The sequence below is a fragment of the Streptomyces sp. NPDC046887 genome, from assembly GCF_040644755.1.
GTDB classification, from domain to species: domain Bacteria; phylum Actinomycetota; class Actinomycetes; order Streptomycetales; family Streptomycetaceae; genus Streptomyces; species Streptomyces lichenis.
This window is the reverse complement of sequence record NZ_JBEYXH010000019.1, coordinates 1-112,064: the sequence shown is the minus strand read 5'-3', so window position 1 is coordinate 112,064 and position 112,064 is coordinate 1. Positions and strand designations below refer to the sequence as shown.

The 112,064-nt window shown below is 73.7% G+C and carries 98 protein-coding genes, 2 pseudogenes and 1 CRISPR repeat array (1 of these 101 running past the window's edge); of the genes and pseudogenes, 45 read left to right on the top strand and 55 right to left on the bottom strand.

The features are described from left to right. Nucleotides 1-406, bottom strand: the 5' portion of a protein-coding gene (locus ABZ945_RS19225) for a helix-turn-helix domain-containing protein (RefSeq protein ID WP_361270705.1). The gene continues 125 nt to the left of window position 1, outside the view; the window shows 406 of its 531 coding nt (coding positions 1-406); the start codon lies at nt 404-406; its stop codon lies beyond the left edge, outside the window. 102 nt (nt 407-508) lie between these two features. Between ABZ945_RS19225 and ABZ945_RS19220 the strand changes: the two genes are divergently transcribed. Then, nucleotides 509-1,906, top strand: coding sequence for an MFS transporter (locus ABZ945_RS19220; RefSeq protein ID WP_361270702.1), 1,398 nt, complete (start codon nt 509-511; stop codon nt 1,904-1,906). Nucleotides 1,907-2,089: 183 nt separating this feature from the next. Continuing rightward, nucleotides 2,090-3,610 (top strand): monooxygenase, encoded by a 1,521-nt coding sequence (locus ABZ945_RS19215; RefSeq protein ID WP_361270699.1) that lies wholly within the window; start codon nt 2,090-2,092, stop codon nt 3,608-3,610. Nucleotides 3,611-3,670: 60 nt separating this feature from the next. Here the strand turns inward: ABZ945_RS19215 and ABZ945_RS19210 are convergent, their stop codons facing one another. Beyond that, complete coding sequence (locus ABZ945_RS19210; RefSeq protein WP_361270696.1) at nt 3,671-4,966, bottom strand: alpha/beta hydrolase; 1,296 nt, start codon at nt 4,964-4,966, stop codon at nt 3,671-3,673. Nucleotides 4,967-5,357: 391 nt separating this feature from the next. Between ABZ945_RS19210 and ABZ945_RS19205 the strand changes: the two genes are divergently transcribed. Together ABZ945_RS19205 and ABZ945_RS19200 are read left to right on the top strand one after the other, a co-directional pair. After that, nucleotides 5,358-7,139 (top strand): histidine kinase, encoded by a 1,782-nt coding sequence (locus ABZ945_RS19205; RefSeq protein ID WP_361270693.1) that lies wholly within the window; start codon nt 5,358-5,360, stop codon nt 7,137-7,139. Nucleotides 7,140-7,235: 96 nt separating this feature from the next. Beyond that, nucleotides 7,236-7,913: a response regulator transcription factor gene (locus ABZ945_RS19200; RefSeq protein ID WP_361270690.1), complete on the top strand. Its 678-nt coding sequence runs from the start codon at nt 7,236-7,238 to the stop codon at nt 7,911-7,913. Between the two features lie 178 nt (nt 7,914-8,091). After that, nucleotides 8,092-8,542: a CRISPR direct-repeat array (repeat unit 28 nt; unit sequence GTCGGCCCCGCATACGCGGGGGTGGTCC). A 117-nt stretch (nt 8,543-8,659) separates the two neighbouring features. Here ABZ945_RS19200 and cynS read toward each other — a convergent pair. Together cynS and ABZ945_RS19190 are read right to left on the bottom strand one after the other, a co-directional pair. After that, on the bottom strand, nt 8,660-9,130 hold the full coding sequence (cynS, locus tag ABZ945_RS19195) for a cyanase (protein WP_361270687.1): 471 nt from the start codon (nt 9,128-9,130) through the stop codon (nt 8,660-8,662). 98 nt (nt 9,131-9,228) lie between these two features. Further along, on the bottom strand, nt 9,229-9,819 hold the full coding sequence (locus tag ABZ945_RS19190; protein WP_361270684.1) for a carbonic anhydrase: 591 nt from the start codon (nt 9,817-9,819) through the stop codon (nt 9,229-9,231). A 126-nt stretch (nt 9,820-9,945) separates the two neighbouring features. Here ABZ945_RS19190 and cynR point away from each other — a divergent pair, with 126 nt between their 5' ends. The 3 genes from cynR to ABZ945_RS19175 all read left to right on the top strand — a co-directional run bounded on the left by cynR (nt 9,946) and on the right by ABZ945_RS19175 (nt 14,724). Beyond that, entirely contained in the window at nt 9,946-10,851 is a 906-nt protein-coding gene (gene cynR, locus ABZ945_RS19185; protein WP_361270681.1) for a transcriptional regulator CynR, read from the top strand. Between the two features lie 265 nt (nt 10,852-11,116). Next, nucleotides 11,117-12,820 carry an ABC transporter ATP-binding protein gene (locus ABZ945_RS19180; protein WP_361270678.1) on the top strand — a complete coding sequence of 568 codons (1,704 nt, stop codon included), beginning with the start codon at nt 11,117-11,119 and terminating at the stop codon, nt 12,818-12,820. Between the two features lie 56 nt (nt 12,821-12,876). Next, nucleotides 12,877-14,724: an ABC transporter ATP-binding protein gene (locus ABZ945_RS19175; RefSeq protein ID WP_361270675.1), complete on the top strand. Its 1,848-nt coding sequence runs from the start codon at nt 12,877-12,879 to the stop codon at nt 14,722-14,724. 400 nt (nt 14,725-15,124) lie between these two features. Here ABZ945_RS19175 and ABZ945_RS19170 read toward each other — a convergent pair whose 3' ends face one another. Further along, entirely contained in the window at nt 15,125-16,198 is a 1,074-nt protein-coding gene (locus tag ABZ945_RS19170) for a LacI family DNA-binding transcriptional regulator (RefSeq protein WP_361270673.1), read from the bottom strand. 228 nt (nt 16,199-16,426) lie between these two features. On the opposite strand from ABZ945_RS19170, the gene ABZ945_RS19165 reads away from it, so the two are divergent. Continuing rightward, entirely contained in the window at nt 16,427-18,160 is a 1,734-nt protein-coding gene (locus ABZ945_RS19165) for an amidase (protein ID WP_361270670.1), read from the top strand. Between the two features lie 286 nt (nt 18,161-18,446). Continuing rightward, the gene (locus ABZ945_RS19160) at nt 18,447-19,184 is read left to right on the top strand and encodes a hypothetical protein (protein WP_361270667.1); all 738 of its coding nucleotides are present in this window, start codon (nt 18,447-18,449) and stop codon (nt 19,182-19,184) included. A gap of 123 nt (nt 19,185-19,307) precedes the next feature. Here ABZ945_RS19160 and ABZ945_RS19155 read toward each other — a convergent pair whose 3' ends face one another. Together ABZ945_RS19155 and ABZ945_RS19150 are read right to left on the bottom strand one after the other, a co-directional pair. Further along, nucleotides 19,308-21,842, bottom strand: coding sequence for an FtsX-like permease family protein (locus ABZ945_RS19155; protein WP_361270665.1), 2,535 nt, complete (start codon nt 21,840-21,842; stop codon nt 19,308-19,310). 57 nt (nt 21,843-21,899) lie between these two features. Then, nucleotides 21,900-22,748: an ABC transporter ATP-binding protein gene (locus ABZ945_RS19150; RefSeq protein WP_361270662.1), complete on the bottom strand. Its 849-nt coding sequence runs from the start codon at nt 22,746-22,748 to the stop codon at nt 21,900-21,902. 195 nt (nt 22,749-22,943) lie between these two features. Here ABZ945_RS19150 and ABZ945_RS19145 point away from each other — a divergent pair, with 195 nt between their 5' ends. Together ABZ945_RS19145 and ABZ945_RS19140 are read left to right on the top strand one after the other, a co-directional pair. Then, nucleotides 22,944-24,278 (top strand): histidine kinase, encoded by a 1,335-nt coding sequence (locus ABZ945_RS19145; protein ID WP_361270659.1) that lies wholly within the window; start codon nt 22,944-22,946, stop codon nt 24,276-24,278. Next, a complete protein-coding gene (locus tag ABZ945_RS19140; RefSeq protein WP_361270656.1) occupies nt 24,275-24,970 on the top strand; it encodes a response regulator transcription factor in 696 nt (231 codons plus the stop codon). The genes ABZ945_RS19145 and ABZ945_RS19140 overlap by 4 nt, the downstream gene beginning before the upstream one ends. 25 nt (nt 24,971-24,995) lie before the next feature. Here the strand turns inward: ABZ945_RS19140 and ABZ945_RS19135 are convergent, their stop codons facing one another. After that, nucleotides 24,996-26,255, bottom strand: coding sequence for an alpha/beta fold hydrolase (locus ABZ945_RS19135; RefSeq protein WP_361270760.1), 1,260 nt, complete (start codon nt 26,253-26,255; stop codon nt 24,996-24,998). Between the two features lie 416 nt (nt 26,256-26,671). Between ABZ945_RS19135 and ABZ945_RS19130 the strand changes: the two genes are divergently transcribed. Then, a complete protein-coding gene (locus ABZ945_RS19130; RefSeq protein ID WP_361270653.1) occupies nt 26,672-27,499 on the top strand; it encodes a hypothetical protein in 828 nt (275 codons plus the stop codon). Between the two features lie 313 nt (nt 27,500-27,812). Further along, complete coding sequence (locus tag ABZ945_RS19125; protein ID WP_361270651.1) at nt 27,813-28,226, top strand: hypothetical protein; 414 nt, start codon at nt 27,813-27,815, stop codon at nt 28,224-28,226. 176 nt (nt 28,227-28,402) lie between these two features. Here ABZ945_RS19125 and ABZ945_RS19120 read toward each other — a convergent pair whose 3' ends face one another. The 10 genes from ABZ945_RS19120 to ABZ945_RS19075 all read right to left on the bottom strand — a co-directional run bounded on the left by ABZ945_RS19120 (nt 28,403) and on the right by ABZ945_RS19075 (nt 34,425). Next, the gene (locus ABZ945_RS19120; protein WP_361270648.1) at nt 28,403-28,744 is read right to left on the bottom strand and encodes a MazG-like family protein; all 342 of its coding nucleotides are present in this window, start codon (nt 28,742-28,744) and stop codon (nt 28,403-28,405) included. Nucleotides 28,745-28,771: 27 nt separating this feature from the next. Beyond that, entirely contained in the window at nt 28,772-29,584 is an 813-nt protein-coding gene (locus tag ABZ945_RS19115) for an endonuclease/exonuclease/phosphatase family protein (RefSeq protein WP_361270646.1), read from the bottom strand. Next, a complete protein-coding gene (gene tmk / locus ABZ945_RS19110; protein ID WP_361270644.1) occupies nt 29,581-30,198 on the bottom strand; it encodes a dTMP kinase in 618 nt (205 codons plus the stop codon). The genes ABZ945_RS19115 and tmk overlap by 4 nt, the downstream gene beginning before the upstream one ends. Next, nucleotides 30,195-30,647, bottom strand: a complete 453-nt coding sequence (locus ABZ945_RS19105; protein WP_361270642.1) for a hypothetical protein — start codon at nt 30,645-30,647, stop codon at nt 30,195-30,197. The genes tmk and ABZ945_RS19105 overlap by 4 nt, the downstream gene beginning before the upstream one ends. Then, nucleotides 30,626-31,309: a radical SAM protein gene (locus ABZ945_RS19100; RefSeq protein ID WP_361270639.1), complete on the bottom strand. Its 684-nt coding sequence runs from the start codon at nt 31,307-31,309 to the stop codon at nt 30,626-30,628. The genes ABZ945_RS19105 and ABZ945_RS19100 overlap by 22 nt, the downstream gene beginning before the upstream one ends. Nucleotides 31,310-31,444: 135 nt before the next feature. Further along, nucleotides 31,445-31,798 (bottom strand): hypothetical protein, encoded by a 354-nt coding sequence (locus ABZ945_RS19095; RefSeq protein ID WP_361270637.1) that lies wholly within the window; start codon nt 31,796-31,798, stop codon nt 31,445-31,447. Further along, entirely contained in the window at nt 31,798-32,184 is a 387-nt protein-coding gene (locus tag ABZ945_RS19090) for a hypothetical protein (protein ID WP_361270635.1), read from the bottom strand. Before ABZ945_RS19090 ends, ABZ945_RS19095 begins: the two co-directional genes overlap by 1 nt. Nucleotides 32,185-33,222: 1,038 nt before the next feature. After that, nucleotides 33,223-33,504: a hypothetical protein gene (locus ABZ945_RS19085; RefSeq protein ID WP_361270632.1), complete on the bottom strand. Its 282-nt coding sequence runs from the start codon at nt 33,502-33,504 to the stop codon at nt 33,223-33,225. A gap of 187 nt (nt 33,505-33,691) precedes the next feature. Beyond that, nucleotides 33,692-34,135, bottom strand: a complete 444-nt coding sequence (locus tag ABZ945_RS19080) for an ATP-binding protein (RefSeq protein WP_361270630.1) — start codon at nt 34,133-34,135, stop codon at nt 33,692-33,694. Next, on the bottom strand, nt 34,132-34,425 hold the full coding sequence (locus tag ABZ945_RS19075) for a hypothetical protein (protein ID WP_361270628.1): 294 nt from the start codon (nt 34,423-34,425) through the stop codon (nt 34,132-34,134). The genes ABZ945_RS19080 and ABZ945_RS19075 overlap by 4 nt, the downstream gene beginning before the upstream one ends. A gap of 46 nt (nt 34,426-34,471) precedes the next feature. Between ABZ945_RS19075 and ABZ945_RS19070 the strand changes: the two genes are divergently transcribed. The 4 genes and pseudogenes from ABZ945_RS19070 (at nt 34,472) to ABZ945_RS19055 (ending at nt 39,978) form a co-directional block, all read left to right on the top strand. After that, a complete protein-coding gene (locus ABZ945_RS19070) occupies nt 34,472-34,711 on the top strand; it encodes a hypothetical protein (RefSeq protein ID WP_361270627.1) in 240 nt (79 codons plus the stop codon). A 193-nt stretch (nt 34,712-34,904) separates the two neighbouring features. Next, the gene (locus tag ABZ945_RS19065; protein ID WP_361270625.1) at nt 34,905-36,326 is read left to right on the top strand and encodes a helix-turn-helix transcriptional regulator; all 1,422 of its coding nucleotides are present in this window, start codon (nt 34,905-34,907) and stop codon (nt 36,324-36,326) included. A 29-nt stretch (nt 36,327-36,355) separates the two neighbouring features. Continuing rightward, nucleotides 36,356-37,542, top strand: a pseudogene (locus ABZ945_RS19060) (dihydrofolate reductase family protein). A 420-nt stretch (nt 37,543-37,962) separates the two neighbouring features. Then, nucleotides 37,963-39,978: an ATP-binding protein gene (locus ABZ945_RS19055; protein ID WP_361270622.1), complete on the top strand. Its 2,016-nt coding sequence runs from the start codon at nt 37,963-37,965 to the stop codon at nt 39,976-39,978. Between the two features lie 359 nt (nt 39,979-40,337). Here ABZ945_RS19055 and ABZ945_RS19050 read toward each other — a convergent pair whose 3' ends face one another. Continuing rightward, nucleotides 40,338-41,303, bottom strand: coding sequence for a pirin family protein (locus ABZ945_RS19050; protein WP_361270619.1), 966 nt, complete (start codon nt 41,301-41,303; stop codon nt 40,338-40,340). A 132-nt stretch (nt 41,304-41,435) separates the two neighbouring features. Here ABZ945_RS19050 and ABZ945_RS19045 point away from each other — a divergent pair, with 132 nt between their 5' ends. The 3 genes from ABZ945_RS19045 (at nt 41,436) to ABZ945_RS19035 (ending at nt 44,213) form a co-directional block, all read left to right on the top strand. Further along, a complete protein-coding gene (locus ABZ945_RS19045; RefSeq protein WP_361270616.1) occupies nt 41,436-43,070 on the top strand; it encodes an alkaline phosphatase D family protein in 1,635 nt (544 codons plus the stop codon). A gap of 74 nt (nt 43,071-43,144) precedes the next feature. After that, a complete protein-coding gene (locus ABZ945_RS19040) occupies nt 43,145-43,651 on the top strand; it encodes a hypothetical protein (protein WP_361270614.1) in 507 nt (168 codons plus the stop codon). Between the two features lie 40 nt (nt 43,652-43,691). Then, nucleotides 43,692-44,213 (top strand): potassium channel family protein, encoded by a 522-nt coding sequence (locus ABZ945_RS19035; RefSeq protein WP_361270611.1) that lies wholly within the window; start codon nt 43,692-43,694, stop codon nt 44,211-44,213. 24 nt (nt 44,214-44,237) lie between these two features. Here the strand turns inward: ABZ945_RS19035 and ABZ945_RS19030 are convergent. The 4 genes and pseudogenes from ABZ945_RS19030 to ABZ945_RS19015 all read right to left on the bottom strand — a co-directional run. Further along, nucleotides 44,238-45,572 (bottom strand): annotated as a pseudogene (locus tag ABZ945_RS19030) (acyltransferase family protein); the annotation flags it as partial. Nucleotides 45,573-45,707: 135 nt separating this feature from the next. Beyond that, complete coding sequence (locus tag ABZ945_RS19025) at nt 45,708-46,490, bottom strand: DUF2785 domain-containing protein (RefSeq protein WP_361270609.1); 783 nt, start codon at nt 46,488-46,490, stop codon at nt 45,708-45,710. Further along, on the bottom strand, nt 46,487-47,038 hold the full coding sequence (locus ABZ945_RS19020) for a hypothetical protein (RefSeq protein ID WP_361270606.1): 552 nt from the start codon (nt 47,036-47,038) through the stop codon (nt 46,487-46,489). Before ABZ945_RS19020 ends, ABZ945_RS19025 begins: the two co-directional genes overlap by 4 nt. A 114-nt stretch (nt 47,039-47,152) precedes the next feature. Next, entirely contained in the window at nt 47,153-48,592 is a 1,440-nt protein-coding gene (locus ABZ945_RS19015) for an NAD(P)/FAD-dependent oxidoreductase (protein WP_361270605.1), read from the bottom strand. A gap of 221 nt (nt 48,593-48,813) precedes the next feature. Here ABZ945_RS19015 and trxA point away from each other — a divergent pair, with 221 nt between their 5' ends. Then, complete coding sequence (gene trxA, locus ABZ945_RS19010; RefSeq protein WP_361270602.1) at nt 48,814-49,206, top strand: thioredoxin; 393 nt, start codon at nt 48,814-48,816, stop codon at nt 49,204-49,206. A 77-nt stretch (nt 49,207-49,283) separates the two neighbouring features. On the opposite strand, the gene ABZ945_RS19005 is transcribed toward trxA, so the two are convergent. Both ABZ945_RS19005 and ABZ945_RS19000 read right to left on the bottom strand, forming a co-directional pair. Continuing rightward, nucleotides 49,284-50,471, bottom strand: coding sequence for a thiolase family protein (locus tag ABZ945_RS19005; RefSeq protein WP_361270599.1), 1,188 nt, complete (start codon nt 50,469-50,471; stop codon nt 49,284-49,286). Between the two features lie 214 nt (nt 50,472-50,685). Then, entirely contained in the window at nt 50,686-50,940 is a 255-nt protein-coding gene (locus ABZ945_RS19000; RefSeq protein ID WP_248637351.1) for a hypothetical protein, read from the bottom strand. 96 nt (nt 50,941-51,036) lie between these two features. On the opposite strand from ABZ945_RS19000, the gene ABZ945_RS18995 reads away from it, so the two are divergent. After that, the gene (locus ABZ945_RS18995; protein WP_361270597.1) at nt 51,037-51,519 is read left to right on the top strand and encodes a type II toxin-antitoxin system PemK/MazF family toxin; all 483 of its coding nucleotides are present in this window, start codon (nt 51,037-51,039) and stop codon (nt 51,517-51,519) included. Here ABZ945_RS18995 and ABZ945_RS18990 read toward each other — a convergent pair. Then, the gene (locus ABZ945_RS18990; RefSeq protein ID WP_361270594.1) at nt 51,492-52,430 is read right to left on the bottom strand and encodes a TIGR02452 family protein; all 939 of its coding nucleotides are present in this window, start codon (nt 52,428-52,430) and stop codon (nt 51,492-51,494) included. The two genes, ABZ945_RS18995 and ABZ945_RS18990, sit on opposite strands and share 28 nt — an antisense overlap. A gap of 176 nt (nt 52,431-52,606) precedes the next feature. Here ABZ945_RS18990 and egtA point away from each other — a divergent pair, with 176 nt between their 5' ends. Genes egtA through egtD form a run of 4 tightly spaced genes read left to right on the top strand, consistent with a single transcriptional unit; the run spans nt 52,607 to nt 57,088 of the window. Next, nucleotides 52,607-53,902 (top strand): ergothioneine biosynthesis glutamate--cysteine ligase EgtA, encoded by a 1,296-nt coding sequence (gene egtA / locus ABZ945_RS18985; RefSeq protein ID WP_361270592.1) that lies wholly within the window; start codon nt 52,607-52,609, stop codon nt 53,900-53,902. Then, the gene (egtB, locus tag ABZ945_RS18980) at nt 53,899-55,368 is read left to right on the top strand and encodes an ergothioneine biosynthesis protein EgtB (RefSeq protein WP_361270589.1); all 1,470 of its coding nucleotides are present in this window, start codon (nt 53,899-53,901) and stop codon (nt 55,366-55,368) included. The genes egtA and egtB overlap by 4 nt, the downstream gene beginning before the upstream one ends. Further along, nucleotides 55,368-56,126: an ergothioneine biosynthesis protein EgtC gene (egtC, locus tag ABZ945_RS18975; protein WP_361270586.1), complete on the top strand. Its 759-nt coding sequence runs from the start codon at nt 55,368-55,370 to the stop codon at nt 56,124-56,126. Before egtB ends, egtC begins: the two co-directional genes overlap by 1 nt. Further along, nucleotides 56,123-57,088, top strand: coding sequence for an L-histidine N(alpha)-methyltransferase (gene egtD, locus ABZ945_RS18970; protein WP_361270583.1), 966 nt, complete (start codon nt 56,123-56,125; stop codon nt 57,086-57,088). The genes egtC and egtD overlap by 4 nt, the downstream gene beginning before the upstream one ends. Before the next feature lie 168 nt (nt 57,089-57,256). Here egtD and ABZ945_RS18965 read toward each other — a convergent pair whose 3' ends face one another. Genes ABZ945_RS18965 through ABZ945_RS18955 form a run of 3 tightly spaced genes read right to left on the bottom strand, consistent with a single transcriptional unit; the run spans nt 57,257 to nt 59,814 of the window. Then, complete coding sequence (locus ABZ945_RS18965) at nt 57,257-58,174, bottom strand: hypothetical protein (RefSeq protein WP_361270580.1); 918 nt, start codon at nt 58,172-58,174, stop codon at nt 57,257-57,259. After that, nucleotides 58,113-59,027: a lysophospholipid acyltransferase family protein gene (locus ABZ945_RS18960; RefSeq protein ID WP_361270577.1), complete on the bottom strand. Its 915-nt coding sequence runs from the start codon at nt 59,025-59,027 to the stop codon at nt 58,113-58,115. The genes ABZ945_RS18965 and ABZ945_RS18960 overlap by 62 nt, the downstream gene beginning before the upstream one ends. A gap of 10 nt (nt 59,028-59,037) precedes the next feature. Then, nucleotides 59,038-59,814: a GNAT family N-acyltransferase gene (locus ABZ945_RS18955; protein ID WP_361270575.1), complete on the bottom strand. Its 777-nt coding sequence runs from the start codon at nt 59,812-59,814 to the stop codon at nt 59,038-59,040. 234 nt (nt 59,815-60,048) lie between these two features. Between ABZ945_RS18955 and ABZ945_RS18950 the strand changes: the two genes are divergently transcribed. Continuing rightward, a complete protein-coding gene (locus ABZ945_RS18950) occupies nt 60,049-60,522 on the top strand; it encodes a hypothetical protein (protein ID WP_361270572.1) in 474 nt (157 codons plus the stop codon). 45 nt (nt 60,523-60,567) lie between these two features. Here ABZ945_RS18950 and ABZ945_RS18945 read toward each other — a convergent pair whose 3' ends face one another. Then, the gene (locus ABZ945_RS18945; protein WP_361270570.1) at nt 60,568-61,941 is read right to left on the bottom strand and encodes an NAD-dependent succinate-semialdehyde dehydrogenase; all 1,374 of its coding nucleotides are present in this window, start codon (nt 61,939-61,941) and stop codon (nt 60,568-60,570) included. Between the two features lie 169 nt (nt 61,942-62,110). Further along, complete coding sequence (locus ABZ945_RS18940) at nt 62,111-63,370, bottom strand: extracellular solute-binding protein (RefSeq protein WP_361270567.1); 1,260 nt, start codon at nt 63,368-63,370, stop codon at nt 62,111-62,113. 218 nt (nt 63,371-63,588) lie between these two features. Between ABZ945_RS18940 and ABZ945_RS18935 the strand changes: the two genes are divergently transcribed. Together ABZ945_RS18935 and ABZ945_RS18930 are read left to right on the top strand one after the other, a co-directional pair. Further along, nucleotides 63,589-63,921 carry a deoxyxylulose-5-phosphate synthase gene (locus ABZ945_RS18935; RefSeq protein WP_361270564.1) on the top strand — a complete coding sequence of 111 codons (333 nt, stop codon included), beginning with the start codon at nt 63,589-63,591 and terminating at the stop codon, nt 63,919-63,921. A 96-nt stretch (nt 63,922-64,017) separates the two neighbouring features. Then, entirely contained in the window at nt 64,018-64,242 is a 225-nt protein-coding gene (locus ABZ945_RS18930; RefSeq protein WP_361270562.1) for a dodecin, read from the top strand. Between the two features lie 14 nt (nt 64,243-64,256). Here the strand turns inward: ABZ945_RS18930 and ABZ945_RS18925 are convergent, their stop codons facing one another. Further along, nucleotides 64,257-64,748 carry a hypothetical protein gene (locus tag ABZ945_RS18925; RefSeq protein WP_361270559.1) on the bottom strand — a complete coding sequence of 164 codons (492 nt, stop codon included), beginning with the start codon at nt 64,746-64,748 and terminating at the stop codon, nt 64,257-64,259. A 48-nt stretch (nt 64,749-64,796) separates the two neighbouring features. Here ABZ945_RS18925 and ABZ945_RS18920 point away from each other — a divergent pair, with 48 nt between their 5' ends. Both ABZ945_RS18920 and ABZ945_RS18915 read left to right on the top strand, forming a co-directional pair. Continuing rightward, entirely contained in the window at nt 64,797-65,816 is a 1,020-nt protein-coding gene (locus tag ABZ945_RS18920) for an MsnO8 family LLM class oxidoreductase (RefSeq protein ID WP_361270556.1), read from the top strand. A 279-nt stretch (nt 65,817-66,095) separates the two neighbouring features. Beyond that, nucleotides 66,096-68,525, top strand: a complete 2,430-nt coding sequence (locus tag ABZ945_RS18915; protein WP_361270554.1) for an excinuclease ABC subunit UvrA — start codon at nt 66,096-66,098, stop codon at nt 68,523-68,525. A 39-nt stretch (nt 68,526-68,564) separates the two neighbouring features. Here ABZ945_RS18915 and ABZ945_RS18910 read toward each other — a convergent pair whose 3' ends face one another. Next, nucleotides 68,565-69,392 (bottom strand): tyrosinase family protein, encoded by an 828-nt coding sequence (locus tag ABZ945_RS18910; RefSeq protein WP_361270551.1) that lies wholly within the window; start codon nt 69,390-69,392, stop codon nt 68,565-68,567. 39 nt (nt 69,393-69,431) lie between these two features. Then, entirely contained in the window at nt 69,432-69,839 is a 408-nt protein-coding gene (locus ABZ945_RS18905; protein WP_361270548.1) for a tyrosinase cofactor, read from the bottom strand. A 134-nt stretch (nt 69,840-69,973) separates the two neighbouring features. On the opposite strand from ABZ945_RS18905, the gene ABZ945_RS18900 reads away from it, so the two are divergent. Further along, nucleotides 69,974-70,153 (top strand): hypothetical protein, encoded by a 180-nt coding sequence (locus ABZ945_RS18900; protein WP_361270545.1) that lies wholly within the window; start codon nt 69,974-69,976, stop codon nt 70,151-70,153. 92 nt (nt 70,154-70,245) lie between these two features. Here the strand turns inward: ABZ945_RS18900 and ABZ945_RS18895 are convergent, their stop codons facing one another. From ABZ945_RS18895 to ABZ945_RS18885, 3 genes are read right to left on the bottom strand one after another with little or no spacing between them, the layout of a single operon-like run. Then, nucleotides 70,246-70,995 (bottom strand): succinate dehydrogenase/fumarate reductase iron-sulfur subunit, encoded by a 750-nt coding sequence (locus tag ABZ945_RS18895; protein WP_361270542.1) that lies wholly within the window; start codon nt 70,993-70,995, stop codon nt 70,246-70,248. Next, nucleotides 70,992-72,953: a fumarate reductase/succinate dehydrogenase flavoprotein subunit gene (locus tag ABZ945_RS18890; protein WP_361270757.1), complete on the bottom strand. Its 1,962-nt coding sequence runs from the start codon at nt 72,951-72,953 to the stop codon at nt 70,992-70,994. Before ABZ945_RS18890 ends, ABZ945_RS18895 begins: the two co-directional genes overlap by 4 nt. An 8-nt stretch (nt 72,954-72,961) precedes the next feature. Beyond that, a complete protein-coding gene (locus tag ABZ945_RS18885; protein ID WP_361270539.1) occupies nt 72,962-73,666 on the bottom strand; it encodes a succinate dehydrogenase cytochrome b subunit in 705 nt (234 codons plus the stop codon). Nucleotides 73,667-73,763: 97 nt separating this feature from the next. Between ABZ945_RS18885 and ABZ945_RS18880 the strand changes: the two genes are divergently transcribed. After that, nucleotides 73,764-74,738 (top strand): LysR substrate-binding domain-containing protein, encoded by a 975-nt coding sequence (locus ABZ945_RS18880; protein ID WP_361270537.1) that lies wholly within the window; start codon nt 73,764-73,766, stop codon nt 74,736-74,738. Between the two features lie 201 nt (nt 74,739-74,939). Here the strand turns inward: ABZ945_RS18880 and ABZ945_RS18875 are convergent, their stop codons facing one another. The 4 genes from ABZ945_RS18875 to ABZ945_RS18860 form a co-directional block, all read right to left on the bottom strand. Beyond that, entirely contained in the window at nt 74,940-76,037 is a 1,098-nt protein-coding gene (locus ABZ945_RS18875) for a MerR family transcriptional regulator (RefSeq protein WP_361270754.1), read from the bottom strand. Between the two features lie 348 nt (nt 76,038-76,385). Beyond that, nucleotides 76,386-78,578, bottom strand: coding sequence for an EAL domain-containing protein (locus ABZ945_RS18870; RefSeq protein ID WP_361270534.1), 2,193 nt, complete (start codon nt 78,576-78,578; stop codon nt 76,386-76,388). Next, on the bottom strand, nt 78,575-79,387 hold the full coding sequence (locus ABZ945_RS18865; protein ID WP_361270531.1) for an SAM-dependent methyltransferase: 813 nt from the start codon (nt 79,385-79,387) through the stop codon (nt 78,575-78,577). Before ABZ945_RS18865 ends, ABZ945_RS18870 begins: the two co-directional genes overlap by 4 nt. Before the next feature lie 716 nt (nt 79,388-80,103). Beyond that, nucleotides 80,104-81,114 (bottom strand): SCO0930 family lipoprotein, encoded by a 1,011-nt coding sequence (locus ABZ945_RS18860; RefSeq protein WP_361270528.1) that lies wholly within the window; start codon nt 81,112-81,114, stop codon nt 80,104-80,106. 310 nt (nt 81,115-81,424) lie between these two features. Between ABZ945_RS18860 and ABZ945_RS18855 the strand changes: the two genes are divergently transcribed. From ABZ945_RS18855 to ABZ945_RS18845, 3 genes are all read left to right on the top strand, one after another. Next, nucleotides 81,425-82,039, top strand: coding sequence for a hypothetical protein (locus ABZ945_RS18855; protein ID WP_361270525.1), 615 nt, complete (start codon nt 81,425-81,427; stop codon nt 82,037-82,039). A 65-nt stretch (nt 82,040-82,104) separates the two neighbouring features. Then, a complete protein-coding gene (locus ABZ945_RS18850; RefSeq protein ID WP_361270523.1) occupies nt 82,105-82,869 on the top strand; it encodes a DUF4239 domain-containing protein in 765 nt (254 codons plus the stop codon). Nucleotides 82,870-83,160: 291 nt separating this feature from the next. After that, nucleotides 83,161-83,718 (top strand): hypothetical protein, encoded by a 558-nt coding sequence (locus ABZ945_RS18845; protein ID WP_361270520.1) that lies wholly within the window; start codon nt 83,161-83,163, stop codon nt 83,716-83,718. 1,011 nt (nt 83,719-84,729) lie between these two features. Here the strand turns inward: ABZ945_RS18845 and ABZ945_RS18840 are convergent. Then, the gene (locus ABZ945_RS18840) at nt 84,730-85,350 is read right to left on the bottom strand and encodes a hypothetical protein (protein ID WP_361270517.1); all 621 of its coding nucleotides are present in this window, start codon (nt 85,348-85,350) and stop codon (nt 84,730-84,732) included. Nucleotides 85,351-85,823: 473 nt separating this feature from the next. On the opposite strand from ABZ945_RS18840, the gene ABZ945_RS18835 reads away from it, so the two are divergent. Then, the gene (locus ABZ945_RS18835; RefSeq protein WP_361270514.1) at nt 85,824-86,480 is read left to right on the top strand and encodes a class F sortase; all 657 of its coding nucleotides are present in this window, start codon (nt 85,824-85,826) and stop codon (nt 86,478-86,480) included. Between the two features lie 158 nt (nt 86,481-86,638). Here the strand turns inward: ABZ945_RS18835 and ABZ945_RS18830 are convergent, their stop codons facing one another. Together ABZ945_RS18830 and ABZ945_RS18825 are read right to left on the bottom strand one after the other, a co-directional pair. Further along, the gene (locus ABZ945_RS18830) at nt 86,639-87,601 is read right to left on the bottom strand and encodes a polysaccharide deacetylase family protein (protein WP_361270511.1); all 963 of its coding nucleotides are present in this window, start codon (nt 87,599-87,601) and stop codon (nt 86,639-86,641) included. A gap of 241 nt (nt 87,602-87,842) precedes the next feature. Beyond that, nucleotides 87,843-89,048, bottom strand: a complete 1,206-nt coding sequence (locus ABZ945_RS18825) for a CapA family protein (protein ID WP_361270509.1) — start codon at nt 89,046-89,048, stop codon at nt 87,843-87,845. Between the two features lie 329 nt (nt 89,049-89,377). On the opposite strand from ABZ945_RS18825, the gene ABZ945_RS18820 reads away from it, so the two are divergent. Together ABZ945_RS18820 and ABZ945_RS18815 are read left to right on the top strand one after the other, a co-directional pair. Beyond that, entirely contained in the window at nt 89,378-89,929 is a 552-nt protein-coding gene (locus tag ABZ945_RS18820) for a sigma-70 family RNA polymerase sigma factor (RefSeq protein ID WP_361270506.1), read from the top strand. Nucleotides 89,930-90,213: 284 nt separating this feature from the next. Beyond that, nucleotides 90,214-90,792 (top strand): hypothetical protein, encoded by a 579-nt coding sequence (locus ABZ945_RS18815; protein WP_361270503.1) that lies wholly within the window; start codon nt 90,214-90,216, stop codon nt 90,790-90,792. Between the two features lie 12 nt (nt 90,793-90,804). Here ABZ945_RS18815 and ABZ945_RS18810 read toward each other — a convergent pair whose 3' ends face one another. The 5 genes from ABZ945_RS18810 to ABZ945_RS18790 form a co-directional block, all read right to left on the bottom strand. After that, nucleotides 90,805-91,029, bottom strand: coding sequence for a DUF6296 family protein (locus tag ABZ945_RS18810; protein WP_361270501.1), 225 nt, complete (start codon nt 91,027-91,029; stop codon nt 90,805-90,807). A gap of 44 nt (nt 91,030-91,073) precedes the next feature. After that, the gene (locus ABZ945_RS18805; RefSeq protein ID WP_361270499.1) at nt 91,074-92,294 is read right to left on the bottom strand and encodes a histidine kinase; all 1,221 of its coding nucleotides are present in this window, start codon (nt 92,292-92,294) and stop codon (nt 91,074-91,076) included. Continuing rightward, the gene (locus tag ABZ945_RS18800) at nt 92,291-94,060 is read right to left on the bottom strand and encodes a cation acetate symporter (protein ID WP_361270497.1); all 1,770 of its coding nucleotides are present in this window, start codon (nt 94,058-94,060) and stop codon (nt 92,291-92,293) included. The genes ABZ945_RS18805 and ABZ945_RS18800 overlap by 4 nt, the downstream gene beginning before the upstream one ends. Continuing rightward, nucleotides 94,057-94,518, bottom strand: a complete 462-nt coding sequence (locus ABZ945_RS18795; protein WP_361270495.1) for a hypothetical protein — start codon at nt 94,516-94,518, stop codon at nt 94,057-94,059. The genes ABZ945_RS18800 and ABZ945_RS18795 overlap by 4 nt, the downstream gene beginning before the upstream one ends. Nucleotides 94,519-94,755: 237 nt before the next feature. Continuing rightward, a complete protein-coding gene (locus ABZ945_RS18790) occupies nt 94,756-95,517 on the bottom strand; it encodes a LytTR family DNA-binding domain-containing protein (RefSeq protein WP_361270492.1) in 762 nt (253 codons plus the stop codon). Between the two features lie 155 nt (nt 95,518-95,672). Here ABZ945_RS18790 and ABZ945_RS18785 point away from each other — a divergent pair, with 155 nt between their 5' ends. After that, complete coding sequence (locus ABZ945_RS18785) at nt 95,673-96,347, top strand: hypothetical protein (RefSeq protein WP_361270489.1); 675 nt, start codon at nt 95,673-95,675, stop codon at nt 96,345-96,347. A gap of 15 nt (nt 96,348-96,362) precedes the next feature. Here the strand turns inward: ABZ945_RS18785 and ABZ945_RS18780 are convergent, their stop codons facing one another. The 3 genes from ABZ945_RS18780 to ABZ945_RS18770 all read right to left on the bottom strand — a co-directional run bounded on the left by ABZ945_RS18780 (nt 96,363) and on the right by ABZ945_RS18770 (nt 100,962). Further along, on the bottom strand, nt 96,363-97,247 hold the full coding sequence (locus tag ABZ945_RS18780; RefSeq protein ID WP_361270486.1) for a DNA-formamidopyrimidine glycosylase family protein: 885 nt from the start codon (nt 97,245-97,247) through the stop codon (nt 96,363-96,365). Between the two features lie 47 nt (nt 97,248-97,294). Then, nucleotides 97,295-99,460 (bottom strand): SpoIIE family protein phosphatase, encoded by a 2,166-nt coding sequence (locus tag ABZ945_RS18775; RefSeq protein ID WP_361270483.1) that lies wholly within the window; start codon nt 99,458-99,460, stop codon nt 97,295-97,297. A 164-nt stretch (nt 99,461-99,624) separates the two neighbouring features. Next, entirely contained in the window at nt 99,625-100,962 is a 1,338-nt protein-coding gene (locus ABZ945_RS18770) for a DUF6777 domain-containing protein (protein WP_361270481.1), read from the bottom strand. 243 nt (nt 100,963-101,205) lie between these two features. On the opposite strand from ABZ945_RS18770, the gene ABZ945_RS18765 reads away from it, so the two are divergent. The 3 genes from ABZ945_RS18765 (at nt 101,206) to ABZ945_RS18755 (ending at nt 104,272) form a co-directional block, all read left to right on the top strand. Beyond that, complete coding sequence (locus ABZ945_RS18765; protein ID WP_361270751.1) at nt 101,206-102,078, top strand: YndJ family protein; 873 nt, start codon at nt 101,206-101,208, stop codon at nt 102,076-102,078. A 214-nt stretch (nt 102,079-102,292) separates the two neighbouring features. Further along, nucleotides 102,293-102,799: a DUF1990 domain-containing protein gene (locus tag ABZ945_RS18760; RefSeq protein ID WP_361270748.1), complete on the top strand. Its 507-nt coding sequence runs from the start codon at nt 102,293-102,295 to the stop codon at nt 102,797-102,799. Between the two features lie 60 nt (nt 102,800-102,859). Next, nucleotides 102,860-104,272, top strand: a complete 1,413-nt coding sequence (locus ABZ945_RS18755; RefSeq protein ID WP_361270479.1) for a lipase maturation factor family protein — start codon at nt 102,860-102,862, stop codon at nt 104,270-104,272. A gap of 124 nt (nt 104,273-104,396) precedes the next feature. Here the strand turns inward: ABZ945_RS18755 and ABZ945_RS18750 are convergent, their stop codons facing one another. Together ABZ945_RS18750 and ABZ945_RS18745 are read right to left on the bottom strand one after the other, a co-directional pair. Continuing rightward, nucleotides 104,397-104,561 (bottom strand): hypothetical protein, encoded by a 165-nt coding sequence (locus ABZ945_RS18750; protein WP_361270476.1) that lies wholly within the window; start codon nt 104,559-104,561, stop codon nt 104,397-104,399. Between the two features lie 369 nt (nt 104,562-104,930). Further along, complete coding sequence (locus ABZ945_RS18745) at nt 104,931-106,475, bottom strand: SDR family NAD(P)-dependent oxidoreductase (RefSeq protein ID WP_361270473.1); 1,545 nt, start codon at nt 106,473-106,475, stop codon at nt 104,931-104,933. 470 nt (nt 106,476-106,945) lie between these two features. Between ABZ945_RS18745 and ABZ945_RS18740 the strand changes: the two genes are divergently transcribed. Continuing rightward, the gene (locus ABZ945_RS18740) at nt 106,946-108,766 is read left to right on the top strand and encodes an amidohydrolase (RefSeq protein ID WP_361270470.1); all 1,821 of its coding nucleotides are present in this window, start codon (nt 106,946-106,948) and stop codon (nt 108,764-108,766) included. A 78-nt stretch (nt 108,767-108,844) separates the two neighbouring features. On the opposite strand, the gene ABZ945_RS18735 is transcribed toward ABZ945_RS18740, so the two are convergent. Continuing rightward, nucleotides 108,845-110,170, bottom strand: a complete 1,326-nt coding sequence (locus tag ABZ945_RS18735) for a transglycosylase family protein (RefSeq protein WP_361270467.1) — start codon at nt 110,168-110,170, stop codon at nt 108,845-108,847. 340 nt (nt 110,171-110,510) lie between these two features. Here ABZ945_RS18735 and gndA point away from each other — a divergent pair, with 340 nt between their 5' ends. After that, nucleotides 110,511-111,953, top strand: a complete 1,443-nt coding sequence (gndA, locus tag ABZ945_RS18730; RefSeq protein WP_361270465.1) for an NADP-dependent phosphogluconate dehydrogenase — start codon at nt 110,511-110,513, stop codon at nt 111,951-111,953. The last annotated feature ends 111 nt before the right edge of the window (nt 111,954-112,064 follow it).

Sequence of the window (112,064 nt, the reverse complement as noted above, 5' to 3'; positions counted from 1 at the left end):
CGTGGTGCGCGGAGCCGGGCCCGCCGCGGTGCCGGAAGGCGACCGGCGGAGCGTCCACCGCCCAGCGGTCGCCCCAGGTCAGCAGCGCACGCATCACCGGTGCGAGATCGCGGCCGGCCTCGGTGAGGTGGTACTCGAAGCGCGGGGGGCGCTCGCTGTACGCGCGGCGCTCCACCAGGCCCGCCTCCTCCATCGCGCGCAGTCTGGCGGCGAGGCGGTCGCGGGGCGCGCCGGTGTTGCGGACGATCCGGCCGAAGCGCCGGTTGCCGTAGAAGATCTCGCGGATCGCCAGCAGGGCCCAGCGCTCGCCGACCAGTTGCAGCGCGGCGGCCACGGAGCACGGCCGGCCGGGCACATCGGGGTGCGGAACCGCGTTCTCGCCCTGCTTCACGTTCGAGGTGGTCACGCCCTCATCCTCTCCCGAGTGCGTTGTGTTTTCAAACCTACATACCCTACTGTCCGCCTCATGACAGTTGGACTTTCAAACTCACCAAGGGCGTCCCGTGCCGTGTTCGCGACGGTCGCGGCCTCGGTCTTCATGGCGAACCTCGACCTCTTCATCGTCAATGTGGCCCTCCCGGAGATCGGCGACTCGTTCGGCGGCAGCGACCTCGGCTCCCTCTCCTGGGTCCTCAACGGCTACGCCATCGTCTTCGCGGCGCTCCTCGTGGTCGCCGGGCGCGTCGCCGACCGCTCCGGCCACAAGCCGGTCTTCCTGGCCGGACTGGCGGTGTTCACCCTCGCCTCGGTCGGCTGCGCGCTCGCTCCGAACGTCGGGACGCTGGTCGCGGCGCGGCTCGCGCAGGCCGTCGGCGCGGCGCTGGTGATGCCGACATCGCTCGCGCTGCTGCTCGCCACGACGGCGCCGGAGAGACGCGCCGGGGCGGTACGGGCCTGGGCGTCGATCGGCGGGATAGCCGCCGGACTCGGGCCGGTGGCCGGCGGGCTGCTGGTCGAGGTCGGCTGGCGCTGGGTGTTCCTGGTCAACGTGCCGGTGGGGATCGCGGCGTTCGCGCTCGGCCTCAAGGCGCTGCCGTCACCCGGACGCGCCGGGGCGCGCAAGAGCCCGCTGCCCGACCTGTTCGGTGCCGTCCTCCTCACCGGATCGATCGCCACGCTGGCGCTCGGCCTGGTGAAGGCTCCCGAGTGGGGGTGGACCAGCGCCGGCACCCTGGGCGGCCTGGCCGCCGCGGTACTGCTCGGCGCCTGGTTCGTGCTGCGCTCGGCCCGCCACCCCGTACCGATCGTGGAGCTGCCGCTGCTGCGCGTCCCCGCGTTCGCCTCCGCCGCGACCGCCCTGACGCTGTTCACCGTCGCCTTCGCCGGCATGCTGCTCGGCGCGGTGCTGTGGTGCCAGGGCGTGTGGGGCTACTCGGCTCTGCGCACCGGCCTCGCCATCGCACCGGGCCCCCTGCTGGTGCCGGCGGTCGCCTTGCTGATCGGACCCGTCGTCGCCCGATACGGTACGGGCCGCGTCGCACTGGCGGGCAGCGTGCTGTTCGCGGCCGGCATCCTGTGGTGGGCCGGGGCACTGGACACCGACTCCTCCTACGCGGCCTCACTCATGCCCGGCATGGTGCTGACCGGCCTCGGCGTCGGCCTGACGCTCCCGGTGCTGACCGGGGCGTCGGCGGCCGCCCTGCCACCGGCCCGCTTCGCCACCGGCTCGGCCATCACCTCGATGGGCCGCCAGATCGGCGCGGTCCTGGGCGTCGCGATCCTGGTCGGCATCCTCGGCACCCCGGCCCCCGGAGACGTGGTCACCGCCTTCCGGCACGGCTGGTACGCGGTCGCCGCGGCGTCCCTGCTCGCCGCGTGCGCGACGATCCCCCTCCTTCGCGCCCCGCGACCCGCCACCGCCCAGGCGGCCGACGACGCCGGCGCCGCGAAGGCCGGCGCCGCCTGAGAGCGGGCCCTGTCCGCGCCACACGGACAGGGCCCGAGGGTGAGCCCTGTCCGCGATCGGCCGGACAGGGCTCCCGTGCGCCTGAGCGGGCCCTGGACCCGGCGGGAATTGACGGGTCACTCCGGGCGGCCACTATAGTGAACAGCGTTCACGTGAACGCTGTTCACTAGGGTGGAGGAAGATGTGACCACGGATGTGATCGTCGTCGGAGCGGGTCCGACCGGGCTGATGCTCGCCTGCGAGCTGGCGCTGGCCGGTGTCCGGCCGCTGATCGTCGAGCGCCGCCCGGAACCGCAGCGCGACTCCCGGGCCCTGACGCTGCATCCGCGCAGCGTCGAGCTGATGGACCTGCGGGGGCTGGCCCCCCGCTTCCTCGCGGCCGGCACCACCATGCCGGGCTGGCACTTCGCGGGCCTGAGGACCCGGCTGGACTTCACCGCCCTCGACAGCCGGCACGCCTACACCCTGTTCATCGCCCAGGCCCGTACCGAGGCCCTGCTGGCCGAGCGGGCCGGGGAGCTCGGTGTCGAGATCCTGCGGGGGCACGAGACCGTCGGCGTGCGCCAGGACGCCGACGGGGTGGAGGTGGACATCCACGGCCCCGGCGGACGGCGGACCCTCCGGGCGGGGTACGCGGTGGGGTGCGACGGCGGGCGCAGCCTGGTGCGCACGGCCGCGGGGATCGACTTCCCGGGCACGGACGAGACGCTGACCGGTGTCCTCGGCGACTTCGAGTCCCTGGACCGGGCCGATCCCGGGCTCCAGCGCGCGCAGGCCCGCGGTGTGCTGGTCGCGCCGCTGGAGGACGGGGCCACCCGGCTCGTCTACCTCGACCCCGCGCGGATGCGCGTCCCCTCCCGGGAGCCGGTGACGCTGGAGGAGTTCCGGACCTCGCTGACGGACATCTGCGGCTCCGACTGCGGGGTCGGCCGACCGCGATGGCTCTCCCGCTTCGGCAACGCCAGCCGCGTCGCCGAGCGGTACCGCGCGGGCCGGATCCTGCTGGCGGGCGACGCCGCCCATATCCACTTCCCCGCGGGCGGGCAGGGCCTCAACACCGGGTTGCAGGACGCCGCCAACCTGGGCTGGCGGCTGGCGGCCGAGATCAACGGCTGGGCGCCGCCCGGGCTGCTCGACGGCTACGACGCCGAGCGCCGGCCGGTCGGCGCGGCGGTCGTGGAGAACACCGAGGTCCAGACCCTGCTGGCGGAACTGCTCCTCGTCCCGCAGTACGCGGGGCCCGCCGCCGCGCTGCGCCGGATGCTCGACGGGTTCCTGGGCGTCGCCCAGATCAACCGGAACCTGGCCGCCCAGGTGTCCGCCCTCGGCACCGCCTACCCCGCCCGCTACCCGGACGCCGACCCGCTGGAGGGGCGGCGGATGCCCGACGTCGGCCTCACCGCCGCGGGATCATCCGCCCGGCGGGTCTACGAACTGGCCGACCGCGGCCGCTTCCTGCTGCTGGACTTCGCCGGGGACGAGGCGCTGCCACCCGCCGTCCAGGCCGGGTGGAGCGGGCGCGTCGAGGCCGTGACGGTGACCGAGTGGGACCCCCACCGCGAACTGGCGGGCGCGGCCGAGATCCTGGTGCGCCCCGACGGCCATGTCGCCTGGGCGAGCCGGACCGGTGACACGGCCGTGCGGCGGGCCGAGCGCACCCGGGCCCTGACCGCGTGGGCGGGCGCCCCCGGCACGGGGAGCTGAATCCTCCAGGGTCGCCGCCCCGCCCGCCCTCGGCGGTGGGGCGGCGACCCGGGGTGACCGCTACCGGCCCGCGTCGTACTCGGTGGTGACGGTGGAGGCCGGCTCCCCGGGGAAGGGCCGCGCGCCGGTGAGCAGGGGGTGGCGGTCGGTGCGGTCCTGGAGGAAGCGTTCGAAGAAGGCGGTCACCCGGTTGACGGTGATCTGCCGCTGTGTGCGCTCGGCCAGCCGCGGCTGGTCCTGCTGGGGGTGGTCGGTGCCCGCGTACTGGGACTGGCAGGTGCCGGGCGCGGTTCCCGGCAGGGCGTCGTCGCGGGAGGCGACCTGACCGCTGCTGGGGGACCACTGGCGGTTGTAGAAGTTGTGATTGCCGCCGGTGAGGGTGTAGTTGAAGATGGGTGCCCGGTTGGCGGCGCGGTTGTGCTCGAAGTACCGACCGGTGTTGACCTGGTCGCAGGTGCCCCACATCACGGCGAACGGTGTCCGGGTGACCGGTTGCTCGTCCCAGGTGCCGGTGGGGGCGAGGGCGAAGGCGGCCTTGATGCCGACCCCGGCCGGCCAGTCGGCGCGCGAGGGGTCGGCGACCTCCTGCATGACGCCGCCGCCTCCCATGGAGTGGCCGAGGAGGCCGACCCGGCCCATGTCCACCGTGCCGCGGAAGCCGTCCGCGACCGGGGCTCCGGTGCGTGTGTCGGTGAGGGCGCCGCGCAGCGGGCCGGTGCCCGAGCGGGCGAGCGTCTGCCACATCCGCAGGTGCCGGTCGAGAAGGGCGGCGCGAGCCTGGTAGACGGTGTCGGCCTGTCCGGAGTCGGTAGCGTTGATGCCGTTGGCCCCCACCGAGACGACCACGAACCCCCGGCGGGCCAGTTCGCGCGCCAGATAGTCGTAACCGGCGCTGCTGGGGATCGGGGCGGTACCGGGCGCGCAGGGCCAGGCCCACAGCCGCGCCGCCGTCCGCTCGATGATCGCCTGCTGACGGGCGGCCTCGGCCTCGTCACCCTGTTCCAGGGCGCGGTCGCGGGCCGTGAGCGCGGCGGCGTTCTCGGCCGCGGCCTTGGCGTCGGCACAGGTCTCCCAGTGGCCGTGCTGCATGACGACCAGCGGGTGGCGGCCGGTGCCCAGACGGGCGGGGTAGTAGACGTCGGCCGCCAGTTCGGCGCGGCCCACGTAGCCGAGTGAGGCCGGGGGCTGGAACGCCTGGTCGCCGAGGTGGTAGCGGGCCGTCCGGACGGTGTCGGCGGCGGCCGGGGCGACGGGGCGGGATCCGGATGGGGCGAGGGGGGCGGCGTACGCCGGGACGGCGGGGACGCAGAGCCCGAGGGCGCAGACGAGGACGGTCAACCGGGCAGTGATCTTCATGGAGTGGGCCTGTCGTGTGGGAGTACGGGGAGCGTGCCCAAGGACCGCTGTGATGACGGGACATGACGTCCCCTTCACCTGGCCGCGGGGCCGCGGCCTCCGGGGAGGCGCTGTCACAGCGACAGACGTGCGGACGAGGCCGGGGTTGCGGGTCCAGCCGCTCCTCTCGCCCGGCCGCCCGGTGACATGGGTCACAACAGGCCCGGCGCCATGGCGCTTGTCCGCCAGGGACATCAGCTCGTCCTCCCCCCTCCCCGGGGTGACTTTCGTCGTCGCCGGTCGCGACGGACGGCCGATGTGGCGGGCGGCACGGGGCCTCTAGCGTGGCCGTGTGACTCGTACGCGCCGCGCACACCCCGTACCACCGACCGACCGGCCCCCGGTCCGGCGGATGCCTTCCGTACACCGGTGGCTGACCGCCCCGGGCCGGCACCTCGCCCGCCCCGGGATGTGGTCCGTGCGGCGGATGGCGGGGGAAGCGCTGCTGGCCGTGGGGCTGGGGCTGCCGGCGGCCGGGCTGGACCTCGGGGCGGACGGCGGCACCGCCCGGGCCGTCGCCGTGGGGCTGGCGGCGGGGACGCTGTCGGTGCTGCGCCGCTTCCTGCCCGCGACGGTGCTGCTCGCGGTCGTCACCGGAAGCCTGCTCCTGGACGGGCTCGCCGTACTGCTCCCCGTCGTCGCCTGGTCGGCCGGGCGGCGCGTCGAACGGGCGGGGCGGACCCTGGGCGTCTTCGCCGCGGCCTGCGTGGTCAGCGTCGCCGACGGCCTGCTGGAGCAGTTCCCGCGCCCTTCCGTCTCGTACGGCGTGTTCACCCTCCTCGTCACCCTGGCGGTGGTCGTGGTCCCCGGTCTGGCCGGACGCCACTGGTCGCAGCGCCGTGCGCTGACCGGCACCCTGCGGGAGTACCACGAGCAGCTCCTGCGCGAGAGCAGGATGCTGGCCGACCAGGCCCGGCTGCGGGAGCGGCAGCGCATCGCCCGGGACATGCACGACAGCCTGGGCCACCAATTGGTGCTGATCTCGGTGCAGGCCGGAGCGCTGGAGGTGGACCGCGAGGCGACCGAGCGCCAGCGCCGGACGGCGGGGGTGCTGCGGGAGGCCTCGGTGGCCGCCATGCGCGAACTGCGGGAGGTGGTGGGGCTGCTGCGGGAGGACGCCGAAGCGGCCGGGGGCGACGACTCCCCGCAGCCGTCCGCCGCACCGGAGGCCGCCGGTCACCCGGGGGCCGATACGTCCGCGCCCGGGGTGGCGGGGATCGAGCGGCTGGTGGAGGCGTCCCGGGACGCCGGTGCCACGGTGGTGCTGCGCCGGTACGGCGGTCCGCGCCCGCTCCCCCCGGCCGCCGGCCACGCGGCGTACCGCGTGGTCCAGGAGGGGCTGACCAACGCCCACAAGCACGCTCCCGGCGCCGCGATCACCGTGGAGCTGCGCCATGAACCGGACGCGCTGGTGGTGGCGGTCGTCAACGGTCCCGAGCCGCGGACGGCGGGCCCCGGCGGAGCCGTCCGGGCGGTGAGCGGCGGGCGGGGGCTGACCGGGCTGGTGGAGCGGGCCCGGCTCGCCGGCGGCATGGTGCGCGCCGAGCCCACCGCGGAGGGCGGCTTCCGGGTGGCGGGCGTCCTGCCCTACGCCCCGGCGCCCGAGCACGGCCCCACGGATCCGGCGGGGGCCGCCGCCACGACTTTCGTCCACGCGGCGGACGACCTTCGCGAGCAGCCCCGGACGGTCCCGCCCGGCGAGGCTGGGCCGGTCAGCGACTGGGACCAGATGTCGAGGGAAGTGACCCGGGTGATGCGCAGGAGCAGCCGTAGGAGTGGGGTGGCCATAGGCTGCGGTGTGGCCGTACTGGCCGTGCTGCTGGTGGGGTTCGCCGCGGTCGTGGGATTCGTCTACTTCAGCGGCGAGGCGGACAAGGCCATGATCGACAAGGAGAAGTACGACTCGGTGCGGGTCGGCGAGCCCGAGGACGAGGTGCGCGGCAAGCTGCCGGACGGGAAGTCGTTCCTGACCGTCGGCCTGGACGAGGGGGCGCCTCCCCAACCCGCCGGGTCGACGTGCCTCAGCCTGAACTCCACGGAGGAGGGGAGCAGCTGGAGCAAGTCCCCGGTCTTCCGGTTCTGCTTCAAGGACGGCCAGCTGATCGAGAAGAAGGCCTTCGAAGCTAAACTGTGAGTGCTTACGGGAGCCTGCCCGCCAGGTCGGGGGCGGGCTCCCGTACGGACGGCGCCGCCGTCCGTACCGAGCCGCACCGAACCACGCGGGAGAGCCGTGATCAGGGTCCTCGTCACCGACGACGAGCCGCTCATCCGAGCCGGAATCCGGATGATCCTCTCCTCCTGCGACGAGATCGACGTCGTCGCGGAGGCGGCGAACGGCCGCGAGGCGGTGGACCTGGCCCGCGAACTGCGGGTGGACGTCGCCCTGCTGGACATCCAGATGCCGGTCATGGACGGCCTGAGCGCCCTGGCCGAACTGCGCCGCACCGCCCCCGACGTACGGGTGCTCATCCTCACCACGTTCGGAGAGCAGCGGAACGTCCTGCGCGCGCTGAGCGAGGGCGGCGCGGGCTTCCTCCTCAAGGACTCCGCACCCCCGGACCTGATCCGCGCCGTGCAGGCCGCGGCGGCCGGCGAGGCGTACCTCTCCCCCGCCACCACCCGCCAGGTCGTGGACCTGCTGGCCTCCGGCGACACCGCGCGCCGCGCCGAACGGGCCCGCGCCCTGCTCGGGCGGCTGAGCGACCGCGAGCGGGAGGTGCTCGCCCTGCTCGGGGAGGGGCTGTCCAACGCGGACGTCGGCCGCCGGATCCATATGAGCGAGGGCACGGTCAAGTCCTACGTCAGCCGCATCCTGGCCAAGCTGGACTGCGAGAACCGCGTGCAGGCCGCGCTGCTGGCCCGGGACGCCGGCCTCCGAAGCGACTCCCCCGACCGCCCGGGTCCCTGAGACCGCCCGCCGGACCGGCGAGGGGGCTACAGCGCTCCCTTAGCTGAGGCGTGTGCTCCCACCCGAGCGCTGCGATACTGGCCGTTAGGCACACGCCGACTACCGGATCGACTCGGCGGACGCAATGCCAGTGACTGAAAACGAGCCCAGGCGTCAGTAACACTGCAGGTCAGTAAGCGTCGGCCCCGCATACGCGGGGGTGGTCCTGCTGTACTGGACCAGTCCGGAGCAGTCGAATCGTCGGCCCCGCATACGCGGGGGTGGTCCACCGAGTTGGTCATGCTGTGGACTCGGGGCCGGGTCGGCCCCGCATACGCGGGGGTGGTCCTGTTGACCGCGTCGCAAAGACGTTGCGCCGAGTGTCGGCCCCGCATACGCGGGGGTGGTCCCGGCTCCCCGTACGCGATGCTGACCGCGTCCAGGTCGGCCCCGCATACGCGGGGGTGGTCCGTGGGATGAGCGGGTGTCGGTGTTCGTGGATCTATCGGCCCCGCATACGCGGGGGTGTTCCGGTTCGGGCACTGGTGCGCAGGTACGTGCGATCGTCGGCCCCGCATCCGCGGGGGTGTTCCTCGCCGTTTCCGCTGCCGCCCCGCGCCCACGCCGTCGGCCCCGCATCCGCGGGGATGTTGCCCCTGCAGGTCGAGGCCCACACATGCGTCGCGGCATGAGCAGGGGCCACCCCCCTCCTCGATGTCAGGAGGGGAGCGGCTCCGCGAGGGTGGCGAACCGGCCGGCGCGGTGTGTCAGAAGGGCTTGGTGGGGAGGTACTTGCCGTCCAGGGTGATGATGGCGCGCTCGCCGCCCTCGGGGTCGGCGACCTTCCTCACGTCGAGCTTGAAGTTGATCGCGGAGATGATGCCGTCGCCCAGCTGCTCGTGCACCAGGGCCTTGAGCGTGGTGCCGTAGACCTGGAGCATCTCGTAGAAGCGGTAGATGGTCGGGTCGGTCGGGACGCGGTCGGGGATCGAGCCGCGGGTCGGGATGGTCCGCAGCGTCAGCGCGTCGTCGGCGTCCAGGCCGAGGAGTTCGGTGACGGCCTGGGCCGAGGCCTCGGGCAGCGGGTGCTGACCGAGTACGGCGGCGGTGACGTAGGCGACCGACAGGCCGGCGGCGTCGGCGATCTGCTGCCAGGTCAGGTCCTTGCGGATCTTGGCGTCGACGGCCTTGGTGGCCAGGGCCTGGCGAGCGGTGTTGTCGAACTGGGCGTGCACCATGAGACGGAGTCTTCCTTTCGGTGGGCCGCCCCCGGACGAGGCGGGGAGCGGTGGGTTTCCGGGATGGTCCCGGCCGCCGGATGGAGAGGGAGGGCAGGTCAGGCGATGTGACCGGCCGGCTGGGGGGTGGGGGTGAGTTCCTCCACGCGGCCGCTGCCGATGTCGTAGCACCAGCCGTGCAGCCCGACCGCGCCCTGCTCCAGGGCACGGGCGACCGACGGATGGGTGGCCAGGTTCGCCAGCTGGGCGCGGACGTTGCTCCGTACCAGGGCATCCACGCCGGGAGCGGTGGTACGGGCCCTGGCGGCGTCCGCGTGGCGCAGCCAGTCCGCGGTCGTCGGCATCGCGCCCAGGTCGTGGCCCTCGGCCAGGGCGGTCATCGCGCCGCAGGCGGAGTGCCCGCACACGACGATGTCCCGTACGCCCAGGGCGGCGACCGCGTACTCGATGCTGGCCGCGATGCCGTCCGGGCGGGGGGCGTAGGCGGGTACGAGGTTGCCGGCCGTGCGGATGACGAACAGCTCACCCGGATCGCTCTGGGTGATCAGTTCGGGCACCACACGGGCGTCGGAGCAGCCGATGAACAGCGTGTGCGGTGCGTGGTGGGTGGCCAGGTGGGCGAAGGCCCCGGCCCTGGCGGGGAAGACCTCTTGCTGGAAGCGGTCGATTCCCGGGGCGAGATGACGCATGGCCCTCACTCCCTTCGATCGGGCAGTCGGTGAATGGGCTGACGTCGTTCACTCTGCCTGAGCTGGAGCTATAGCGTCCAAGACGTACTGGCACGGATAGCCATTGACCTCATCTATAGTCGGGGCATGAAGCCGGAACTGCGTCATCTGCGCTATCTGCTCGCAGTCGCCGAGCACGCCAACTTCACCCGCGCCGCCGAGGAGCTGCGCGTCTCCCAGCCCACCCTCTCCCAGCAGATCAGGCAGCTGGAGAAGGCCCTCGGGGTCCAGCTCCTCGACCGCACGGCCCGCACCATCCGCCTCACCGACGCGGGGAGCGCCTACGTGCACTACGCCCGGAGCGCGCTACGGGACCTCGCGGCGGGCGAGCGGGCGGTGCTGGATGTGCGGGACCTCTCCCGCGGGCACCTCCGCCTCGCCGTCACCCCCACCTTCACCGCCTACCACACCGGCCCGCTCGTCGCCGACTTCCACGCCCAGCACCCCGGCATCACCCTGGACGTACGCGAGCTGACGCAGGACCGCATCGAGGCCGACCTCCTGGACGACCGGCTCGACCTCGGCATCGCCTTCGCCGGCGACCATCTCCCGGGCATCGAGGCCACCGCGCTGTTCACCGAGACCCTCGGCCTCGTCGTGGGCCCCCGCCACCCCGACGGCCACCGCCCCGGCCCGCTGCCCGTCGCCGAACTCGGCAGCCACCGTCTCGCGCTGCTGCGCGGCGACTTCGCCACCCGCCGGCACATCGACCGCTACTTCGCCGAGCACCACGTACAGCCGCGGATCGCGGTGGAGGCCGACTCCGTCAACGCCCTCACCCAGATCGTCACCCACGCCCCGCTCGCCACCGTCCTGCCCGACGCCGTCACCCACGACCACCCCCATCTGACCCCGATCCCCCTCGCCCCCGCACTCCCCTCCCGCACCGTCACCCTTCTCCGTCGCCAGAGCACCTACCAGAGCGCCGCCGCCCGCGCCTTCGGCCACCGAGCCGCCGACTGGACCCGCACGCACGACATCACCTCCGGCTGACCCGGGTCGCCGCAAGCCCCGTCAACCGTGTGGTGAGCATGGGCGCCGCTTCCGGATGGCCGGGGGGGATGGCTGGGGGGTGACCGGGGGGCAGCGGCTGTCGGCCGTGACGTCGTCAGCGGTCTCGACGGTGAGACGGCAGCGGTGTCGGCGGTGAGGCGGCAGCGGTGTCGGCGGTGAGGCGGCAACCCGGACGCCGGACGGGTGGAATGCGACCTTAGAGTAGCCTCACCTCACCCTTTCCGACCCCTTCGCGGAGGCACGCATGCTCGACGGCGGACCGACGGGGCGCCATGTCCTCCGCCAGGCGATCGGGGGCCAGCGGCGCCGTATCGCGGTGGCGTCGGTGCTGGGCATGGCGCACCAGGGGTGCGAGGCGCTGGTGCCCGTGGTGATCGGTGTCGTCATCGACCAGGCGGTGGCCACCGGATCCGCCGGGGCCCTGGTGCGCTGGCTGATCGTCCTGGCCGGTCTCTTCCTCGTTCTGTCGACCTGCTACCGGACTTCCGCCAGGATCACCGACGGCTCCGCGGAGCACGCCGCCCACCGCGTCCGCCTCGCCCTGGGCGCGAAGGTGCTCGACCCGCGCGGCGGTGCCGACACCGGCCGGCTGCCCGGGGCCCTGACCGCCGTCGCCACCGGTGACGCGAGCCGGGTGGGGGCGAGTGCGGCGGCGGTGGTGTACGCCGTCTCCGCACTCGCCGGACTCGCCGTCAGCGCGGTGGCACTGCTGCGCGTCTCGGTGCCGCTCGGACTGCTGGTGCTGCTCGGCGTACCGCCGCTGCTGTGGGTGGGACACCTGATCAGCCGGCCGCTGGAGCGGCGCAGCGAGGTCGAGCAGGACCGTGCCGCGCACGCCTCGGGTGTCGCCGCCGACCTGGTCGGGGGGCTGCGGGTGCTCAAGGGGATGGGCGCCGAGGCGGCCGCCGTCGCCCGCTACCGGCGCACCAGTCGGGAGTCGCTGGCGGCCGCGCTGCGCGCCGCACGCAGCCGGGCGGGGCACGACGGTGCGATCCTCGCGCTGACCGGGATCTTCATCGCGCTGATCGGCCTGGTCGGAGCCCATCTGGCGATGCGGGGCTCGATCAGTGTCGGCGAACTGGTGGCGGCCGTCGGCCTCGCCCAGTATCTGCTGGGACCCTTCCAGCTCCTCACCTATGTCAACGGCGAGTTCGCCCAGGGGCGCGCCTCGGCGGAACGGGTGGCCGAGGTGCTCGCGGCGCCGCCCGCCGTGGCGGCCGGAACGGCCCGGCTCCCCCACCCGGTGTCCGGGCGGGTCCGGCTGCGCGGGGTCGCCCGGGGTGCGCTGCGCGGGCTGGACCTGGACATCGCTCCCGGCGGCTTCGTGGGCGTCGTGGTGCGCGACCCGGCCGCCGCCGGTGAGCTGCTGCGCTGCCTGGGCCGGGAGTGCGACCCGGACGAAGGGGTGGTGGAGCTGGACGGCGTCCCGCTGGCCGACCTGGCCCCGCAGGACGCGCGCCGGGCGGTCCTGGTCGCCCACCATGACGCCGACCTGTTCGAGGGCAGCCTGCTGGACAACGTACGGGCCGGGAAGGCCGAGGGCGACGGGGACCGGGAGACCGGGCCGGCGCTGGCGGCGGCCGCGGCGGACGAGGTGGCCGAGGCGCTGCCCCGGGGCGTGGACACGGTGCTGACCGAACGGGGCCGCTCGCTCTCCGGCGGACAGCGCCAACGCGTCGCGCTGGCCCGGGCGCTGGCCGCCGATCCCCCGGTGCTGGTCGTGCACGACCCGACCACCGCGGTCGACACCGTCACCGAGTCGCGGATCGCGACCCGGCTGCGGCGGCTGCGCCAGGACCGCACCACCATCCTGGTGACCACCAGCCCCGCCCTGCTCGCCGAGACCGACCAGGTGCTGGTGGTCGAGGACGGCACGATCGGCGCGCGGGGCCGGCACCAGGACCTGATCGCCTCCGACGCGTCCTACCGCGCGGCGGTGCTGGCATGACGGATCGGCAGGACGGCGCCCCGCACCGGCCCGCCGCGGAAGACGAAGGACGGACCATGAGCGGATCGGGCGCCCCCACCCGCGCGCTGCTGCCCACGGCCACCGGCGCCCGGACCGTCGCCGCCCTCGGCGCCCTGCTGCGTGGCCACCGGCTGCGGGCGGTCGGCGCCCTGGCCGTGCTGGTCCTGGGCACGGGGATCGGGCTGCTGACCGCCCCTCTGCTGGGATGGATCGTGGACCTCGTCGTCGCCCGGCGCGGCTCGGACGCGCTCGTCGTCCCCATGGTGCTCCTGGTCGTGGTGGCCGCCGCGCGCGGGGCCGCCACGGCGATCGGCAACTCCCTGGTCGCCCGGCTCGGCGAGACGGTCCTGGCGGACCTGCGGGAACGGTTCATCGCACGGGCCCTGCGGCTGCCCCTGGAGCGCGTCGAACAGGCCGGCTCCGGAGACCTCACCTCGCGGGTGACCGGCGATGTGACGGTGATCGGCAAGGCGGTGCGGCAGGCGCTGCCCGAGTTCGCCGGGGCCCTGCTCACCATCGCGCTGACCCTGGTGGGGCTGGCCGTGCTGGACTGGCGCTTCCTGGCCGCCGTACTGCTCGCCGTACCGGTGCACATCCTGTCCGTACGCTGGTACATCCGGCGCGCGGCGTCGGTGTACGCCGCGCACCGGGTGGCCAACGGGGCCCTGCAGCACCAGCTGCTGGACAGCATCGGCGGCGTCCGCACGGTCCGCGCGTTCCGGCTGGCCGACCGGCACTCCGCGCTGCTGGAGCGGCGGTCCGAGGAGGCCGTCACGCTCGCGCTGCGCGGCATCCGGCTGGTGTCCGGCTTCTTCTCGCGGCTGAACCTCGCCGAGTTCATCGGCCTGGCGGCCGTCCTCACCACCGGCTTCCTGCTGGTCGACGGCGGGTCGGTGAGCATCGGCACGGCGACCGCGGCCGCGCTGTACTTCCACAGCCTCTTCAACCCCGTCAACGCCGCGCTGTTCCTCATCGACGAGGCGCAGTCCGCCGGCGCGAGCCTCGCCCGGCTGGTCGGGGTGGCGAACCTGCCCGCCGAACCGGAGCCCGAGCGGCGGCCGGTGCCGGTGGACGGCTCGGTCAAGGTGTACGGGCTGAGCCATGCCTATGTGCCCGGGCACCCGGTGCTGCGCGAGGTCGACCTGGAGGTGCGCGAGGGCGAGCGGGTGGCCCTGGTCGGCGCCAGCGGCGCGGGGAAGACCACCCTGGCGAAGCTGGTGGCCGGGGTGCACGCCCCGTCCGGGGGCTCGATCGTCCTCGGCGGGGTGGACAGCCGGGAACTGGGGCCGGACGGCGTCCGGCGCGCGGTGACCCTGATCAGCCAGGAGGTCCATGTCTTCGCCGGACCGCTCGGCGACGACCTGCGGCTGGCCCGGCCCGAGGCCACCGACGAGGAACTGCGCGCGGCACTGGACCTGGTGGGCGCCCTGGACTGGGCGCTGGCCCTGCCCGAGGGGCTCGCCACGGTGGTCGGTGAGGGCGGCCACCGGCTCACGGTGACCCAGGCCCAGCACCTGGCCCTGGCCCGTCTCGTCCTCGCCGACCCGCCGATAGCACTCCTGGACGAGGCCACCGCCGACGCCGGCAGCGCGGGCGCCCGCGTGCTGGAGACGGCCGCGCTGCGGGCCCTGGAAGGGCGTACGGGTCTGATGGTGGCCCACCGGCTGCCGCAGGCGGCCACCGCCGACCGGATCGTGGTCCTCGACCAGGGCCGGGTCGCCGAGACCGGCACCCATGACGAGCTGGTCGCGGCAGGCGGACGCTACGCCGCCCTGTGGGCCGCCTGGTCGGCCGGCCGCCCGGAGATCCCCGCGCAGGTCCCCGGGGACGCGTCCGCGACGACATCGCAGCGCCACGACCCCCGAGCCACCGAGGAAGGGTGACCACCCGCGGCCGTCCCGGATGAGCCTCCACCCGCACTCGTTCCAGCACGCGTCCGCGGGGCCGGGGGCCGGGACCAGGGGCCGGGGCCGGGGCGGCCGGCGGCAGCGGGGTGAGCCAGTCGTGCGGGCGGACCGGGAGCGGTCCGTGGCGGGCCCGGGTCGTCCGGTCGCGACACAGCCGGGTCGACGAGCAGCCGCCCCGGTGCTCATGGCAGCTCGCGGGGAGCGGCCCGGCCACGATGGACGGGGACGTCCGCGCCGGGCGGGGCACCTCCTCCGCCGACACGGCCGGGGCGCCGTCGTCGGCGCCGGTCACGGACGCGGTGCCGAGCTTCGTCCCTGTGCGGTCCTGGGTGCCGGGTACCCGGTGGTGTGCCGCCACGGTGCCCAGGGGCCGGTTTCAGCGGCTGCGAGCCGCTCCACCGGGCTCCGCCGACGGGGCCGGCGTACCGCGCCCCCTCCCCTGGACCGCCGCCGATCGGGCGGCGGTGGAGTCCCGGACGTTGAGCGCCCAGTCGTGCCGGCGTACGGCACCGGGCTCGACCGTCCCGGCCAGCAGGTCGCTCAACAGGGCGGCGCACGCCTGCCCGTACTCCGCGGCCCGCAGGTCGACCGCCGTCACCCGCGGGCTCGAACCGCGCGCCGCGGCACCGTCCACGCACGCGGCGACCAGTATGTCGGTGCCCGTGCGCAGGCCCGCGTGCGCCGCGGCCGCCAGCACCCCCGGTACCGCGCCGTCAGGGGCGCATACCACCGCGTCGAGGTGCGGGGTCCTGGCGATCAGGTCCGCGGTGGCGGCCTCGGCCTGGGCCGGTGTGGCCGCGAACGGAACCGTGCGCACGATCACCTCGATGCCCTCGCGCCGGCTCCAGGCGTCCGCGGCGGCGTGGAGTGCCGCGGCCCAGTCGGAGCCGGAGCCGGGAACGAGCAGGGCGGGGCGGCGGGCGCCGCGCTCGGCGAGGTGGTCCAGCAGAGCGGTCAGTGAGGCCGCGTTGTCGCAGACCACGGCGCCACTGGGCGCGGCGCCTCCGCCGAGGTAGCGCTCGCCGGTGACCACCGGCACGTCCGCGCTCAGCAGGTGGGGGACGGACGGGTCCTCGATGTCGGGGTCGATCACCAGCAGGCCGTCCACTCGGGAGGCCAGCCCTGGGCCGGACGCCGTGTGGGGGCCGAGCAGGACCAGGTCCAGTCCGTCCTCCCGGGCCCGCTCCACCGCGCCGAAGGCCAGGTTCATGTAGTAGTCCAGGCGCGTGCCGGTGCGCGGCAGGTACAGGCCGATCGCCCCGGTGCTGGAGCGGCGCAGGCTGCGGGCCGCGGTGTTGGGCCGGTAGCCGAGTTCCCGCGCCACGTCTCGGACGTGCCGGCGCGTGGCCTCGGACACCCGGCCGGAACCGCCGAGCGCGTTGGAGGCGGTGCTCTTGGACACCCCCGCCGCCCGGGCCACGTCGATGAGGGTCACGGAACGGCTGGTCACAGCCGCGAGTCTAGACCCCGCGCCACGCCGGCCTCCCACCCGTCACCCCCTTGCTGGAACGTTCCAGCACCAGTACGGTGGCCTCACTGCTGGAACGTTCCAGCATGGGGAGACCACCCTCCGGACGGCCGGTCCGGCCGAAGGTCGCCGCCCACTCGCACCACCCGCACCACCTGGGCATCCCCCCGCTCCCAGGTCCGATCCACCCCTTCAGGAGGCACCCGCACCATGTGCGCATTCGACGTCGTGGAGACCGGTATCGCAGACCTGCGCGCGGCGCTGGAGAAGGGTGAGACCACCGCGGTCGAGCTGCTGGCCGCCTACCTCGCGCGGATCGACGCCTACGACCGGCCCGGGACGGCGACCGCGCTCAACGCGATGGTCGTGCTCAACCCGGACGCCCACGCCGAGGCCGAGGCGTCCGACGCCCGCCGCGCGCGCGGCGCGACCCTCGGGCCGCTGGACGGCATCCCGTACACGGCGAAGGACAGCTACCTCGCCAAAGGACTGACGGCGGCGGCCGGCTCACCGGCGTTCGCGCACCTCATCGCTCAGCGCGACGCCTTCGCCATCGAACGGCTCCGCGCCGGCGGGGCCGTCCTCATCGGCCTCACCAACATGCCGCCGATGGCCAACGGCGGCATGCAGCGCGGCGTGTACGGGCGCGCGGAGAGCCCCTACAGCGCCGACTGGCTCACCAGCGCCTACGGCTCCGGCTCCTCCAACGGCTCCGGCACCGCGACGGCGGCCTCCTTCGGCGCCTTCGGGCTCGGTGAGGAGACCTGGTCCTCAGGCCGCGCCCCCGCCTCGAACAACGCGCTGTGCGCCTACACCCCCAGCCGCGGCGTCATCTCGGTCCGCGGCAACTGGCCGCTCGTGCCGACCATGGACGTCGTGGTCCCCCACACCCGCACCATGGCCGACCTCCTCGAACTGCTCGACGTCGTCGTCGCCGACGACCCCGACACACGGGGGGACCTCTGGCGCGCCCAGCCGTGGGTGGCCCTGCCGCCCGCCTCCCGGGTACGCCCGGCCTCCTATCCGGCACTCGCGCCCACCGACGCCTCGGCGGCGCGCACCGCACTGGCCGGCCAGCGGGTCGGCGTACCGAGGATGTACGTCAACGCCGATCCCGAAGCCGGAACCAACCCCCGGGGCGGCATCGGCGGCCCGACCGGGCAGCGGATCGACACCCGCTCCTCGGTGATCGCCCTGTGGGAGGCCGCCCGCCGCGACCTGGAGGCGGCCGGAGCCGAGGTGGTCGAGGTCGACTTCCCGGTCGTCACCAACTACGAGTCCGACCGCCCGGGCGCGCCCTCGCTGCACAGCCGCGGCCTGGTCGGCCGCGACTTCCTCCGGATCGAGATCGAGGACCTGTCCGCCTGGGCCTGGGACGACTTCCTGCGGGCCAACGGCGACCCGGACCTCGACACCCTGGCCGACGTCGACGCCGCCCGCATCTGGCCCAAGCAGGAGGGCGAACTGCCCGACCGCTACACCGGCTTCGACGACACCATCGCGGACTACCCGCGCATCGTGCGCGAGCGGCCCCATGCCGCCTTCACCGACCTGCCGCACCTCGAAGCCGGGCTGCGCGGGCTGGAGGAGACCCGCCGCGTCGACCTGGAGGTGTGGATGGACGAACTGCGCCTGGACGCGGTCGTGTTCCCCGCCATCGCCGACGTCGGGCGCGCGGACATGGACGTCGATGTGGCGTCCGCCGACCTCGGCTGGCGCAACGGCGTCTGGGTCGCCAACGGCAACCTGGTCCCCCGCCACCTCGGCATCCCGACGGTGACCGTGCCCATGGGCACCATGGCCGACACCGGCATGCCCGTCGGCCTGACCTTCGCGGGCCGCGCCTACGACGACAACGCCCTCCTCACGCTCGCAGCGGCCTTCGAGAAGACGGGCAGCCGGCGCACCGAGCCGCAGCGCACCCCCCGGCTCGCGGCCGAGTGAACCGACCACGGGCGCGGACACCTCGGCGCGAACCCCACGTCCCGCCCACCCGTCCCGCCGGGTCTCCCGAGCAGGCCCGGGTCCGACCGGTCGGAGCCCGGCACACGAGCCGCCGCCGGGTTCGGCAAGCGGCGGTGAACGGGGCGGAGCGGGCGAAGGCCGATTCCGCGCTGGTGGGGGACAGCGGCCGCGCCGGCCGCTAGCGTCATGGACCGGGGCCCGGGCGGGGCCGCGCCGCCCCGCCGTACCGGCGTACCGGCCTCGGGGGGGGGATCAGGGGGAGCGTATGGACGCGAGTGTCACCTCGGCGTTCATCGGGGCCGTCGCCGTGGGGGGTACGGCCCTGGGAACGGTGCTCGGCGGATGGGTCCAGGCACGGGGTGGACGCGCCCAGGCCCAGGCTGCCCAGCAGGCCGCTGAGATCGCCGCCCGGGCGGCGCACCAGCAGGCTCTCTACGAGCGGCGCTGGTCACTGCTGGCCGCGTTCCTGCGAGCCGCCAGTGAGTGTATGGAGGCCGCCGACCAGCTCTACACCACCGACTCCCTACCGGAGGCGCGGCGGCGCTGGCACGCCTGCACGCTCGCGCACGCGGAGGCCGAGCTGGGTGCGCCGGCCGCGCTCCTCGGGCCCGTCGACGAGCTCCGCGCGGCCGTGGGCCGCATGTACCGGACGGCCCAGCGGTCGGCCCCCGCCAGTCGCGCCCTGAAGGAAGTGCGCAGGCGGGCCAAGCAGGGCGAGGAGCGGGCGGTCCACGCGCTGGGGGCGATGGAGGCGCTGTGGGAGGCGGACCGAAGCCTCCCCCTGACGGGGCGGACCTCGGCCCCCGAGTACGCGAACGCGGAACAGGCGCTCAACGCTCTGCCGGGGTACGACGAGGAGCACGCGGCGCTCCTGATGGGCAGGACCAGCCGGCAGTGGCAGGCCGCCCGCGCCGACCGGGAGGCGCGCAAGGACGATCACCAGCAGGCCCGGCGGGAACTGGTGACGGCGGCGCGCGAGGTCTTCGGTACCGACCGCCTGTAGCCCCTACCCACCCCGGGTGGCGGGGCCCGGTTTCCGGGGGCGCCCCCGAACCTGGAGAGCGCGGAGGACCCCGGAGTACGGCATGAGCGGCCGCGCACCCGGACATTCCGTACGCGTCCGGGGCTACTCCGCCTTGATGGCGGCGAGCAGGTCCAGGTGGGCGGTGCGGCGGGCGGGCCAGAGGGCGGCGAGGATTCCGACCAGGCCGGCCAGCGCCAGGAAGAGGGCCAGTCGCCCCCAGGGCAGGACGAGGGCGAAACCGGGCATGTCGCGGGCGAGCAGCCGGCTACCGGCCCAGCCGAAGAAGACGCCGAGTCCGATACCGAGGAGACCGCCGAAGAGGGAGACGGCCGACGCCTCCAGGCGCACCGTGCGCTTGGCGTCGCGCCGGTCCAGTCCGACGGCGCGCAGCATGCCGATCTCCGGCGCGCGCTCGGTCACGGACAGGGCCAGGGTGTTGACGACGCCGAGCAGGGCGACGACCACGGCCATGGCGAGCAGCCCGTAGAGGAGGTTGAGCATCATGGTGGTGCCGCGGGCGATGGAGGCGGAGACGTCCTGTTTGCTCTGGACGAGGACGGCCGGGTTGTCGCCCAGCGCCCGGGCGATGCGGTGCCTGGCGGTGTCGCCAGGTCCGTCGTCGGTCTTCACCAGGATCTGCCGGGCCGTCGGGGCCGGCAGGTACGGATCGAGGGTGCGGGTGTCCATGACGATGCCGGCCAGCAGGTCGTCGGCCCGGAAGACGCCGGAGACGGTCAACCGGTCCCGCGCGCCGTCCGGGTAGGTGATCGGCACGGTGCTGCCGAGGCGCCAGCCGCGCTGCCGCGCGGTGTCCGTGGAGACGGCGACGCCGCGGCCGCGCAGGGCGGTGAGCGATCCCTCGGTGAATTCGGGGCGGAGCAGCCGGGACACGCTGGCGGCGTCCACGCCGGTGACGAAGGCGTCCTGGCCGGCGATCCGGACCGGGGCCTCACGCAGGGGGCTCACGGCGCCGACCCCCTCGACCCGTGCGAGGCGCTTCTCCACGGAGGCGGAGAGCGGGTCGTAGGTGGCCATGCGCACCACGTAGTCGGCCGAGAGGGTCGCCGTGGCCCGCCGCTCGATGCTCCGCTGGCCGCTGACCGCCCCCACGGTCAGCGCGGTGATGAGGGCCAGGCCGATGGTGAGGGCGGAAGCGGTGGCCGCGGTACGGCGCGGGTTGCGCAGGGCGTTCCCGCGGGCGAGCCTGCCGGGGACCCCGAAGGCGCGCAGCACGGGGGTGGCGGCGGCGATGAACGGGCGGCAGAGCAAGGGCGTGAGGACCAGGACTCCGGTCGTCAGGACCGCCCCGCCCAGCATCATGACCAGCTGGCCTTCGTCCCAGGTCATCCCCGTCGCGGCCAGGACCGTGACGGTGCCGATCGCGGTGATCACGGCGCCCAGGGTGTTGCGCACGGCCAGGGAGCGGGGGGTGGCCACCGCGTACACGCTGCCCATCGCGGCCACCGGCGGGATCTTCGCGGCCCGGCGGGCCGGCAGCCACGCGGCCAGCATGGTGACGCCGATGCCGAGGGTGAAGGAGGTGACGACCGTGGCCGGAGTGAGGGTCAGCGGGCCGTCGGGCAGCGCGTGTCCTCCCTTGCCGAGCGACGAGGCCAGTGGGCGCAGCGCGGCGGCGACGCCGAAGCCGCCGGCGAGCCCCGCCACCGAGGCCGTCAGCCCGACGAGGAAGGCCTCCGCGAGGACGGAGCGGGTCACCTGTCGGCGGGTGGCGCCCACCGCGCGCAGCAGGGCCAGCTCCCTGGTGCGCTGGGCGACGAGCATGGTGAAGGTGTTGCCGATGAGGAAGGTTCCGACGAACAGCGCGATCCCGGCGAAGACCAGCAGGGTGGCGCGCAGACTGGTCACGCCGCTCTCGACCCGCAGGGCCTGGGACGCGGCGAGTTCCGCTCCGGTGGTGGACCGCAGTCCTTCGGGCAGCACCTTGTCGACGGCCGCCGCGAGGGCGGTCTGTGAGACCCCGGGTGCGGCCGTGACGTCGATCTCGGTGAACTCCCCCGGTTTTGCGAGGAATCGCTGCGCGGTGGGGGTGTCGAACAGGGCGAGGGTGCCGCCCGCGGCGACCTCGCCGCTGTCCGTGGTGAAGATCCCGACGAGCCGCGGGGTACGGACCGGACCGTCGCTGGACAAGCGGACGGTGTCGCCCACGCGGTAGCCGGCCCGCTCCGCGGTCCGGGCGTCCAGAGCCACCTCGTCCGGGCCCTTCGGGGCGCGGCCGTCCCGGAACGGGTAGCGGGGGTCGCGGGCGCCGCCGTCCGCGGTGTGGTTGGTCCCCAGGGTGGACCATCCTTCTCCCATCAGGGCGCCGTTCTTCCCGGCGACGGCGGTGAAGCCGGTGACCACGCCGGTCACCGACCGCACCCCGGGCGCCTTCGCCACCCGGTCCACGAGTCGCTGATCGAGTGTGGGCGTATCCGCCCGGGCCGGCGCGCCGTCCGATCGGACGGCGACGTCCAGGTGACCGAAGCCCCTGGACGAGCTGTTCTGGTACGCGGTGGAGACGGAGGAGGTGAAGACCAGGGTTCCGGCGACGAAGGCCACGCCGAGCGTCACGGCGAGGACGGTCATCAGCAGCCTGGCCCGGTGCGCGAGCACGGTGCGCAGGGCGGTTCGCAACATGGGTGATCAGTCCTGGGAGGAGAGGCGGAGGTGACCGGGCACGAGAGCGTCGGCGGGTCAGCCGGATCGCCCGCCCGGGAGGGGCCCGGAGCGGGGGGAGGGGGCCGGCGGGAGACCCGGCATCAGATCGAGCACCCGCTCGGGCGTCGGCCGGTGGAGGGAGTCGACGACCCGGCCGTCGGCGAAGAAGACCACGCGGTCCGCGTAGGAGGCGGCGACGGGATCATGGGTGACCATGACCACGCTCTGGCCCCACTCCCGTACGGACGAGCGCAGGAAGCCCAGCACTTCGGCCCCGGAGTGCGAGTCGAGATTGCCGGTGGGTTCGTCCGCGAAGATGATCTCGGGGCGGGAGGCCAGTGCGCGGGCGACGGCGACCCGCTGCTGCTGGCCGCCGGAGAGCTGGGAGGGGCGGTGCGCGAGGCGGTCCGACAGGCCCACCGTGTCGACGACCCGGGCCATCCACTCCCGGTCCGGCTTCCGTCCCGCGATGTCCATCGGCAGCGTGATGTTCTCCCCGGCCGTGAGCGTCGGCACCAGGTTGAACGCCTGGAAGACGAAGCCGACCTTGTCCCGGCGCAGCCGGGTGAGCTGCCGGTCCCCCAGACCGGACAGCTCGACGCCGCCGATCCTGGCGGTGCCGGAGGAGACGGCGTCCAGACCCGCCATGCAGTGCATCAGGGTGGACTTCCCCGAGCCCGAGGGGCCCATGATCGCGGTGAAGCGGCCGCGGTCGAACTCCACGGACACGGAGTCCAGCGCGGTCACCCGGGTCTCGCCCTGGCCGTAGACCTTGGTCAGATCCGTGGCCGAGGCCGCCACGGCGTCGGCGGCCCGCTCGACCGCCCGCGCGATCAGGGGATGCGGCGTCGATCCGGGCCGCCGCGTTCCAGGATGCTGCGACATGGCGGAGGGCTCCATTCGGCCGGGGGAGGATGACGGAAGGCGGGGGCGGTGTGGTGGCCGGTCCCTCTCCCGTACACCGATCATCCGAGGAGAGGGGGCCGGTGCGGATCCACCGGAATGCCGAACGACTCCCGCCGGCCGCATCGGCTCTTCGGCCGATGCGGCATGCCGGACGCGGTCGTAACGTGAGGCGGCATGATCCACGCCTTCCGGGGACGCTCCCGCATCCATCAGACCCTGCTCGTGCTGGCGGGCATCCCCGTCCTCGCGCTGCTCGTCGCCGAAGGACTCAACACCGGCTTCGCCCCCACCGCGGCGGCCACCGCCGCCACCGGCGCCCTGTGCGTGGCGGCCCTGGTCGTACCGCCCGCACGCTTCCCCCTCGTCGCCGGCTGCGCCGTGGCCGCGTCACTGGCGCTGTCGCTGGCCACGCTGGGCCTGACCCAACGGCCCGAGAACACCCCGGGGACCACGGAACTGTGCGCACTGGTGCTGGTGGTCGCCCGCGCGGTGCGCCGGGAGCCGCTGCTGCGGATCATCGCCCTCGCGCTCCCGGCGAGCGCCGCCGCCGGACTGCTCCTCCTGCGGCTTCCGGAAGCCTCCTACGGCCAGGTGGCCGCCTACGGGGCGCCGGCCGTCCTCTTCGCCCTGGTGCTGATGGTGGTCCTGGGGCTGTATCTGCGGGTCGTCGACGCGCTGCGCGACCGCGAGCGGGCGGCCGTGGAGCAGGCCGCACGGCAGGACGAACGACTGGAGCACGCACGGGAGTTGCATGACTTCGTGGCACACCATGTGACCGCGATCGTCACCCAGGCCAAGGCGGCCCGCTATGTCACCTCGGCCGGCCGGACGCTGCCACCCGCCGAAGTGGACCGGATGTTCACCGCGATCGAGGACGCCGGCTCACAGGCGATGGAGTCGATGCGCGGCATGGTCTCCATGCTGCGCGCACCGGGGAACCCGGCCGCCACCCGCCCGGGAGGCGGTCTCACCCAGATCCGCGACCTGGTCGAGGGTTTCTCGACCGCGGGCCGGCCGGCGGCCCGGCTCACCATCAGCCCCCTGCTCGCGGAGCGTTCCCTGCCACCGGAGATCAGCACCACGGTGCACCGCCTGGTGCGGGAAGCGCTCACCAACATCCGCAAGCACGCCGGCACCGCCGGGCAGGTGAGCGTGGACATCCGGCTCCCCGACGACGGCTCCGACCTGCTGCATGTCTCGATCGCGGACGACGGCACGTCCGCGGGCGGCACGGCGCACCGCACATCGGCCGGCGCCCCCGGCCGCCCGCCGGCCACCAAGGCCGGCGCCGCCGGTCCGCCCTCGCCCGGCCGGTCGCGCGGCGGCTTCGGCCTCCTCGGTCTGGCCGAACGCGTCGAGGCGATCGGGGGCCACCTCACCGCGGGCCCCCGGCAGGGCCGTCCCGGCTGGGAGGTCGTCGCCGGCATCCCCCTCCCTCCGGCTTCCGGGCGCACCGCCCGCACCCGGCCGCCGGCGGCCCCGACCGACTCTGCCACCATGGCACCATGACGATCCGGGTCCTCATCGCCGACGACCAGGAGATGATCCGGTCGGCCTTCGGCATGATCCTCGGTGCCCAGCCGGACATGGAGGTCGTCGCCGAGGCGGCCGACGGCACCACCGCCGTGGAGGAGGCCCGCCGGCTCCGCCCCGACGTCTGCCTGCTGGACATCCGCATGCCCGGAACGGACGGTCTGACGGCGACCCGCCTGCTGGCCGGACCCGACGTTCCCGACCCGCTCAACGTCCTGATCGCCACCACCTTCGACCTCGACGAATACGTCTACCAGGCCCTGCGCAACGGCGCCTGCGGCTTCCTCCTCAAGGACGGCGCCCCGGCCCTCCTCGCCGAGGCCGTCCGCGCCGCGGCCGCCGGCAACTCCCTGATCTCGCCCGCCGTCACCGTCCGCCTCCTGCGGCACATGGCCCCGCCCCCACCGCACGCTCCCGGCTCCCGTACCGCCCCTTCCACCCCGCGCCCGGGCGGACGGCTCGACGCCCCCCTCACCCAGCGCGAGCTCGACGTCGTCCGCCTCATCGCCCGCGGCCGCACCAACGAGGAGGTGGCGGCGGAGCTCTACGTCACCCACTCCACCGTCAAGACCCACCTGGGCAACATCCAGCGCAAACTCGACGCCCGCAACCGCGTCGAGATCGCCGCCTGGGCCTGGGAGACCGGAGTCTGCACCAGCCGGGAATGAACCGGGCGGCCGGTGGTGCGTCCGGTCACGCGTCGGTGACACCTCCTCCGGTCTCGCGCACCAGGTCCAGCAGGCGGGTGAGGACCCTTTCGTCGCCGACGCCGTCGTGCTCGTACTCATTGGTGACCCACACGCGCGTGTTGCCGACCCTGGCGGCGGTGTCCAGTTGGAGACCCGCGTCCACGTACATGTCGTCGTGGTAGACGGCGGCGGCGACCGGGACGTCGTTGGCGGCCAGCCGGGCCGGTTCGTACAGCCGCGGCCAGCTGTCGCGTTCGGCGAGCAGTTCCACCGCCGGCCGGAAGGGACGGAGCGCGGCGATCTCCTCGAACATCCAGGGGTAGATCATCTCGCCGGTGAACAGCAGGGGCCGGGCGGTTTCGGCGAACTGCGGGTGCCGATGCCGTTCCGCCTCGGCGGCCCATCCGGTCGAGCCGCTCCCGTGGCCGTAGATGCTCTCCTGGAGCGCCGCGAACAGCGGATTGCCGCTGAAGGAGGTCCTGGCCAGCACCTGGTGCAGGAAGGTCGCCGACAGCTCCGTTCCGTCGAACGCCTCGTCCAGCAGCCAGTGCAGGCGTTCGTGCCCCGGCTTCATTCCGAGGTCGATGCCCAGCGACTGCAGGCGCCGGACGGTCAGCAGGTCACCGTCGGGAAGCCGCACCTCCCGTTCGGCGAGCCGGTCGGCGATCCGGCCGACGTGCTCCGCCTGGTGGGGGTAGCGCCGGTAGAACAGCGCGTTCTTCGCCGCGACCCGGGGGTAGGTGCGCCGGTAGACCTCGGCGGCCGAGGGTTCGAGGGCGGGCAGTCCGCCGGTGACATGGCAGGCGCTGAGTCCCTCGGGGGCCTGTGACAGATAGGTCAGGGTGATGAAGCCGCCGTAGGACTGGCCGAGGGTGGACCAGCGCCGACCGCCGTACAGGGTCCTGCGCAGGTACTCGTGGTCGGCCACGATGGCATCGGCTCGGAAGCACGCCAGGAAGTCCGCGCCCTGGCGGGCGGTGGCGAAGGCGTCCATCCGCCGACCGTCGATCCGGGTGCTGCGGCCGGTGCCGCGCTGGTCGACCAGGACCACCCGATGGGCTTTCAGCGCCACCCCGAGCCACCCGCTGAGATCGAGCGGCCGCGGCCCTTTGCCACCAGGGCCGCCCTGGAGGTAGACGAGGCAGGGCAAGTCCTCGCCGCAGCGCACGGGATCGGCGATGTCGCGGACGAACAGGTCGATGGTGCCGCGGTCGGGATCGGACCAGTCGAGCGGAACCTCGACGGTCTGCTCCCGCACCCGCATGCCGGGGATGGTGTAGGCGACGGTGCCGCTCACGCGCTCACTCTCCGCCCGTACGACCCCGTGCTATGTGGCATTGCACTGACTCTAGGGCCCCGGCTCGGCGAACGGCAAGAGGCACCCGAGGCCTTCCGGCCACACGGAAAGGTCTGCCACCACGCCCCCCACACACAGCCCGGCGCGGCACCCTGCCCCCTCAACCAGCCAGGAGACAAAGGCGTGTTGCCCTCCCCCCGGCAAGGGTCTACCTTCTTGCCGCAACACAGCCAACCGCCCTGGAACGGGCCCGTCCGTTTCCCTCCGAGAGGCCACCCACCATGATCGATTCCGATTCCGGCAAACCGCCACGGGGTCTTCCCAGCCCGCCGACGGCACCGTCCGACCCGTCGAAACGAGCCATCAGGCGCCGCTGGCAGGCCGTGGCGCTGAGCCTGACCCTGCTGGGCACCGCGGCAGGGATCAGCCACGCGAGCACCGGCCCCCAGAACCCACCCGCGAGGACGACCGCCCTCCACGCGACTGCCGCCGCCGTACAGAGCCCGGTACCGCAGGACGTGGTACGGCGGTACAACCTGGACACCCGCTGGTACACCAAGTACGTGGCCGGACCCACGGACCCGCAGACCGGGCTCCCGCTGCCGGTGCTCGGGTCGGCGAGGATCCAGGACGCCACCCTGCTCAAGGCGGCGCGCCAGCTGGACACCCTGACCCGCACCTACCCGTACCACCCGATAGGCGAGCTGAACCGACGCAAGGTCCGCGTCGTGCTCACCGCCCGGTCCGAGAAGATGAGCTCCATCCCCGAGGTCAGGGCGCGGTACGGCACGTCCCTGGACGAGCGGTACTGGGCCGGCATGGGCGCGACCGACAGCCTGCCCCTGTCGGTGGGCACCGAGGCCAACCTCGTGGACAACCAGGGCGGCGAGAACTGCTACGCCCACGAGTTCGGCCACTCGGTCGCCGACATGGCCCTCACCCACATCGACCCCGACTTCCAGCGGCAGCTCGACGCCGCTCTCGCCAACGCCCGCGCGAAGGGCCTGTGGCGCAACACCTACGCGCAGACCAACTACCACGAGTACTGGGCCGAAGGACTCCAAAGCTACTTCGACATCAACCGGGCCGGACCCGCCGGTGGGGACGGTGTCCACAACGACATCGACACCCGCTCCGAACTCCAGCGCTACGACGCGCAGTTGTTCACCCTGCTCGACCGCGTCTACCGGGGCGCCAAGCTCCCCTCCTGAACGGGACGCCGCACCCGGCCGGACGACGACCGGACAGCGCCGCCCAACTCCCCCGGCCCCTTCGCACATTCTCCGACCAGCGCCTTCTTCGCTCCCCTGTGACATTTCACATGTCATGTGTCTTCGAGCCGGAGACACGGGTCCGACGTCAGGGCGTCTACGGATGACCGAAGGGGCTCAACCGTCCGGCCCGGCGAAGTCGCCGGGCCGGACCCCATCCGGTGCCGGCCGGGGGCGAGTCGTTCGGGCCGCGGTGCCCGCGGGCCGGCCGCCCCCCGGCAGGCGATCTCCGCACCCATTGGGCCTCGGACCCATGGCGGTGCGCCGCCGCCGGCACGTCCGAGAGCACCACCCCAACGCCACGATGGCCGCCGACCCCAACCTCGCCGAGCTGCGTGCCGCCGGTCTGCGCCCCGGCGTCACCGACCCCGTATACGCGGCCGCGTTGGTCCACCCGCTCTTTCTGCACGGACTCCGTCAGACCGTGACAGGAATCGGCGCCGCGCTGCGGGGACCAGGCGCCTGGCACCGGGCCGCCGCGTTAGCCGTGGTCCTTGCCGCCGCCTATGGGGCGGGCGGCTGGGCGGCCGTCATCTGCGGCGCCCTCATCCCCCGACTGCTGCTGGGACGGAACACCGTCATCCGCCGCCACCGCGGCGCTCTCGACCGCGACGGACTCGTGGCTGCCGGCGAGCGCGACTCGGGGGCGAGCCAATCCGCGTGGTGACCCACCCTGCCTCTCAAGGCCACCTGCCCGCACCGTGCCTGGCGCGCGCAGGCCTCCGAGCCGACCCGGGTTGAGACAAGCCGGTTCGGAGTCTCAGTGACCTTGCTGTCGCCGGGCTCTGAGGGTGATGTGCCGCATCGGGCGACAGTGCCACGAGAGGGAGAAGGGCAGTGGTGCTACTCGTCCGTCGCCCTTTCCGGGGGCGTGACCCGGTCCACGAGGAACCGGAGCCGGGCGTCGAACTCCTTGCCCCCGCCCTCCGGATCGAGCGTGGTGAGCGCCACCAGGGTCGTCACCGCCACATCCACCAGTTCCTTCCGCACGTCCTTCCAGGAGTGAGACGCCCCCTTCCTCGGGTTCGCGCTGTACACCCCGTGCAAGGCCTCCGCCACCTCACCGAACTCCTCACCGATCTTGAGCACGCGCATCATCACGCGCTCCCGCTCGGTCAGCTCGCCGGCGTTCGCATCCAGCCACTCGCGGATACGGTTGACCTGGTCCCACTGCTCACTGCTCATCTGTCACTCCTGTTGGCCGTACGGGGATCAGAACAAGGCCGCCACGGGCTCCGCGGCCAGGATCGGGCTGGTCACCGTCAGGGGAACTGTCGCGGTCACGCCAAGCTCCACGGACAGGGCGGAGTGGTCGGTCAGCCGGTCCGCCATGGTGCGCGGCTCGTGCACATACCGGCAGCCCGTCACGCGGGCCGCCAGGGGCCCGGAGGCGAAGGCGTGGTCGTAGCGGTAGGCGTCGCCGGTCCGGCCAACCCAGGAGTACTCCAAGGCTTCCGGGGCCAGGAGGCGGAAGGCGTCCCGGTAGCCGGCCGCGCCGAGCCCGGTGTAGAACCCGTACTCCCAGGCCTGGAAGCTCCGGTAGCGGGGGACGTGGGTGGGCTCCAGGATGTTGAAGTCGCCGAGGACAAGGCGGTGCCCGGCCTCCCCGGTGGGCAGGGCGGCGGCCAGGTCCTCCAGGAACGTCCGCTTCCTGGCGAGCTTCGCCTCCGTGGCGTCCCGGGACGGCACGTATACCCCGACGATCTCCAGCGGCCCTGTGCTGGTCCGCACGGTCACGGCGGCCACTCGGTGCGGGAGGTAGTCCATCAGCAGCCGGAGCGGGCTCGTAGTGAGACGGGAGGCGATCATCACGCCCCGCTCCCGGGTTCCCTGCGGCGGCCGCGGAAAGGTCACCGAGTAGCCGGCCCGCTCCAAGGCCTCGGCCAGGAATTCGCACCCCGCGCTCCGTGCGGTCTCCGTCAGTACGAGAACCGGCTCCGGCCGCTGCGCAAGGTAGGCGAGCTGGCGCTCGGCGCGCTCCCGGCTGGGGTTGTTCAGGTTGAACGTGAGCACGTCCAGCGTCACGGCTGGTCCTTCCGGAGTCGGTTGATCGCGGCGACGATCGTGCGGGCGACGTCCTCGGCCGGCACGTGGGAGGCGTCCACCTCCAGGAGGCGATGGCCCTTGTTACGTAGAAACCTAGCGGCCTCCGCGAAGTACGCGCACTCCACGCGGGTGGAGTCCTCGACGCGTTCGTATCGGGAGTGCGTGCCCCGCGCGGTGAGCCGAGCCTCGATCACGTCCGGCCGGCCGCTCACCACCACGGTCAGATCCGGCTGAATCGCCTTCTCATTTAGGAGCCATACGAACTCGCGGTCCACTCCGTCCATGCACTGGAGTGCGAGGCTGCCGGCGATGTACCGGTCACAGACCACGGTCTCCCCGCGCTCCAGCGCCGGCCCGATCACCTCGCCGTGCTGGAAGCGGTCGGCTGCGATCAGGCACGCCATGGCCTCGCCTTGGTAGTCGTCCGTGCCATGCCGTGCCAGGGTGCCCAGGGCGGTGTCCGTGGGCTCCCGGGTCGCGAGCGCGGGGATGCCTTCCGCACTGAGGAATTGGGCGACGCGGGCCGTGACGGTGGACTTCCCGACCCCGCCCGGCCCTTCGATAGCGACCAGGAGGCCGCGACTCCGGGTCACGAAACACCGACCAGGAGAAGGGCGCGCGTCTGGGGTGGGACTACCGGACACTGTTCCGTGTCCACCGCCCCGATCCGCTTGCCTGCGGCCACCACAGCGGCCGGGCAGCCCTTCCCGCACGAGGGCGAGAGCGAACACGCGCCGCACGTCGGGTTCCCGCCGACGTCCCACCGGTCGGAGAACTTGCCGTAGGCGTCCAGGCGGATCGCGACGTCGTAGTGCTGCCAGACGTTGCCGACGAGGAAGTCCGTATCAGGGTGCTGGGACACCCGAGTTCGCGCGGCGAAGACGAGGTAGGGGCAGATCGCCATGTCCCCGTTGGTGAAGACATAGACGATGTTGCCGGCCTCGCAGCCCGCCAAGGGCTTGCCTTCCACGTTCGGGAACCGGATGTTCACCATTTCCAGCGGGCCGGCCGCCTCGGCCGTCATGGCGGCGATATCCCGCATCCGCTCGTCCGGCGTGCGGAGCTTGCCCTGCGCCTTCTTCGATGCCCCCGGCCCATCCTCCCCAACGGGTTCATCAGGACGTCCGTGGCGCCGTACTCCCGGGCGAACTCCACCAGCTCCCGGTACTCTCGGTCCTCCGCGAGGTTGTTCGGCGTGCATAACAGGCCCTGGAGGATTCCGACGCGGGCGAACCGCTTCATGGTATCCACCGTCTCGGCGAAGCACCCTTCGAGCATGCGGAACGTGTCGTGCGACTCCGGCGCGAAGCCGTCCAGCGACACGTTCATGTGCACGCCCCACTCCGCCAGGGCGGCGACCATCTCGTCGGAGCACATCGTGCCGTTGGTGCACACGCCCACCGACATGCCGGCGGCGCGGAACAGAGCGACGATCTCCAGGAGGTCCGGGTGCATCATCGGCTCCCCGCCGGTGATGGTCGCCTTCGTGACGCGGGCCGCCGCGAGCTGCGGGACCAGCTTGTCCCGGATGTCCTCCATCGCCATGTAGGTGCCACGCTCCGTGGCGACCACGAAGCAGTGAACGCACCTCGCGTTGCACGGCTCGCAGATCTGCACAAGGGCCTTGCGGGCGGGGTGGTCCACCGAGGTGCGGAAATAGCAGGACACGGCCTGCTCTCCCGTGATGATGGCGCGTCCGGACACAGGTGACCTCCGGGTCAGGTGGGTGTGGTGGCCCGGGCCCCGGCCGTGCGGTGGGTACGCGCGACCAGGGGCGGGCAGTGGAAGCCGGCAGCTTCTCGCGCTGCCGCCGGGTGGGCGGGGTCTCGCAGCCCGGGTCTATGGCTCGGGCGTCCGGTGCGGCCGTGCCCGGTCGGCTCGTTGATTGAGGTGGTCGTTCAGCAGGCCGACCGGATCACCGCTGATGGTGTCCAGGGCGATCAGCGCGGTAGTGATCGCCCCACACAGCCCCATGCGCACGTCCGACCACGACCGGGCGGCCCTGAGCGGCCGCGAGGACACGCCCACCATCTCGCGCACCGCCTCCGCCGCCCGACCGAACTCTTCGCCGACTGCGAGGACCCGCAGCAGCCGCCGCTCAAACTCCGTCAGGCCCCGGTCCTGCTCGTCCAGCCCCTCCCGGAGTCCGGTGACCCGCGCCGCGTACCGCTCCCAGGGGGATTCGTCGTCCATCACGCCTCTCCCGTGATTCGCGGCGATTTCCTGAGCGTCCTGATGGTGACGCCGGCACACCCGGCGGACCGGCCCCTGTCCCACGCTTCCAGCGGGTGCTCGGGCCAGCGGGAGATGGGGACCAGGCCGGGGTCGAGCAGCCCGACGATCTCCTCCCGCGTGCGCATCCGGTAGGTGACGCCCTCGGCCTCGCAGAGGCCGACCAGGTCGGAGGGCCGGCCCGGTGCCTTGTCGCAGGCGCGAGTCACAGACGGGGCGTTGTCCGGCGCCATCCAGGGGCGCAGGGTGGCCGGCATGTCGCCGAGCAGAGTGAGGCGCCCCTGCTCGACACCCAGAGAGCCGGTCAGCCCTTCCTCGTGCTTGGTGATCGTCGGGCGTTCGGTCATGTAGACCTCCAGGAGGCGGGTGTGTTGTGCTCGCCCGCGGCCGGGGCCGAGGGCGCCCGGGACGGCGGTGGAGGGCGGGTGCCGAGGGCGTGGGCGCGTATCAGCGCGGTGAACCGGCGGGCGCACTGCTCGCAGAAGTAGATCGGGGCATGGCCGAAATCCGCGTTCTGGGCGTCCCCGATCCACATCACCGGTGACTCGTAGTCATCGCACCGCCAGCAGCGGCCGTGCACCCACTCCTGGCCGTCCGGCCGAACCGCCCGGTCGCCGGCCGCGGACACCGCCACGGGACCGCTGGCGCCCCGGTCCGGTACGGCTGCGGAGAGGTACGGGGCCGATGGATCCGCGGTGCTGGGTGTCCAGGTGGGACTCATCGGAGTATCACGCCGTAGGTGAGGGCGCCGAAAGGCTCGGCCAAAGGCCAGGACGTACAGCAGTTGCTTAGTGCCGTCACTCATCGCGGTCCCCCTCGGACGAGGTGGAGGTGACGGCCAGGGCCGCCGCGGCACAGGTCGGCCCAGCAGGCCCGGCAGGTGTAGGTGGACATCCCGGGCCCGGACAGGCTCTCCCGCCACGTCCAGCGGGCCGGGTCCCGGGTCGTCGCCCGGCAGGACGAGCACACGACGAGGGGCCCGCGCGCGTGGAGTTCGGCCGGCGGCCCGGCGACAGCCTCGATCGCAGCCCGCAGCAGAACGGGGCTGGTGAACACCGGGCGACGACCGTCAGGGGGCCGGACCCACCGGGTGCCGGGGTGGTAGCCGCCGGGGCCCGGCACGAGGAAGCCGTCCCCGATGCCGTGGCACCGGACTCTGCCCCCGCTCGCATCCGGCCAATCCGCAGTGCCGCCGGGCGGCAGCGGCCAGATCAACCGTAAGCAGCTGGGGTCTTCGAGGACCGGGCCGGCAGCGTCGGCGAGAACGTCTACGACGAGCGCGCCCCACATGCCGGGAAGCGACACGGCGCTCCAGCCCTCATCGATCTCCACCCAAGCCACCTGGCCAGCGGGCGGCAGATACGGCGACGATGCGGCAGCCATGCTCATGTCGCCTTCACTTCCAGGTCGGACCCCCACTGATCCGACAGGGCCTCGACCAGCAGCAGACAGCGACCCCGATCGGCATCCGGGCCGGGCGTCCCCATCACCGGCTGCCGGGCCGAGACCGCCTTTACCACGCTGATGCGGATCGCAGCGACGCAGATCGTGCCGTCCTCGGCATGGCAGACGTCGTTCGCCACCAGGGTCGGGTCCCGGCACTCGATGTCCGCCGCCCGTAAGGCGTCACGTAGCTCTTCATTCGACGAGAACACCTCGCCGTACACAGGGGGGAACATGGGTAACTCCACGGTTCAGGGGGCATATCCAGAGATGAGCCGGATGGTGTGGCGGTAACCACCGCGTCGGACACGTTCCTTCAGCTGGCGTCAGTCCCCGCTGCGGAGAGGGTGACGGCAGCCGGTCGAGGGGAGCATCCACGGCGGTGACCTCCAGCGGCCTGACACCTGCAGGTCAGGGCTGCGATGCGTCCGTGATGACCAAGCACCAGACCTTCTTGCCGACGCCCCCCTCGTTCAAGCGGTACCCCCAGGAAGCCGCTACGGCATCGATCAGCGGGAGCCCGCGGCCGTCCAGAGCGTCGTCTGTCACCGGACGCGGCAGCGGTACGGCCGGGGAGGGGTCCTCGACGGTGATGAGCAGCCGGTTACCCATGCGGTGCACCACCAGCCGCACCTCTTCCCGCGCATGCCGACACCCGTGCCGAACCGCGTTGGCCACCAGCTCATGGGCCACGAGGACGACGAGGTCCGTGTTCTTCGGACAAGCCCAGATCAGCAGCTGCTGCTGCAACCGGCGCCTTACGTCTGCAACCGCCGGCAGTACAGAGGGAATCCGCGCGACGAAGGACTGATGGCGCGGCGCCCCGTACGTTCCCGTGTTCAGGACCGTGGTCAAGGTCGCACCTCCATGGGTGTCCCCTTCAGGAGGACCTCAAGCAGTCCGTCGAAAACGACCGCGAGCCGGCGCAGGTGTGACCAGCCGTCGGCATCGGGGACCGCGCTGCTGCCTGTGACGAGTGCGGCGGCGCGAGAGAGCAACTTGGCCACGTACCAGAGCAGTTCATGTCCGACACACTCCACGACCGCGGTCGCGAGCTTCCTGGCGGTGTCGCCCAGGCATACCGTCAACTCACCCTGTTCGTGATCGGAAGCAGCAGCGGCCCGGTCGAAGATCGTGTTGAGCATGTCGTGGAGGGGCTCAACAGGCCGCCCACCTCGGAGAAGATCTGACATGGGTGACAACTTCTGGGCGGAGCAGGGCTCCTGGTGTCCGGCAAGCAGCTGGGACGCCAGCGCGATGCTCGCAGCGCACTGGCGCGGCCTACCTGGCGCCGATGCTTCGGTGAAAGCGTCAGCGCCATCCTGTTCGTGTGAGGCGGTATCGGCCACCGTCGCGGTAGCGGACATCGAAGTCCTCCTCTCTGGAGCGTTCAAGGCGAAGCTGCGAGCTGCCCTGTCGGCGCTGACGTGATTCAGGGCCGGCATGGGGGTCGTTCGGATACCGTGGTCAGCTCGCACCAATGATGAGAACGCTCCACAACCCTGGTTGGGAGCCCTCAGGATGGGGCCCTGCAGGCTGGCCCCTTGGGGCTCCATGAGACCTGCCGACGCAATCGGAATCGGAATCGGTCTGAATGGAAAGCGGAAGTCACGGGAGGGGAAGTGTGGGACAGCAGCCGAACGAACTGACTCCACATGCCGGCCCGTGGCATCGCTGGGGCTACGAGCTACGCCAGTTCCGTCAGGCCCGTGGCCTGACGCAGCAGGTGCTCGCCCGCAGGGCATTGATCGACCGCTCCCATCTCGGGCGCTTCGAGCGCGCCGAGCGCCCCGTCCCGCGGCACGCGGCCATGGCTCTCGACAGGGCTCTTGACGCGGCCGGTGCATTGGTTCGCTGCTGGGATGAAGCGGAGCGGGAGGCTCCCCAGGGTGTCTCCGGGCCGGTGTCCAGAGCCGGGGCAGCGCCTCATGGGGCCAATGTGCGGGGCCATGGGGTCAACGACCTGGTGCCCCTGGCAGGGGACGCGTCCAGCCAGGCAGTCTCTCCGGGAGGCGACGTGGATACGGTCGTCGTTCCCGCCCGCATCCATGGAAGGATCTTCTTCGTGCCCGTGCCCCGCCGTGTCGTCCTCGCCTCCGGCCTCGCCGGCCTGGCCGCGACGGCCATCCCGGCCGGGGCGGCCGCCACGGAAATCGCCGACATGGATTCCCCCTTCGAGCACTTCACGCAGCTTCGCCGGGTGATGGTCCAGACCGACAACCTCATCGGCCCCCGGCACGTGCTCCCCGCGCTCCAGCAACACCTTGTCTCGCTCGCCACCAGACGCCGAGCCGCGCGCGGCACTGATGTCCTGAGGCTCCTCTCTCTGGAGACGCGATTCCAGGAGCTGGCCGGCTGGTTCGCCCAGGACATAGGAGACGAGCGCACCGCCCAAGGTCACACAGCGAGGGCACTCGACACCTCGCACATCACCGGCGACACCGACCTCACCGCATACGTCCTCGCCCGCAAGGCCCAGCTCGCGGTCGACACCGGGCACCCGGCCGATGCCCTCGGCCTCGCAGCCGCCGCTCGGCGAACCGCCCGTAGCGGGAGCCGAGTCGAAGTGATCGCCGTCTTGCACGGGGCCCACGCGCATGCCGTACTCGGTGAAGGAACCCAAGCCCACAGGGCGTACGACCTCGCCCTCACGCTGCTGGACCGCGCCGGTACCGACGGCGTCTGGGGGTCCTGGCTCGACGCAGCCTACGTCAGGACCGCCCGGGCTCGTTCCTTGGCCGCACTCGGCGACTACGAGCAGGCCGCGGCCGGTTTCGACACCGCCATCGCCGCACTTCCTCCCGTCTACCGCCGGGACCGCGGTGTCTACCTCGCCCGTGCTGCCCGCGCTCATGCGGGCACCGGCAACGCGACCCTGGCCGCCCGCATCGGTGTGCAGGCGGTGGGGATCGCCGCCGAGACCGGTTCCGCGCGGATCTTCGGTCAGCTCGACCGGCTCGACCAGGTGCTGGCGCCGGCAGCTGCAGAGGACGGCGTCGCCGAGTTCCGAGCCGCGCTCGACCGCATCGTCCTGCATCCCGCTTGACCCGCCGACGCACCCTTCCTGGAGATGACGTGTCCCGCCCATACGTGCTGCTGTCCGCTGCCGTCTCGATCGACGGCTACCTCGACACGCGACCCGGCGAGGACCGGCTCCTGCTCTCGAACAAGGAAGACTTCGACCGTGTCGACTCCGTTCGGGCCGGCGTCGACGCCATCCTGGTCGGCACCGGAACCCTTCGTGCCGACAACCCCCGTCTCCTGGTCAACTCGGCAGAACGCAGAGCGGCCCGAACGGCCGCCGGTCGGTCCGAGTACCCCCTGAAGGTCACCGTCACCGGAACGGGTGATCTCAACCCCGACTGGAAATTCTGGCACCACGGCGGTGACAAGCTCGTCCTGGCCGTGGGCGACGCTGCCAGGAGCAAGGCCCAGGCCAACCTCGGTGACCTGGCCATCGTCCAGCTCATCCCGGCCGAAGCCACATGGCCGACCGCGCTCGACATCCTCGGCGATGTCTACGGCGTGCAGCGCCTCATGGTCGAAGGCGGCGGCACCGTCCACACGCAGCTCCTCGAAGCGGGTCTCGCCGACGAACTCCAACTCGTCATCGCCCCACTCCTGGTCGGACAGCCGGACGCGGTGCGCATGCTCGGACCGGTCGGCTACCCCGGCGGCCCCACCGCCCGCCTCCGCCTGCTGGAGTCCCGCCGGATCGGCGACGTGGTACTCCTGAGGTACGCCCCCAAGGACACCTCGGCGGAGGCTCGATGAGCACCACTCCCGCAGCCGGCGCCCCCGGCACCGGCCGCACACCCAACGCCGCAGACCGCGACTGGCTCGCTCTTGCGTGTGAGCTGGCCGCCCTCTGCCCGCCCTCGACGACTGCCTTCAGCGTGGGGGCGGTCATCGTCGCAGCAGACGGAACCGAACTCGCCCGCGGCTACTCCCGCGAAAGCGACCCCCACGATCACGCCGAGGAGGCCGCTCTCGCCAAGCTCCCAGCCCAGGACACACGCTTGGCCACCTCCACGATCTACAGCTCCCTGGAGCCCTGCGCCAAGCGAGCCTCCCGTCCCCGACCCTGCGCCCGGCTGATCCGGGACAGCGGCCTCCGCCGTGTCGTCACCGCCTGGAGCGAACCCGACACCTTCGTCACAGACGCCGACGGCACCGGGTTCCTCGAAGCCTCCGGGGTGACGGTGGTGGCCCTGGATGAGTACGCAGACGCCGCGCAAGCCCCCAATCTGCACCTCATCTGAGATTGGGCCTCAAGGCCACTGGGCCAGGATGCCGGGGCACGGCGGTGCCGATGGTGCCACCGCGTCGGGGCGGGCCGGGCGCCACCGCCGGGTGGTGGGGCGGTGAAGTCGACCAAGCGCGCGGTGACGGCCGGGATGGATGCGAGGTAGTCCGCAGAGGCACAGGAGCTGCGCTCGTCGATTCGGACCTTGCTCTTGCCGTGCCGGACAAACGGCGGGCCACCCGGCGTCCACCGTGGCGATGAAGCTGTCCATCGGCATGTGGCCGGAAACTGTCGGTGACAGTTCTGACACCGGCTCTCGCCAGGCTGAGGAGGGAATCCCTGGCCCGCGGTGACGCACATCCGAGCCAGCGGAGGGCCTGACAAGGAGCTGAAAGGCCCTCTACCCAGAGTGATCAAGCCCTGCGAAACTGGCGCGATGAGACGTGTGCACCTGGAAGCGGCGGAGGACCATGTCGAGCGCCTCGCGAAGGAGCACGACCCGGTAGGGGCCGTGAAGGAACTTGTCTGGAACGCGCTGGACGCCGACGCCACCAGGGTCACGGTGACCGTCGAGCGGTCGACCACTGGTGCGGTGGACAAGATCAAGATCGCGGACGACGGGGAGGGCATCACCCCTGAGGGCTGCACGACCGCTTTCGAGAAGATCGGTGGTTCGTGGAAGAAGCACAGCCACACCACGGTCGGCGGCCGCGCCTTGCACGGCCGTGCGGGCCAAGGCCGTCTGCGCGCGTTCGCCCTCGGCGCCTTCATCAGGTGGACCACCGTCGCCAAGGGAATCAACGGCCTGCGGAAGACAACGGTGACAGCGCACAACGCGTCGCGCAACGACTTTCAGATCGGCGACTCCGCGCCCACGGAGGAACCGGCGGGAACGCTGGTCGAGGCATGGGGCCGGCAGTCTGGGGTTCTGGACCGTCTCACCGCCGATCGAGCCCGGAGTCAACTGACGACGGAGTTCGCTCCGTACCTGGCCAGGTATCCCCAGGTCGAGATCGTTTACGACGGGGAGAAGATCGACCCCACCGCGGTAATCCAGAAACAGTCCGAGGAGCGCATCGAATTTGAGCACGACGGTGCTGCGGAGACCGCCGTCGTCCGGATCATCGAATGGGACATGCGGGTGGAACGCGAACTCCACCTATGCGATGCCCTTGGCGTCCCCGTTGACATCACGGAGACGAGAATCCAGGCGCCCGGGTTCGACTTCACCACCTATGTTCTCTGGGATCGGATGACGGAACATCGGGGCGACTTTCTGCTAGGCGAAGCATCCGACGGTCCGGTGGCCTCTCTTCTGGCCGCCACCCGTCACCACCTGAGGTCGTACTTCCGGCAGCGGGCCGTGGAACGCCGTAAGGAGGTGGTCGACCAGTGGAAGGGCGCCGGCCTCTACCCGTACGGCGCCGAGCCGACGAGCGAGGCCGAGAAGGTCGAGCGGGAGACGTTCGACATCGTGGCGTCCACCATTCACCGCCATATGCCCCGGACCGCGAAGCACATGAAAGCTACGCTTGCCCTGCTGCGCGAATCGGTCAAGCACCAGCCGAGCAACGTGAACCGGATCCTCGACGAGGTCTTCCGGCTCACGAGCGACGACAAGTCGGAGCTCGATCGCCTGCTCAACCGTACGAGCCTGTCGAGCATCATCAGGGCGTCCACGAGCGTGGCGGACAGGCTGGACTTTCTCGCGGCCCTCTCCCACATGGTCTTCGATCCCGAAGCCAAGAAGCTCGTTAAGGAGAGGTCACAGCTCCACAAGATCCTTGAAAACGAGACATGGGTGTTCGGCGAGCACTACCAGCTGCTCGTCAGCGATCGCTCTCTCGACCAGGTGCTCGACCGACATCTCGACCTCATTGGGCGAGACAACCGAAGCCCGCAGCCCGTCTACCGGCAGGATGGATCGGTGGGGATCGTCGACCTGATGCTGTCGAGAGCCAGGCGCGAGCACGACCGGCAACAGCATCTGGTCGTGGAACTGAAGGCACCCAAAGTCAAAGTGGGTGACAAGGAGCTCCAGCAGATCAAGAGCTACGCGCTCGCCGTAGTCGAGGACGCCCAGTTCGCGGATGTCAGGGCCGAGTGGGACTTCTGGCTCGTGACTTCGGAGATGAGTAAGGTCCTGCGAGCGGAGGCCAGGCAGGCCGGAAGGCCCCGGGGATGCATCTGGGATCTGAAGGAGAACGAATACACCGTCCGTGTCTGGGTCAAGACATGGTCGGAGCTGATCGACGAGAGCAAGGGTCGCCTACAGTACTTCAAGGAGCACTTCGACCATGATCCGTCAGTCGAACAGGCGATGGACTACCTGCGTCACTCCCATCTCCCGTACCTTCCGGACGCTCTGATCCCAGCTCCGCGTGAAGGGCAGACAGATGGTACCGGAGCCGACGCCTCGAGTTCGACGGACGCGGCTCCGGATCTGGTGTGAAATTCCTGCTTGTCTTTGCACCGCTCGCAGCGGCCGCTCGCCCACTCCTAGCCATTCGGCCGGATCGCCGGGTCACAGGCTCCAGCCGTCACCGGCAAGAGGTACGGGTCCGACGGAGCCGCGGTGGTTGGTGTCAGGATGGCGTTCATCAGGGCATCCCGCCGTAGTAGAGAGCACCGATGAGCGCGGCCACGGCCGGGATGTAAAGCAGCTGCTTGGCGCAGTCGCTCATCGCGGCCTCCCTCGGACGAGGTGGAGCGCACTCCGCAGCCGGCCCCGCAAGGGCCGGCCAGCGACATCACCTGCGGCCGCGGCAGCGCACCGGGCGACATCGGCGATCACTCCACCGTAACCGCAGGTCAGCGCACCCTCCCCCGCGGCTTCAGCGCCACCGGCGGCAGTTCCGGCGCCGGCAGGCGGCCGCCGTCGTAGCCGTGCACCTCGCCGAAGCGGGTGCCGGTCATCCAGTCGGCGCGGGCGCGTTCGATGTCCTCGTGGGAACGGCCCACGAAGTTCCACCACATGACGATCTCCTCCTCGAACGGCTCGCCGCCCAGGAGCATCAGCCCGGCGTCGGATTCGGCGCGCAGCGGGAGGGCGGTGCGGCCGCAGCCGAGGTAGAGCATGGAGCCGGGCAGCACGGGGACGCCGTCCACATGGGCCTCGCCGGACATGGCGAGGACGGCGTACTCCCAGTCGGAGCGCAGCGGGAGGCTGGTCTCGGTGGAGCGGGTCAGGGCGAGGTCGGCGCCGACGAGGGGGGTGTAGGCGGTGCCCGGGGACTCGGCGCCGTCGAGGTCGCCGAGGATCACGGTGGCGGTGAGGCCGGGGGCGGTGACCGTGGGCAGGTCGGCGTGGTGCTGGAAGTGGGGGTCGACATGGCGGTGGGCGTCGGGGAGGGCGACCCAGAGCTGGGCGCCGTGGAGGTAGCGGGCGTGCGGGCGGGGGCTCTCCTCGGAGTGGGAGATCGCCCGGCCGGAGGTCATCAGGCCCAGTTCGCGGGGGCGGATGGTCTGCAGACTGCCGGTGCTGTCGCGGTGCAGCACCTCGCCCTCGTGCAGCCAGCTCACCGTCTGCAGGCCCATGTGCGGGTGCGGCGGCACCTGCATGCCCGGCTCGTCGGCGATGTCGTCGGGCCCGTAGTGGTCGACGAACGCCCAGGCGCCGACCATCCGGCGGCCGAGGTTGGGCAGCAGGCGCCGGACCTCGGTGGACTCGCCCAGGGACACGCGGCGCGGGCTGAGGAGTTCCCGCACCGGTTCGGCGACGACGAAGCCGCGCCCTCCGCAGACGGAGGGGACGGCCTGGCGGTCAAGGTTGCTCATGGGGTCAATCTAGGGCCGGGGGGTGGGCGGGTGCACCGGGTATCCGGGGAAGGGGAGGAGAGGTGACGGAGGGTCAGACCACTCGGATGCCGGATCGGAGAAGGGTGCGGAAGCGGGCATACCGGTTGCGTTATGACGACTCAGACGACTGAACCGCCAGAGCTGCGGGCCGCCGCCCGGCAGCTGGGCCGCCGCCGCTTCCTGACCCTCGCGAGCGCCGCCGCCGCGCTCGCCTTCACCACGGACCTCCCGGCCGCCGGCGCGGCCGCCGCCCGCGAGCTGGACGCGCGCCGCATCGACCGGGATCCGTTCACCCTCGGGGTCGCCTCCGGGGACCCGCTGCCGGAGTCGGTGCTGCTGTGGACGCGGCTGGCCCCGAGCCCGTACGAACCGGACGGCGGACTGCCCGCCGAGCGCGTCGAGGTGCGCTGGGAGGTGGCGCTGGACGAGCTGTTCTACGCGGTGGTGCGCAGCGGGACGACCACCGCCCACCCCGAGTACGCGCACAGTGTGCGGGTGGAGGTGTCCGGGCTGGACGCGGGCCGGACGTACTGGTACCGCTTCCGGGCCGGCACCTGGATCAGCCCGCCCGGGCGGACGCGCACGGCCCCGGCGGCGAACGCCTCGTATCTGTCCGGGGTGCGCTTCGCGGCGGTGGCCTGCGCCGCCTACTTCGACGGCTACTACACCGCGTACCGCCATCTGGCCGACGAGGACCTGGACCTGGTGGTGCACCTGGGCGACTACATCTACGAGTACGGGGTGGACTCGGCCGGCGGGCACCGCGGCTACACCGACCGCGTCCTGCCGGCGCACTTCAACAAGGAGACCGTGACGCTGGAGGACTACCGGCTGCGGTACGCGCTGTACAAGAACGACGCCGATCTGCGGGCCGCGCACGCCGCGCACCCCTTCGTCGTCACCTGGGACGACCACGAGACGGAGAACAACTACGCGGGCGCCGTGGCCGAGAACGGGGTGCCGCCGGAGGAGTTCCTGGTGCGGCGGGCCGCGGCCTACCGGGCGTACTGGGAGAACCTGCCGCTGCGCGCGCCGCAGCAGCCGGCCGGCGCGGACATGCGGCTCTACCGGCGGCTGCGGTACGGCCGGCTGGCGCAGTTCGACGTGCTGGACACCCGGCAGTACCGCTCGGACCAGGCGTACGGGGACGGCTGGCGCCGCCCGGGGCCGGAGTCGCAGGACCCGGCGCGGACGATGACCGGGGCCGAGCAGGAGCGGTGGCTGCTGGACGGCTGGAAGGACTCGCCCGCGGTGTGGAAGGTGGTGCCGCAGCAGGTGGTGTTCGCCCAGCGGCGCAGCTCCACGGCGGCGGAGTACACGGTGTCGATGGACGCCTGGGACGGCTATCCGGCGGCCCGGGGGCGGCTGCTGGCCGGGGCGCAGGCGGCGGGTGTGGAGAACCTGATGGTCCTGTCGGGTGACGCGCACGCGGCGTTCGGCTTCGATCTGAAGGCGGACTTCGACGATCCGGCGTCCCGGACCGTCGGCACCGAGATCGCGACCACCTCGCTGACCAGCGGCCGGGACGGGGTGCAGAAGCTGGCGAGCCACCACCGGCTCAGCGAGGCCAACCCGCATCTGAAGTTCTCCGACGGGCGGCGCGGCTACACGGTGGTCCGGCTGGGGCAGGAGCGTGCGGACATCGCGTTCAAGACGGTCTCGGCGGTCACCCGGCCGGGCGGCACGCTGTCCACCACCGCCTCGTTCACCACCGGGGTGGACGCGCCGGGGCTCACCCCCGTCTGACCCCTGGTGGCCGCCGTCACCCGTTCGGGGCGCACCCGCGCGCACCGGCGGCCCGTCCGGCTTTGCATAAGGGCATGGGCATGGGACAGGGCGAGGGATATGGCAGCGGCTCCGCAGGACCGACGAGTCGCGGCGGGCGGAACCGGCGCCGTCCGCCGCTGCCCGCCGCCTGGCTGCTCTGCGCCGCGCTGGCCGGGCTGGTGCTCGGCGGCTGCTCGGGGGACGGGATGACGGCCCGGCAGCGGGAGCTGGCCGCGGTGGACGCGTTCTGCGCCGACCTGGGCGCGCTGCGGATGGACGCGGGTCGGCTGGCGGCGCTCGGACCGAGGTCGGAGGGCCGGGCCGAGCTGCGCGACCTCGGCGCGGACGCCGCGCATGACGTGAGCCTGGTCCAGCGGAGTGCGCGGGGCATCCGCCGGGCCGGGGCGGGGGCGGTGGCGGACGCCTACGAGGAGGTGCGGCGGGCCGTGGACGCCCTGCCCGGCAGCGTCCCCGGCCCCGAGGCGGTGAAGCGGATCCGGCCCCAGCTCGCCGCGCTGGACCAGGCGGTCGCCGCCTCCCAGGCGGCCGTGAAGTGCTGAGCCGGGCAGCGGAGGTCCCCGGCCGCGGGGCGGGCGGCCGATGATCCGGCACGGGTACGGGCGGGGCGGGTGGGTGTGGCCGGTCGGGGCGGTGGCGGTCATGGTGACCGGGTACTTCGTCCTGCCGCTGGACCTGCTGGGCCCGCATCGGCCGGGGGCCAGCTGGACGGTGTTCGTCGCGGCCATGGCGGTGGTGGCGGCGCTGCTGCTGCGGCAGATTAGGGCGGTGCTGGCCGAGCGGCGCGACATCCGGCCGGGGATCACCATCCCGCTGCTGATGTGCCTGTCGGTGCTGGTCTTCGCGGGCGGCTACTACTCGCTGGCCAAGCATCCCGGGGAGTTCGTGGGGCTGGAGACCCGGCTGGACGGGCTCTACTACACCATGGTCACCCTGGCGACGGTCGGCTTCGGGGACATCACCCCGAACGGGCAGGAGGCCCGGCTGGTGACGATCCTCCAGATCGTCTACAACTTCGTCTTCCTCACCGCGGCGGCGACCGCGCTGACCCAGTGGGTACGGGACCGGGCGGGTGAGCGGGCCCGGTCCCGTACCGGAGACTAGGTCCGGGGCGGGAGTGCCGCCGGGGCCCCGTCCGGTGCACTCGACCAGGAGCCAGCCGCCCAGGGCCAGGGCGACGGCGACCGGCGCGGTGACCGGCACCCCGAGCAGCAGGGCCGTGTGCCCCTCCAGCAGCCCGCCGAAGCCGGCCATGGACAGGCCGAGCACCCCGAACAGGCTGAGCGCGACCCCGGCGGCGGCCAGCGGCGCCGTACCGGGCCGGGGTGCCGCACCGGCCGGGAAGGGCTGCTCGAAGCGCCGGAAGGCGGCGACCAGCACCCCGGTGAGCAGCGCGGCGGCGGCCATCCGCACGGGTACCTGAGCCCACCAGGCGGCGGAGGCCGGGGCGGGCAGGGCGAGGCCGGCGGCCAGGGCCGCCCCGTACACCGCGAGCATCGCGGTCAGATGCCAGAGGAACGCGGTCATCGCGATCCCGTTGGCGGCCACCACGGCCCGCCACACCCGCGCCCGCGCCGCGAACCGGGTGCCGGGGCCGCGCAGCAGCTCCACCGCGCCGACCAGCCACAGCCCGTGGCAGAGCAGGGCGAGGGTCGGCGGGGCCATGTTGGAGACCTTCTCGCCGGGCATCCCCACCATGGACAGCGGATACGGTCCGAGGGCCACCAGGGCGGCGGCCCCGGCGAGTCCGGCGGCGGCGAGCACGGCAGGACGGCGGATCATCCCGTCGGCCCGCAGGAAGCCGAGCTGGTGCACGGCGAGCCAGACGAAGGCGAAGTTCAGGAACTCGATGTAGGGGACGGCGAGGGCGAAGCGCAGCACGTCCACCGCGACGGCGGCCGCGACCAGTCCGAGGAACGCACCCCAGCCGTACCGTTCGTGCAGCCGCAGCAGGGGCGGGGTGAAGGCGACCATCGCCAGGTAGATGCCGATGAACCAGAGCGGCTGGGCCACCAGTCGCAGCGCCACCCCGGTGACTCCCCCGCCCCCGCCGAGCAGTTGGACGGCGAGCGCGACGGCGCCCCACACCAGGACGAACACCATGGTGGGGCGGAGCAGCCGCTGCAACCGGCCCCGTAGAAAGGCCGCGTAGACGGCCCGTTCGGGGTGGCGGCGGGCGGTGGAGCGGTAGGAGAGGGCGTGCGAGAACCCGCCGACGAAGAAGAAGACCGGCATCACCTGGAGCGCCCAAGTGAGGAGTTGCAGCTCCGGCAGAACGGCGAGCAGGTTGCCGACCCGTACGTCGGCGCCGTCGGCACCGCCGGTGACGGCCGCCATCAGCCAGTGGCCGGCGACGACGGTGGCGAGCGAGGCGACCCGCAGCAGGTCGACATAGCGGTCGCGGGTGGCGGGGGTGTTCGCCGCGACGGTGTCCACCGCGAGCGCGCGTACAGGGGAGGTCATACGAGCCAGCCTCGGTGGACGGGCGGGGTGCGGAACACCGTACGGATACTCAGGTACGGGAATGAGTACGCGCGTTCGAGGGCCGGGGCGACCGGGCCGGGCGGCGCTTCAGGCGAATCAGGCGAATCAGGCGAATCAGGCGAGCCAGGGCGAGGGCAGCCGCAGCACGGCGGCGACCCGTTCGGCGACCTGGTCCGCGTGGGGAGGGACGCCGCCCTCGGCGAGGCCCCGGACCAGATGCAGAGGGAGCGCCTGGAGGGTGGCGAAGGTGTTGAACGCCCAGGGCGGTACGGGACCGGGTCCGCCGCCGGCCAGGGCTCCGGTCACCACGGTGAGCCAGTCGGTGGCCTGCCCGGCGGTCAGCCCGTGGGCGAGCAGGATGCCGGTCATCGCCCGGGCCAGCCGGGCGTCCTCCGCCTGGATGTAGCGGTAGTCGGTGTGCGGTGCGGTCATCCGCCGGGCGCAGAGGTGGAGCAGGTCGGTGCGGCGCTCGGGCAGCGCCCGGGCGAACGCGGTGGCGGCGTCGGCGCCGTGGGCCACGGCGTGCAGCCAGCCGAGGGAGTCGTCCCAGCCCCGGGTGTCGGGCTCGGCCGGATACCAGGCCGTGAACGCGGCGTACCAGCGCCGTACGGCCCGCTCCGCCAGCAGACCGGGGACGGCGGCGGCCCGGTCCAGTACACACCGCAGCACCAGCGGGGCGAAACTCCGCGCCTGGACCTCGGGGTGGCCCAACCGCTCGGCAGCGCTGTCGCCGAGCCACTCCAGCGCCTCGTCCAACCGGCCCTCACGGGTCCAGCGCGCGATCGCGGTGTAACCCTGGGCATCGCGCACCTCCGGGTCGGCGGAGGCCAGTTGCTCGGACAGCAGCACGGCCACCCGGGCCGCCGGGAGGTCCGAGGGGAAGTCGGGGTCGGTCACCGGTAGTCGTGGGGGTGGTCCTGCATCCAGGTGTTGACGCGGTCGCGGGTGCCGATGAGGGCGGTGCGGTGGGTTTCCAGGTTCTCGGTGGAGGTGTCGCCGCCGAGCTTCTTCTCCAGTGCGGCGATCCAGCCGATGGGCTCCTTGAAGTGGCCGGGCCCCTGGGGGTCGGCCCTCATCGACGCGTCGAGGCCCGTCAGTTCCTCGTGCACCCGGCCCAGGAAGTAGGCGCAGTCCCCCGCCCCCGGGGTGCAGGTCCCGTCGAGCGTGGCCTGGAGGCCGGCGAAGGAGTCCCGGACCTTCTCGGGTCCCGGCGAGGCATCCGCCGAAGCATCCGCCGTCGGCTCGCCGCTCGCCGCGTTCTCCGCGCTTTCGGCGCTCGCCTCCGCCGAGGGTGAGGAGGGGGCGGTGCGGTCCCCGGTGGGCTCCGCGTCGCCGGAGCAGGCGGTCAGGGCGACGGCCAGTGCGGCGGCCGCCACCGCCGTACGGGCCATGCGCCGCCCGGCCCTGCCTCGGCCGGCTGCCCCGGCCCGTGAGCTGATCCCCATGACGTCCCCCCGGTTCCCCGTACCCCTGTTGTGATCATGGCGACAGTAACAGGGGTACGGGGGCCATGGGGCGCGCTCACCGGCCGGTGCCCGGCCCCGGTGAGCGACGGGTGCTCAGCCCCGGTAGGTCTCCAGCAGCCGCAGCCAGACCTCGCTGATGGTGGGGTAGGAGGGGACGGCGTGCCAGAGGCGGGAGATCGGCACCTCGGCGGTGACCGCGATGGTGGCGGAGTGGAGGAGTTCGCCGACGCCGGGGCCGACGAAGGTGACACCGAGCAGCACCTCCCGTTCCAGGTCGACGACCATCCGGGCGCGGCCCTTGTAGCCGTCCCCGTAGAGGCTCGCGCCCGAGACGGAGGCCAGGTCGTAGTCGACGGCGCGCACCCGGCGGCCGCCGGACTCGGCCTCGGCGAGGGTGAGCCCGACGGAGGCGATCTCCGGGTCGGTGAAGACGACCTGGGGCACCGCGGCGTGGTCGGCGGTGGCGGCGTGCGGGCCCCAGGCGGTGGTGTCCGGCTGGGTGGCGCCGTCGGCCCGGGCGCCGATGGCCGCGCCCGCGATCCGGGCCTGGTACTTGCCCTGGTGGGTGAGGAGCGCCCGGTGGTTGACGTCTCCCACCGCGTACAGCCAGTCCGTGCCCTGCACCAGGCAGGAGTCGTCCACATCGAGCCAGGAGCCGGGTTCGACGCCGATGGTCTCCAGGCCGAGGTCGTCGGTGCGCGGGGCGCGGCCGGTGGCGAACAGCACCTCCTCGGCCTCGACGGTGCTGCCGTCGTCGAGGGTGAGGGTGACGGGCGCGCCGGGGCCGGGGCGCTCGGCGGCGGTGACGGAAACCCCGGTGCGGACACTCGCCCCGGCCTCGGTCAGCGCCTCGGTGAGGAGTTCACCGGCGAAGGGCTCCATCCTCGGCAGCAGCCCGTCGCCGCGGACCAGCAGGGTGACCTGGGAGCCGAGCGCCTGCCAGGCGGTGGCCATCTCGACGCCGACCACTCCCCCGCCGACCACGGCGAGGCGGCCCGGTACCTGCTTGGCGCTGGTGGCCTCGCGGCTGGTCCAGGGGTCGGCGGTGGCCAGGCCCGGGAGCTCGGGCAGCACGGCCCGGCTGCCGGTGCACACGGCGACCGCCTGCCGGGCGGTGAGCAGCACCTCGCCGTCGGGGCCGCCGGTGACGGCGACCTTCCGGGGGCCCGCCAGTCGGCCATGGCCACGGTAGAGGCGTACGCCCACCGACTCCAGCCAGCCGACCTGGCCGTCGTCCTTCCAATGGGAGGTGAAGGAGTCGCGCCTGCCGAGGACGGCCTCCGCGTCCAGCGGCCCCCGGACGGCGTCCCGCAGCCCCGGCAGCCGGCGCGCGTCGGCGCGGGCAAGGCCAGGGCGCAGCAGCGCCTTGCTGGGCATACAGGCCCAGTAGGAGCACTCCCCTCCCACGAGTTCGCTCTCCACCACCGCCACGCTCAATCCCGCCGCGGCGACCCTGTCGGCCACGTTCTCGCCGACCGGGCCCGCGCCGACCACGACGACGTCGTACTCCACCGTCTGCACCGTATGTGTCATGGGCAACAGTGTGCTGGTACGTGTGGGCGGTGGCCACACGGGCAGTCGCCGGAACGGCGCGGAGCCGGAAACAGCGGTTCCGCGACCGCGGCATGGCGGTTCGGGGACGGCATGGCGGTCCCGGGACCGGAATAGCGGTTCCGTGGTCGCCGTTGTGCGGAACGAGCCGACGGACAGTGTGACGACGCCGGGACGCGGACGTCCCGGGAAGAGGAGCCAGCATGAGCACGGTAGAGCTCACCAAGGACAACTTCGATCAGATCATGACCGACAACGACTTTGTCCTGATCGACTTCTGGGCGTCGTGGTGTGGCCCCTGCCGCCAGTTCGCCCCGGTCTACGAGGCCGCCTCCGAGCGCCACGGGGACCTGGTCTTCGGCAAGGTGGACACCGAGGCGCAGACGGAGCTGGCCGCTGCCTTCCAGATCCAGTCCATCCCGACGCTGATGGTCGTCCGCGACAAGGTCGCGGTGTTCGCCCAGCCCGGCGCGCTGCCCGAGGCGGCCCTGGAGGACGTCATCGGGCAGGCCCGTGAGCTGGACATGGAGGCGATCCGCGCCTCGATCGCCGAGAACGCGACCAGCGGCGGCGAGGGCGGGCAGCAGCAGGGCTGAGCGGACGGACGGTGCTGCCGGTGCCCGGGGCGGAACCTCCCCACCCCGGGCGCGGGTGCGCTGGTACGGAGGGGCCCTCAGCGCTCCAGTACGAGGGCGAGTCCCTGGCCGACGCCGATGCACAGCGCCGCCAGGCCGGTACCCGAGCCGGCCTCGGCGAGCTGGTGGGCGACCGCGCCCGCCAGCCGGGCGCCGGAGGCACCGAGCGGGTGGCCGATGGCGATGGCGCCGCCGCGCGGGTTGACCACGGCGGGGTCCAGTTCCGGCCACTCGGCGAGGCAGCCCAGCGACTGGGCGGCGAAGGCCTCGTTCAGCTCGAAGACGGTGAGGTCGGTGAAGCCGCGGTCGGACTTGGCGAGGGCCCGGCGCACCGCCTCCACCGGGCCGAGGCCGAAGAGCTGGGGCTCGATGCCGGTGACCGCGGAGGAGCGGATCCGGGCGAGCGGCTCGCGGCCGGTGGCCCGCAGCCCCTCCTCATCGGTGATCAGCAGCGCCGCCGCCCCGTCGTTCAGCGGTGAGGCGTTGCCCGCCGTGACGGTGCCGCCCTCGGTGCGGAAGGACGGCTTCAGCCGGGCGAGCGCCGCGAGGGAGGTGTCGTCCCGGATGGACTCGTCCCGGGCCAGGTCGGCGCCCGGGTAGGCGACGACCTCGGCGTCGTAGCGGCCCTTGGCCCAGGCCTCGGCCGCCTTCTGGTGGCTGGCCAGGGCGAACGCGTCCTGCTGCTCGCGGGTGACGCCGTGCCGGTCGGCGACCAGTTCGGCGCCCTCACCGAGGGAGACGGTCCACTCCGGGGGCATCTTGGGGTTGGTCATCCGCCAGCCGAGGGTGGTCGAGTAGAGCTGCTGGTGGCCGGCGGGAAACGCCCGCTCGGGCTTCTGCAGCACCCAGGGCGCACGGGACATCGACTCCACCCCGCCCGCCAGGACGACGGAGGCGTCGCCCAGGGCCACCGCCCGGGCGGCCTGGATGACGGCCTCCAGACCGGAACCGCAGAGCCGGTTGACGGTGGCGCCGGGCACCGAGACGGGCAGCCCCGCGAGCAGCACCGCCATCCGCGCCACGTCCCGGTTGTCCTCGCCCGCGCCGTTGGCGTCGCCGAAGTAGACGTCGTCGATCCTGGCCGGGTCGAGGTCCGGGGTGCGCTCCACCAGCGCCCGGACGACATGGGCGGCGAGGTCGTCGGGCCGGACACCGGCGAGCGCTCCGCCGAACCTGCCGATCGGTGTGCGGACGGCGTCGACGATGTAGACGTCGCGGATGGTCATCGGGATGCCTCTCCCACGTACTCGCCCGGCCCGGGTGGTGAACGCTCGTTCACCGCCCGGCTCTCCGGGCGAGTCTCCGTCGCGGGCGTACGGACTGTCAACGGCCGCCGGGCCCCACTCCACCGGCCCGGATTCGTACCCGGACACCACCCGTCCCCCACGGCCAGGCCAGGTCGCGGACCGGTCCGGGGCGGCGGATCCGGACCGGCCCGGGTCAGCGGACGCGGGCCACCAGGCCGTAGTCCAGTTCGGCGCCGTCCACCAGCAGGGCCTCCACGGCCGGGGTGGCCGGGTCGATGTCGGCCTCCAGGCCGTCGCCGGTGTAGCGGGGGAAGCCGGAGGCGCCCAGCTCGCCGGTGGCCCGCACCACCGCGGCACGGACGGCGACCCGGGGCAGCTCGGCGGGATCGCGCCCCTCGTCGGGCGCGGGCACGATCAGGATCTCGAAGCTCTGCGGATGTGCGCTCATGGAGGCGACGCTAGAGACCTTCGCCGGGCCGCGCACCCCCCGCGTCCGCCGGGGGCCGCGACGCACCCGCCGCCACCAGGTCGTACGGTGGGACGGATGACGACGTTCTCCAATGCCAACGGCGACCTCGACGGCTTCGCCGACCTGCCCGGCCGCTTCGGTCCCGCCGCCACCACGGACGCACGGGCCGAGGACGTGGGCCCGGTCCATCTCGCGTACTCCCCCGAGACCGACGGCGCACCCGACCCCGGCGAGATCGTCTGGACCTGGGTGCCGTACGAGGAGCACGACGGCCGGGGCAAGGACCGGCCGGTGCTGGTGGTGGCCCGGGAACCGGAGGGCACCCTGCTGGCCGTACAGCTGTCGAGCCGTCCGCACGAGCAGGACCGGGAGTGGGTGCCGATCGGTTCCGGCCCCTGGGGCCGGGAGGCTCGGGAGTCCTGGGTGGACCTGGACCGGGTGCTGCGGGTGCACGAGGACGGGATGCGCCGGGAGGCCTGCGCGCTGGACCGGCCGGGCTTCGACGCGGTGGTGACCCGGCTGGCGGAACGTTACGGCTGGACGCCCGCAGCCGACTGACCGCCCTCTGCCCGCTGGCCACCGCCCACCGACTGACCGGCGCCTGACGGCTGGCCGCCCCCTGCCGCCCCACCGGCGCCCGCCGGCTCCAGCACCGTCCGGAAGGCGCCGAGGACATGCTGCCCGCGGGTGCGGTCCAGCACCGCGAAGACCGCCTCGTCGAAGCGGCCGGCGAACCGTCCGGGCCCGGTCAGCAGGGCTCGGAAGGCGCCGGCCACCTCGGCCGGGTCGTTGCGGAAGACCCCGCAGCCCCAGGCGCCCAGGACCAGCCGCCGGTACCCGTGCGCCGCCGCGGTCTGCAGCACCCGTTCGGCCCGGGAGGCGAGCGCGGCGGGGATCAGGTGGGCCCGCTCGGGCGCGGTGCGCAGGATGACGCCCGCGTTGGGGGCGGGCGAGGTGAGGAAGCCCGCGGTGTACGGCTCGGCGAGCAGCGCGTTCCGCTCGTCGCGGAAGACCGGGACCCCCGGGGAGTGGATGACCCGGTCGGAGTAGAACGGGTCCCGGTCGGCACGGTGGTGCGCGTAGTACTCCGGCGCCCGCAGCAGCGTGGTGTGCAGGGCCGAGGCGCGGCAGAGCGCCTCCTCCTGGGCCTGGGCCCCGTTCAGATAGCCGCCGCCGGGATTGCGGGCGGAGGCGAAGTTCAGCACCGCCACCGGGGCGGAACCGGCCAGGGCCAGCCGCCGGGCCGCCTCGGTGCTGGACTCGCCGGTGACGGTGAGGGCGACGGTGCCGGTGCCGGTGGTGGCACCGGCGGGCAGCGGGACCGGGTCGGGGCCGTGCATCCGGGTTCCGGCCAGGGCCGCCTCGATCTGCGGGGCGATGACCACCTCCCGGCCGTCCGGGGCCTGGTAGCGGCCGGTCCGGACGATCTCCTCGGTATGCTGCGCGATCGCGCGCAAACGTGCGCTCATACCCGGCATCGTCGATAATCAACCAGGCACCGGACAAGCGGTTTTCCCTGTCCGGAGGCGGTCTTGTGGGATCCGCGACAGATGGCTTAGGTGGTGGATCGGCAAATCCGCGAGGTGCGCGTCCCGAGAATTCCGGGAACGTGTCCTGCGGACACCATCGACCGGAGGGACCCAGCATGCCGGTGTGTGAGGCACCCGAGAGCGGCGGGCCGCTCGCTGAGCGCGAGGCCGAGGACCTGCTGCGATGTATCTGCTTCAAGACGGGACCGCCCAGGACCGTCGGGGTCGAGGTGGAGTGGTTCGTCCACGACCTGTCCGACCCGTACCGGCCGGTCTCCCACGACCGGCTCCGAGCGGCGGTGGCGCGGCTGCGCACCCTGCCGCTGGCCTCCCCACTCACCCTGGAGCCAGGCGGGCAGCTGGAGCTGAGCTCGCCGCCCGCCGCCTCCCTGATGGAGTGTGTGACCACCGTGTCGGCCGATCTGAGGGCCGTGCGCGCCGCACTCCGCACCGCCGGGCTCACCCTCACCGGAGCCGGCACCGACCCCTATCTCACCTCTCGCGACCGGCTGCTGCGCGAGCCGCGCTACGACGCCATGGAGGCGTGCCTCGACCGCTCCGGACCGGCCGGGCGGGCCATGATGCGCGACTCGGCGTCCGTGCAGGTCTGCCTGGACGCCGGCTTCGAGGCGGCCGGGCCGCAGGGCTACCGGCGCCGCTGGCAGCTGGCGCATCTGCTGGGCCCGGTGCTGGTGGCGGCCTTCGCCAACTCGCCGGTCCTGCACGGCAGGCCCACCGGCCACCGCTCCACCCGGCAAGGCCTGTGGACCGATCTGGACCCGGTACGGGCCCTGGCCCCGGACCTCTACCGCGACCCCCGGTCCGCCTGGGCGGCGCACGCGCTGGACACCCCGGTGATGTGCGTACGCGCCGACGGCACCGGCCCCTGGGCGGCCCCCGAGGGGCTGACCCTGCGGGAGTGGCTGCGCTCCGGGGAGCCCCGGGCCGTCACCCGGGCCGACCTGGACTACCACCTGACCACGCTGTTCCCGCCGGTGCGGCCGCGCGGCCATCTGGAACTGCGGATGATCGACGCCCAGAGCGGCGAGGACGGCTGGATCGTGCCGCTCGCCGTGGTCACCGCGCTGTTCGAGGACCCGTCCGCCGCCGAGGCCGCCTACCAGGCGGTACGGCATCTGGCGGCGCCGGATCCGGCGGCCCCGCCGCGCAGCGCGGTGTGGCGGGACGCCGCCCGGCACGGGCTGGCCGTCCCGGCGCTGCACGCCGCCGCCCTGGAGTGCTTCGCGCTGGCCCGTGAGGCGCTGCCCCGGCTGGGGGCGGCTCCGGCGGTGCTGGACGCGGTGGACGCCTTCCAGGAACGCCATGTCGGCCCGGGGCGATGTCCCGCCGACGCTCCCCTGACCCCTGTGGCCGGCGCCGCCGGCCGGACCGGGAAGGACCTCGGCATATGAGCCCGGAGAGCCGGCAGAGGCCGGAGAACCCGCAGAGCCCGAGGAGCCCGCAGAGGGACACCGACCGGCACGGCCGCTCGGACCGGCTCGCGCAGGGGCAGCCGGACGGAACGGTGGCCGTCGCGGTCGCGACCGAGCCGGAGGCGCTGCGGCGGCGGGCGGTGGAGGCGCTGACCCGGGCCCGGGCGCGCACCTCGCTGCTCACCGACTGCGTGGACGAGCGTGATCTGACCGCGCAGCACTCGCCGCTGATGTCGCCGCTGGTCTGGGACCTGGCGCATATCTCCAACCAGGAGGAGCAGTGGCTGGTCCGGGCGGTGGCGGGCGCGCCCGCGATCCGCCCGGACATCGACTCCATCTACGACGCCTTCGAGCATCCGCGTTCGGCCCGGCCGACGCTGCCGCTGCTCGCCCCGGCAGAGGCCCGGTCGTACGCGCTGGACGTGCGCGGCCGGGTGCTGGACGTGCTGGAGCGCACCCCGCTGGAGGGCCGGCCGCTGCTGGACGCGGCGTTCGCCTTCGGCATGGTCGCGCAGCACGAGCAGCAGCACGACGAGACCATGCTCATCACCCACCAGCTGCGCAAGGGGGCGCCCGCGCTGACCGCGCCCGAGCCGCCGTCGGACGGCGCCGGCGCGGTGGGGCTGCCGACCGAGGTGCGGGTGCCCGGCGGGCCGTTCACCATGGGCACCTCCACCGAGCCCTGGGCGCTGGACAACGAGCGCCCCGCGCATGTCCGGGTGGTGCCGGAGTTCTTCATCGACACGGTCCCGGTGACCAACGGCGCCTATCTGCGGTTCATCGAGGACGGCGGCTACGGCGACGAGCGCTGGTGGGCGCCGGAGGGCTGGGCGCAGATCAGGGCCCACTCCATCGGCGCGCCGCTGTTCTGGCGGCGGGAGGGCGGTCAGTGGCTGCGGCGCCGGTTCGGCGTGGTGGAACCGGTGCCGCCGGCCGAGCCGGTGCTGCATGTCAGCTGGTACGAGGCCGACGCCTACGCCCGCTGGGCCGGGCGGCGGCTGCCCACCGAGGAGGAGTGGGAGAAGGCGGCCCGCCACGATCCGGCCACCGGCCGCTCGCTGCGCTACCCGTGGGGCGACGAGGACCCGGCCCCGGGCCACGCCAACCTGGGCCAGCGCCATCTGCGGCCCGCCCCGGCCGGCAGCTACCCGGCCGGGCGCTCCCCGCTGGGCGTACGGCAGCTGATCGGGGACGTCTGGGAGTGGACGTCCAGCGACTTCCTGCCGTATCCCGGGTTCGCCGCCTTCCCCTACCGGGAGTACTCGGAGGTGTTCTTCGGGCCCGGCCACAAGGTGCTGCGCGGCGGCTCGTTCGCGGTGGACGCGGTGGCCTGCCGGGGCACCTTCCGCAACTGGGACCTGCCGGTGCGCCGGCAGATCTTCTCCGGGTTCCGCACCGCGCGGGACGCCGACGGCGGCACACCCGACGCTCCGGGCGGCCGCTGATGTGCCGCCATATCGCCTATCTGGGGCCGCCGGTGCCGCTCGGCGAGGTGCTGACCGCGCCGGAGCACGGGCTGTACCGGCAGTCCTGGGAGCCGCGGCGGCAGCGCAGCGGCACGATCAACGCCGACGGTTTCGGGGTGGGCTGGTACGCGGACGGTGATCCGCGACCCGCCCGCTACCGGCGCGCCGGGCCGATCTGGGCCGACCTGTCCTTCGCCGACCTGGCCCGGGTGGTGCGCTCCGGGGCGGTGCTGGCCGCGGTCCGGGACGCCACCCTGTCCGGCGCGGACGCGGAGGCGGCGGCCGCCCCGTACGCCTCCGGGCGCTGGCTGTTCAGCCACAACGGGGCGGTCACCGGCTGGCCGGGCTCGCTGGCGCCGGTGGCCGGGCGGCTGCCGCACACCGAGCTGCTGTCGCTGGAGGCCCGCAACGACTCGGCGCTGGTGTGGGCGCTGGTGCTGCACCGGCTGGTGGCGGGCGAGGAACCGGCCGCCGCGCTGGCCGAGACCGTGTACGACGTGGCCGAGGCGGCGCCCGCCTCCCGGCTGAACCTGCTGCTCACCGACGGCGAGACGATCGCCGCCACCTGCTGGGGCGACTCCCTGTGGTACCTGGCGGATCCCGCCGCGGGCCGCACGGTGGTGGCCTCGGAGCCGTACGACGACCATCCGGCCTGGTGCGAGGTGCCCGACCGCACCGTGCTCACGGCCGGACGTACCGACCTCTCCCTCACCCCGCTCAAGGAGCCACCCGCGTGAGCCCGTTCCTGATCACCCGTACCCTTCCTGAGGACGCCACCGGCGCCGATCTGCGCGCCGATGTGCTGCACGGGCTGACCCGCACGCCCAAGGAGCTGCCGCCGAAGTGGTTCTACGACGCCCGCGGCAGCGAGCTGTTCGAGGAGATCACCCGGCTGCCGGAGTACTACCCGACCCGGGCCGAGCGGGAGATCCTGCTCGCCCGGGCCGGGGAGATCGCGGCGGTGACCGGGGCCCGGACCCTGGTGGAGCTGGGCTCGGGCTCCTCGGAGAAGACCCGCCATTTGATCGACGCGCTGCTGCCGGGCCTGGAGGACTACGTCCCGGTGGATGTGAGCGAGAGCGCGCTGCGCGGGGCCGCCGAGAGCCTGGGGACGGATCTGCCGCAGCTGCGGATCCACGCCCTGGTCGCCGACTTCACCCGGGGCCTGGCGCTGCCGGGGACGCCCGGGCCCCGGCTGGTGGCCTTCCTCGGCGGCACCCTCGGCAATCTGCTCCCCGAGGAGCGGGCGACCTTCCTGCGCTCGGCGCGCACCCTGCTCGCCCCCGGGGACGCGCTGCTGATGGGCACCGACCTGGTGAAGGACGAGGCGACCCTGGTGGCCGCGTACGACGACGCGGCGGGGGTGACGGCCGCGTTCAACAAGAACGTGCTGTCGGTGCTGGCCCGGGAGCTGGGCGCGGACGCGGACCCGGACGACTTCGAGCATGTCGCGGTCTGGGACCCGGAGCGCGAGTGGATCGAGATGCGGCTGCGGGCCCGGCACGCGCTGACGGTGAAGTTCCCGGAGCTGGACCTCGCGGTGCCGTTCGAGGCGGGCGAGGAGCTGCGCACCGAGGTGTCGGCGAAGTTCCGCCGCGAGCGGGTGCGCGACGAACTGGCCGAGGCCGGTATGGAGTTGGCGCACTGGTGGACGGACGAGCAGGGCCGGTTCGCCCTGTCGCTGGCGACGGCGGTGTGACGGTGGTGAGTGAGGTGAGTGGTGTGACGGCACGTCGGTGCGACGGTGCCGGGGTGACAACGGCGGTGTGACAACGGCGGTGTGAGCCGCCGCGGCCGTCGAAGCCCTCGCCGCCGGCCCCGGGATCCGTTCCCGGGGCCGGCGGCACGGCTCCACGGGTCGGGGTGGTCAACCGACCAGGCGGCGGCGCCAGTCGAGCGGGGTGACGGTGATGGCCCGGCTGGGGTCCCCGTCCCAGTCGGTGGCCAGTCCGGCCGTGTGCAGGGCGGCCACCACCTCATGTCCGACGGCCTCGGTGGTGCCGGACGAGTCGTCGAAGCCTCCGTAGGAGAGCGCCAGTCCGCGCCCGGCCGCGGCGGTGTCCGTGGACTGGGTGTGGAAATAGACGAAGCCCCGGGCATCCGGCGCGGCCTCGTCGCCTATCTCGCTCTGGCCGCAGGTCCGGCAGCAGGTGAAGTTCTCCCGGGCCGTGATACCGGCCCGGTTCAGGGCGGTGAAGGCGCGGGTGAGCCGCTCGGGGTCGGTCTCGCCCTGCCAGCCGGACTGCTCGGCGACCCGCTCCCGCCACAGCCGGTCGGCCAGCGCCCGGGCCTGCTCCGGGGTGACCGGCCGCCGCTCGGGGGTGACGAGGTAGTCCTCCGCGAGCTCGGCCAGCTCGGCCCGGGAGGCGTAGCCGCCGGCCAGCACCTCCCGTATCCGCTCCTCCAGTAGCGCGCGCTCCTCCTCGGCCAGGTCGAGCGGCGGCACCGGGCGGACCGGGCCGGTGTCCAGCGGCGACCAGTCGAGACCGGCGTCCCAGCCGCCGCGGCCGCAGGCCCAGCCGGTCAGCGCCGCGATCACCGCCTCCGGCGTGCCCGCCGTCGTCTGGAAGTGCCGGTCGGGGGCCCCGTCCCGGTGCTCCAGGGTGTAGTCCCCGCCGGCCTCGTGCCAGACCTGGGCGAAGACCTCGGGCAGGTCGGGTATGCGCTGGAGCACCAGGAAGCGGTCCCCCGCAGCGCCGATCCGCCGGACCAGCCGCGCCAGTTCATCGGAGGGCACCCGCGGGTGCCGCTCCCCGTTCTCCGTCCGCACCGTGATGTCGAGCATGCCCTGACTCTGACACACCCCACTGACAATGCCCTTCGGACGGCGGCCGGGGCGCGGGCGGCGACTCGCGGTCCGGGCGCAGCGCGTCCTGGGTGGCCCGGGCCAGGGAGCGCCGGTCGACGGTGGCGGGGTGGTGGTGGACGGGGATGACCGGCAGCAGGGTGAGTTCCGCGGTGAGCCCGCCGGCCGCCGCCACCCGCCACAGCGAGGCGGCCAGGGTGTCCTCACCGACGAACGCGGCCGGTCCGGTGGGCCGGTAGCCCAGGCGTACGGGCTGGATGGCGGCGCCGGCGTCCAGCGCGGCCTGGAAGGCGGCCGGGCGGAAGCGTCCCTGGGCGCGGCCGCACCAGGTGGAGCCCTCGGGGAAGACGATGACGCGGGAGCCGGCGGTGAGGGCGGCGGCCATGGCGCGCACGGTGCCGGGCAGGGCGCGCAGCCGGTCCCGTTCGACGAACAGGGTGCCGGCGAGCGCGATGAGCGGCCCCAGCACCGGCCAGCGCCTCAGGTCGCTCTTGGCGAGCATCCGGCCCGGCAGGACGGCGCCGATGAGCGGGATGTCCAGCCAGGAGATGTGGTTGGCGGCGACCAGGTGCGGGCCGGGCGGCACGGTGCCGTGCACCCGTACCCGTACACCGAAGGCGGCGAGCACCGCCCGGCACCACAGCCGGGTGAGCCGGGCCCGGGCGGTGCGGCCGGTGAGCGGGGCGAGCGGGGCCAGCAGCAGGCCGATGAGGACGGCGAGCAGCCCGGCGGTGAGGCGGACCAGCGTCCCGGCGAGGGAGCCGGGCCGGGCCCCGGGGCGGCTCGCGCACTCCTCGGGGGTGCAGGGCGCGGTGGGCAGCCAGGCGTTCACGGCGGGCGCCTCAGGCGGGGGCGAGGGAGAGGAAGTGGCGGAGGTAGCGGGGGTGTACGCGGTGCAGCGGGAGCAGCACGTACAGGTCGGCGACGCCGAAGTCGGGGTCGTGCGCGGGCGCTCCGCAGACCCAGGCGCCGAGCCGGAGGTAGCCGCGCAGCAGCGGGGGCAGCGGCGGACGGGGGCCGGTGTCGGCGAGCGGGCCGGGGGTCCACAGCTTAAGCGGGGTGACCTGGTACTCCTCGGGCGCCAGATGGCGCTGCCGGACGGTCTTCCAGGTGGCGGTGGCCAGGGTGCCGCCGTCGGCGAGCGGAACGGAGCAGCAGCCGCCGAGCCAGCCGTTGCCGGTGCGTACCAGATAGCGGGCGATCCCGGCCCAGATCAGTGAGATGACGGCGCCGTTGCGGTGGGCGGGGTGGACGCAGGAGCGGCCGGCCTCCACCAGGTGGTCGCGGACGGGGGCCAGCCGCCGCAGGTCGAACTCGCCCTCGGCGTAGAGCCGTCCGAGGATCCGGGCGCTGTCGGGCGGGAGCAGCCGGTAGGTGCCGACGACCTCTCCGGTGCTCTCCTCGCGTACCAGCAGATGGTCGCAGTAGGTGTCGAACTCGTCGCTGTCGATGCCGGGCTCCGGCCCGTCGAGGCGGGCGCCGAGCTCTCCGGCGAAGACCAGGTGGCGCAGCCGCTGGGCGGCCCGCACCTCGTCCTGGTCCCGGGCGAGGGTGACGGTGTAGCGGGGCGCCGGGCCCTCGGTGGTGGCGGGTTCGAGCAGGTCGGGCGTGGCGGTCATGGCAGTCTCCTGCGTACGGCGGCGGAGCCGGGACGCGCGGCCGCGGCCCCGGTTACTCGTTTGTGCCGTCGCCGGCTGGATTCGGCGTGACCGCCCGGCGGAGTCCGGGTGTGCGGCGGCTGAAATGCCCGGGCGGGGCCGGGACCGGGCGCCGGGCTCACGGGAAACCGGGTGACCGGGCGGTCCGCCGGCCGTAGCCTCCGACGTGGGAAGACGGTGTGGAGGCGGGTCGCGGTGGAGATCACGGTGCAGTGGGTCAGGACGTCGTGGACCAAGCGGTCGCGGGGCGGGGAGGCGGCGGCCCGCAGGAACGCGGCGCCGGTCGGGTTCGCCCTGCCGGTGCTGCCGGCCGGGCTGGCGCACCGGGTGCGGATGTCCGAGGGGGACGGGTTCGCACCGGTGGAGAGCCGGGTGGCGCTGCGCGAGGTCGGGGTGGTCCTCCGGGTCGAGGGCGACCGGCTGCGGGTGCACACCCGGGTGGGGCCGCTGTACGGGCTGCCGCCCCGGCCGCGCAGACCGCCCGCGGTGCGGCTGGCGGCCGGCCAGTGGGTGCGCTGGCAGCTCAACTACCGCTTCAGCAGCGCCCTGGGCATCCGGGGCTGGTCGTACTGGCTGGACACCTTCAACATCGCCTGCGGTCCGGCCCACCCGGAGCTGTTCCTGGGTGAGCCGACCGTGGCCGTCGACGAGCGCGGCCCCGTCCGCTGAGAGGCGGGGGGGGGCCGGGCCCGCCGACGGGCCGTTCAGCGCCGTTCAGCGGGTGACGCGGACCAGCTTGTGGTTGGCGAACTCCTCCATCCCGAACCGGCCCAGCTCGCGGCCGAAGCCGGAGCGCTTCACCCCGCCGAAGGGCAGCTCCGCGGCGCTCACGGCCGGTCCGCCGACGAACACCATGCCGGTCTGGAGCCGCTGGGCCACCCGCTCGGCCTGCTCGGGGTCGTCGCTCTGCACCGAGGCGCTCAGCCCGTACGGCGAGTTGTTGGCGAAGTCGACGGCCTCGTCTTCGGAGTCCACCCGGAAGAGCAGGGCGACCGGGCCGAACAGCTCCTCCTGGTAGGCGCGCATCTCCGGGGTGATCCCGGCCAGCACGGTGGGCTCGTACCAGGCGCCCGGGCGGTCGATGCGCTTGCCGCCGGCCAGCACGGTCGCCCCCTTGTCGACGGCGTCCCGCACCTGCTCGTCCAGCGTCTGGACCGCCTTCTCGGAGGAGAGCGGGCCCATGAAGGTGCCGGGGTCGGTGGGGTCGCCGGGGATGATCGCCTGAATGGCCTCGGTGTACTGCTCGGCGAAGGCGTCGTAGTGCGCGTCCAGGGCGATGATCCGCTTGGCGGCGTTGCAGGCCTGGCCGGCGTTGGCCATCCGGCCGCGGACGGTGTTCTTGACCACCTGGGCCAGGTCCGAGACGCCCAGGATGAGGTAGGGGTCGGAGCCGCCCAGTTCCAGGACGACCTTCTTGAGGTTGCGGCCCGCGATCTCGGCCACCGCGGCCCCGGCACGCTCGGAGCCGGTGAGGGAGACACCCTGGATCCGGTCGTCGGCGATCAGGTCGGCCGCCTGGTCGTTGGTGGCGAAGACATTGGTGTACGCGCCCTTGGGCAGGCCCGCGTCCTGGAACAGCCGCTCCATCGCCAGGGCGGACTCCGGGCACTGCGGGGCGTGCTTGAGCAGGATGGCGTTGCCGAGCATCAGGTTCGGCGCGGCGAACCGGGCCACCTGGTAGTAGGGGAAGTTCCACGGCATGATCCCGAGCAGGGTGCCGACCGCCTCCTTGCGGATGACGGCCCGGCCGCCGGAGGCCACGTCCAGCTCCTCCTCGCGCAGGAACTCCTCACCGTGGTCGGCGTAGTAGCGGTAGATGGAGACGACCGTGCCGATCTCGCCGGCGGCCTGCTTGACGGGCTTGCCCATCTCGCGGGTGATGATCGCGGCCAGCTCCTCCGTGCGCTCCTCGTAGAGGTCGGCCACCCGGTGCAGCACGGCGGCGCGGTCCGCCGGCGGGCGGGCCGCCCACTCCCGCTGGGCGGCGTCGGCGCGCTCCAGGGCGTCGCGCAGTTCGGCGTCGGTGGCGGTCGGGTACTCCCGCACGGTCTCGCCGGTCGCGGGGTTGACGATCTGGTAGCGCTCCAAGGTGTCCGCACCTCTCCTCTGGTTCACGGGCCCGGAAAGCCGCAGGTGGGGCGGGCCCCGGGCAGCTTTCCGGACGGTACGGACAAACGACTACCCGTCGGGCGGAACCGAACACCCGGACCTTCGGCCCTTCGGGAAACTCTCGTCCGGTGGTTCGTGGAACCGGCCGTCAGTCGCCCCGCAGGATGGCGGTGATCCGGGCCGAGGCGGCCTGGGCGGCCTCCTTCGGGTCCTGGCCTTGGAGGACGGCGGTCATATACGGCTTGATGGGGTTGGCGGCCTCGACGTCGGCCCACTCCGGGGAGTTGGGGGTGGCCCGGCCGCCGGCGGCCGCGGCGGCCATGGCGGCGGTGGCCTCCTGGCCCTCCACCACGGAGGCCAGCGAGGACTTGTTGGGGACATAGCCCATGGTGCGGGCCAGATCGGTCTGCCACTTCTCGCCCGCCAGCGCGGAGACCACGTCGATGGCGGCGTCCCGGTCCCGGGCGTTGCGCGGGACGATCAGGTCGGAGCCGCCGGTGAAGACGGCGCAGGGCTTGCCCGCGGTCTTCCCCGGTATCGGGAAGAAGCCGAGCTTTCCGGCGAGGTCGGGGTTGCGCTCCACGATGGCGGCGGCGGCGCTGGGCGCGGCGATGATCTGGGCCACCTCGCCGTCGGCGAACACCTCGGCCTGCGGCGGGTGCTCCTCGTCGGCGTCCTTCGGTCCCTCGCCGAGGGCCTGGAGCCGCTGGTAGAAGTCGATCCCGCGCTGGGCGCCCGGGCCGTCCAGGGCGCCGGTCCACCGGCCGTCCTTCTCCACGGCGAGCTCGCCGCCCTCGTCCCAGATGAACCCGGACAGCGTGTACCAGTCCTGGCCGGCGAGGTAGATCCCCTGGCCGCCGTCCTTGTTGAGCTTGGCGGTGTCGGCGAGCCACTGCTCCCGGGTGGCCGGCGGCTTGTCGATGCCGCTGCGCTCGAAAAGGTCCTTGCGGTAGACCGCGACCCGGTTGGCCGCGTACCAGGGGATGCCGAACTGGGCGCCGTCGACCTGCCCGGGTTCGGCGAGGCCGGGCAGCCAGTCCTGGTAGCCGAGGTCGCGGACGGACTCCAGGGTGAGGTCGTAGAGCAGGTCGGTGTCGGCGTACTGGGCGACCTGGGTGTTGCCGACCTCGATGACGTCGGGGGCGTCCTCGCTCTTCAGCGCGGTGCCGATCTTCTTGCCGACGCCGGTCCACTCCTGGAAGGCGACCTCCAGCGCGACACCGGGGTGCTCCTCCTCGAAGGCGGTGGTGAAGCGCTCCAGGAAGTCCTCGGAGACGCTGCCCTTCATCAGCCACACCGTGACGGTGGAGCCGGACGCGCTGTCGCCGGGCAGCACGCCGCAGCCGGTGAGGGCCGGGGAGGCCGCGACGAGGAGCGCGCAGGCGCAGGCGAGGAACCGCTTCTTCACGTAGGTCACCTTTGTCCGGGGCAGGGCGGAGGTACCCGACGTGGGGGGAGGCGAGCGATTCGCTTCGGGCGCGATGGCTGGATTTTGGTATGGACCAAAGGAGGGGTCAAGTCCTCACCACTGGTGACCGGGGGGTAAGGCGCCGATGTCCACCGCCCGGCGAACGCCTTGCGGCGAAAACCGATGGGGTGCCGGCGGGCCGCCGGATAGCCTTCCTCATGCCCGAGTCGAAGACGTCGTACGTGTGCCTGGCCTGCCGGGCCTCGTACAAGCTGCGCCACGATCCGGGCGGCCGAGAGCGCCGGTGTCCGCGGTGCGCGGCGGCGCTGGTCTACGTGGGCTCGGCCTTCGTGGCGCCCCGGCGGCGGGATACCGCCGCCTGGCGGACGCTGACGGTGCTGCTCCACGCCGGGGTCCGCTTCCCCATGGGCTGCTCCACCGGCCCCGGGTACCGGCCGCGCACCCTGCGCGAGGTCCGGGAGCGGCTGGCGTACGCCCGGCGGACCGGCGAACCGCCCTCCCGGGCCCTGACCCGGCCCGAGCTCCCCTGAGGGGACCGCCGGGATCGCGGGCCCCGGCGCCCTGGTGCACGGTGGAAGGACGTGTCCGGCGAGCGCGCGGGACACCCGACACCTCGCGGAGAGCCCATGTCGCACCACACGTACCGCGTCACGGAGATCGTCGGCACCTCGCACGAGGGCGTGGACGAGGCCCTGCGCAACGGCATCGCCCGCGCCTCCGAGACGCTGCGCCATCTGGACTGGTTCGAGGTGACGCAGGTCCGGGGCCATATCGAGGACGGGCGGATCGCCCACTACCAGGTGGGGATGAAGGTCGGCTTCCGGCTGGAGGACGGCGAGGCCGCGGGCTGAGCCCGACCGCGGGCTCAGGTACGGCCCTCGCGCTCCTGCGCCCGGTGCAGCGTCTCGGCGCCGGTGGTCGCCCAGCGGGCCCGCACCACCGGGATGCCGGTGCGTTCGGCGGCGTCGCAGACCAGCTCGTCGTCATCCACCAGGACCCGGATCTCCCGGGTGGCGGCCAGCCGTCGCAGCGCCTCCGCCTTGGTGGTACGCGCCGGGCGGCGGTCGTCGTCGCGCCGCATCAGCAGCCGCCCCTGGGGCAGCCCGTGCTCGGCGAGCCAGGCCAGGCTGTCCTTGCGGCACCGCTCGGGGCGGCCGGTGAGATAGACGATCGCGCACTCCTCGGCGCTCTCGTGGCACAGCTCGACCCCGGCCGCCAGCGGCGGGTCCTGGCGGGCCGCCGCGAAGAAACCGGCCCAGTCGCGCGGCCGGCGCTCCAGGAAGTGCTGGCGCCCGCGGGCGTCGGAGAGGGTGTTGTCCAGGTCGAAGACGGCCAGAGGCCTGGTGTCGCGGGTCACGGCCGCCAGCGTAGGGAATCCGCGGTGCCGCCGGGCGTTGAACCAGGTGTGAGTTCTCTGATCGCTGCGACGCGCTGGTCGGTGCTGGACCGCTCCCGGACCCGTGAGGGGCACCCGGGCGCGCAGGCGCTGCGGGACACCGTGGAGCTGGCCCGGGAGGCGGAGGCGCTGGGCTACCACCGCTTCTGGGTCTCGGAGCACCATGCGGTGCCGGGGGTGGCGGGCTCGGCGCCGACGGTGCTGGCCGCCGCGGTGGCGGCGGCGACCTCGGTGATCCGGGTGGGCACCGGCGGAGTGATGCTGCCCAACCACCGGCCGCTGGTGGTGGCCGAGCAGTTCGGGGTGCTGGAGGCGCTGTTCCCGGGGCGGATCGACATGGGCCTGGGCCGCTCGGTGGGGTTCACCGACGGGGTGCGCCGGGCGCTGGGCCGGGACAAGGAGGAGGCGGAGGAGTTCGCCGGGGCGCTGGCCGAGCTGCTGGGCTGGTTCACCGGCGGGCAGGACGCCTATCCGGGCGTACGGGCGCGGCCGGCCGAGGGGCTGCGGGTGCCGCCGTATCTGCTGGCCACCGGTGAGGGCGCGGGGATCGCGGCGGCGGCCGGGCTGCCGCTGGTGGTCGGCGATCTGCGGGGCCGGGCGAAGACGGTGGCCGCGATCGAGCGGTACCGGACGGAGTTCCGGCCCTCGCTCTGGGCCGCCGAGCCGTATGTGGTGGTGGCCGGAACGGTCGCGGTGGCGGCGAGCGAGTGGGACGCGGCGCGGCTGCTCGTACCGGAGGCGTGGGCGATGGCGTACGCGCGCACCCAGGGCGACTTCCCGCCGCTGGCGCCCGCCGAGCGGATCGAGGCACTGGCGATGACGGCCCGGCAGCGGGACCTGTACGAGGCGGGGCTGCGCGGGCATGTGCACGGCACCGAGGAGCAGGTGCGCCAGGAGCTGGAGAAGGCGATCGCCGAGACCGGGGCGGACGAGGTGCTGGTCACCACCAGTACGTACGACCGGGCCGCGCTGGTGGACTCCTACCGTCGGCTCGCCCGGGTCGCCGGGCTGCCGGAAGCCGCCGGCTGACCCCCGCGGCCCGGTGGGGCAGGGGCCGCAGCTGTCCGCGACCCCCTGGCCCGGCCGCACGGGGCGCCTGGCCCCCGTAGCCGAGGGCACAGGGCGGCTGACCCCCGTAGCCCGGCGACCCAGGGCGGCTGGCCCCCGTAGCCGAGGGCACAGGGCGGCTGGCCCCCGTAGCCCGCCGGCACGGGCGACTGACCTCGTTGCCCGGCACGACGGGGCGGCTGACCCCCGTAGCCCGGCGGCGTGGGGCGGCTGTCAGACCCCGAGCCTAGACTCGCGATCATGCACCACCCCGATGCCACCGGCCCCTTCCCGCCCGTTCCGGAACCATCCGCTCCGGAGGCGGCGGCCCGCGATCCCTTCGTCCGGGTACGCGGCGCCCGGGAGCACAATCTGCGCGCGGTGGACGTGGACATTCCGCGCGACGCGCTGACCGTCTTCACCGGGGTGTCCGGCTCGGGGAAGTCCTCGCTGGCCTTCGGCACCCTGTACGCGGAGGCGCAGCGGCGGTATCTGGAGTCGGTGGCGCCCTACGCGCGGCGGCTGATCCACCAGACCGGCGCGCCCCGGGTCGGGGAGATCACCGGGCTGCCGCCCGCGGTCTCGCTGGAGCAGCGGCGCTCCTCCCCCACCTCCCGCTCCTCGGTGGGCACCGTCACCACCCTGTCCAACTCGCTGCGGATGCTGTTCTCCCGGGCCGGGACCTATCCGGCGGGTGCCGAGCGGCTGGACTCGGACGCCTTCTCGCCGAACACGGCGGCCGGGGCCTGTCCCGAGTGCCACGGGCTGGGCCTGGTGCACTCCACCAGCGAGGAGCTGCTGGTGCCCGATCCGGGTCTGTCGATCCGCGAGGGGGCGATCGCCGCCTGGCCGGGCGCCTGGCAGGGCAAGAACCTGCGGGATGTGCTGGACGCGCTCGGCCACGATGTGGACCGGCCGTGGCGGGAGCTGCCGGCGGCTGACCGGGAGTGGATCCTGTTCACCGACGAGCAGCCGGTGGTGACGGTCCACCCGGTGCGGGAGGCGGGCCGGATCCACCGCCCGTACCAGGGGACGTACAGCAGTGCCCGGCGCCATGTGCTGCGGACCTTCGCGGAGTCCAAGAGCCCGGCGCTGCGGGCGAAGGCGGAGGCCTTTCTGACCAGCGCCCCCTGCCCGGTGTGCGGCGGGAGCCGGCTGCGGCCGGAGGCGCTGGCGGTCCTCTTCGGGGGGCGGAGCATCGCCGAGCTGGCCGCGCTGCCGCTGACCGCGCTGGACGAGCTGCTGGCGGAGGCGGAGGGCGATACGGGAGGCGGTACGGAGGCCGGCCGGGTGCTGGTGGGCGATCTGCGGGTGCGGATCGCGCCGGTGGCCGGGATGGGGCTCGGCTATCTGAGCCTGGACCGGCCGACGCCCACCCTGGCGGGTGGGGAGTTGCAGCGGCTGCGGCTGGCGACCCAGCTGCGGTCCGGGCTGTTCGGGGTGGTGTACGTACTGGACGAGCCGTCGGCGGGGCTGCACCCGGCGGACACCGAGGCCCTGCTGACGGTGCTGGACCGGCTGAAGGCCGCCGGGAACACGGTGTTCGTGGTGGAGCACCACCTCGGGGTGGTGCGGCACGCGGACTGGCTGGTGGACGTGGGTCCGGCGGCCGGCGAGCACGGCGGGCGGGTGCTGTACAGCGGGCCGCCGAAGGGGCTGGCCAAGGTGGCCGAGTCGGCGACCCGGCGGTATCTCTTCGCGCGCGGCCCGGTCGGCGGGCGGGAGCTGCGGGAGCCCTCGGGGTGGCTGGAGCTGGGCCCGGTGCACCGGCACAATCTGCGCGGGCTGGCCACCCGGCTGCCGCTGGGGGCGCTGACCGTGGTGACCGGGGTGTCCGGCTCGGGGAAGTCCACGCTGGTGGCCGAGGTCACCGCCGAGCTGCCGGGCGTGGAGCGGCTGGTGACGGTGGACCAGCGGCCGATCGGCCGTACCCCGCGCTCCAACCTGGCCACCTACACCGGGCTGTTCGACGTGGTGCGCCGGGTGTTCGCGGCCGAGCAGGGGGCGCGGGAGCGCGGCTTCACGGCGAGCCGGTTCTCGTTCAATGTGCCGGGCGGCCGATGCGAGACCTGCCAGGGCGAGGGGTTCGTCTCGGTGGAGCTGCTGTTCCTGCCGAGCACCTACGCGCCCTGCCCGGAGTGCGGCGGGGCCCGCTACAACGACGAGACCTTGGAGGTGCTGCACCGGGGCCGGAGCATCGCCGAGGTGCTGGATCTGACGGTGGAGGCGGCGGCGGAGTTCTTCGCCAGGGCGCCCGCGGCCGTACGGAGTCTGCGGGCGCTGCTGGATGTGGGGCTCGGCTATCTGCGGCTGGGGCAGCCCGCGACGGAGCTGTCCGGCGGCGAGGCGCAGCGGATCAAGCTGGCGGCGGAGCTCCAGCGGGCCCGCCGGGGCCACACCCTGTACGTCCTGGACGAGCCGACGACCGGGCTGCATCCGGCGGATGTGGAGGTGCTGATGCGGCAGCTGCACGGGCTGGTGGACGCGGGGAACACGGTGGTGGTCGTGGAGCACGACATGGCGGTGGTGGCGGGCGCCGACTGGGTGGTGGACCTGGGTCCGGGCGGTGGGGACGAGGGCGGCCGGGTGGTCGCCGAGGGCCCCCCGCGGGCGGTGGCGGCCGCCGCGGGGAGCCGTACCGCGCCGTATCTGGCGCGGGCGCTCGGCCTGCCGGAGCCGGGGGCGGCTTGAGTCTCCGCCCCGGCCCTCGTCCCGGCTCTGCCGGCCGGCTCAGGCGGCGGTGTCGAAGGTGTAGTGCCGGGTGTGGTCGAGCATGTCGGCGGGGGTGGTGTCGTTCCACGGGCGCATGGTGTCGTTGAGGTCCACCACGTTGGGGGTGCCGGCCGCCGGGAGGTACGGGGAGCCGGGGTGCCGCGCCTGCCAGTCGGCCCACAGCTTGTCCACGAAGGCGTGGTGCAGCCAGAACACCGGGTCGTTCGGGGAGACCCCGGTGCCCATCTGGCCGCCGACCCAGACATGGACCCGGTTGTGCAGATTGACCCCGCGCCACCCTTCCAGGTGGTTGCGGAAGCCGTCGGAGGCGCTGTTCCAGGGGGCGGTGTCATAGGTCGCCATGGCGAGGACGGAGTCCACCTCGGCGCGGGTGGGCAGTTGGCGGCCGCCGGAGCCCAGCGAGCGGCGCAGGTAGTCGCGGCCGTCCACCCGGACGCTGATCCGCCAGCGGTTGCCGGAGGCGGCGAACGGGCCGTCCATGACCCGGCCGTCGGAGGCGCGGCCGGTGCCGCCGAGGAAGTCCGGGGCCCAGAGCGTGGCGCGGGTGGTGCGGTCGGCGGACCAGTCCCAGTAGGGCAGGGCGACCTCGGGGTCTATCGCCTGGAGGGCCTGCTCGAACTGGAGCAGGAAGCGGCGGTGCCAGGGCAGGAAGGACGGGGAGCGGTGGCCGACCCGGTCGCCGTCGTCGGTGTCGCCCATGATGAAGGCGTTGTGGGTGGTGACGAAGGTGTCGTACTGCCCGGTCCGCTTGAGTTCGAGGACGGCGTCGGTGAAGCGACGCTTCTCGGCGGTGGTCAGGACGGCCTGGTTCTTGCGTACGGTCATGGTGGTGCTGCTCCTGGTGGACGCGACGGTGGGTGGTGGTCAGCCGAGTTCGAGCGGGACGAGCCTGGCCCCGTTGAGGTCGCGGACGGCGGCGCGGGCCACCGCCCGGGGGTCGGCGAACGGCTCGTAGTGGTTGACCACGCTGATCCAGGTGGCGTCGGCGTTGCGCATGACGTGTAGTTCGGCCCCGTCGATGGTGACGGCGTAGCCGCCGTGGTCCTCGTGGTGGCCGCCGCCGTGGACCGGCCGGCCCTGGATACGGCGGCCCTGGTAGACCTCGTCGAACGGCGCGGGGCCGTCGTGGCCGGCCGGGTGGTGGGCCGGGCCGGCCGGCGCGGGGGCGGCGGCCTGGGCGGGGACGGGCGCGGTGAGCGCCCGGCCGGCGGCGAGGCCGGCGGCGGCCGAGGCGGCGGCGCCCAGGGCGCGGCGGCGGGTGATGGCGGACATGGGTTACCCCCTGAGTGGTACGAACACGGTCGAACGCCGGGGGTTGGTCAGGCCCCCGGCGCGGCATATGCCTACCGGGCAGTAACGGAGTGGGGAATTCCGCCGGAACGGGTTGTTCGCGTTATGGACGACCGATGGGTTTCGGCAGAGCGTTGAGTGTTGATGATCTTGCGGTAGCCGCCGAGAACCGGGGAGTGAGCAGAAGAATCTCCGTCAACAACGAACCCCTACCGAAGATCCTTCACATCCGCACCGACCAAGTGATGCCGATCACCCACTCCATCTGGCTGGAAATCACCCATGCGAGCCGGTGAAGGCGGTGGGACCCGTGCAACCCGTGAAGCCGTGAACGCCGAGGCCCGGCCACCCCTCACAGGGGCGGCCGGGCCTCGGTGCCGGGGGCGACTCAGCCGCGGCGGCCCTTGCGGGTGGCGCGCAGCCACTCCTTGTTCATGGCGGCGATCGAGGGCAGCGGGATGCCCTTGGGGCAGGCGGTGGCGCACTCCCCGGCGAGCGTGCAGCCGCCGAACCCCTCAGCGTCCATGGTGGCGACCATGTCCAGCACCCGACTCTCCCGCTCGGGCGCGCCCTGCGGCAGCACGTTCAGGTGGTTGACCTTGGCGGCGGTGAAGAGCATCGCGGAGCCGTTGGGGCAGGCGGCCACGCAGGCGCCGCAGCCGATGCACTCGGCGTTCTCGAAGGCGTGGTCGGCGTCGGCCTTGGGCACCGGGGTGGCGTGCGCCTCGGGGGCGGAGCCGGTGGGCACCGAGACATAGCCGCCGGACTGGATGATCCGGTCGAAGGAGGACCGGTCCACCACCAGGTCCTTCACCACCGGGAAGGCGGCCGCGCGCCAGGGTTCGACGTCGATGGTGTCGCCGTCGGTGAAGGAGCGCATGTGCAGCTGGCAGGTGGTGGTGCGCTCGGGGCCGTGGGCGTCGCCGTTGATGACCAGGGAGCAGGCGCCGCAGATGCCCTCGCGGCAGTCGTGGTCGAAGGCGACCGGGTCCTCGCCGTCCAGGATCAGCCGCTCGTTGAGGGTGTCGAGCATCTCCAGGAACGACATGTCCGCCGAGATGCCGTCGACCTCGTAGGTGGTCATGGCGCCGGGGGCGCCGGCGTCGCGCTGGCGCCAGACGCGCAGGGTGAGCCTCATGCGTAGCTCCGCTGGGTGGGGTGGACGTACTCGAAGACCAGGTCTTCCTTGTGCAGGACGGGCGCGGCGCCGGTGCCGGTGAACTCCCAGGCGGCGGCGTAGCCGAACTCCTCGTCCCGGCGGGCGGCCTCGCCGTCCGGGGTCTGGGACTCCTCGCGGAAGTGGCCGCCGCAGGACTCGGCGCGGTGCAGCGCGTCGAGGCACATCAGCTCGGCGAGCTCCAGGTAGTCGACGATCCGGTTGGCCTTCTCCAGCGACTGGTTGAATTCCTCTCCCGTCCCCGGGACCTTGATCCGCTGCCAGAACTCCTCGCGGATCTGCGGGATGCGGTCCAGCGCCTTGCGCAGCCCGTCCTCGGTGCGGGCCATCCCGCAGAACTCCCACATCAGCTCGCCCACCTCGCGGTGGAAGGAGTCGGGGGTGCGGTCGCCGTCCACCGCGAGCAGCCGGGCCAGCCGGTCCTCGGTGCGGCCGACGGCCTCCCGGACGGCCGGATGGTCCTCGGCGATCGCCCCGGCGCCCGGGTTGCGGGCCAAGTAGTCGTTGATGGTGGACGGCAGCACGAAGTAGCCGTCGGCCAGGCCCTGCATCAGCGCGGAGGCGCCGAGCCGGTTGGCCCCGTGGTCGGAGAAGTTGGCCTCGCCGATGGCGAACAGCCCGGGCACGGTGGTCTGGAGGTCGTAGTCGACCCAGAGCCCGCCCATCGTGTAGTGCACGGCGGGGTAGATCCGCATGGGCACCTCGTAGGGGTTCTCCGCGGTGATCCGCTCGTACATGTCGAAGAGGTTGCCGTACTTCTCCTCCACCTTGGCCCGGCCCATCCGGCGGATGGCGTCCGCGAAGTCCAGGTAGACGCCCTGGCCGCCGGGGCCGACGCCGCGGCCCTCGTCGCAGACGTTCTTGGCCGCCCGGGAGGCGATGTCACGCGGCACCAGGTTGCCGAAGGAGGGGTAGATGCGCTCCAGGTAGTAGTCGCGCTCCTCCTCGGGGATCTCGGCGGCGGGGCGGTCGTCGCCCCGGGCCTTGGGCACCCAGATGCGGCCGTCGTTGCGCAGCGACTCGCTCATCAGGGTCAGCTTGGACTGATGGTCGCCGGTGCGCGGGATGCAGGTGGGGTGGATCTGGGTGAAGCAGGGGTTGGCGAAGTAGGCGCCGCGCCGGTGGGCCCGCCACACCGCGGTGGCGTTGGAGTTCATCGCGTTGGTGGAGAGGTAGAAGACGTTGCCGTAGCCGCCGGAAGCGAGGACGACGGCGTCCGCGAAGTAGGTGCCGATCTTCCCGGTCACCAGGTCCCGGGCGACGATGCCGCGGGCCCGCCCGTCCACCACGATCAGGTCCAGCATCTCGGTGCGCGGATGCATCTCCACGCTACCGGCGGCGATCTGACGGGAGAGCGCCTGGTACGCGCCGAGCAGCAGCTGCTGGCCGGTCTGGCCGCGGGCGTAGAAGGTACGGGAGACCTGGACGCCGCCGAAGGAGCGGGTGTCCAGCAGTCCGCCGTACTCGCGGGCGAACGGCACGCCCTGGGCCACGCACTGGTCGATGATCTCGACCGAGACCTGGGCGAGCCGGTGGACGTTGGACTCCCGGGCGCGGAAGTCGCCGCCCTTGACGGTGTCGTAGAAGAGCCGGTGGATGGAGTCGCCGTCGTTGCGGTAGTTCTTGGCCGCGTTGATCCCGCCCTGGGCGGCGATGGAGTGGGCCCGGCGGGGCGAGTCCTGGTAGCAGAACTGGACTACGTGGTAGCCCTGTTCGGCGAGGGTGGCGCCGGCCGCACCGCCGGCCAGCCCGGTACCGACCACGATGACGGTGTGCTTGCGGCGGTTGGCCGGGTTGACCAGCTTCGCCTCGAAGCGGCGCGTGTCCCAGCGCTCGGCGATCGGCCCCTCGGGCGCGGCGGCGTCGGCGATCGCCTCGCCCGTCGCGTAATCGGCGAAGGAAGGCGTCTCGGTGCCCATGCTCATTGTCAGCTCACCAGTCCGGTCATCACGGCGACGGGTACGGCGATGAAGCCCGCGGTCAGGGCGAGCGCGAGGCCGTTCGCGAGGGTCTTGAGGAGGCGGTCGCGGGCGGCGTTGCCCGCGCCGAGCGTCTGGGCGGCGCTCCAGAAGCCGTGGCGTACATGCAGGCCCACGGCGAGCATGGCCACGATGTAGATCACATTGCCGTACCAGGTGGAGAAGGTGGCGACGACGTTCTCGTAGGGGCGGCCCGGCTGGGCGTTGGGGTTCACGGTCAGCGTCGTCAGGTCCAGGATGTGCCAGACCACGAAGAGTCCCACGATGATCCCGCCCCAGCGCATGGTGCGGGTGGCGTAGCCGGCCCGGGGCCGCTTGTGCGCGTACTTCACCGGCCGGGCCTTGATGTCCCGGCGGCTGAGCTGGTACGCGGAGACCGCGTGCGCCACGATCGAGGCGAGCAGCACCACCCGGACGATCCACAGCATCCACTCGTAGTGCAGCACCGGAGCGCCGATGGTGCGCAGCCAGTGCGCGTAGCCGTTGAACTCCTCGGGCCCGAAGAAGACCTTGAGGTTGCCCGCGACATGGGCGACCAGATAGCCCAGCATGATCAGACCGCTGACGGCCATGACGGCCTTCTTGCCGATGGTCGATCCCCAGAGCGTGCGCGGGAGGGAGGGTTCGCGGTCCGACCGCGTTGCCAGAACCATGTCACCGACGGTACGTCGGGAACCGGTGAGTGGTCCAAGACATGGACCACCTGATCGCCATAGGAACAGCCTATCCACTGCCCGTAAACTGGACCGTATGCAATTGCAGCAGCTCTCGTACTTCGTCGCGGTGGCCGAGACCCGGCACTTCACCCGGGCCGCCGAACGGGTCCATGTCTCCCAGCCCTCGCTGTCCCAGCAGATCAGGGCGCTGGAGCGGGACCTCGGCGCGGAGCTGTTCAGCCGGGCCCGCGGCAACATCGCGCTGACCGACGCCGGGGAAGCGCTGCTGCCGCTGGCCCGGCGGATCCTGGCGGACGCCGACACCGCGCGCCGCGAGGTGCAGGAGCTGGCGCAGCTGCGCAGCGGCCGGGTCCGCCTCGGCGCGACCCCCAGCCTCTGCACCGCCCTGCTCCCCGACGTCCTGCGCATCTTCCACAGCCTCCACCCCGGCATCCAGCTGGTCATCGAGGAGAGCGGCTCCCACGACCTGGTGCGCGAGCTGGCCCGCGGCACCCTCGACCTGGCCCTGGTGGTGCTCCCCCTCCCCGCCCCCGCCCCGGCCCTGACCACCGTCGAGCTGCTCCAGGAGGACCTGGTCGTGGTCTCCGCCGCCACCGCCCCCGCCCCCGGCCGCCCGCTGCGGATCGCGGACCTGGAGGGGCGGCCGCTGGTGATGTTCCGGCACGGCTACGACCTGCGGGAACTCACCGTCGCCGCCTGCCGGGCCGCCGGGTTCGAGCCCTCGTTCACCGTGGAGGGCGGCGAGATGGACGCGGTGCTCGGCTTCGTCAGCGCGGGCCTGGGCGTGGCCGTGGTGCCGAGCATGGTCGCGGCCCGGGCCGGCCGCGACCTCCGCGTCACCGCGCTGGCCGACCCCGGGCTGCGCCGCACCATCGGCCTCGCCCACCGCAGCGACGTGGCCCCGCCCCGCGCCGCCCGCGAGCTGATGCGAGTCCTCACCGAGTCCCTGCCGGGTACGCGAGTGCTCGCGGGGTCCGTGCCGAGCGGGACGGGGCGGGGTGCGGCGGGCCCGGTCGCCGGGGGCGTGGGCGATCAGGCGGCGGGCTGACCGAGGCGGGGTGAAGGGGCGGCCGCCGGGGGCGGAGGCGGTCAGGGGGAAGGAGGTTGCGAAGAACTGGCGGTCCGTCCACGCACGCACGGCACCGGGGTGTTGTATCGACCACCCGCGCCGGTGCCGCCCGGCACGGCGGGCCGTACGCGTCGGCTGCGGTCGCCCGCTCACCGCTCGGGTGCGCGGGCCGTCGCCCCTTCAGGCCACGAGCAGGCGGAGGCCGAGGTCTGCCGTGTCGAGGCGCGCGAGATCGCTGTTGCGCTCGGCCCACCGCCCGGAATCGAGGTCGTCGCGAAGGCTTCGCACCGCCCGCTCCTCGGCGTCCGGCCCGACCCTCGTCCACACCGACATCGCACGGCGGACGTGCTCCTCCAGATACGCCCTCGGTCTGCGCCAGTACGCCTCGAACAGTCCGTCAGCGCAGTCCCACGGGATGGGCACCGGCTCGGCGCGGGCGCCGATCGCGTCGGCCATCCGCCCGAGTGAGGGGAACTCGGCGAGGACGGAGGCGAACTCGGGCAGGTAGTCGCGGGTGAGCCAGAACCGGTCCTGCCATCCGGGCTCGTCCGTGTCGAACGTCAGCACCACCACACGGCGGGCTACGCGCCGCATCTCACGCAGCCCCGCCATCGGGTCCCCCCAGTGGTGCACGGTGGAGACGGCCATCGCGACGTCGAAGGAGTGGTCCTCGAACGGCAGGCTCTCCGCGGCGGCAGCCACGCACGGCGCCGAGCCGGCGGGCCGCTGGCGCCGCATGACCCCCGACGGTTCCACCGCGGTCACCTCGCGGTCGGCCGGCTCGTAGGAGCCGGTGCCGGCCCCGACGTTCAGCACCGTCCGCGCGTCCCCGAGCGCGTCCGTGATCTGCGCCGCGATCCGCGGCTCGGTACGCCGCGTCGCCGGGTAGGCGCCGCCGATCGCGTCATACAGCCGTGCGCCGAGCATCCCGAGTTGTTCCTCCGGTGTCACCTTCAGTCCCCTCCCCCGTGCCTCTAGTTCCCGGTCGATGGCTGCCACCATGGCGTCGGCACGATCACGCCGCTCCAGCAGCAGGTCGCGCAGTCGGCGCAGGTGCGCGACCGCGTCGGTGGACGAGTCGCCGACCAGTTCCGCGACCTCCCGCAGCCCGAAGCCCAGCCGCCGATAGGCCAGCACCTCCCGCAGCCGCTCGACGTCGCTCGCCGAGTAGGCGCGGTACCCACCCGCGGTCCGCGCCGACGAACGCACCAGCCCGATCTCGTCATAGTGATGCAGCGTGCGGACGCTCACACCGGCCAGCTCGGCCACGCGCCCCACGGTCCAGTGATCTTCCACGGCACCGACTATGCGGCCTGACGCCACGTGAGGGTCAAGAGCCGCATTCATGACCGGGCCGGGGGGGCTGTGCCTGCGGGCCCGTTGCGCCCCTGCCCTCCTTCCTCTCCTGGGCAACGAGTCGAGGGGTGCCCGAAGTGCCCGGTTGGCGAGATGTCGCCAACCGGGGTGGGGCTGGGCAGGGCCGGGCGGCCCAGGGGCGGCACTGGGCGGCCCAGGGGCGGCACCACTCCGCGACGGCGCGGGGCCGCCTCAGGTCACGTCGGCCCGAGGCGGCCTCGGATCGCGTCGGGCCGGGACGGCGTCAGGTCACGCCGTGCCGGGGCGGTGTCAGATCGCGTCGGCGAGGAGCAGGGAGTGGATGCGGTCCGGCGCTCCGGGTCGGGCGTAGTACCAGCCCTGGGCGGTGTCGCAGCCCAGTTCGCGCAGCTGCTCGGCCTGGGCGCCGGTCTCCACGCCCTCCACGGTGACGGCCAGCTGGAGGCTGTGGGCCAGCGAGACGATGCCCTCCACGATCTTCAGGTCCACCGGGTCGACCGGGTGGGTCTGCATGCCCTGGGTGAAGGAGCGGTCCAGCTTGAGGACGCTGACCGGCAGCCGGCGCAGGTTGGCGAGGTTGGAGTAGCCGGTGCCGAAGTCGTCCAGCGCGATGTCCACGCCCATCTCGGCGAGCTGCCGCAGCGGCTTGAGCAGGTCCTCGTCGGCGCCGATGAGCGCGGACTCGGTCACCTCCAGGCAGAGCGCGCCCGGGTCGAGGCCGGAGCGCTCCAGCACGTCCACGGTGTCGGCGACCAGCCCGGGGTGGTGCAGCTGGGTCGGCGACAGGTTGACGTTGATGCGCAGCGGGCCGCCGTCGGAGTGGCTGCGGTTCCAGAACCGGGCCTGGCGCACCGCCTCCTGGAGCACCCAGCGGCCGAGCGGGACGATCAGCCCGGTGTGCTCGGCGAGCGGGATGAACCGGTCGGGGCCGAGCACGCCGTGCTGCGGGTGGCACCAGCGCACCAGGGCCTCGGCGCCGTGCACGGTGCCGTCGCCGAGGTGGACCAGCGGCTGGTACTCGATGAAGAACTCGCCACGGTCCAGCGCCGCGGGCAGCGCGGTGGTGAGCCCGTGCCGGGTGATGGCGCGGGCGTCGGCCTCCGCGTCGGCCCGCTCGAAGCGGTTGCCGCCGGCGGACTTGGCCCGGTACATGGTGATGTCGGCGCTGCGGAGCACCTCGGCGGCGCTGCGTTCGCCGCCGGCCGGGCCCTCGACGACGCCGATGCTGCCGCGTACGGCCAGTTCCCGGCCGTCGAGGCGGATGGGCGAGGAGAGGACGTGGAGGATGCGCCGGGCCAGTTCGCCGGCCTCGTCCTCGTCGGACGCGGGGCCGGTGGTCAGGGCGACGAACTCGTCGCCGCCGAGCCGGGCGACCATCTCGCCGGGCCGGGTGGCGCAGCTCTGGAGGCGGTCGGCGACCTCCACCAGCAGCCGGTCGCCGGCGGAGTGGCCGAGGCTGTCGTTGATGGCCTTGAAGCCGTCGAGGTCCAGGTAGCACAGGCCGAAGCGGGTGCCGCCGCCGGCCGCCAGGACCTTGTCCAGCCGTTCGAAGAACAGGGTGCGGTTGGGCAGGCCGGTGAGGGCGTCGTGGGTGGCCTCGTAGCGCAGCCGCAGGTTGAGCAGCCGGCGTTCGGTGGTGTCCTCCATCAGGGCCAGCTGGTACTGCGGCCGTCCGTCGGCGTCGCGCAGCAGTGAGACGGTGAGGTTGGTCCACAGGACGGTGCCGTCGCCGCGGTAGTAGGGCTTCTCCACCCGGTAGTGGTCGCGTTCGCCGCGGACCAGCTCCCCGTACATCCGCCAGACCTGCGGCCCGTCCTCGGGGTGCACCCAGTCGGTGGTCCTGCGCCCGCGGATGTGGGTCTCCAGTCCGCCGAACATCCGGGTGAGGGTGTCGTTGACCTCCAGGATGGTGCCGTCCAGGTCGGCGATGCCGATGCCGACGGCCGCCCCGTCGAAGACGGCGCGGAACCGGGCCTCGGTGGCGTGCAGCGCCTCCTCGGCGAGGCTGCGGGCGGCGAGCGCCGAGCGGGCGATGGCCTCCTGCTCGGTGAGGGTGCGCTGGCGCAGCGCCCGGGCGAAGCCGGCGGCCAGGGCGTGCTGGAGCCGGGCGCTGCGGGCCCGCAGTTCCTCGGCGGTGTCCTGGGCGGGGCGGCCGCAGTAGAGCACCAGGTAGGACTCGACGACGCCGAGGGTGCGGCTGAGCGCGTCGGGGTCGGTGCAGTGGGCGGCCACCAGGGCGGCGCCCACCCGGCCCGCGGGGGCGGTGTCGAAGGGCCGGCCGTGCAGGGCGTCGCTCAGTTCCCGCGCCCAGGGCAGCAGGTGGAGTTCGAACTCCGGGCGGGTCAGGGAGGTCGCGGTGACCGGGAAGATGGCCCGGCTCCAGATGGTCGCGAAGCGCCGGATCCTGTCCTCCAGGACCAGGTCCAGATCCTCTGGTTCCTCCGGCTCGGGGCCGGAGCCGGAGGGCCGTACGGGCATGCTCACGCCTTGCGTCCCACCCCTGCGAAGCCGGAGAAGGCGTACGGGTCTTCCTGGTCGACGGGGTTTTCAGGCCGCCAGTCGGCCAGCGGCACCAGGCCGGGCTCGACCAGTTCGAAGCCGTCGAAGAAGCGGGCGACCTCGTCGCGGGAGCGCATGACCAGGGGGTTGCGGATGTCCCGGTAGACGCTGACGGTGCCGGCGGCGACGTCGCGCGGCAGCGGGATGCCCTCGTAGGAGGCGTGGGTGAGGATCAGCAGGCTGCCGGGGGCGAGCGCGTCGCGCAGTTCGGCGACGGCGCGTCCGGGCTCGTCGGCGTCCTCCAGGAAGTGCAGTACGGCGACGAGCAGCAGGGCGACGGGCCGGTCGAGGTCCAGCAGGGCGGCGGTCTCGGGGCTGTGCAGGATGTCGCGCGGCTTGCGCAGGTCGGCGGCGAGCACGCCGGTGCGGTCGTTCCCGGCCAGTACCGCCTTGCTGTGGGCGACGGCGACCGGGTCGTGGTCGACGTACAGCACCCGGGCGTCGGGGGTGGCGTTCTGGGCGACCTCGTGGACGTTGCCGAAGGTGGGGATGCCCGAGCCGATGTCGAGGAACTGGGTGATGCCCTGGTCCACGGCGAACCGGACGGCCCGGCGCATCACGGCCCGGTTGGCCTGCATGACCTTGGGGAGGCCGGGCATGAACTCCATCGCCTTGCGGGCCGCCTCGCGGTCGACCTCGAAGTTGTGCGAGCCGCCCAGGTAGTAGTCGTAGATCCGGGACACGCTCGGCACCGATATGTCGATGCCGGACGGGGCCCAGGCGGGACGCTCCATCGATGTCTCCCACAGGTCGCCATGGCCGAAATTGCCGCGGGTACGGCTAGGTGTTCGAGCCGAGGCTACTGATCGCCCGCCAAGAGGGCGAGAGGAAACGGAAATTCGCGGTCCGTTCTTGGTCACACGTCCCGGTCACAGACCGGCGGCACGTGCGATCCTCCGGTCCCCGGCCGTGCCCGCGGCAACTGCCCCTCGCGCCACCGCGCCGCCACCGTGGGCCTTCCGCGGGCGCCAGGGGCAGGGGTACGGCGGGGCCGCCCCCGGGGCCGGGTGCCACCGGGCTTCCCCCGCCGGTGCGCGGCGGACCCCGATGCGTGACCGCGGCTGACCCCACCGCACTCCCCCGCCGGCGCGCGCCGGAAGCCGGAGCCGGGTGCCACCGGTGCGCGGCGGACCGCGGCGCGCAACGCGGCCGGGCGGCGCCGGACTCCCGCCGGTGCGGGGAGGGAGCGACGGACGGCCTGTCCCGGCGCGGTCTCCGGCACAGTCGAGCCGGCGTGAGCGGGGCGACCCGATCGGACGCCCCCGCCGGTGCGGGACGGGCCCCGGTGCGTGACCGCGGCCGGGGGCCGCCAGGGAGGAACGCCGACCGGCCCGTCCGCCGCAGCGAGTGCGGGGACGGGCCGGCGGTGTCCCGGCCGGGGCGCGGCCGGGACGTGCGGGGCCTGTCCTTCCCTCCAGGCCCCGCGAGGTCGGAAGCGCGCGTGGGGACTCTACTTGGACGCTCCGACCAGCTTTCCCTGCGGTGAGACGGCCCACCAGGTGCCGCCCACGCCCTGGCCGTTGGTGTCACCGGGCTTCTTGTCGCCGGCGAAGGTGTACAGCGGCCAGCAGTCGATGGTCTGCTGCTTCAGCCCGTCGGGGCGGTTGAAGGTGACATAGCCCTTGGTGGAGATGCCCTCGGTGTCGTTCTTCTCCACCGGGGCGACGACCGGCCACTTCTTGAGGCACTCGCCGGTGCAGGCGGTCTTCATCGGCCAGGCCGAGTCCTTCTGGAAGCGGTAGACCGTCATCCCGGCGCGGTCCACCACGATCTCGCCGAGGTCGGGGTCCTTGCGCACGGACAGCCCCGCGAGATCGGCCGGGGCCGCCTCGGCACCCTCGCCGGCCCCCTCCTCGGCACCCTCCTCCTCCGCGCCCGCGTCCTGGCCCGAACCGGCGCCGGGGGACGCCTTCTTGCCGTCGGGGGCCGCCGCGTACCAGGTGCCGCCGACCCCCTGGCCGTTCACGTCCCCGGGCTGGGTGTCCTTGGCGTACCGGTACATCGGCCAGCCGTCCACGGTGAGCTGCTTGGTGCCGTCGGCGCGGGCCACCTCGCCCAGCAGGGCGGCGTCCACGCCGGCCGGGGGCTTGGCTCCCTCGGCGGAGACCACCGGCCAGGCCTTGGCGCAGTCGCCCTCGCAGGCCGACTTGGGCGGGTTGGCGGAGTCCTTGTCGAAGCGGTAGAGGGTGAAGCCCTCGCCGTCGGTGAGGACCTCGCCCGCCTTGTCGGTCTCCTCGGCGGCGAGCTGCCCGGCCGGGGTGGCCGCGGCCTTGGCGCCGCCGCCCGCCGCGCCGTAGTCGGAGCCGTAGCCGCCCGCGTTGTCGGCGGGCGCTCCCGCCGGGGCGGCGGCGCCGACCGAACCCGCGGGCGCCTGGCCGCCGTTGTCCTGGCCGCACGCCGTCGTCAGTGCGAGTACGGCCGCCGCGGTCAGCACGAGCGAGGCGTTTCGCCAGGTGTTCATGGTCAACTCCCGTAGGGTGAAGTTACGTTGGCGACGCCCGGGCGTGCCGTTCATGGCCATCAGTACGGGCCGGGGGGCCGTGGGCGTTCAACGGCTCGGGAACTTTTTCCGCGGCGGGGCCGGCGCCGCCGTATCCGGTGTCCACACGCACCCTCGGCGCCCGCGTGTCCGACGAGGCCGAAGCGTCGGCGCCCGGACGGCGGACGCCGTACATCCGCACGGCAAACCCCGCGCCGCCGAAAACCCCCCATCAGGCGAATCGGTGCGATTTTCCTGCTGCGTACGGCCGCGTCCGCCCATGCTCGTCGGCGTGTACGCATCCCCTGCCGCCCGGTTCGCCGCGGCGGCCGCACTCGGCTGGCTGCTCGCCGTCCCGGCGCCCGCGGCGGCGGACAGCTGCGCCATCGCCCATATCGGTCCGGGCGGACCGGGGACCTCGGTCGCGGTGGCGGGCGGCGCCGTCTGCTGGACCGGCCCCACCTCCACGCCCACGCCCACGCCGACACCCACGCCCACCCCGTCGCCGCCGACCCCCTCGCCGACGGCTCCGCCCCGGCCGTCGCCGCCCGCGCCCCGGCCGACCCCGCGGCCGCCCGACCCGGTGCCCCCGCCGGCTCCGGAACCGCCGCCCCCGGCCGAGCCCGTACCGCCGCCGGCGCCCGAGCCCCCGCCCGCACGGGCGGCACCCGCGCCGCCGCCACCGCCCCGTCCGGCCCCGGTGCCCCCGCCCGCACCTCGTCCGGCTCCGAGTCCGCGCCCGACGCTCACTCCGCTGCCGTCGCCGGAACCGGTGGCCCGGTCCTCGTACCGGCGGGCGCAGCGGGCCGAGCCGGCGGGCGGTCCGTCACCGGTGACCGTGATGCTGCTGATCACCGCCCCCGCGCTGCTGGCCGCCGCCATCCTGCGCCCCCGGTCTTCCCGCTAGGCCGCCCCTCACCACCTGACCTGACCAGCCCTGACCTCACCGAAGCACACCGTTGGGAGCCGACCGTGTCGCACTGGGTCGTCCTGTCCATCGCGATGGCCTCCGCCTGCGCGGTCGTCCTGGCCATCGTCGTCTTCAACAACCGGAGGATCGGCGAGGACGACGATCCCTCCGAGACCCCGGACGTCCTCGAGTACATGACGATGATGATCGGCGTGGTGTACGCCATCGTCCTCGGGCTCGCCATCGCGGGCGTCTGGGAGGGCCGCAGCGCGGCACAGGAGAGCGTCCGCCAGGAGGCGCAGGCGCTGCACGAGGTGGACGTCCGGGTCGAGGTGTGGCCCGCCGCCGTCCGGGAGCGGATCCGCTCCGACGTACGGGCGTACGTCACCCAGGTCACCGGTCCGGAGTGGCGGAGCATGGCCGAGCGCGGCGAGCTGACCGAGGAGGGCACAAAACTGCTGGAGCGGGTGCGCCGCTCGGTCACCGACTACGAGCCGGCCACCGACCACGAGGGGGAGGCGTACCAGCCGCTGGTGGACCAGGTCGCGGCGGTGGACGACGCCCGCGCCTCCCGGGCGGGCAACGCGGGGTCCACCATGCCGGGGGTGGTGTGGTTCGGCCTGATCATCGGTGCGCTGGTGACGGTGGGGCTGATCTTCACCCTGCAGATCCGCCGCACCTTCCGCGAGCTGCTGCTCGCGGGGTTGTTCAGCGCGCTGATCGCCTTCCTGCTGTTCCTGATCTGGGCCCTGGACGCCCCGTTCGGGCTGGGTATCTCCGCCACCCGGGAGCCGTTCGAGCTGCTGTTCCCGGCGGTGGCGCGCTGAGACCTTCGAGAAGCGCGCCGGGGGGCGGACGGGCGGCGTCCGTTGACGGCGGGCAGGCCCATCGGGGGTGGCGGAGCCGCCGGACGGCCCGCTTGTGGGCCTGGACGGCCCCGGATGGCCCCGCCCGAACGTCGCCGGGGTAGGCCGTGTGGGTGACTCGGATGACCCGTTCGCACGACGGGGATCGCGGCTGTGGTAGAGCGCTCCTAGCGTGAGCCGGAGTCGAGGTGCATTTCGGAACCTTCGCGGAAACACGTTCCGCGGCTGCTCCTCGGGACCGGAGGATCGACGATGCGCGCGATAGGTGCCGCCTCCGCCGCTCTGCTCGGAGCGGCCGCTTACGCCCTGACCACCGTCCCCGCCGCCGCGGCGGCCCCCGGGGCCAAGGCTCCCGGTGACTTCACCGTCAGCCCCACCAGCGTCCAGCCCGGCGGGCGGGTCGTCCTGACGGCACCCGGCTGCTCCGGCACCGCGATGGCGTCCGCGGGCGTCTTTGACACCACGACCATCCCGGCCGGCCGCTCGGTGGCGGCCACCGTCGACTGGGACGCCCGCCGCGGTGCCGTCTACACCGTCAACTTCACCTGCGCGGGTGGCACCCCAGGCTCGGCGCAGCTGACCATCGCGCAGAGCGCGGGCTCGTCCACCACGTCCTCCACCACGATGCCCTCGGCGAGCGCCACCCGGTCGGCGACCCCGGCGCCCTCGCAGGGGGTGCGCGGTGGCGTGGGCGGCAGCATCGGCGGCTGGAACGCGGGCGAGCTGGCGGCCGGTACGGCGCTGGCGGTGGCGGCCGCGACCGGCATCGTCTACGCGGTGCGCCGCCGCGCCGACAACCGCCGGCACTGAACTGGCCCGCAGGCACTGAACTGGCCGCCGGCACTGATCGGGCCGTCGGGGCACGGACCCGGCCGCAGGCGCTGACCTGGCCGTCGGGGCACGGACCCGGCCGCGGGTGCTGACCTGGCCGTCGGCACAGACCCGGCCGCAGGCGCTGATCGGGCCGTCGGCACGATCCGGCCGCCCCTCACGGCTCGGCCCGGTGCCCGGCCTCGCCTCCTCGCCCCGACCCCGCCGGGCCATGGCCCGCCCAGGCGTCGGCCCGTCTGTCACGGCCGGCGCCCCGGTCCGGTCCCGGCTGACCCGCCATGGCCACCCCGGCAGCCGCCCGGTGCCGGCTGACCCGCCACGGCCTTGGCTCGGCGCCGGCTGATCCATCCCGGACGGCCTCCGGCCCGGCCGCCACTCCGCCTCGGCCGTCGGCACGGTCCCGGTCCCACTCGGGCGCACTCGGGCGCAGCTGTCGGGGCTGTCCCGGCCCGGCCTGCCATTGCCCGGCCCCGGCACTCGGTGGCCCGCCCCGGACGCCCGGTCCTGGCCTGGTAGCCGCATGCCGGCACTGGCCCGGCCCCGCACTCCATGGCCCGCCCCGGATGCGATCCTGACCCGGTCGCCGCTCTGCCGGCACTGGCCCGGTCGCCGCGGAGGCCGCACTGGCCTGGTCGTCGCTCTGCCGGTCCTGGCCCGGTGTCGGCTCTGCCCGCACGGGCCCGGTCGCCGCTTTGGTCGGCCCGGCTGGGCGATAACCGGGGCTCGGCCTGGCTGGGCGATGTCCGGGGCGGTGGGTGCGGGTCGCTTGCGGGGGTCGGTCCTGCGCTGCCTTTCCTGCTCTTGCCGCCCTGCCCGCTTCCTTCTCTCTTGGGCAACGAATCGGCGGGGGTGGGAAGTGCCCGGTCGGGGGTGGGTGGCGAGATGTCGCCATATTCTTCCGGAGCGCGCCCGGAACGCCCGTCGCCCCGAGCATCCCAGTGGGAGCTCGGGGCGACGGGCGTGGTCAGCCGGACCGGGAGGTTCGGCCGGTCAGGCGTTCCCGCCGATCAGGCGGCGGCGCCGGCTGATGAACAGCCCGCCGCCGATGGCCGCCGTACCGACCAGGCTCGCGCCGATGGCGGTCTCGGTGGAGCTCGGCGCCATGGAACCGCCGAGGCCACCCTCGGTGCCGCGGCCCCGGATGACGGTGAAGGTACGGGTCACGACCAGGCCGTTGCCACCGCGGCCGAACTCGCCGTCGCCGCCGAAGCCGTCACCACCCCGGCCGCCGTCTCCGCCGCGTCCGCCGTCGCCGCCCCGCCCGCCGTTGCCGCCGGAGCCGGTGTCGTTGCAGCGCACGGCCAGGGTGTACTGGCCCGGCGTGGCGTGGTCGTACACGCGGGGGGTGGCCGCCGACTGGCCCGAGCGGTTGATGGTGAGTGCCGTCCGCGGGAAGGCGTTGGACGAGACCACGCCGCCGCGGGAGCAGCCCGACGCGCTGACCGCGAGCTGGCCGCCCTGGTGCACCCGACTCGGCTCGACGGTGACGTTGGTCGGACCGTTGTTCGGGCCGCCGCCGTTCGGTGCGCTGGTGGCAGCGGCCACCGGGACGCAGAGCCCGATGGCCGCGCCGGCGGTGGCGGCGACCACGAGAGCGCGTGAAGCACGCATGGTTGAACCTCCAGTGGAAGACGCTCCGAAGCGGCGCTCCGGTGGATTCGACGAGTACGCCCTCCACGAGGAACTGTCACAAGTGGGTCGTATAAGCGCATTTCGGGACTCGGCCACCCCGGTGAGGCGACACGCCGAGGCGGCGGACCGCCAGGACGATGGATCCGCAGGTCACACCCCGTCAGCCGGTCGTCCGGCACGAACACCCGGACGGGGCAACCCCGGCGGCCCCTGGAGGTCGAAGCGGCGCTCACGACGGGCGGACTTGGGCGGACCCGAGCGGACCCGGCCGAACCCGGGCGGGGGGTGCGCGGTGGGGGGCCGGTACGGGCCGGGGGTGGCCGCCCACCCGTTCGCCCCGTTCGGATGGCGGGGGTAGCCGCCACCCGTTCGCCCCGTTCGGATGGCCGGGGTTGCGGGGCGCGCTTACCGTGCGGGGAACGCCGCGGGTACGCCGCCGCGAAGGGAGAGACATGGGCCTGGGACGCCGCAGTGGCTTCGCCGAGCTGAGGAGACCGTCGCCGTGGGGCGCGCTGGCGCTCGTCATGCTGTCCGGTCTGGCGATGATGCGGAACGGGGCGGACACTGACCCAGGGCCGCCGCAGCCCACCCGGCTCGCCGCCTCCGCGCAGAGTCAACAGGGCACCGCGCCCGTGGCCGGTCTGGAGCCGCTGGAGTACGCCCCGGCCTCCCGGGTGCGGATCGCCTCCATCGGCGTGGACGCCCCGGTGATGGACGTGGGTCTCGACCGTGAGGGCTGGATCGACGCTCCCCCGGCCCAGGACCCCAACATGGCCGGCTGGTACCAGAACGGCATCTCCCCCGGGCAGCGAGGGACCTCGGTCGTCGTGGGCCATGTCGACAACGAGGCGGGCCCCGCCGTCTTCTACCGCCTCGGCGCCATCAAGGGCGGGGAGCAGGTGGAGGTCACCCGGTTCGACGGGCGGATCGCCGTGTTCGAGGTCTACGGCATCGAGGTGTTCTCCAAGGAGGACTTCCCCGGGGTACGGGTCTACGGCGACACCGGCCATCCCGAGCTGCGGGTCATCACCTGCGGCGGCGGCTACTCCAAGGCGAACGGCTACGACGGCAATGTGGTGGTGTTCGCGCGGATGGTGGAGGTGCGCTGAGCCTGGGGTGATGCGTCACTGATGCGTCACTGATGCGTCTGTGATGCTTCGCGGGTGAAGGCCCCGGCACCGTCGGAAGGCGGGCGCCGGGGCCTTTGCAGATGCCGGACTTCCAGAACTTCGCGCGGAGGCCGGACTTCCGAAGCAGGAGCGGGGCTTCAGCGGCGGGGGACGGTGAGGCGGTAGCCGTTGTCCAGCAGTTCGGGGAGGTAGCGGTCCAGGGCGGCCACGGTGCCCGAGCGGTCGCCGCCCGCGTCGTGCGAGAGGACCACGACGCCGGGCGCCGCACCGGCCCGGACCCGGCTCACGATGGCGTCCGCGCCGGGCTCGGTCCAGTCGAGGGTGTCGACGGTCCAGGCCAGCGGTTCCATGCCGAGCTCGGCCCCGATCTCGAAGGAGTGCCGGTTCCAGGCCCCGAACGGGGCGCGGTACCAGAGCGGCGCCGCGCCGGTGAGGCGTTCGATGGTCTCGCTGGTGCTGCCCAGTTCCGTACGGATCCGGGAGGGGCGCAGCGAGGGGATGAGCGGGTGCGACCAGGAGTGGTTGCCCAGCACATGGCCCTCGTCGTTGATCCGCCGCACCAGATCGGGGTGGGCGTCGGCCATCTCACCGCAGAGGAAGAACATCGCCCGCACCCGGTGGCGGCGGAGGGTGTCCAGGATGGGCGGGGTGTAGCGGGGGTCGGGTCCGTCGTCGAAGGTGAGGACCATGGTCCGGCCGGTCTGCGCGACCTGGAGGAAGGGCCGGGTACGGACCGGGGGGAGCGCCCGCCGGAAGCGCGGGGGTGTGTACGCGGTCATCGGCTGGAGGCGGTAGCCGGTGGCGGGGGCCCGCCCCGCGGCGGCGGCCTGCGGGCCGGCGGCGCCCGGGACGGCCACACCGTCGGCGAACGCGCCCGCGGCGGGTCCCGGACCGGCGGCGGCCGAGGGGGCCGGGGCGGCGGAGGGCGGTGGGCTTCCGGGTACGGCGGAGGGGGTGGCGATGGGGCCGGGTCCGGGCGCCGCCGTGTCGAAGGCGCCGAACCGGTCCGCGGCGAACACCCCGGCCGCCGTGGTGGCGCCGAGCGCCGCGGCGATACGGAGCACCGTGCGCCGCCCGGGTGTCGTCTGGTGTGCAGTCATGGCTCTTCCCTCGCAGGGCATACGCGTCCGGGCGGCGGGGTGGGGTGACTCGGTTCGGTTCGGGGGCCCGTATGGGCAGGGGGGCGGGGCCGGAGCCGTACGAGCCGAGGCCGGAGCCGTACGGGGCGGGCCCGCGCCGACCGGAGGCCGGGGCCGGGGGTGGGCCCGCGCGGCCCGGGGCCCCGGGCCGGGGAGGCGTACGCCGCCCGGACGGAGGCGGGTGGACGGGGCGGGTGCCGGGTTACTGGGGCATGGTGAGGCCGTCGGCGGCGGCGCCTCGGCTGAGGACGACCTGGCGGATGCGGTCGCGTACGTCGGTGAGCTGCTCGCCCCGGCGGATGGCCACGCCCAGGTCGGTGACCCGCCCGGTCTGGGTGTTGAACCACTGGGGCAGGAACTCGGCCTTGGAGACCGTCCAGCGGCCCTCGGGCTCCTTGGGCGGGGTGAAGGTGAAGCGGCCGATGCTGCCCTGGTTGCCGCGCGGGTCGAAGGCCCCGTTGTAGTTGATCATGTCGCCGGCGATCTGGTCGCCCATGCCGTAGACGATCCAGGTCCCGTTGACCTTCTCGTAGGCCTGCGGTACGTGGGCATGGGTGCCGATGATCAGGTCGATGTCCGGACGCCCCTCGTCGGAGGTGGAGGCGGTGAGGTTGTGGCCGAGGTCCAGCTGGTCCTGGTCGGGCTCGGTCTCCCATTCGGTGCCCCAGTGCAGGCTGACCACGACCACGTCGGCGCCGGCCGCCCGGGCCGCGCGGGAGTCCTCGACGATCTTCGCCTCGTCCATGATGTTCACCGACCAGGGCTTGTCCTCGGGGATCTTGTCGCCGTTGATCCCGTAGGTGTAGGCGAGGTGGGCCACGGTCGCCCCGCCGGCCTTGAGCAGGGTGGGGCGCTGCGCCTCGGCGGGGTTGCGGGCGGAGCCGGCGTGGCGCACCCCGGCCTTGTCGAAGGCGTCGAGGGTGCGGGTGAGTCCGGCGGTGCCGTCGTCCAGGGTGTGGTTGGAGGCGGTGGAGCAGGAGTCGTAGCCGGTGGCGGCGAGCGCGGTGGCGATGTGCGGCGGCGACTTGAAGGAGGGGTAGCCGGTGAAGGGGCCCTCGTCCTTCCCGTACACCGTCTCCATATGGCAGATGGCGAGGTCGGCGGCGGAGATGACCGGTTTGACGCCGGCGAGCATGGGGCGGAAGTCGTAGCCGTCACCGCCCGCGTCGGCCTGGGCCTGGCGGATGATCGAGGCGTGCGGCAGGACGTCGCCGGTGGCGGCGAGGGTGAACGGCCGCGGGGTGGCGGTGGGGCCGCCGGCCGAGGAGGGTACGGGGTCGGCGGCCGGCCGGGACGGGGCCGGCGGGGTGGGCGCGGTCTGCGGGACGGCGCCCGCGCAGCCCGCCACCGCGGTGAGCAGGACGGCGGCGGCCGCCACCGTGGTCCGTCGCGTGCGTGTGGAGGTCATCAGCCGGCTCCATGGGGGCGTCGGGCGTCGGGAACTGCCTGAATCCCTATGGAGAACGACAATCAGCCAATCCTCTTATCGGAAGAATCACACAAATAACCCGTACGGGAGGATTTCTGCGGCCATCGCGGCGCGTCGCGCCCGTGGCCTACCCTCCGCGAGCCACCCGCGTGCCGTTCGCCGCTCGGAGCGACCGCTCGTCGCACGGCGCGGCCCATCCGTTGTCCCCGCCGCCCGCGATGGGTTCCGATACGCCCGGCGGGCCGGGGACGGGGGACGGCGGCCGGAGAGGACGGAAGCGGGAGAGGGAGAAGGGGAGGGAGTGGACGATGACGGCTACGGCGGTGACCACCGATGAACGGGCCCTCGCGGAGCTCCAGCGCGACCACGGGCCGGCGCTGCTGGGCTTCCTGCTCGGACTGACCTATGGCGACCGGCAGCGCGCGGAGGACCTGGTGCAGGAGACCCTGCTCCGGGCCTGGCAGCACCCGGAGGCCTTCGAGGCGCCGTACTCCTCGATGCGGCCCTGGCTGTTCACCGTGGGCCGGCGGCTGGCGATCGACGCCCGGCGCTCCCGGCTGGCCCGCCCGGCGGAGATCGGCGACAGTGCGCTGGACGGTGCGCCCGACCCCTCGGACGCCACCGAGTCCGCGGTCGCCGCGCTGGACGTCCGCGCCGCCGTCCGCGAGCTCAGCCCGGAGCACCGGGCGGTGCTGGTGCGGATCTACTTCGACGGACTCAGCGTCCAGGAGGCCGCGGCCGATCTCGGCATCCCGGCGGGGACGGTCAAGTCCCGTTCCCACTACGCGCTGCGCGCCCTCGGCCGGGGCCTGCCCGGCTACTCCCCCGCGCGTACCGCGGTCGCGCGCACCGGCCGTTGACCTTCGGGCAGCGGGCGGTGGGTGGTCGTTCGGCGTTCGGACGCGGCCGCCCGAAGGGGTTCCCCAGGGGTCACGGCGGCACCGGTGGTGGCGGTGCGCCTCCCCACCACCAGCCGGCGGCCGAAATGTAGGCGACACCACACTCCGGATTGAGCGAACGGGGCGGAGCGGCCGTGTCCGACGGTGGAGGCTCATTCCCGGGACCCGCCGCGGTCCGGCGCGGTGCTGCGCGGGGGCGGGCCCTCACCCCACATGTTCGACAGGTCCGGGAGTAGGTGGAAGCGGTGCGCTCCGACAGCGTGAACGGCACCGGCGGAGGCGGCACGTACGGCACCGGCGGAGGCGGCGCGCACGGCACCGGCTCAGGCGGGCTCGCCGTGCCGATGGCCTGGTTGTGCGCCGAGTACACGGCCGGTGAGCTGCTGGCGGACGGGGGGCTGGCCGCTCCGGGCTCGCTGGAGTACGAGGCGGCCCGGCGCGCCCTGGCGCTCACCGTCTATCTGGACGACCGCCCCCTCGGCGGCGCCCCGGAGGACGGAGGGCGGGTCGAGGACCCGGTGGCGCGGTGGCTGCTGCGCACCGCCCATGGCCACCCGTGGCCGCGCTGGGTGGGTTCCGGACTCACCGAAGCCGGCGACGGCGGTACGGACGGGGGCGGCGTGGCGCTGGCGCGGGCGGCGTGGCGGCGGCTGGAGGCGACGCAGCTGCTGGCCGCCGACCTGGGCGGGCCGGACGGGGCCGCACCGGGCCGGGGGCCGGGGGCCGACCCGGCCCGTGTCACGGTCGACGAGAGCCGCCGGGTCTGGATGCCGTCGTGGCAGGTGGCGCTGCCCCTGGTCCATCTGACCCTGCGGCTGCTGTGAGCGCTCGTGGGTTCAGCGGGTGTGGGGCTCCACGGGGCGGGCCCGGACCCGGACCATGGGGTCCTGGTAGCCGCCGCTGCGCAGCATCCGCACCTCGCCCCGGTCGCTGATCTCCGCCAGCACGATCGCGGTGTCGTCCGCGTAGATGGGATGGCCGCCGGACCCGGTCCGCTCGGTGCGGTGCACCAGGACCGTGTCCTCGCCGAACGCCAACTCGTAGGCATCATGAACACGCATGGCTTATTCCTCCATCCCCCGCCGCGTCCCCATAACGGGACGCTTCACACCTGACCGGACAGGGGTGGATCGCGGTGGACACCCGCGTGGTACTTGGGGATACGGACGGTGACCTTCATGCCCGCGCCGAGCCCCGTCTCGGCCACCAGCCCGTGGTCGTCGCCGTACACCTGGCGCAGCCGTTCGTCCACGTTGGACAGGCCGACGCCGGATGCCTGGGCGCTCTGACCGGAAAGGATTCCCCGCAGTGCCGCCGGGTCCATCCCGACGCCGTCGTCCTCGATGGTGACCACGGCCTCCGCGCCCGCGTCACGGGCGGCGATGGTGATCCGGCAGGCCGCCCGGGAGTCCTCCAGGCCGTGTTTGACGGCGTTCTCCACCAGCGGTTGGAGGCAGAGGAAGGGCAGGGTCACCGGCAGCACCTCGGGGGCGACCTGGAGGGTGACCCGCAGCCGGTCGCCGAAGCGGGCCCCGGCGAGCGCCAGATACTGCTCGATGGAGCGCAGTTCGTCGGCGAGCTGGGTGAACTCCCCGTGCCGGCGGAAGGAGTAGCGGGTGAAGTCGGCGAACTCCAGCAGCAGGTCCCGGGCCCGTTCCGGGTCGGTGCGGACGAAGGAGGCGATGGCGGCGAGCGAGTTGAAGATGAAGTGCGGGGATATCTGGGCGCGCAGCGCTCGTATCTCGGCCTCGAACAGCCGGGTGCGGGAGCGGTCCAGCTCGGCGAGCTCCAGTTGGACCGACACCCAGCGCGCCACCTCGGTCGCGGCCCGGACCAGGACCGCCGACTCGCGCGAGCCGTAGGCGACCAGCGCGCCCACCACCCCGTCCTCCCCGGTGAGCGGGGTGATGACGGCCCAGCGCAGCGGGCAGTCCGGCTGGTCGCAGTCGCTGCGCAGGCTCTCGCCGCGGCCGGTGCGCAGCAGCTCCGCGACCCGCTGGAGCACCTGTGCGCGGTGGTGGTCGGCGCCGGGACCGTCCCAGGCCAGTACGGCCACGCGGTCGGTGAGGCAGAGCGCCTCGGTGCCGAGCAGCGGGCGCAGTCTGCGGGCGGCCTTGCGGGCGGTGTCCTCGGTGAGTCCGGCGCGCAGCGGCGGGGCCGCCAGGGAGGCGGTGTGCAGGGTGTGGAAGGTGGCGTGTTCGACGGGGGTGCCGAGGTCGAGTCCGTCGCGTCCGGCGCGCCGGGCGGCGGCCCGGCCGAGGACGAAGCCGGCGGTGAGCAGCAGTGCGGCGGCCGCGGCCAGCCCGGCGAGCAGGGTCCCGGTCACGGCCGGGCCTCCCAGGCGGCGGTACGGGCGGTCCGGGCGGTCGTGGTACGCGGAGCGGAGGGGCCGGCCAGGTCCTCGGGCAGATGGAGCCGGGCCAGTACGGCGGGGGTGCCGGGCGGTATCCGGCGCGGGGTGGCCAGCGAGACGGCGGCCATGGTGAGGAAGCCCAGCGGCACCGACCAGACCGCGGGCCAGGCCATCAGGGTGTGCGCCCAGCCCTCGGGGGCGGCCCCGGCCCGGGTGGCCATCACGGCGGTGAGCGCCGCGCCGCCGCCCGCGATCAGTCCGGCGGCCGCCCCGGGCGGGGTGAGCCGCCGCCACCAGATGCCCAGCACCAGCAGCGGGCAGAAGGAGGACGCCGACACCGCGAACGCCAGGCCCACCGCGTCGGCCACCGGGACGTTCCGCGCCACCAGCGACACCGCGAAGGGGACGGCCATGGCGAGCGCGGTGGCCAGCCGGAAGTGCCGTACCCCGCGGGTCGGCAGCACGTCCTGGGTGAGCACCCCGGCCACCGACATGGTGAGTCCGGAGGCGGTGGAGAGGAAGGCGGCGAAGGCCCCGCCGGCGAGCAGGGCGCCCAGCAGGTCCCCGGCGAGGCCGCCGAGGAGCCGGTCCGGCAGGACGAGCACGGCGGCGTCCGCGGCGCCGGTCAGGGCCAGCTCGGGCGCGTAGATCCGGCCCAGTGCCCCGTACACCGGTGGCAGCAGGTAGAAGACGCCGACCAGTCCGAGCACCACCAGGGTGGTGCGGCGGGCGGCGCGGCCGTTCGGGCTGGTGTAGAAGCGGACGGCGACATGCGGCAGGCCCATGGTGCCGAGGAAGGTGGCGAGGATCAGCCCGTAGGTGGCGTACAGCTGGCGTCCGTCCCGGCCGTCGGCCAGCGGCTGGGACCAGCCCAGCGGGTCGCCGCCGGCGGCGGCCCGCTCCGGTACGGGGGCGCCCGCGGGGAAGCCGAGGAGGGTGCCGGCCTCGATAGTGTGCGGGCCCGCGTCGAGCCCGACCCGTTCGCCTCGGTGGGCGGCCCCGTCGATCCGCCCGGTGGCGGTCACCGTGAGCGGTGCGGCGACCTCCACCCGTACCGTCTCGGCCAGCCGCACCGAGGTGTGCTCCCGGAAGACGGCCGGGGCGTCCAGCCGGGCGCGCGGGGAGCCGTCGCCGACCCAGGCGGCGGCCAGGAAGAACACCGGCACCAGCAGGGCGGTCAGTTTCAGCCAGTACTGGAAGGCCTGCACGAAGGTGATGCTGCGCATCCCGCCGGCCGCGACCGCGCCGGTGACCACCACCGCGACCACGCAGCCGCCGACCCAGTCCGGCGCGCCGGTGAGGATCTCCAGGACCAGTCCGGCGCTCTGGAGCTGGGGCAGCAGATAGAGCCAGCCGATGCCGACGACGAACAGGCTGGCCAGCCGCCTCACCCGGGCGGACTCCAGGCGCGCCTCGGCGAAGTCGGGCAGGGTGTACGCGCCGGAGCGGCGCAGCGGGGCGGCGACCAGCACCAGGAGCACCAGATAGCCGGCGGTGTAGCCGACCGGGTACCAGAGCATGTCCGGCCCCTGGAGGAGGACCAGTCCGGCGATGCCGAGGAAGGAGGCGGCGGACAGGTACTCGCCGCTGATGGCGGCGGCGTTGAGCCCGGGGCGGACGCCGCGGGAGGCCACGTAGAAGTCGGAGGTGGTACGGGAGATCCGCAGCCCGAGGGCGCCGACCAGCACGGTGGCGGCGGTGACGGCGGTGACGGCCGCGACCGCGTAGCTCTGGTTCACCGGCGCCCGGCGCCCTTGAGCCGGCCGCGAGGGCCGCCCGGGGGCGGGGCGTCGGCGGTGTCGCGCCGCCCCTCCACCAGCCCGGTGAAGTCGCGTTCGTTGCGTTCGGCGCGGCGTACGTACCGGCGGGCGATCAGCCACATCACCGGGTACGCGGCGACTCCGAGGGCGGCCCAGACCAGCGGCCCGGCCGGCGCGCCGCCACCGCCGAGCGCGCCGGGCAGGGTGAACAGCAGCGGCAGGGAGCCGACCAGCAGGGCCAGCGCGGCGAGCGCCCAGAGCGCGGCCCGCAGCTGGCTGCGCATCAGGGAGCGGACATAGGTGTGGCCCAGGGTGGTCTGCTCGCTGATCTCGGAGCGGGCGGCGGCGGGTGGGAGGGTACGGCGGCGGGCCGCCCTGGGCGTACCGGTGACCGTCTCGCGGCGCGGCCGGCGCGCGGGCGGGGGCTCTGGGGGCATCGCGGGGTCCGTGGGTCGGGGCGGTGCGTAAGCAGCGGCTGCGGTCGGGGCGGCGATCGGGGCGACGGTCGTCGGAGTCTACGCACCGGCGGGCGGGGCGCACAGGGGCGGTGGACCGGGGGCGGTGGCCGGGGGCAGTGGCCGGGGCCGGGCCGGGGACGGTGGCCGGGGCCGGGCGGGGACGGTGGGCGGAGGCGGTGGGCGGGCGGACGTTGGTACGCGGCTCAGGTGCGGGGCTCAGGTGCGGGGCGGGCCGCCGCGGGCGGCGTGGCGGGTGAGCAGGTCGCGCAGCTGGCGGCTGTGCCGGCGGCTGACCGGGAGGTCGGTGCCGGCCACCCGGACGGTGGTCGCCCCGGCGTCCAGCCGCAGTTCCTCGACGCGGTGGAGGGCGACCAGATGGCTGCGGTGCACCCGTACGAAACCCCGGTCCGCCCAGCGTTCCTCCAGGGTGGACAGCGGGATGCGCACCAGATGGCTGCCGTCGCGGGTGTGCAGCCGGGCGTAGTCGCCCTGCGCCTCGACGAAGGCGATGTCCTCGACCGCGACGAACCGGGTGACCCCGCCGAGCTCCACCGCCAGTTGCTCGGGCGCGGCGCCCGGCGGGGCCGGCTCGGTCAGTTCGCGGACCCGGCGCACCGCCTCCGCCAGGCGCTCCCGGCGCACCGGTTTGAGGACGTAGTCGATGGCCTTGAGGTCGAACGCCTGGAGCGCGAAGCCCTCGTGGGCGGTGACGAAGACGATCAGCGGCGGCCGGTCGAAGTGGGCGATCAGCCGGGCGACCTCCAGTCCGGTGGGCCCGGCCATATGGATGTCCAGGAAGACGACGTCGATGGCGTCCGCGCCGCCCGGCCCGGCCTCCAGCGCCCGCCCGATGCGGCGCAGCGCCGCGTCCGGGTCGGTGGCGCCCTCGGCGCTGCGGACCCGGGGGTCGGCACGGAGCAGGTAGAGCAGCTCCTCCAGGGCCGGCTGCTCGTCGTCGACCGCCAGTGCGCGCACCATGGCCGGGAAGTCTAGGCCCTCGCTTCCGGGTGCTGATTGAGCCGGAGGCGTGCTTCCTGCGTACTCCTCGGCGAACGGCCCTCCCCGGACCGTCACCACCGAGCGTCGCCGTCGAGCGCGCGTCACGCGGTCAACCCTGAGGAGAGAGGCCCCCCATGAGTCTGCGGGAGCGGCATCACGATGTCGCCGCTTATGCGCTGGGTGTGCTGGAGCCCGGGGACGCGCTGGCCTGCGAGGAGCATCTGCGCGGCTGCGGGCCATGCGCGGAGGGGCTGGCCGGGTTCGCCGTCGCGGTCTCGGCGCTGGCGCAGCTCGCGGGCCGTGAACCGCCGGCCCCGCCGGGGCCGGAGGCCGTCCGGCACGGCGCGGTGCGGGGGAAGCGGCGAGGGGGCCGGGTCGGGGGGCGCCGGGCGGTCTCGGGGCGGCGGCCGCGGGGGGCGCGGCCCTGGGCGGTGCGGGTGGCGGGGGCGGCCGCGGTGCTGGCGCTGGCGGTGCCGGGCGCCGCGCTGCTCAGCCCGGACGGCGGCCCCGCCGGGCCGCGCCGGGCCTCGGCGGCGGACGCGGCGACCGGGGTGGCGGCGGAGGTGTCGCTATGGGACCGGGAGTGGGGTACGGACCTGGCGCTGCGGGTGACCGGGGTGCGGACGCCCGGGGTGTGCGAGCTGTTCGCGGTGCGCACGGACGGCGAAGCCTGGCCGGTGACCAGCTGGTCCGCGGCGGCCGGCTACGAGCCGCTGGTGGAGGCCGGGACCGCGATGCGGCTGGGTGAGATCGACCGGCTGGAGGTGCGGACCGCCGACGGCGGGCGGCTGCTGGCGCTACGGCCGTAGGGAGGGCGAGGCGGGTCACTTCAGCAGGCGGGAGAGCCGGCGGTCGGCCAGCGGTTTGCCGCCGGTCTGGCAGGTGGGGCAGTACTGGAGCGAGGAGTCCCGGTAGGAGACCTCGCGGATGGTGTCGCCGCAGACCGGGCAGGGCTCCCCTGCGCGGCCGTGGACCCGCATCCCGCTCTTCTTCTCGGCCTTCAGCCGTCCGGCGGCGACCCCTCGGGAGCGGGCCACGGCGTCCGCGAGGGTGGTGCGCAGCGCCTCGTACAGGGCGGTGGTCTCGGCCTCGTCGAGGTTCTGCACCGGCTTGAACGGCGACATCCTCACCACGTGCAGGATCTCGTCGCTGTAGGCGTTGCCGATGCCGGCGATGAGGCTCTGGTCGCGCAGGGCGCCCTTGATCTGGCGGCGCTCCCCCGCGAGCAGGGCGGCGAAGGCGTCCCGGGTGAACGCGTCGGTGAGCGGGTCGGGGCCGAGCCGGGCCACGCCGGGGACCTGGGCGGGGTCGCGGACCAGGTGGACGGCGAGCCGTTTGGTGGTGCCGGCCTCGGTGAGGTCGAAGCCGTCGCCGCCGGTCAGCGCCACCCGCAGGGCGAGCGGCCCCTTGCCGGGGCGCGGTGGGCCGGAGGGCAGCACGTCCCGCCACTGGAGCCAGCCCGCCCGGGCGAGATGGACGACGAGGTGGAGCCCGTCGGCGGCCCCTGCCGCGGGCCCGTTCGCGGTGATGTCCAGGAACTTGCCGTGCCTCCCGACCGCGGTGACGGCCGCGCCGTCCAGTGCGGTCAGCGGCGGGTCGTAGGTCTTGAGGACGCTGATGGCGACGGGTAGGGCGCGGGCGATCTCCTTGCCGACGAGATGCTCGTCGAGGAACTCGCGCAGCGCTTCCACCTCGGGCAGTTCGGGCATGGCTCCAGACTGCCCGAGTCCGGTACCCGGCGCGAGGGGCGGAGGGCCTACGGCCCCGGTGGCCTGGTCGGCGTACCGCCCCAGGCGGGGCCGGCGGCCCGGGCGGGGGTGGGGCGGGCGGCGGTGCCGTCGGGCGGGGCGGGGGCGCCGGGCCGGCCGGCCATGGGGAACTCGCACCACACGCACTTGCCGGTGCCGCGCGATTCCACGCCCCACGCCTCGGCCAGCAGGTCCACCAGCATGAGCCCGCGGCCCGACACGCCCGAGAGTCCGGCCTCGCGGCGGCGGGGCAGGACGCTGGAGCGGTCCTCGACCTCGACCCTGAGCCGGCGGCGCGATCCGGTGAGCATCCGCAGGGTGACGACGGCTCCGCCGTCGGTGTGCAGCAGCGCGTTGGTGATCAGTTCGTCGGCGACCAGCTCGATCTCGTCGGCGCGGGCGCCGGCGCCCCAGGCCCGTACCGCCGCCCGGATCATATGGCGGGCGGAGGTCAGGGCCTCCGGGTCGCTCTGGGCCACATGCTGCTGGAGCCGGCCGCCGGTCCGGGGGGCGTGGCCGCCGACCCGGCGGAGCAGCAGTAGGGCGACGTCGTCGTCACCGCCGCGTTCGTCGGCCGCTCCGCACAGATGGTCGGCGAGCAGCTGGAGCTCGCGGGGGCCGCCGCGGATCTGGGCGGTGAGCCACTGCAGGCCTTCGTCGAGGTCGGCGCCGGGCAGCTCCACCAGGCCGTCGGTGTAGAGCAGCAGGGTCTGGCCCGGGTCCAGTTCCAGGGTGCCGACGGGGTAGTCCAGGCGGCCGAACTCGGCGGAGAGCCCGAGCGGCATCCCGCCCACCACGGGCAGCCGGCGGCAGGTGCCGTCGGCCTCCACCAGCAGCGGGTCGACATGCCCGGCGCGCACCACCTGCACCACGCCGGTGGCGAGGTCGGCCTCCACATAGGTGCAGGTGGCGAAGCGGTCGGTGTCCAGTTCGTGGAGGAAGGAGGAGGCCCGGGCCATCACGGTGGCCGGAGTGTGCCCCTCGGTGGCGTAGGCGCGCAGCACGATCCGGAGCTGGCCCATCACCGCGGCGGCATGGGTGTCGTGGCCCTGGACGTCGCCGATGACCGCGCCGAGCCGGCCGCCGGGCAGCGGGATGACGTCGTACCAGTCGCCGCCGATGTCCCGGCCGAGCCGGGCGGCCCGGTAGCGGACGGCGATCCGGGCGCCGGGCACCTCGGGGATGCGGCGGGGCAGCATCGCCTGCTGGAGTCCTTCGGCGAGGTCGTGCTCCTGTTCGTAGAGCATGGCCCGTTGCAGGCTCTGGCCGAGGCTGCTGCCGAGTGCCACCAGGACGTTGCGGTCCTCGGAGCTGAAGCCGATCTTGTCGCTGTAGAGCAGGCCGAGGGCGCCGATCGGGCGGGCCTGGGCGATCAGCGGCAGATAGGCGGCGGAGGTGATGCCGAGCCCGTCGAGGTGCGGCCAGAGGATGGGGTAGGAGTCGGCGAAGTCCTCGGGGGACTCGATGAACCGGGGGCGCAGGGTGCGCACCACCTCGCTCATCGGGTACTGCTCGTCCACCCGGGTGTAGCGGGTGCCGGGGACGTAGGCGGTCCGCGGCCCGTCGGCGACCAGGTGGATGCGGCCGGACTCCAGCAGGCCCATCACCATGCTGGCGGCGCCGAGGTTCGCCAGGCCCTGGGAGTCCTTGAGCACGTCGATGACGTCCTGGACGGTCCGGGCGTGCGCCAGGGCCGCGGTGGCCGACTCGACCACGCTGGTCTGGCGGCGGCGCTCCTCGTCGACCTCGCGGCGGGCGGTGGACTCGGCGAGTTCGTCGGTGGCGTCGCGGACCACGCCGATGATGCGGCGCGGTCGGCCGGTCTCGTCCCGGCGGATGATGCCCTGGGTGTGGGTCCAGCGCAGCGCGCCGTCGTGCGAGCGTATGCGGAAGTACGCCCCGCAGTGGGTGGAGCCGTCCTTGAGGGCCTGGGCGACCAGGGTGTCCAGCCGGATGGCCTCGGTGGGCGGCAACCGCGCGATGAGCGTCGCGGGACGGCCGTCGTAGGCGGCGGCTTCCAGCTCGAAGACGCCGAGGGCGGGCGCGTCCAGGTGCATCAGCCCGGTGTCGAGGTCCCAGTCGAAGGTGCCCATGCCGTTGAGGGACAGGCTCAGATCCGGAGGGGCGGGCCAGTCCTCGGGAGGCGACAGGGCATCCGCTGCCGGATCAACCATGGGGCCACTCTGCCATCATCCGTAGAGTTTTTCGACCTGGTATGTACCTTATGGGACCTGAGGCGAGGCTGGGTGGGATCCCGAAGCCACCTCGGCCGGCGGGACCGGGAAGCAAGCCCGGCGGCGGGGCTCGCCTCGCGGTCCACCGCCCCCTCCAGCGGGGCTCACTCCATGTCGAAGACCGGCTCCTCCTCCGGACCGGCGCCGTCCGGGCCCGAGGCCGGACCCGAGCCCTGCGGACCGCCGTCGCCGCCGTCCCCGCCCTCGCCCGCTCCGTCCGCCCCACCCGCTCCACCGGCATAGGGGCCCGCGTCCGGCCCGTACAGGTCCTCCGGTTCGGCCATCACCGGGGGCTCGGGCGGCGGGGGCGGGGTGGGGCAGCCCGGCGGTACGGCGATGCCCTCGCCCGGGTCGGTCGGGCAGTCCTCCGGTTCGACGGTCTCCGGGGCCGCCCCCTCGGGCTCCGCGGTGTCCGGTCGGCCCGGCCGCTCGGGCTCGCCGGTGCCGGGGCCGTCCGGCACCGCCGTTCCGCCGTCCGGCACGCCCGGGACCGTCCGCTCGCCCTCCGGCTGGTCCGGCCGGGGAGCCGGGCCGGTGCCCTCGGGCTGCCGCCCGGGCGGGGTGGCCGGGCCGGAGCCGGGGTCCTGCGAGGGTTCGGCCTCCGGCACGGCGGCCTCGGCGAGGTCCCGCTCCCCCGGCGCGTACGGTGGCGGGGAGGTGGGCGCCGCGTCCTGCGCGCCACTGGTGCCCATGGGCCGCTCCACCCAGGTGCTGCTCAGGACGTTGACGATGACCAGGCTCTCCACCGGCCGACGGGTCGGGGTGATCATCAGGGTGCGTCCGGGGTCGAACCCGGGCCAGGCCTCGCCCTCGTGCTCGGCGGCGCCGCGGGCGTCCACCGCGGTACGCAGCGGGTTGCCCCCGGCGCAGCGCACCCTGGGTGTGCCGTAGCGGTCGACCATGACGGCGGTGCCGGTCTGGAGCACCGCCTGGTACGGGTCGGCGGCGCCGTCGCGGTAGCCGTGGCCGGTGACCCTGGCGTCGGCGCGCAGCAGCACCGGGGTGAGGCCGCGCACCCAGGGCGCGAGGCCCGCCGGGGTGACGCCGGCGGCCTGGGCGAAGGCGCGCGCCTTGGTGGCGTCCTCGGTGAGCAGGGACGCCTGGCGCTCGACGTCGCAGCTGGGCACCGAGCGGGTGCCGCCGTACAGGCCGGGCGTGGAGCCGGGCACACTGCGCGCGCTCTGCCCCCGGGCGCCCGCCGCGGGTGAGGCGGCGGAGGCGGGCAGTCCGGGCGCCGGCCGGGCGGTGGAGGCGGTGAACGGGTCCGGGCCCGGGTCGCCGGCGGGCAGCAGCCGCACCTTCTGGGCACCGGCGGACATCTGCGGCCCGGCGTCCCCACCTCCCTCGCCGCCACCGCAGCCCGCGACGAGCAGCGCGACGGCCAGCGTGTACGCGGCGGGCACCTGGGGCGCGACACGACGGCGGCACGTGGGTGTGGGCACGCGGGGGGCCTCCTGTCCTCCGGGGCGTCCCCGGCCCGGCGGTGCCGCCCGGGGACTGATGGCTCTGCGCTCCTGTCTGCCGGACGCCGGACCGCCCCGCAAGCCGGGTGGTCCGACCGGGGGACGGAGCCACGGGATGCCTCACCCCAGAGCGACTTGAACGCGTTCAAGAACCCTTCTAGAGTGAGCGGGACGACGGACTTGAACGTGTTCAAGATTCTGCTGCGGGGAGGGGTGGGACCGATGTGGCCGCTGGTGAACCTGATCGTGGCCCTGGGCATGGTGGTGGTCCTGCCGCTGGGCTTGGCCCTGCTGGGCCCAGCGGAGTTCCGAACGGTACGGCGGCTGTGGCCGCTCTTCGCGGTGCCCGGGGCGGTCTGCCTCTGGCTGCCCCGCGGTGCCCTCGCCACCGCGCTGGCCGGTGTGTACGCGCTCGGCGCGGTGCTGCTGGCGGGACACGCGGCCGGCCGGCTGGTACGCGGCGGCCGGGCGGTGTTCACCCCGGCCGAGGTGGCCGCCCTCACCGCGCTGGCCAGCCCCGCCGTGGCCGCCTCGGCGCTGGTCGCCGAGCGGGCGGGGTACCGGCTCCTCGGCTTCGACCTCGACATCCTGGCGCTGACCGTGCCGCACTTCCACTTCGCCGGGTTCGCCGCCGCCCTGGTGGCCGGGCTGGTGTGCCGTACCGCCGACCGCCCGGCGGCCGGGTTCGCCGGGTACAGCGTGCCGCTGGGGACCCTGCTGGTGCTGGCCGGCTACTTCGTGGACGACTGGGCCGAACTGCTCGGCGCGCTGGTGCTGACCGCCGGGATGTGGACGGTCGCCTGGCTCACCTGGCGCGAGGTGCGGCCCACCGCGCCCGACCGGGCCACCCGGGCCCTGCTGGCCGTCTCGGCCGCCGTCCTGGTGGCGACGATGCTGCTGGCCCTCAGCTGGGCGGTCGGTCAGGCGACCGGGCTGCCCCACCCCGACCTGGCCTGGATGGCGGCCACCCACGGCCTGGGCAACGCGCTGGGCTTCGCCCTCTGCTCGGTGCTGGCCTGGCGGCGGCTCGGCACCTCCACCGGCGGAGCGGCAGCCGGTGCCGGGCCCGGCACCGGCACGCTGACCGCCGCCTGAACCCGACCCCCTCGGGCCGCCACGGCCACGACCGAGCCCCGAGCCACCCGACGACCACCCAGGGACGTACCCCATGAGCCGACTGATCCGCGCACTCAGCGACCATGACCACGGCCGGGCCGACGGCGCCCGCCATGGCCACCTCGGCCGCACCCCGCACGATCCCGCCCGTCCGGAGACCACCCACCCGCAGACCATTCACCCGGAGGACCCTATGCCACCCGACCTGACCTACCCGGAGACCGGTGCCACCCTGGAGCGGCCGCTGCCGGCCGGCTACCACCATCTGCACCACACCGCGCCGATCGGGCACGGGCGGGAGGTGTTCCAGCGCGCCGGGGCGGCCGTCATGACCTGGCGGATGCACCGGCGGACCGGGGTACGGGTGGCGGCGGACACCCCGCGCGCCGAGCCGGGGACCCGTGTCTCGGTCGGGTTCGGCACGGCACGGCGGGGAATCACCGCCCCCTGCGCGGTGGTCTGGACCGTGGACGACACCACCCGGACCGGCTTCGCCTACGGCACCCTGCCCGGGCACCCCGAGACGGGCGAGGAGTCCTTCGTGGTGGACCTGCGCCCGGACGGGTCGGTGTGGTTCACGGTCACCGCGTTCAGCCGCCCCGGCTGCTGGTACACCCGGCTGGCCGGGCCGGTGGTACCGCTGCTGCAACGGGCCTACGCCGTCCAACTGGGCCGCACCCTGCGTCGGCTCGCCACCTGATGGCCCGGCACGGCGGTGTCGCGCCGGCGTCGAGGAGCCCGGCGCGGATACTCGGGACCGATGGAATGGTTCTGGTTCGCCTCCTCCGACTACTGGCTGAGCCGGCTGGTCTTCCAGCGGGCGCTGGCCGCCGTCTACCTGGTCGCCTTCCTCGCGGCCGCCCTGCAGTTCCGGGCGCTGATCGGGAGCCGGGGCATGCTGCCGGTGCCCCGGTATCTGGAGCGGGTGCCGTTCCGGGCCGCGCCGAGCGTGTTCCACTGGCACTACTCGGACCGGTTCTTCGCGCTCTGCGCCTGGGGCGGCGCGGCGCTCGCCCTCGCCCTGGTCGCGGGCGCCGGTGACGCGGTCCCGCTGGCCGTCTCCATGGCGCTGTGGGCCGTGCTCTGGGCGCTGTACCTGTCGATCGTGAACGTGGGGCAGACCTGGTACGGCTTCGGCTGGGAGTCGCTACTGCTGGAGACCGGGTTCCTGGCGGTCTTCCTGGGCAACGAGGAGACCGCCCCGCCGGTGCTGGTGCTGTTCCTGCTGCGCTGGCTGCTGTTCCGGGTGGAGTTCGGCGCCGGGCTGATCAAACTGCGCGGCGACTCCTGCTGGCGCGATCTGACCTGCTTGTACTACCACCATGAGACCCAGCCGATGCCCGGCCCGCTGAGCTGGTTCTTCCACCGGCTGCCGAGGCCGCTGCACCGGGTGGAGACGGCGGCCAACCATGTCGCCCAGCTGGCGGTGCCGGTGCTGCTGTTCACCCCGCAGCCGGTGGCGAGCGCCGCCGCCGGGCTGATCGTGGTGACCCAGCTGTGGCTGGTGGCGTCGGGCAACTTCGCCTGGCTGAACTGGCTGACCATCGTGCTCGCGCTGTCCGCCGTGGACGGCTCGATGGTGGCCGCCCCGCCGGTGCTGCCCGCTCCCCCGCTGTGGTTCGGGGTGCTGGTGCTCGCCGTCACCGCGCTGGTGCTGGGCTTGAGCGTGCGGCCGGCCCGCAATCTGCTCTCCCGCCACCAGGCGATGAACCGGTCCTTCGACCCGCTGCACCTGGTCAACACCTACGGTGCCTTCGGCACGGTGGGGCGGGTCCGGCGCGAGATCGTCATCGAGGGCACCGAGGAGGCGACGGCCCACCCGGGCACGGTCTGGCGGGAGTACGGCTTCCGGGGCAAGCCGGGGGACGTGCGACGGCTGCCGCGCCAGTTCGCGCCGTACCATCTGCGGCTGGACTGGATGATGTGGTTCGCCGCGCTCTCCCCCGCGTACGCCCGGTCCTGGTTCACCCCGTTCGTCGAGCGGCTGCTGGAGGGCGACCGGGACACCCTGCGGCTGCTGGGGCACAACCCCTTCCCGGACGGCCCGCCGGCGCAGATTCGGGCCCGGCTCTACCGGTACCGGTTCACCACCGGGGAGGAGCGGCGGGCGACGGGCGCCTGGTGGCACCGCACCGCGGAGCGGGACTTCCTGCCGCCGACCCGGCTGCGCTGACCGCGCCGCTGCCGGGGCCCGGGCCCGCGGACAGCCGCGCGCCCTCCGCCGGCGGGCGCGCGGGGCGTCGCGGGGCGGAGGGCACGGAGGCGCGGTACGTACGCGGCTCGGGCGACCGGCCGGCTCAGTCGATACCGGGCAGGATGTGCGGCTCGGCGAGGTCGTCCTCGTAGCCCGCGAGTCGGATGGGCGCCGAGCGGGCCCACACCTCAAGGCTGCCGAGGGTCTCGGAACGGGCGAGGCGCTCGCCGGGTTCCGCAGGCTCCTGAATGGTCGTTTCTGGTGTCACCGCGCACTCCTGTCGTGTCGCGAACCTATGAGGACATGTACTGCCGTTCGGTCGCGGTGGCGCCGGTCATCGGGCGGGACCGCAGCCTTGGTGGCAGGCTTGTCCCCAGGCCGACCCGAGGGGTTTCGTGGCCCCCGGTCGGTCGGCCGTTCGCCCCAGGTTAACCAAATGAGCGAGGTTCCGCTCGATGGAACGCGTCACAGGGTGGGAATCCGGACACGCCGGGCGCATGCGGGTACGCCACTCCGCCGGAGGGCGTCCTGCGGGCTCTCCGACGGATGGGGCGGGCGGGAATCGCGGGACGCTCAGCAAGCGGTTTCCGTTTGGCGCGCCCGCGCCCTGGCGTTCACCCCACGGGGTGGCGCCTGCTCACCACTGGCCGGGGGCGTAGTCCTTGAGGAAGCAGCCGTAGAGGTCCTCGCCCGCCTCGCCGCGCACGATCGGGTCGTAGACCCGGGCCGCGCCGTCCACCAGATCCAGCGGGGCGTGGAAGCCGGCCTCGGCGAGCCGCACCTTGTCCGGGTGCGGGCGCTCGTCGGTGATCCAGCCGGTGTCCACGGCCGTCATCAGGATGCGGTCGGAGTCGAACATCTCCTGGGCGCTGGTGCGGGTCAGCATGTTCAGCGCGGCCTTGGCCATGTTGGTGTGCGGGTGCCCGGCGCCCTTGTAGCCGCGGGCGAAGACGCCCTCCATGGCGGAGACGTTGACGACATAGGTGCGGCGGGCCGGGGAGGCGGCCATGGCCGCCCGGAGCCGGCTGATCAGGATGAACGGGGCGGTGGAGTTGCACAGCTGCACTTCCAGCAGCTCGACCGGGTCCACCTCGGAGACCGTCTGCACCCAGCTGTTGGTGTCGTGCAGGTCGGGTACGAGCCCGCCGGCGTCGATGGCGGTGCCGGCCGCTATCCGCTCCAGCGAGGCGGAACCGCTGACCAGGGCCAGGTCGGTGATGTCCTGGGCGGTGAGCTGGTCCCCGCCGCGCGGTCCGGGCAGCGCGGCGACGGAGTCCACCGTTCCGCTGCCGAAGGTGCCGATGACCTCGGCGGACGGCAGTTCACCGGCGGGCAGCGGGGCGGACTCGGCGGCCACCAGCTCGCGGTAGGCGCCGGGCGAGCGGCGCACAGTCTGGGCGGCGTTGTTGATCAGGATGTCCAGCGGCCCGGCGGCGGCGACGGAGTCGGCGAGGGCCACCACCTGGGCGGGGTCGCGCAGGTCGATGCCGACGATCTTCAGCCGGCCGATCCACTCGTCGCTGTCCGGCATGGCCTTGAAGCGGCGGATGGCGTCGCCGGGGAAGCGGGTGGTGATGGTGGTGTGGGCGCCGTCCCGGAGCAGCCGCAGCGCGATGTACATGCCGATCTTGGCGCGGCCGCCGGTGAGCAGGGCCCGCCGGCCGGTCAGGTCGGTGCGGGCGTCGCGCCTGGCGCGGTTCTCGGCGGCGCACTTCTGGCAGAGCTGGTGGTAGAAGGCGTCGACCTCGACGTACCGCTGCTTGCAGACGTAGCAGGAGCGGGGGCGCTGGAGGATGCCGGCGATCTCGCCGACGGTGGAGGAGGAGGGCAGCAGGCCCTGGGTCTCGTCGTCGATGCGGTCGGCGGAGCCGGTGGCGGTGGCCTCGGTGACGGCCCGGTCGTTGGCGGTCTTGGCGGCGCGGCGCTCCTGGCGGCGGCGCTGCTTGACGGTGCGGTAGATGCCGGAGGTGGCCCGGCGGACCGCGATGGCGTCCGGGTGGTCGACCTCGATCCGGTCGAGCTCGGCGAGGACGCTCAGGCAGACGGCCAGCCGCTCGGGGTCGATGCCCGGCCCGTACGCCTCCGGACCCGGCTCGTACGCCTCCGGACCCGGCTCGTACGCCTCCGGACCCCGCTCGTACGCCTCCGGCTCGTACGCCTGGGTCTCTTCGGTCACCGTCATGGCGCTGCCGTTCCTCGCTCGCTCGTTCATTCCACCGCGCGCGACACGCGGGCGGCGGGTGCTTGTCAAAGGTGCTGTCGAAAGCCGCTTGTCAAAAGCCGAACTCTACGGGAGGCGGGGGCGCGAGGGCCAAGCGGAGGCCCGTGCTCTCGGTCACGGGGCGGGGGCGGGGCCGGAGCGGGGCCAGCGGATGGCCCGCGACCGGGACGGGAATTTTCAGAAAGGGGCGAAACGGACGGCGCTGCGGTTTCCCTCGACCGGCACCACCCCTGTTGGCCACGCGCTCAATAGCCCCCTCCCGCCCCAACCCCTTCGATTCAATGGCAAGCACCCACCCCATTCCTCCGATAGCGAGGCCGCGATGCGGACACGACGACCGCTGTCTACGGAAACCGCACCCCTTACGGTCCGGGTGTGACGCAGAACGCACCGTGCACCGGCACGGCACAGGCAGGGACGAGGGAGGGCTCATGAGGGGTACGCGGGGTACGCCGGGCCGCCGGGCGGTGCTGGCCGCCGGCGCGGTGACCGTCACCGCGGTCGCGCTCGACGGCTGCGGACCGGAACCCGAACGGGACGACTCCGGGAAGGACCAAGCCGCACAGGCGGCCGACCTGGTGCTGACCGGCGGCCATGTCCACACCGTGGACGCCGAGGACAGCGTGCACCAGGCGCTGGCGGTCACCGCCGGCCGGATCACCTTCGTCGGCACCGACCGGGAGGCCCGCCGCCATGTCGGCAAGGGCACCCGGGTCGTGGACCTGGGCGGCCGGATGGTGATGCCCGGACTGCACGACGGGCATCTGCATCCCATGTCCGGCGGGCAGGGGCTGCTCGGCTGCGACCTGGAGTACGAACCGCTCACGGTCCGGCAGTTCCAGGACCGCGTCAGGGCCTATCTGAAGCGGACGAAGGACGAGGGACCCGACTCCTGGGTCCAGGTCGAGCACTGGTACGCGCAGGCCATGCGGCCGGCCGGGACCAAGCTCACCAAGGCCGACCTGGACGCCCTGGGCACCCGGCGGCCGATCGTGGTCAAGTCCACCGACGGGCACACCGTGCTGGTCAGCAGCCGCGCCCTGGAGATCGCCGGTATCACCGCCGCGACGAAGGACCCGGCGGGCGGCGCCATCGCGCGGGACGCCCAGGGCGAGCCCACCGGTGTGCTGGAGGACGGGGCGACCGACCTGCTCACCGCGAAGATCCCGCAGCCGACCGCCGCGGAGAACCTGCGCATCGCCCGCACCGCCCTGGCCGCGCTCGCCGGGCAGGGGGTGACCACCTTCATGGACGCGCTGGCGTCCGAGGAGGGCATGGAGGCCTTCACCGCCCTCGCCAAGGAGGGCAAGCTCACCGCCCGGGCCTACTTCGCCCCGCTCGTCAACGTCGGCGACAAGGACCCGGTCGGCAAGGTGCGCGCCCTGCGCGACCGGTACGACGGGGGCGCCGTCAAGGCCGCGGCGGGGATCGCCGTACGCAACACCAAGCTCTTCCTCGACGGCGTGCTCCAGTACCCGGCGCAGACCGCCGGTCTGCTCCAGCCCTATCTGGAGTGCGGCCACGGCGAGTGCCGCCCCGGCAAGCGGACCGGCGCGCAGTACTGGAAGCAGGAGCAGCTCGACTCCATCGTGGCGGAGCTGACCACGGCGGGCTTGGACCCGCATGTCCACGCCATCGGCGACCGCTCGGTCCGTACCGCCCTCAACGCCTTCGCCCGCGTCCGCGAGCGGGGCGACCGCCGCAGCCGGCTGACCGTCGCCCACGCCGAACTGGTGGACCCCGCCGACATCAAGCGCTTCGCCCGGCTCGACGTGGTCGCCGCGATGGGGTTCCACTGGGCCAAGCCCGCCCCCGACTCCGTGGAGTCGGTCAAGCCCTACCTGGGCGCCAAGCGGTGGTCGAACTACGAACCGGAGGGGGACATCCTCGCCGGCGGCGGCCGGATATCCCTGGGCAGCGACTGGCCGGTCGACCCGCTGGACGAGTGGACCGCCATCAAGACGGCGATCACCCGGACCGCCGCGCCCGGCAGCGAGTACGCCGCGCAGGGGCCGATGACCCCGCATCAGCGCATCAGCCGCGCGGCCGCCCTGCGCGCTGCCACCCTCAACGGCGCCTACCAGCTGCGGCAGGAGGATCACACCGGTTCACTGGAGGCCGGCAAGTTCGCCGACCTCATCGTGCTGGACCGCAATGTGATGAAGGTCCCCGAGGAGGAGATCGCCGGGACGAAGGTGCTGCTGACCATGGTCGGCGGCCGGGTCGTGCACGGCTCGCTGGATCTGGAATAGGCCCCGGGGGATCTGGAATAGGCCCCGGGCAGACCCCCTTCCGTGCCCGGCGGGGCCGCCGGGCACGGAAGGGACGCGTCAGACGCGGACGCCGACGGACCTCAGATAGGCGAGCGGGTCGATGTCGGAGCCGTAGCCGGGACCGGTGCGGATCTCGAAGTGCAGGTGCGGGCCGGTGCTGTTGCCGGTGGAGCCGGAGCGGGCGATCCGCTGGCCGCCGCCCACCTGCTGCCCGGCCCGCACACTGAGGGCGGAGAGGTGGGCGTACTGGCTGTAGCGGCCGTCGTGGTGGCGGATCACGATCTGGTAGCCGTAGGAACCGGCCCAGCCCGCCGAGACGATCCGGCCGGGCGCCACCGCCTTGACGGAGGTGCCGGTGGGGACGGCGAAGTCGACACCGGTGTGGTAGCCGCTGGCCCAGGAGGAGCCCGCCTTGCGGTACGCGGTGCTCGGGCCTGCCTCCACCGGGGCGCTGAACCCGGCGGCGGTCCGCGGCTTGGCGGCCGCCTGCTGCGGCTTCGGCTTGGCCGCCTGCTGCCGGGGCTTGGGCTTGGCCGCGTCGGGTCTCGCCTGGGACTTGGCCGCCGGTCTGGTCTCGTTCGGCGGCTTCGCCGTGGTCTTGGGCTTGGTCTTCGGCGTGGTCTTGGGCGTGGAGGTTTCCGGACGCGGGCGTTCCGTGCGCGGCTTCTCCGTCACCGGGCCGGCCGCGGTACCGCGCAGCGCGAGCCGCTGACCGGGGAAGATCAGGTCCGGGTCGGAGCCGATCACGGTGCGGTTCTCCGCGTAGAGCCGCTGCCAGCCGCCGCTGACCCGCTCGGTGCGGGCGATACCCGAGAGCGAGTCGCCCCGTGCCACGGTGTAGCTCTCGCGCTTGCCCGGCACGGTGGTGGGCGTGGCGGCCGGCTGCTTCGGCTGGGCCTTGGCGCTCCGCTTGCGCGGAGAGGTGCTGTCCCGGCCGGTGTCCTCCCCGGTGGTGCGGACCCGCTCGCCGCGGTCGCCGTTCGGGGAGATGGCGGGGGCGTCGCCGCCGCGGGTGAGTCCGGCCTTGACCGAGCAGGCGGGCCAGGCGCGCGGGCCCTGGCCGTCCAGGACCTTCTCGGCGACGGCTATCTGCTGGTCCTTGGTGGCGAGGTCGGCGCGCGGCGCGTACCGCGTCCCGCCGAAGGCCTCCCAGGTGGACTGGGTGAACTGCAGGCCGCCGTAGTAGCCGTTGCCGGTGTTGATGTCCCAGTCGTCGGTGGACTCGCAGGCCGCGACCTTGTCCCAGGTGTCCACCGAGGCCGCCTCGGCCGTTCCGGCCGCCATCAGCGGCAGGGCCATGCCGGCGCCGCTCGCGGTGACGGTCAGCGAAGCCCGGTTGAGGCGGCTCGGCTGGTACCGCCGGTGTCGTCCGCGTAAGGCCATGGGTGGGTCTCCCCCCTTGCACAGGTCAGCGGCGGCCCAAGCTAGAGGGTGGGGCGGCCGGTGACAAGGGGCGGTGCCGATGTCACCTTCGGTGAGAGCGGGGCCGGCGGGATGGACGGGATGCGGGGGCAGTGCGTGCGGCGAGGCGGACGTTGCGGTGAATGACCCGCTCAGGTGGTGCGTACGGGTACGGGACCGGGGAAGGCAACCGCTGGTGACCGGGGCGTACGCGGGGCGCGCGGCATCGCGTCGGCGCGCACCCGTTCACCGGCCGGCCCGACGGCCCGGTCCGTCCGCCGGGACGCCATGAACCACCACCGAACAGCACAGGAGTACGCATATGAGCGGTACAGCCCAGATCGGTGTCACCGGGCTCGCGGTGATGGGCCGCAATCTGGCCCGGAACTTCGCCCGCAACGGCCTCACCGTCGCCCTGCACAACCGGACCCAGGCCCGTACCGACGCGCTGGTCGAGGAGTTCGGGGAGGAGGGCAACTTCGTTCCCACCGCCAGTGCGGAGGAGTTCGTGGCCGCGCTGGAGCGGCCCCGGCGGCTGGTGGTCATGGTGAAGGCGGGTGAGCCGACGGACGCGGTCATCGAGGAGTTCGCCCCGCTGCTGGAGGACGGCGACGTCATCATCGACGGCGGCAACGCCCACTTCGAGGACACCCGGCGCCGGGAGCGGGAGCTGCGCGAGCGCGGCATCCACTTCGTGGGGGCGGGGATCTCCGGCGGTGAGGAGGGGGCGCTGAACGGGCCCAGCATCATGCCGGGCGGCTCGGCCGAGTCGTATGAGTCGCTCGGCCCGCTACTGGAGCGGATCGCGGCCAAGGCGCCGGACGGCACTCCGTGTGTGAGCCATGTCGGCCCCGACGGGGCCGGGCACTTCGTCAAGATGGTGCACAACGGCATCGAGTACGCGGACATGCAGCTGATCGGCGAGGCGTACCACCTGCTGCGGTCGGTGGCGGGCTACTCGCCGGCCAAGATCGCCGAGACCTTCCGCGGCTGGAACGAGGGCCGGCTGGACTCGTACCTCATCGAGATCACCGCGCAGGTGCTGGCGCACACCGACGCCGCCACCGGCAAGCCGTTCGTGGACGTGGTGGCCGACCAGGCGGAGCAGAAGGGCACCGGCCGCTGGACGGTGCAGATCGCGCTGGACCTCGGGGTGCCGGTGTCGGGGATCGCGGAGGCGGTGTTCGCCCGCTCGCTGTCCGGTCACGCCGGGCTGCGGGAGGCCTCCCGGTCGCTGCCCGGTCCCACCGCCCAGCCGTTGGACGAGGCGGAGGCGGCGCGGTTCGCCGACCGGGTGGAGCAGGCCCTCTACGCGTCGAAGATCGTCTCGTACACCCAGGGCTTCCATATGATCCGGGCCGGCAGCGAGGCGTACGACTGGGAGGTGGACCTCGGCGCGGTGGCCTCGCTGTGGCGGGCCGGCTGCATCATCCGGGCGGCGTTCCTGGACCGGATCCGCACCGCGTACGACGCCCAGCCGGGGCTGCCCAGCCTGCTGGGCGACAAGGAGTTCGCCGCGGAGATCGGCGCGGCGCAGGACGACTGGCGCGAGGTGGTCGCCACCTCGGCGCGCCAGGGCGTCCCGGCCCCCGGCTTCGCGGCGGCCCTCTCCTACTACGACGCCCTGCGCGCCGACCGCCTCCCGGCCGCGCTCACCCAGGGCCAGCGGGACTACTTCGGCGCGCACACCTACCGGCGCACCGACCGGGACGGGGTGTTCCACACCCTCTGGGGCGGCGACCGCTCCGAGGTCAGCGCGGACTGACCCGGAATCCCGCCGGGCTTACGGGCGGGCACGGGCCCGGGCCCCCAGCCGAGGCAGCCGCCGGTGGTGCCGTCCAGCAGCCAGACGGTGACGGTCTCGCCGGACTGCTTG

Excerpts from the sequence above, each read along its gene's own strand:
- ABZ945_RS19035 (WP_361270611.1), top strand. The coding sequence starts at position 43,692 with ATGATCCGGCACGGGTACGGGCGGGGCGGGTGGGTGTGGCCGGTCGGG.
- ABZ945_RS18740 (WP_361270470.1), top strand. The coding sequence starts at position 106,946 with ATGAGGGGTACGCGGGGTACGCCGGGCCGCCGGGCGGTGCTGGCCGCC.
- ABZ945_RS19165 (WP_361270670.1), top strand. The coding sequence starts at position 16,427 with ATGTGCGCATTCGACGTCGTGGAGACCGGTATCGCAGACCTGCGCGCG.
- ABZ945_RS18840 (WP_361270517.1), bottom strand. The coding sequence starts at position 85,350 with ATGCGTGCTTCACGCGCTCTCGTGGTCGCCGCCACCGCCGGCGCGGCC.
- ABZ945_RS19000 (WP_248637351.1), bottom strand. The coding sequence starts at position 50,940 with ATGAGCGCACATCCGCAGAGCTTCGAGATCCTGATCGTGCCCGCGCCC.
- ABZ945_RS19155 (WP_361270665.1), bottom strand. The coding sequence starts at position 21,842 with ATGTTGCGAACCGCCCTGCGCACCGTGCTCGCGCACCGGGCCAGGCTG.
- ABZ945_RS18830 (WP_361270511.1), bottom strand. The coding sequence starts at position 87,601 with ATGACTGCACACCAGACGACACCCGGGCGGCGCACGGTGCTCCGTATC.
- ABZ945_RS19090 (WP_361270635.1), bottom strand. The coding sequence starts at position 32,184 with ATGACCGAACGCCCGACGATCACCAAGCACGAGGAAGGGCTGACCGGC.
- ABZ945_RS18775 (WP_361270483.1), bottom strand. The coding sequence starts at position 99,460 with ATGGTTGATCCGGCAGCGGATGCCCTGTCGCCTCCCGAGGACTGGCCC.
- ABZ945_RS18990 (WP_361270594.1), bottom strand. The coding sequence starts at position 52,430 with ATGAGCGCACGTTTGCGCGCGATCGCGCAGCATACCGAGGAGATCGTC.
- ABZ945_RS19105 (WP_361270642.1), bottom strand. The coding sequence starts at position 30,647 with ATGCGGGATATCGCCGCCATGACGGCCGAGGCGGCCGGCCCGCTGGAA.
- ABZ945_RS18900 (WP_361270545.1), top strand. The coding sequence starts at position 69,974 with ATGGGTTTCGGCAGAGCGTTGAGTGTTGATGATCTTGCGGTAGCCGCC.
- egtC (WP_361270586.1), top strand. The coding sequence starts at position 55,368 with ATGTGCCGCCATATCGCCTATCTGGGGCCGCCGGTGCCGCTCGGCGAG.
- ABZ945_RS18930 (WP_361270562.1), top strand. The coding sequence starts at position 64,018 with ATGTCGCACCACACGTACCGCGTCACGGAGATCGTCGGCACCTCGCAC.
- ABZ945_RS19140 (WP_361270656.1), top strand. The coding sequence starts at position 24,275 with ATGACGATCCGGGTCCTCATCGCCGACGACCAGGAGATGATCCGGTCG.
- ABZ945_RS19040 (WP_361270614.1), top strand. The coding sequence starts at position 43,145 with ATGGGCATGGGACAGGGCGAGGGATATGGCAGCGGCTCCGCAGGACCG.
- ABZ945_RS18780 (WP_361270486.1), bottom strand. The coding sequence starts at position 97,247 with ATGCCCGAACTGCCCGAGGTGGAAGCGCTGCGCGAGTTCCTCGACGAG.
- ABZ945_RS19175 (WP_361270675.1), top strand. The coding sequence starts at position 12,877 with ATGAGCGGATCGGGCGCCCCCACCCGCGCGCTGCTGCCCACGGCCACC.
- ABZ945_RS18785 (WP_361270489.1), top strand. The coding sequence starts at position 95,673 with ATGAGTCTGCGGGAGCGGCATCACGATGTCGCCGCTTATGCGCTGGGT.
- ABZ945_RS19070 (WP_361270627.1), top strand. The coding sequence starts at position 34,472 with ATGGGTGACAACTTCTGGGCGGAGCAGGGCTCCTGGTGTCCGGCAAGC.
- ABZ945_RS18845 (WP_361270520.1), top strand. The coding sequence starts at position 83,161 with ATGCGCGCGATAGGTGCCGCCTCCGCCGCTCTGCTCGGAGCGGCCGCT.
- ABZ945_RS18860 (WP_361270528.1), bottom strand. The coding sequence starts at position 81,114 with ATGAACACCTGGCGAAACGCCTCGCTCGTGCTGACCGCGGCGGCCGTA.
- ABZ945_RS18955 (WP_361270575.1), bottom strand. The coding sequence starts at position 59,814 with ATGACCGCCACGCCCGACCTGCTCGAACCCGCCACCACCGAGGGCCCG.
- ABZ945_RS19205 (WP_361270693.1), top strand. The coding sequence starts at position 5,358 with ATGCCTTCCGTACACCGGTGGCTGACCGCCCCGGGCCGGCACCTCGCC.
- ABZ945_RS18935 (WP_361270564.1), top strand. The coding sequence starts at position 63,589 with ATGCCCGAGTCGAAGACGTCGTACGTGTGCCTGGCCTGCCGGGCCTCG.
- egtA (WP_361270592.1), top strand. The coding sequence starts at position 52,607 with ATGCCGGTGTGTGAGGCACCCGAGAGCGGCGGGCCGCTCGCTGAGCGC.
- ABZ945_RS19050 (WP_361270619.1), bottom strand. The coding sequence starts at position 41,303 with ATGAGCAACCTTGACCGCCAGGCCGTCCCCTCCGTCTGCGGAGGGCGC.
- ABZ945_RS19120 (WP_361270648.1), bottom strand. The coding sequence starts at position 28,744 with ATGAGCAGTGAGCAGTGGGACCAGGTCAACCGTATCCGCGAGTGGCTG.
- ABZ945_RS18905 (WP_361270548.1), bottom strand. The coding sequence starts at position 69,839 with ATGTCCGCCATCACCCGCCGCCGCGCCCTGGGCGCCGCCGCCTCGGCC.
- ABZ945_RS18910 (WP_361270551.1), bottom strand. The coding sequence starts at position 69,392 with ATGACCGTACGCAAGAACCAGGCCGTCCTGACCACCGCCGAGAAGCGT.
- ABZ945_RS18895 (WP_361270542.1), bottom strand. The coding sequence starts at position 70,995 with ATGAGGCTCACCCTGCGCGTCTGGCGCCAGCGCGACGCCGGCGCCCCC.
- ABZ945_RS19135 (WP_361270760.1), bottom strand. The coding sequence starts at position 26,255 with ATGCGGGTGCGGGAGCAGACCGTCGAGGTTCCGCTCGACTGGTCCGAT.
- ABZ945_RS19045 (WP_361270616.1), top strand. The coding sequence starts at position 41,436 with ATGACGACTCAGACGACTGAACCGCCAGAGCTGCGGGCCGCCGCCCGG.
- ABZ945_RS18755 (WP_361270479.1), top strand. The coding sequence starts at position 102,860 with ATGGAATGGTTCTGGTTCGCCTCCTCCGACTACTGGCTGAGCCGGCTG.
- ABZ945_RS18745 (WP_361270473.1), bottom strand. The coding sequence starts at position 106,475 with ATGACGGTGACCGAAGAGACCCAGGCGTACGAGCCGGAGGCGTACGAG.
- gndA (WP_361270465.1), top strand. The coding sequence starts at position 110,511 with ATGAGCGGTACAGCCCAGATCGGTGTCACCGGGCTCGCGGTGATGGGC.
- ABZ945_RS18865 (WP_361270531.1), bottom strand. The coding sequence starts at position 79,387 with ATGGAGCGTCCCGCCTGGGCCCCGTCCGGCATCGACATATCGGTGCCG.
- ABZ945_RS18965 (WP_361270580.1), bottom strand. The coding sequence starts at position 58,174 with ATGCTCGACATCACGGTGCGGACGGAGAACGGGGAGCGGCACCCGCGG.
- ABZ945_RS19015 (WP_361270605.1), bottom strand. The coding sequence starts at position 48,592 with ATGACACATACGGTGCAGACGGTGGAGTACGACGTCGTCGTGGTCGGC.
- ABZ945_RS19145 (WP_361270659.1), top strand. The coding sequence starts at position 22,944 with ATGATCCACGCCTTCCGGGGACGCTCCCGCATCCATCAGACCCTGCTC.
- ABZ945_RS19150 (WP_361270662.1), bottom strand. The coding sequence starts at position 22,748 with ATGTCGCAGCATCCTGGAACGCGGCGGCCCGGATCGACGCCGCATCCC.
- ABZ945_RS18735 (WP_361270467.1), bottom strand. The coding sequence starts at position 110,170 with ATGGCCTTACGCGGACGACACCGGCGGTACCAGCCGAGCCGCCTCAAC.
- ABZ945_RS18915 (WP_361270554.1), top strand. The coding sequence starts at position 66,096 with ATGCACCACCCCGATGCCACCGGCCCCTTCCCGCCCGTTCCGGAACCA.
- ABZ945_RS18790 (WP_361270492.1), bottom strand. The coding sequence starts at position 95,517 with ATGGTGCGCGCACTGGCGGTCGACGACGAGCAGCCGGCCCTGGAGGAG.
- ABZ945_RS18760 (WP_361270748.1), top strand. The coding sequence starts at position 102,293 with ATGCCACCCGACCTGACCTACCCGGAGACCGGTGCCACCCTGGAGCGG.
- ABZ945_RS19055 (WP_361270622.1), top strand. The coding sequence starts at position 37,963 with ATGAGACGTGTGCACCTGGAAGCGGCGGAGGACCATGTCGAGCGCCTC.
- cynR (WP_361270681.1), top strand. The coding sequence starts at position 9,946 with ATGAAGCCGGAACTGCGTCATCTGCGCTATCTGCTCGCAGTCGCCGAG.
- ABZ945_RS19020 (WP_361270606.1), bottom strand. The coding sequence starts at position 47,038 with ATGGGGATCAGCTCACGGGCCGGGGCAGCCGGCCGAGGCAGGGCCGGG.
- cynS (WP_361270687.1), bottom strand. The coding sequence starts at position 9,130 with ATGGTGCACGCCCAGTTCGACAACACCGCTCGCCAGGCCCTGGCCACC.
- ABZ945_RS19160 (WP_361270667.1), top strand. The coding sequence starts at position 18,447 with ATGGACGCGAGTGTCACCTCGGCGTTCATCGGGGCCGTCGCCGTGGGG.
- ABZ945_RS19125 (WP_361270651.1), top strand. The coding sequence starts at position 27,813 with ATGGCGGTGCGCCGCCGCCGGCACGTCCGAGAGCACCACCCCAACGCC.
- ABZ945_RS18795 (WP_361270495.1), bottom strand. The coding sequence starts at position 94,518 with ATGCCCCCAGAGCCCCCGCCCGCGCGCCGGCCGCGCCGCGAGACGGTC.
- ABZ945_RS19190 (WP_361270684.1), bottom strand. The coding sequence starts at position 9,819 with ATGCGTCATCTCGCCCCGGGAATCGACCGCTTCCAGCAAGAGGTCTTC.
- ABZ945_RS18835 (WP_361270514.1), top strand. The coding sequence starts at position 85,824 with ATGGGCCTGGGACGCCGCAGTGGCTTCGCCGAGCTGAGGAGACCGTCG.
- ABZ945_RS18890 (WP_361270757.1), bottom strand. The coding sequence starts at position 72,953 with ATGGGCACCGAGACGCCTTCCTTCGCCGATTACGCGACGGGCGAGGCG.
- ABZ945_RS18880 (WP_361270537.1), top strand. The coding sequence starts at position 73,764 with ATGCAATTGCAGCAGCTCTCGTACTTCGTCGCGGTGGCCGAGACCCGG.
- ABZ945_RS18820 (WP_361270506.1), top strand. The coding sequence starts at position 89,378 with ATGACGGCTACGGCGGTGACCACCGATGAACGGGCCCTCGCGGAGCTC.
- egtB (WP_361270589.1), top strand. The coding sequence starts at position 53,899 with ATGAGCCCGGAGAGCCGGCAGAGGCCGGAGAACCCGCAGAGCCCGAGG.
- ABZ945_RS18810 (WP_361270501.1), bottom strand. The coding sequence starts at position 91,029 with ATGCGTGTTCATGATGCCTACGAGTTGGCGTTCGGCGAGGACACGGTC.
- ABZ945_RS19180 (WP_361270678.1), top strand. The coding sequence starts at position 11,117 with ATGCTCGACGGCGGACCGACGGGGCGCCATGTCCTCCGCCAGGCGATC.
- ABZ945_RS19005 (WP_361270599.1), bottom strand. The coding sequence starts at position 50,471 with ATGACCATCCGCGACGTCTACATCGTCGACGCCGTCCGCACACCGATC.
- ABZ945_RS19095 (WP_361270637.1), bottom strand. The coding sequence starts at position 31,798 with ATGGACGACGAATCCCCCTGGGAGCGGTACGCGGCGCGGGTCACCGGA.
- ABZ945_RS19210 (WP_361270696.1), bottom strand. The coding sequence starts at position 4,966 with ATGAAGATCACTGCCCGGTTGACCGTCCTCGTCTGCGCCCTCGGGCTC.
- ABZ945_RS18765 (WP_361270751.1), top strand. The coding sequence starts at position 101,206 with ATGTGGCCGCTGGTGAACCTGATCGTGGCCCTGGGCATGGTGGTGGTC.
- ABZ945_RS18885 (WP_361270539.1), bottom strand. The coding sequence starts at position 73,666 with ATGGTTCTGGCAACGCGGTCGGACCGCGAACCCTCCCTCCCGCGCACG.
- ABZ945_RS18825 (WP_361270509.1), bottom strand. The coding sequence starts at position 89,048 with ATGACCTCCACACGCACGCGACGGACCACGGTGGCGGCCGCCGCCGTC.
- ABZ945_RS18995 (WP_361270597.1), top strand. The coding sequence starts at position 51,037 with ATGACGACGTTCTCCAATGCCAACGGCGACCTCGACGGCTTCGCCGAC.
- trxA (WP_361270602.1), top strand. The coding sequence starts at position 48,814 with ATGAGCACGGTAGAGCTCACCAAGGACAACTTCGATCAGATCATGACC.
- ABZ945_RS19075 (WP_361270628.1), bottom strand. The coding sequence starts at position 34,425 with ATGCTCAACACGATCTTCGACCGGGCCGCTGCTGCTTCCGATCACGAA.